Annotated in this window: 98 protein-coding genes and 2 tRNA genes (1 of these 100 running past the window's edge); 52 read left to right on the top strand and 48 right to left on the bottom strand. The window is 44.1% G+C overall.

What is annotated here, in order from left to right; all coding sequences use genetic code 11:
* The 6 genes from nrdD to KQH97_RS07585 form a co-directional block, all read left to right on the top strand.
* Positions 1-1498: the 3' portion of an anaerobic ribonucleoside-triphosphate reductase gene (gene nrdD, locus KQH97_RS07610; RefSeq protein ID WP_022287606.1), read on the top strand. Its footprint begins 677 nt before the window's first position; the window shows 1498 of its 2175 coding nt (coding positions 678-2175); its start codon lies off the left edge, out of view; it ends in the stop codon at positions 1496-1498.
* A 348-nt stretch (positions 1499-1846) separates the two neighbouring features.
* Entirely contained in the window at positions 1847-2365 is a 519-nt protein-coding gene (gene nrdG / locus KQH97_RS07605; RefSeq protein ID WP_216553684.1) for an anaerobic ribonucleoside-triphosphate reductase activating protein, read from the top strand.
* Positions 2366-2490: 125 nt separating this feature from the next.
* Positions 2491-4392 (top strand): leucine-rich repeat domain-containing protein, encoded by a 1902-nt coding sequence (locus KQH97_RS07600; protein ID WP_216553683.1) that lies wholly within the window; start codon positions 2491-2493, stop codon positions 4390-4392.
* 155 nt (positions 4393-4547) lie between these two features.
* Positions 4548-6245, top strand: coding sequence for a leucine-rich repeat domain-containing protein (locus KQH97_RS07595; RefSeq protein ID WP_216553682.1), 1698 nt, complete (start codon positions 4548-4550; stop codon positions 6243-6245).
* A 447-nt stretch (positions 6246-6692) separates the two neighbouring features.
* Positions 6693-7901 (top strand): AAA family ATPase, encoded by a 1209-nt coding sequence (locus KQH97_RS07590; RefSeq protein WP_216553681.1) that lies wholly within the window; start codon positions 6693-6695, stop codon positions 7899-7901.
* Between the two features lie 13 nt (positions 7902-7914).
* The gene (locus KQH97_RS07585) at positions 7915-9309 is read left to right on the top strand and encodes an McrC family protein (RefSeq protein ID WP_216553680.1); all 1395 of its coding nucleotides are present in this window, start codon (positions 7915-7917) and stop codon (positions 9307-9309) included.
* Positions 9310-9417: 108 nt separating this feature from the next.
* Here the strand turns inward: KQH97_RS07585 and KQH97_RS07580 are convergent, their stop codons facing one another.
* Positions 9418-11991 carry a cation-translocating P-type ATPase gene (locus tag KQH97_RS07580; protein ID WP_216553679.1) on the bottom strand — a complete coding sequence of 858 codons (2574 nt, stop codon included), beginning with the start codon at positions 11989-11991 and terminating at the stop codon, positions 9418-9420.
* 388 nt (positions 11992-12379) lie between these two features.
* Between KQH97_RS07580 and KQH97_RS07575 the strand changes: the two genes are divergently transcribed.
* Entirely contained in the window at positions 12380-12877 is a 498-nt protein-coding gene (locus tag KQH97_RS07575; RefSeq protein WP_216553678.1) for a hypothetical protein, read from the top strand.
* Between the two features lie 104 nt (positions 12878-12981).
* On the opposite strand, the gene KQH97_RS07570 is transcribed toward KQH97_RS07575, so the two are convergent.
* The 3 genes from KQH97_RS07570 to KQH97_RS07560 all read right to left on the bottom strand — a co-directional run bounded on the left by KQH97_RS07570 (position 12982) and on the right by KQH97_RS07560 (position 15682).
* A complete protein-coding gene (locus KQH97_RS07570; protein ID WP_195518344.1) occupies positions 12982-13815 on the bottom strand; it encodes a hypothetical protein in 834 nt (277 codons plus the stop codon).
* Positions 13816-13917: 102 nt separating this feature from the next.
* Entirely contained in the window at positions 13918-14421 is a 504-nt protein-coding gene (locus tag KQH97_RS07565) for a hypothetical protein (protein WP_216553677.1), read from the bottom strand.
* Positions 14414-15682: a hemolysin family protein gene (locus KQH97_RS07560; RefSeq protein WP_216553676.1), complete on the bottom strand. Its 1269-nt coding sequence runs from the start codon at positions 15680-15682 to the stop codon at positions 14414-14416. The genes KQH97_RS07565 and KQH97_RS07560 overlap by 8 nt, the downstream gene beginning before the upstream one ends.
* 209 nt (positions 15683-15891) lie before the next feature.
* Here KQH97_RS07560 and KQH97_RS07555 point away from each other — a divergent pair, with 209 nt between their 5' ends.
* The gene (locus KQH97_RS07555; protein ID WP_216553675.1) at positions 15892-16377 is read left to right on the top strand and encodes a GtrA family protein; all 486 of its coding nucleotides are present in this window, start codon (positions 15892-15894) and stop codon (positions 16375-16377) included.
* 66 nt (positions 16378-16443) lie between these two features.
* Here the strand turns inward: KQH97_RS07555 and KQH97_RS07550 are convergent, their stop codons facing one another.
* The 3 genes from KQH97_RS07550 to serC form a co-directional block, all read right to left on the bottom strand.
* Entirely contained in the window at positions 16444-16737 is a 294-nt protein-coding gene (locus tag KQH97_RS07550) for a hypothetical protein (RefSeq protein WP_022288562.1), read from the bottom strand.
* Between the two features lie 120 nt (positions 16738-16857).
* Positions 16858-18009, bottom strand: coding sequence for a 3-phosphoglycerate dehydrogenase family protein (locus tag KQH97_RS07545; RefSeq protein WP_117877769.1), 1152 nt, complete (start codon positions 18007-18009; stop codon positions 16858-16860).
* Between the two features lie 33 nt (positions 18010-18042).
* Positions 18043-19125 (bottom strand): 3-phosphoserine/phosphohydroxythreonine transaminase, encoded by a 1083-nt coding sequence (gene serC / locus KQH97_RS07540; RefSeq protein ID WP_117859494.1) that lies wholly within the window; start codon positions 19123-19125, stop codon positions 18043-18045.
* Between the two features lie 386 nt (positions 19126-19511).
* Here serC and KQH97_RS07535 point away from each other — a divergent pair, with 386 nt between their 5' ends.
* From KQH97_RS07535 to KQH97_RS07505, 7 genes are all read left to right on the top strand, one after another.
* Positions 19512-19691, top strand: coding sequence for a hypothetical protein (locus KQH97_RS07535; RefSeq protein ID WP_022288558.1), 180 nt, complete (start codon positions 19512-19514; stop codon positions 19689-19691).
* Between the two features lie 244 nt (positions 19692-19935).
* Positions 19936-21459 (top strand): xylulokinase, encoded by a 1524-nt coding sequence (gene xylB / locus KQH97_RS07530; protein WP_117859493.1) that lies wholly within the window; start codon positions 19936-19938, stop codon positions 21457-21459.
* A gap of 382 nt (positions 21460-21841) precedes the next feature.
* Complete coding sequence (locus KQH97_RS07525; protein ID WP_216553674.1) at positions 21842-22117, top strand: hypothetical protein; 276 nt, start codon at positions 21842-21844, stop codon at positions 22115-22117.
* Between the two features lie 17 nt (positions 22118-22134).
* Entirely contained in the window at positions 22135-22320 is a 186-nt protein-coding gene (locus tag KQH97_RS07520; protein ID WP_216553673.1) for a hypothetical protein, read from the top strand.
* A 370-nt stretch (positions 22321-22690) separates the two neighbouring features.
* Entirely contained in the window at positions 22691-24250 is a 1560-nt protein-coding gene (locus tag KQH97_RS07515; RefSeq protein ID WP_216553672.1) for a hypothetical protein, read from the top strand.
* Between the two features lie 194 nt (positions 24251-24444).
* Positions 24445-24690 (top strand): hypothetical protein, encoded by a 246-nt coding sequence (locus KQH97_RS07510; protein WP_216553671.1) that lies wholly within the window; start codon positions 24445-24447, stop codon positions 24688-24690.
* Between the two features lie 280 nt (positions 24691-24970).
* Positions 24971-25768: a zonular occludens toxin domain-containing protein gene (locus KQH97_RS07505; RefSeq protein ID WP_216553670.1), complete on the top strand. Its 798-nt coding sequence runs from the start codon at positions 24971-24973 to the stop codon at positions 25766-25768.
* A gap of 30 nt (positions 25769-25798) precedes the next feature.
* Here KQH97_RS07505 and KQH97_RS07500 read toward each other — a convergent pair whose 3' ends face one another.
* The gene (locus tag KQH97_RS07500) at positions 25799-26035 is read right to left on the bottom strand and encodes a hypothetical protein (protein ID WP_216553669.1); all 237 of its coding nucleotides are present in this window, start codon (positions 26033-26035) and stop codon (positions 25799-25801) included.
* Between the two features lie 4 nt (positions 26036-26039).
* Complete coding sequence (locus KQH97_RS07495; RefSeq protein WP_216553668.1) at positions 26040-26264, bottom strand: hypothetical protein; 225 nt, start codon at positions 26262-26264, stop codon at positions 26040-26042.
* A 1038-nt stretch (positions 26265-27302) separates the two neighbouring features.
* On the opposite strand from KQH97_RS07495, the gene KQH97_RS07490 reads away from it, so the two are divergent.
* The 3 genes from KQH97_RS07490 (at position 27303) to KQH97_RS07480 (ending at position 29768) form a co-directional block, all read left to right on the top strand.
* Entirely contained in the window at positions 27303-28502 is a 1200-nt protein-coding gene (locus tag KQH97_RS07490; RefSeq protein WP_216553667.1) for a hypothetical protein, read from the top strand.
* Between the two features lie 48 nt (positions 28503-28550).
* Complete coding sequence (locus KQH97_RS07485) at positions 28551-28784, top strand: hypothetical protein (RefSeq protein ID WP_216553666.1); 234 nt, start codon at positions 28551-28553, stop codon at positions 28782-28784.
* A 75-nt stretch (positions 28785-28859) separates the two neighbouring features.
* Positions 28860-29768 carry a site-specific integrase gene (locus tag KQH97_RS07480; protein ID WP_216553665.1) on the top strand — a complete coding sequence of 303 codons (909 nt, stop codon included), beginning with the start codon at positions 28860-28862 and terminating at the stop codon, positions 29766-29768.
* Between the two features lie 24 nt (positions 29769-29792).
* Here KQH97_RS07480 and KQH97_RS07475 read toward each other — a convergent pair.
* Positions 29793-29869: transfer RNA gene (locus KQH97_RS07475), tRNA-Pro, on the bottom strand.
* Positions 29870-30019: 150 nt separating this feature from the next.
* Here KQH97_RS07475 and KQH97_RS07470 point away from each other — a divergent pair.
* Positions 30020-30096 (top strand) — tRNA-Met (locus KQH97_RS07470).
* A gap of 145 nt (positions 30097-30241) precedes the next feature.
* On the opposite strand, the gene KQH97_RS07465 is transcribed toward KQH97_RS07470, so the two are convergent.
* Positions 30242-32992, bottom strand: coding sequence for a glycoside hydrolase family 3 C-terminal domain-containing protein (locus KQH97_RS07465; protein WP_216553664.1), 2751 nt, complete (start codon positions 32990-32992; stop codon positions 30242-30244).
* Positions 32993-33247: 255 nt separating this feature from the next.
* Here KQH97_RS07465 and KQH97_RS07460 point away from each other — a divergent pair, with 255 nt between their 5' ends.
* Complete coding sequence (locus KQH97_RS07460; protein WP_216553663.1) at positions 33248-39016, top strand: DUF3320 domain-containing protein; 5769 nt, start codon at positions 33248-33250, stop codon at positions 39014-39016.
* Positions 39017-39077: 61 nt separating this feature from the next.
* On the opposite strand, the gene KQH97_RS07455 is transcribed toward KQH97_RS07460, so the two are convergent.
* From KQH97_RS07455 to KQH97_RS07445, 3 genes are all read right to left on the bottom strand, one after another.
* Positions 39078-40814, bottom strand: coding sequence for an ABC transporter ATP-binding protein (locus KQH97_RS07455; RefSeq protein ID WP_216553662.1), 1737 nt, complete (start codon positions 40812-40814; stop codon positions 39078-39080).
* A 2-nt stretch (positions 40815-40816) separates the two neighbouring features.
* Positions 40817-42565, bottom strand: coding sequence for an ABC transporter ATP-binding protein (locus KQH97_RS07450; RefSeq protein ID WP_216553784.1), 1749 nt, complete (start codon positions 42563-42565; stop codon positions 40817-40819).
* A gap of 249 nt (positions 42566-42814) precedes the next feature.
* Positions 42815-43420 (bottom strand): TetR/AcrR family transcriptional regulator, encoded by a 606-nt coding sequence (locus KQH97_RS07445; protein WP_216553661.1) that lies wholly within the window; start codon positions 43418-43420, stop codon positions 42815-42817.
* Positions 43421-43581: 161 nt separating this feature from the next.
* Between KQH97_RS07445 and KQH97_RS07440 the strand changes: the two genes are divergently transcribed.
* From KQH97_RS07440 to KQH97_RS07430, 3 genes are all read left to right on the top strand, one after another.
* Entirely contained in the window at positions 43582-44730 is a 1149-nt protein-coding gene (locus tag KQH97_RS07440) for an SLC13 family permease (RefSeq protein WP_216553660.1), read from the top strand.
* 80 nt (positions 44731-44810) lie between these two features.
* A complete protein-coding gene (locus KQH97_RS07435) occupies positions 44811-44915 on the top strand; it encodes a DUF3789 domain-containing protein (RefSeq protein WP_022288118.1) in 105 nt (34 codons plus the stop codon).
* A 241-nt stretch (positions 44916-45156) separates the two neighbouring features.
* The gene (locus KQH97_RS07430; RefSeq protein WP_216553783.1) at positions 45157-46650 is read left to right on the top strand and encodes a sodium:solute symporter; all 1494 of its coding nucleotides are present in this window, start codon (positions 45157-45159) and stop codon (positions 46648-46650) included.
* A gap of 611 nt (positions 46651-47261) precedes the next feature.
* On the opposite strand, the gene KQH97_RS07425 is transcribed toward KQH97_RS07430, so the two are convergent.
* From KQH97_RS07425 to KQH97_RS07375, 11 genes are all read right to left on the bottom strand, one after another.
* A complete protein-coding gene (locus KQH97_RS07425) occupies positions 47262-47666 on the bottom strand; it encodes a bis(5'-nucleosyl)-tetraphosphatase (protein WP_046439839.1) in 405 nt (134 codons plus the stop codon).
* A gap of 175 nt (positions 47667-47841) precedes the next feature.
* The gene (locus KQH97_RS07420; protein ID WP_022288121.1) at positions 47842-48075 is read right to left on the bottom strand and encodes an acyl carrier protein; all 234 of its coding nucleotides are present in this window, start codon (positions 48073-48075) and stop codon (positions 47842-47844) included.
* Positions 48076-48185: 110 nt separating this feature from the next.
* A complete protein-coding gene (locus tag KQH97_RS07415) occupies positions 48186-49001 on the bottom strand; it encodes an acetyl-CoA carboxylase carboxyltransferase subunit alpha (protein ID WP_117927211.1) in 816 nt (271 codons plus the stop codon).
* Positions 48994-49872: an acetyl-CoA carboxylase, carboxyltransferase subunit beta gene (gene accD / locus KQH97_RS07410; RefSeq protein ID WP_046439842.1), complete on the bottom strand. Its 879-nt coding sequence runs from the start codon at positions 49870-49872 to the stop codon at positions 48994-48996. The genes KQH97_RS07415 and accD overlap by 8 nt, the downstream gene beginning before the upstream one ends.
* A complete protein-coding gene (locus tag KQH97_RS07405; RefSeq protein WP_038672424.1) occupies positions 49872-51242 on the bottom strand; it encodes an acetyl-CoA carboxylase biotin carboxylase subunit in 1371 nt (456 codons plus the stop codon). Before KQH97_RS07405 ends, accD begins: the two co-directional genes overlap by 1 nt.
* 38 nt (positions 51243-51280) lie before the next feature.
* Positions 51281-51712: a 3-hydroxyacyl-ACP dehydratase FabZ gene (gene fabZ / locus KQH97_RS07400; protein ID WP_022288125.1), complete on the bottom strand. Its 432-nt coding sequence runs from the start codon at positions 51710-51712 to the stop codon at positions 51281-51283.
* Between the two features lie 20 nt (positions 51713-51732).
* Positions 51733-52209, bottom strand: coding sequence for an acetyl-CoA carboxylase biotin carboxyl carrier protein (gene accB / locus KQH97_RS07395; RefSeq protein WP_038672426.1), 477 nt, complete (start codon positions 52207-52209; stop codon positions 51733-51735).
* Between the two features lie 15 nt (positions 52210-52224).
* Positions 52225-53457: a beta-ketoacyl-ACP synthase II gene (gene fabF, locus KQH97_RS07390; RefSeq protein WP_117905024.1), complete on the bottom strand. Its 1233-nt coding sequence runs from the start codon at positions 53455-53457 to the stop codon at positions 52225-52227.
* A 91-nt stretch (positions 53458-53548) separates the two neighbouring features.
* Positions 53549-54283, bottom strand: a complete 735-nt coding sequence (gene fabG / locus KQH97_RS07385) for a 3-oxoacyl-[acyl-carrier-protein] reductase (RefSeq protein ID WP_038672431.1) — start codon at positions 54281-54283, stop codon at positions 53549-53551.
* Positions 54284-54301: 18 nt separating this feature from the next.
* Positions 54302-55240 (bottom strand): enoyl-[acyl-carrier-protein] reductase FabK, encoded by a 939-nt coding sequence (gene fabK, locus KQH97_RS07380; RefSeq protein ID WP_022288129.1) that lies wholly within the window; start codon positions 55238-55240, stop codon positions 54302-54304.
* 90 nt (positions 55241-55330) lie between these two features.
* The gene (locus KQH97_RS07375; protein ID WP_301543474.1) at positions 55331-56338 is read right to left on the bottom strand and encodes a beta-ketoacyl-ACP synthase III; all 1008 of its coding nucleotides are present in this window, start codon (positions 56336-56338) and stop codon (positions 55331-55333) included.
* A 413-nt stretch (positions 56339-56751) separates the two neighbouring features.
* Between KQH97_RS07375 and fabD the strand changes: the two genes are divergently transcribed.
* From fabD to KQH97_RS07315, 12 genes are all read left to right on the top strand, one after another.
* Positions 56752-57675 (top strand): ACP S-malonyltransferase, encoded by a 924-nt coding sequence (fabD, locus tag KQH97_RS07370; protein WP_022288131.1) that lies wholly within the window; start codon positions 56752-56754, stop codon positions 57673-57675.
* 18 nt (positions 57676-57693) lie between these two features.
* The gene (locus KQH97_RS07365; protein WP_216553659.1) at positions 57694-58221 is read left to right on the top strand and encodes an outer membrane protein assembly factor BamE; all 528 of its coding nucleotides are present in this window, start codon (positions 57694-57696) and stop codon (positions 58219-58221) included.
* Between the two features lie 18 nt (positions 58222-58239).
* Positions 58240-58719, top strand: a complete 480-nt coding sequence (locus KQH97_RS07360) for a dCMP deaminase family protein (RefSeq protein ID WP_022288133.1) — start codon at positions 58240-58242, stop codon at positions 58717-58719.
* Between the two features lie 175 nt (positions 58720-58894).
* Positions 58895-59743, top strand: a complete 849-nt coding sequence (locus KQH97_RS07355) for a shikimate dehydrogenase (protein ID WP_216553658.1) — start codon at positions 58895-58897, stop codon at positions 59741-59743.
* A 26-nt stretch (positions 59744-59769) separates the two neighbouring features.
* Positions 59770-60285 carry a shikimate kinase gene (locus tag KQH97_RS07350; RefSeq protein ID WP_216553657.1) on the top strand — a complete coding sequence of 172 codons (516 nt, stop codon included), beginning with the start codon at positions 59770-59772 and terminating at the stop codon, positions 60283-60285.
* A 342-nt stretch (positions 60286-60627) separates the two neighbouring features.
* A complete protein-coding gene (locus tag KQH97_RS07345; RefSeq protein WP_216553656.1) occupies positions 60628-63168 on the top strand; it encodes an EAL domain-containing protein in 2541 nt (846 codons plus the stop codon).
* A 95-nt stretch (positions 63169-63263) separates the two neighbouring features.
* On the top strand, positions 63264-64073 hold the full coding sequence (locus KQH97_RS07340; protein WP_117934522.1) for a hypothetical protein: 810 nt from the start codon (positions 63264-63266) through the stop codon (positions 64071-64073).
* 203 nt (positions 64074-64276) lie between these two features.
* Positions 64277-64852: a xanthine phosphoribosyltransferase gene (locus KQH97_RS07335; RefSeq protein ID WP_216553655.1), complete on the top strand. Its 576-nt coding sequence runs from the start codon at positions 64277-64279 to the stop codon at positions 64850-64852.
* A gap of 45 nt (positions 64853-64897) precedes the next feature.
* A complete protein-coding gene (locus KQH97_RS07330) occupies positions 64898-66049 on the top strand; it encodes a BMP family ABC transporter substrate-binding protein (protein WP_117877001.1) in 1152 nt (383 codons plus the stop codon).
* 153 nt (positions 66050-66202) lie between these two features.
* On the top strand, positions 66203-67738 hold the full coding sequence (locus KQH97_RS07325; protein WP_022288140.1) for an ABC transporter ATP-binding protein: 1536 nt from the start codon (positions 66203-66205) through the stop codon (positions 67736-67738).
* The gene (locus KQH97_RS07320) at positions 67731-68837 is read left to right on the top strand and encodes an ABC transporter permease (protein ID WP_216553654.1); all 1107 of its coding nucleotides are present in this window, start codon (positions 67731-67733) and stop codon (positions 68835-68837) included. The genes KQH97_RS07325 and KQH97_RS07320 overlap by 8 nt, the downstream gene beginning before the upstream one ends.
* Positions 68830-69789, top strand: a complete 960-nt coding sequence (locus tag KQH97_RS07315) for an ABC transporter permease (protein ID WP_216553653.1) — start codon at positions 68830-68832, stop codon at positions 69787-69789. Before KQH97_RS07320 ends, KQH97_RS07315 begins: the two co-directional genes overlap by 8 nt.
* 435 nt (positions 69790-70224) lie before the next feature.
* Here the strand turns inward: KQH97_RS07315 and trxA are convergent, their stop codons facing one another.
* The 3 genes from trxA to KQH97_RS07300 are packed head-to-tail and all read right to left on the bottom strand — an operon-like array spanning position 70225 to position 71330.
* Positions 70225-70548, bottom strand: a complete 324-nt coding sequence (gene trxA, locus KQH97_RS07310) for a thioredoxin (RefSeq protein WP_216553652.1) — start codon at positions 70546-70548, stop codon at positions 70225-70227.
* 17 nt (positions 70549-70565) lie between these two features.
* Positions 70566-70763, bottom strand: a complete 198-nt coding sequence (locus KQH97_RS07305; RefSeq protein ID WP_216553651.1) for a ferredoxin-thioredoxin reductase catalytic domain-containing protein — start codon at positions 70761-70763, stop codon at positions 70566-70568.
* A 30-nt stretch (positions 70764-70793) separates the two neighbouring features.
* Complete coding sequence (locus KQH97_RS07300) at positions 70794-71330, bottom strand: flavin reductase (protein ID WP_022288147.1); 537 nt, start codon at positions 71328-71330, stop codon at positions 70794-70796.
* A 474-nt stretch (positions 71331-71804) separates the two neighbouring features.
* On the opposite strand from KQH97_RS07300, the gene KQH97_RS07295 reads away from it, so the two are divergent.
* The 9 genes from KQH97_RS07295 (at position 71805) to argF (ending at position 81363) form a co-directional block, all read left to right on the top strand.
* Positions 71805-73040, top strand: a complete 1236-nt coding sequence (locus KQH97_RS07295; protein ID WP_038672450.1) for an argininosuccinate synthase — start codon at positions 71805-71807, stop codon at positions 73038-73040.
* 79 nt (positions 73041-73119) lie between these two features.
* Positions 73120-73554 carry a pentapeptide repeat-containing protein gene (locus KQH97_RS07290; RefSeq protein WP_117876987.1) on the top strand — a complete coding sequence of 145 codons (435 nt, stop codon included), beginning with the start codon at positions 73120-73122 and terminating at the stop codon, positions 73552-73554.
* Positions 73555-73661: 107 nt separating this feature from the next.
* The gene (gene argH, locus KQH97_RS07285; RefSeq protein WP_118054070.1) at positions 73662-75035 is read left to right on the top strand and encodes an argininosuccinate lyase; all 1374 of its coding nucleotides are present in this window, start codon (positions 73662-73664) and stop codon (positions 75033-75035) included.
* A complete protein-coding gene (locus tag KQH97_RS07280; protein WP_216553650.1) occupies positions 75016-75459 on the top strand; it encodes a hypothetical protein in 444 nt (147 codons plus the stop codon). The genes argH and KQH97_RS07280 overlap by 20 nt, the downstream gene beginning before the upstream one ends.
* Positions 75460-75594: 135 nt before the next feature.
* Entirely contained in the window at positions 75595-76542 is a 948-nt protein-coding gene (gene argC, locus KQH97_RS07275) for an N-acetyl-gamma-glutamyl-phosphate reductase (RefSeq protein ID WP_216553649.1), read from the top strand.
* A 463-nt stretch (positions 76543-77005) separates the two neighbouring features.
* Entirely contained in the window at positions 77006-78262 is a 1257-nt protein-coding gene (gene argJ / locus KQH97_RS07270; protein ID WP_216553648.1) for a bifunctional glutamate N-acetyltransferase/amino-acid acetyltransferase ArgJ, read from the top strand.
* Positions 78263-78296: 34 nt separating this feature from the next.
* On the top strand, positions 78297-79154 hold the full coding sequence (gene argB, locus KQH97_RS07265) for an acetylglutamate kinase (RefSeq protein ID WP_022288154.1): 858 nt from the start codon (positions 78297-78299) through the stop codon (positions 79152-79154).
* Positions 79155-79186: 32 nt separating this feature from the next.
* The gene (locus KQH97_RS07260) at positions 79187-80371 is read left to right on the top strand and encodes an aspartate aminotransferase family protein (RefSeq protein ID WP_216553647.1); all 1185 of its coding nucleotides are present in this window, start codon (positions 79187-79189) and stop codon (positions 80369-80371) included.
* A 77-nt stretch (positions 80372-80448) separates the two neighbouring features.
* The gene (argF, locus tag KQH97_RS07255) at positions 80449-81363 is read left to right on the top strand and encodes an ornithine carbamoyltransferase (protein ID WP_195518374.1); all 915 of its coding nucleotides are present in this window, start codon (positions 80449-80451) and stop codon (positions 81361-81363) included.
* A gap of 159 nt (positions 81364-81522) precedes the next feature.
* Here argF and KQH97_RS07250 read toward each other — a convergent pair whose 3' ends face one another.
* Positions 81523-83982: a glycosyl transferase gene (locus KQH97_RS07250; protein WP_117927231.1), complete on the bottom strand. Its 2460-nt coding sequence runs from the start codon at positions 83980-83982 to the stop codon at positions 81523-81525.
* A 112-nt stretch (positions 83983-84094) separates the two neighbouring features.
* Positions 84095-85099, bottom strand: coding sequence for an aldose 1-epimerase (locus tag KQH97_RS07245; protein ID WP_117927232.1), 1005 nt, complete (start codon positions 85097-85099; stop codon positions 84095-84097).
* Positions 85100-85372: 273 nt separating this feature from the next.
* Between KQH97_RS07245 and KQH97_RS07240 the strand changes: the two genes are divergently transcribed.
* From KQH97_RS07240 to KQH97_RS07220, 5 genes are all read left to right on the top strand, one after another.
* Entirely contained in the window at positions 85373-85579 is a 207-nt protein-coding gene (locus KQH97_RS07240; RefSeq protein ID WP_022288161.1) for a DUF378 domain-containing protein, read from the top strand.
* A 590-nt stretch (positions 85580-86169) separates the two neighbouring features.
* Positions 86170-86700: a cysteine hydrolase family protein gene (locus KQH97_RS07235; protein WP_117927233.1), complete on the top strand. Its 531-nt coding sequence runs from the start codon at positions 86170-86172 to the stop codon at positions 86698-86700.
* Between the two features lie 34 nt (positions 86701-86734).
* Complete coding sequence (locus KQH97_RS07230) at positions 86735-87445, top strand: AzlC family ABC transporter permease (protein ID WP_216553646.1); 711 nt, start codon at positions 86735-86737, stop codon at positions 87443-87445.
* Positions 87439-87759: an AzlD domain-containing protein gene (locus KQH97_RS07225; protein ID WP_022288164.1), complete on the top strand. Its 321-nt coding sequence runs from the start codon at positions 87439-87441 to the stop codon at positions 87757-87759. The genes KQH97_RS07230 and KQH97_RS07225 overlap by 7 nt, the downstream gene beginning before the upstream one ends.
* 260 nt (positions 87760-88019) lie before the next feature.
* On the top strand, positions 88020-90380 hold the full coding sequence (locus KQH97_RS07220) for a phosphoketolase (protein WP_117904974.1): 2361 nt from the start codon (positions 88020-88022) through the stop codon (positions 90378-90380).
* A gap of 130 nt (positions 90381-90510) precedes the next feature.
* On the opposite strand, the gene KQH97_RS07215 is transcribed toward KQH97_RS07220, so the two are convergent.
* A complete protein-coding gene (locus KQH97_RS07215; RefSeq protein ID WP_216553645.1) occupies positions 90511-91302 on the bottom strand; it encodes a Bax inhibitor-1/YccA family protein in 792 nt (263 codons plus the stop codon).
* A 179-nt stretch (positions 91303-91481) separates the two neighbouring features.
* Here KQH97_RS07215 and KQH97_RS07210 point away from each other — a divergent pair, with 179 nt between their 5' ends.
* Both KQH97_RS07210 and KQH97_RS07205 read left to right on the top strand, forming a co-directional pair.
* Positions 91482-94163: a cation-translocating P-type ATPase gene (locus KQH97_RS07210; RefSeq protein WP_367614664.1), complete on the top strand. Its 2682-nt coding sequence runs from the start codon at positions 91482-91484 to the stop codon at positions 94161-94163.
* A 65-nt stretch (positions 94164-94228) separates the two neighbouring features.
* Positions 94229-94810: a helix-turn-helix domain-containing protein gene (locus KQH97_RS07205; protein WP_216553644.1), complete on the top strand. Its 582-nt coding sequence runs from the start codon at positions 94229-94231 to the stop codon at positions 94808-94810.
* A gap of 31 nt (positions 94811-94841) precedes the next feature.
* On the opposite strand, the gene KQH97_RS07200 is transcribed toward KQH97_RS07205, so the two are convergent.
* The 11 genes from KQH97_RS07200 to KQH97_RS07150 all read right to left on the bottom strand — a co-directional run bounded on the left by KQH97_RS07200 (position 94842) and on the right by KQH97_RS07150 (position 108960).
* Positions 94842-95528: an ECF transporter S component gene (locus KQH97_RS07200; RefSeq protein ID WP_195518383.1), complete on the bottom strand. Its 687-nt coding sequence runs from the start codon at positions 95526-95528 to the stop codon at positions 94842-94844.
* Positions 95518-97158 (bottom strand): ABC transporter ATP-binding protein, encoded by a 1641-nt coding sequence (locus tag KQH97_RS07195; protein ID WP_216553643.1) that lies wholly within the window; start codon positions 97156-97158, stop codon positions 95518-95520. Before KQH97_RS07195 ends, KQH97_RS07200 begins: the two co-directional genes overlap by 11 nt.
* Entirely contained in the window at positions 97131-97997 is an 867-nt protein-coding gene (locus KQH97_RS07190) for an energy-coupling factor transporter transmembrane component T (protein ID WP_216553642.1), read from the bottom strand. Before KQH97_RS07190 ends, KQH97_RS07195 begins: the two co-directional genes overlap by 28 nt.
* Entirely contained in the window at positions 97994-98524 is a 531-nt protein-coding gene (locus KQH97_RS07185) for a DUF4430 domain-containing protein (protein ID WP_117938991.1), read from the bottom strand. Before KQH97_RS07185 ends, KQH97_RS07190 begins: the two co-directional genes overlap by 4 nt.
* Positions 98521-100542 (bottom strand): transglutaminase family protein, encoded by a 2022-nt coding sequence (locus KQH97_RS07180; protein ID WP_216553641.1) that lies wholly within the window; start codon positions 100540-100542, stop codon positions 98521-98523. Before KQH97_RS07180 ends, KQH97_RS07185 begins: the two co-directional genes overlap by 4 nt.
* A 17-nt stretch (positions 100543-100559) precedes the next feature.
* Positions 100560-101528 carry a DUF58 domain-containing protein gene (locus tag KQH97_RS07175; RefSeq protein ID WP_216553640.1) on the bottom strand — a complete coding sequence of 323 codons (969 nt, stop codon included), beginning with the start codon at positions 101526-101528 and terminating at the stop codon, positions 100560-100562.
* Entirely contained in the window at positions 101525-102457 is a 933-nt protein-coding gene (locus KQH97_RS07170) for a MoxR family ATPase (RefSeq protein WP_216553639.1), read from the bottom strand. The genes KQH97_RS07175 and KQH97_RS07170 overlap by 4 nt, the downstream gene beginning before the upstream one ends.
* The gene (locus KQH97_RS07165) at positions 102445-104175 is read right to left on the bottom strand and encodes a prenyltransferase/squalene oxidase repeat-containing protein (protein ID WP_216553638.1); all 1731 of its coding nucleotides are present in this window, start codon (positions 104173-104175) and stop codon (positions 102445-102447) included. The genes KQH97_RS07170 and KQH97_RS07165 overlap by 13 nt, the downstream gene beginning before the upstream one ends.
* Before the next feature lie 10 nt (positions 104176-104185).
* A complete protein-coding gene (locus tag KQH97_RS07160) occupies positions 104186-106051 on the bottom strand; it encodes a DUF4430 domain-containing protein (protein ID WP_216553637.1) in 1866 nt (621 codons plus the stop codon).
* Positions 106052-106244: 193 nt separating this feature from the next.
* Positions 106245-108482: an NPXTG-anchored protein gene (locus KQH97_RS07155; RefSeq protein ID WP_216553636.1), complete on the bottom strand. Its 2238-nt coding sequence runs from the start codon at positions 108480-108482 to the stop codon at positions 106245-106247.
* 307 nt (positions 108483-108789) lie between these two features.
* Positions 108790-108960 carry a YlcI/YnfO family protein gene (locus KQH97_RS07150; RefSeq protein WP_171028765.1) on the bottom strand — a complete coding sequence of 57 codons (171 nt, stop codon included), beginning with the start codon at positions 108958-108960 and terminating at the stop codon, positions 108790-108792.
* A gap of 173 nt (positions 108961-109133) precedes the next feature.
* Between KQH97_RS07150 and KQH97_RS07145 the strand changes: the two genes are divergently transcribed.
* Positions 109134-109643 (top strand): hypothetical protein, encoded by a 510-nt coding sequence (locus tag KQH97_RS07145; RefSeq protein WP_215648725.1) that lies wholly within the window; start codon positions 109134-109136, stop codon positions 109641-109643.
* A 46-nt stretch (positions 109644-109689) separates the two neighbouring features.
* On the opposite strand, the gene KQH97_RS07140 is transcribed toward KQH97_RS07145, so the two are convergent.
* From KQH97_RS07140 to KQH97_RS07115, 6 genes are all read right to left on the bottom strand, one after another.
* A complete protein-coding gene (locus KQH97_RS07140) occupies positions 109690-111441 on the bottom strand; it encodes an NFACT family protein (RefSeq protein ID WP_216553635.1) in 1752 nt (583 codons plus the stop codon).
* A 16-nt stretch (positions 111442-111457) separates the two neighbouring features.
* The gene (locus KQH97_RS07135; protein ID WP_216553634.1) at positions 111458-112219 is read right to left on the bottom strand and encodes a Nif3-like dinuclear metal center hexameric protein; all 762 of its coding nucleotides are present in this window, start codon (positions 112217-112219) and stop codon (positions 111458-111460) included.
* Positions 112203-112688 carry a spore coat associated protein CotJA gene (locus tag KQH97_RS07130; protein ID WP_216553633.1) on the bottom strand — a complete coding sequence of 162 codons (486 nt, stop codon included), beginning with the start codon at positions 112686-112688 and terminating at the stop codon, positions 112203-112205. Before KQH97_RS07130 ends, KQH97_RS07135 begins: the two co-directional genes overlap by 17 nt.
* A 22-nt stretch (positions 112689-112710) precedes the next feature.
* Positions 112711-113382, bottom strand: coding sequence for a class I SAM-dependent methyltransferase (locus tag KQH97_RS07125; RefSeq protein ID WP_216553632.1), 672 nt, complete (start codon positions 113380-113382; stop codon positions 112711-112713).
* A gap of 74 nt (positions 113383-113456) precedes the next feature.
* Positions 113457-113660: a DUF1858 domain-containing protein gene (locus KQH97_RS07120; RefSeq protein ID WP_022288179.1), complete on the bottom strand. Its 204-nt coding sequence runs from the start codon at positions 113658-113660 to the stop codon at positions 113457-113459.
* A 225-nt stretch (positions 113661-113885) separates the two neighbouring features.
* The gene (locus tag KQH97_RS07115) at positions 113886-115055 is read right to left on the bottom strand and encodes a cation diffusion facilitator family transporter (protein WP_195550900.1); all 1170 of its coding nucleotides are present in this window, start codon (positions 115053-115055) and stop codon (positions 113886-113888) included.
* Positions 115056-115343 lie beyond the last annotated feature (288 nt).

The raw sequence follows: 115343 nt of genomic DNA, 5'->3' as shown, positions 1-115343 counted from the left end.
ACTTTCCCACCTTGCTCCGTTCGTTCAGATATCCCGTGATAAATACCGCCGTGAGGTAAAAAAAGAGTTCGCAGAGCTTAATATCCCTGCCGACGAGGATACTATAAATAAGGTAGCCGAAATGAGAGTAAAGGCTGAGATAGTTCAGGGCGTCCAGATGATACAGTATCAGGTCATCACTCTTATGACAACAAATGGTCAAGCACCTTTCGTTACTGTTTTCATGTACCTTGACGAGGTGCCGGAGGGACAGACAAGAGATGACCTTGCGGCTATCATAGAGGAAATGCTCAGACAGCGTATCCAAGGCGTAAAGAACGAAAAGGGCGTTTATATAACACCTGCGTTCCCTAAGCTAATATATGTCCTTGAAGAGGACAACATAAGAGAAGGCTCAAAATATTGGGAGCTTACAAAGCTTGCTGCAAAGTGTACCGCAAAGAGAATGGTGCCTGACTATATAAGCGAAAAGAAAATGAAGGAGCTTAAGGTAGACAAGAATGGCAATGGTCAGTGCTACCCTTGCATGGGCTGCAGAAGCTTCCTTACAACATATCTTGACGAAAACGGCAAGCCTAAATATTACGGCAGATTCAATCAGGGCGTTGTTACAATAAACCTTGTGGACGTTGCCTGCTCGTCATATAAGGATATGGATAAGTTCTGGAAGATATTTGATGAAAGACTTGAGCTTTGCAGACGTGCGCTTATGCTCCGTCACGAAAGACTTAAAGGCACTCCGTCAGACGTTGCGCCTATCCTTTGGCAGAACGGTGCACTGGCAAGGCTTAAAAAGGGTGAAACAATCGACAAGCTCCTGTTCGGCGGATATTCCACCATATCACTTGGCTATGCAGGTCTTTGCGAATGCGTAAGATACATGACAGGCAAGTCACACACAGACCCTTCAGCAACGCCTTTTGCACTTGAAGTTATGCAGCACCTTAATGACGCCTGCGCAAAGTGGAGAGCAGAAACAAACATAGATTTCAGCCTTTACGGCACGCCATTGGAGTCCACAACATACAAATTTGCAAGATGTTTGCAGAAGCGTTTCGGTGTTATCGAAGGTGTAACAGACAGAAACTACATCACAAACAGCTATCATATCCATGTTACCGAGAACATCGACGCATTTGACAAGCTCACCTTTGAGTCACAGTTCCAGGCTCTCTCACCAGGAGGAGCTATCAGCTATGTGGAAGTGCCGAATATGCAGAACAACATAGAGGCTGTTCTTGCAGTTATGCAGCATATTTACGACAACATCATGTATGCAGAGCTTAACACAAAGAGCGACTACTGTCAGAAGTGCGGTTTTGACGGTGAGATAAAGATAGTAGAAGATGACGGCAAGCTTGTATGGGAGTGTCCGAACTGCGGCAACAGAGATCAGAACACTCTGAACGTTGCAAGGCGCACCTGTGGCTACATCGGCACGCAGTTCTGGAATCAGGGCAGGACTCAAGAGATAAAGGAAAGAGTTTTGCATTTGTGATTTCATAAAAACATTTTGTAGAATTACAATTCATAATGAGATATGACAATTCACAATGAGATATATTTAAAACCCAAAAATTTTTTTGAGCGATTACAATTAAAACCCAAAAATTTTTTCTAGCGAAATCGCAAAATTTTGAACATTATAGCCGTTAAAACTCAAAAGTTCAAAAATCAAAACTCGTCAAAAAAATGAACATTATAGCAAGGAAAACTCAAAAACTCAAAACTGCAAAATCCGAAAATAATGAACATTATTATTGACATAAAACAGCAAACAGCATATAACTATCGGGGCAATACAAAATCGTATTGCCCTGCGTTGTATGTATGAAAGGAGCGGAAAATGAATTATTGTGAGATAAAGAAAACCGATATCGCCAATGGCTCAGGAGTGAGGGTCACGCTGTTCGTATCAGGTTGCAGACACCACTGCAAGGGCTGTTTTCAGCCTGACACTTGGAACTTTGACTACGGCAAGCCTTTCACCGATACCACCGCAGACGAGATAATTAACGCCCTCTCAAAGGGCTATATAAAAGGACTTACGCTCCTTGGCGGCGAGCCTATGGAGCCTGAGAACCAGCCTGAGCTTACAAAACTCCTCCACCGTGTGAAAACCGAACTTCCCGACAAGGACGTGTGGTGCTACACAGGCTGTACCCTTGAAACTGACCTGCTTGCAGGCTCAAAGTCCCCATACAGAACACAGTACACAGACGAAATGCTGAGCCTTATCGACTACCTCGTTGACGGCGAGTTTGTTCTCGAAAAGAAAAACATCTCACTGAAATTCAGAGGGTCTGAAAATCAGAGGATACTACATAAAGAGGACGGGGTTTGGGTGAACAGCGAAGATATATAACTATAAAGATATTGGAAAAGCGACCGCATTTTGCCTGCGGTCGCTTTTTTTATTTGCAGTCCAGACAAACGGACAGTTGATGTGTTATAATATAGTCAAATAAAGAAAAATGGAGGAATATATCAATGAGTTCCATAAACCTTGAAAACCTGACTATGCCCGAATCGACACGCTGCGCCTATCTATTTAGATATTTATATGAACTTGAAAGCGTAAAGCTTCCCAAAAACGCAACGATCATTCATTCTTTGATCTTTGACGAATGCTCCAAGCTTAAAAATGTAGACATTCCTGACACAGTAACTACCATTGGCTTTTGTGCATTTCAGGATTGCGGCATTGAAAGCATCACTCTCCCCGACACAATAACTTCTATTAGCTTTGGAGCATTCCAGGCTTGCAAAAACCTTGAAAGCATTGTACTTTCAAACCAACTAGACGAAATAAGTGAACAGGCGTTTTGGCGATGTGTCAGCCTTAAAAGCATAAATATTCCAGATTCAGTAAAGATCATTAGCTGCAAGGCGTTTTATGAGTGTAAAAAGCTAAAAAGCATAACTCTCCCAAACTCACTGACAATTATTGGTGAAGAAGCTTTTGGAAACTGCACCGACCTTGAAAGTATAACCATCCCCGATTCTGTAACAATAATTGACAAAGGCGCATTTAAAGGTTGCACCAAACTAAAGAATATAACTCTTCCAGGCTCACTGACAACTATTAGCAAAGAAGCGTTTTGTAATTGCACCGAGCTTGAAAGTATAATTATACCTGATTCTGTAATAAGCATTGACAATGCCGCATTTAAGGGTTGCACCAAGCTAAAGAACATAATTCTCCCAAGCTTATTGACAGCTATCGGCTTTGAGGCGTTTAGTGACTGCACCAGTCTTGAAAGTATAAATATACCAGATGGAGTAATTTCTATATGGGAAAAGGCTTTTGAGAACTGCACAAGCCTCAAAAGCATAAAAATACCTGATTCAGTAGAGGACATTGGCTTCTATGCCTTTAAAGGCTGCAAAAATCTTAAAGACATAACTATCCCAAATAGCGTTACGCTCATAGACCTGAGCGTATTTGAAAACTGCGAAAGCCTTGAACACATAAAACTGCCTGAGACGGTAACTGAGATACGCAATAGTGCGTTTGAGGGTTGTAGAAGTCTTAAAAACATCACTCTGCCTGACACAGTTAAAGCCATAGGCGAACATGCTTTCAGCGAATGTACGAGCCTTGAAGACATAAAAATACCTGAATCTGCAAAGGGCATAGGATGCAATGCCTTTAGTGGGTGCAAGAAACTTACAGACATAACTGTCCCAAATGGTTCGCTTGTCATATGCGACAGCGAATTTGAAAATTGTGAAAGTCTAAAACAAGTAAAGCTACCTGACTCAGTAAAGAAAATAACCAATTGTGCGTTCTCAGGTTGCCGAAGCCTTAAAAACATTACCCTGCCTAATACGTTAATAAGCATAGGGTGTTATGCTTTCGATGAATGTACAAGTCTTGAAAGCATCGAGATACCATATGGCACAACTGATATTGGACATTATGCGTTTCATCAGTGCGAAAGTCTTAAAAGCATAACTCTTCCTAATTCATTATATTACATTGGCGAACACGCATTCAACAATTGCGAAAGCCTTGGACACATAAAGCTGCCTGATTCAATAGATAATATATACAATAATACTTTCGCAGGCTGCAGTAGTCTTGAATACATCACCATTCCCGACGCAGTCAAAAGCATAGGCAGTTATGCTTTCAGCGAATGTAAAAGTCTTAAAAACCTTGAGATACCATATGGCGTAACAGATATAGGCTTCATGGCATTTTATAACTGCAAAAATCTTAAAAACATAACTATCCCGACTTCATTAAATTACATCAATTCATACGCATTCAGCGAATGTGAAAGCCTCGAGACCGTGACCATAATATCAGACTGCACCAGCAAGATCATAGACGTAAGAGAACTTGATCTTGACACCATGGATCAGTGGATATTCCTCTATTTCTGATGAACTGACCCCAAAAAGTTAGACAAAGATTCAAAAGAAAATTTATGCAAAGCGACTAAGAAGAATCTTGGCCGCTTTTTTATTTGCAGTCCAGACAAACAGACAGTTGATGTGTTATAATATAGTCAAATAAAGAAAAATGGAGGAATATATCAATGAGTTCCATAAACCTTGAAAACCTGACTATACCGAAATCGACAAACTGTAGCTTTCTGCTTAGCGATTGCCCTGAGCTTGAAAGCGTAACGCTCCCCAAAAACGCAACGATTATTCATTCTTTGATCTTTGGCGAATGCTCCAAGCTAAAAAATGTAGACATACCTGACACAGTAACTACTATTGGTTATGGAGCATTTAGAGGCTGTACCAGCCTTGAAAGTATAACCATACCCGATTCTGTAAAGCGCATTGGCAACTGCGCATTCCTTAACTGTCCTGATCTTAAAAGCATAATTATACCCGATTCGGTGACACGCATCGGAGAGAGTGCGTTCATGAGTTGTACAAGCCTTGAAAGCCTCACGCTCCCTGATTCTGTAACGAGAATAGATTATATGGCATTTGCTTCATGCAAAGGATTGAAAAATATAACTATACCTGACAGCGTGACGGATATAGGAAGCGAGGTGTTCAATGGTTGTACCAGCCTTGAAAGCATTACGCTCCCTAATTCCATAACGAGAATAGAAAATAAAGCATTTGCTTCCTGCGAAAGATTGAAAAATATAACTATACCTGACAGCGTGACGGATATAGAAAGTGAAGCGTTCCATGGCTGTACCAGCCTTGAAAGCATAAAATTACCTAAGTCCTTAGAGAGCATTTACCACAATGCCTTTAATAAGTGCAAAAAGCTTACAAGCATAACTATCCCAAATGGCATTACTGTCATATGCACCGGCGTATTTGGAGATTGTGAAAATCTTAAATATGTAAAGCTCCCTGACTCACTAAAGAAAATAGCCAGTGTTGCATTCTTTGGCTGCCGCAGTCTAAAAAACATCACCCTGCCCGACACATTAAAAAGCATAGGCGATTATGCTTTCAGCGAATGTACAAGCCTCGAAAGCATTGAACTTCCCCTTGGTGCAACAGACATTGAAAATTTTGCATTTCATCAGTGCAAAAGCCTTAAAAGCATAACTATCCCGAATTCAGTGTTCATCATTGGCGCACACGCATTCGACGGCTGTGAAAGCCTTGAAAACATTACGCTCCCTAATTCCATAACGGAAATAGACTCCTTTGTATTTCATGGCTGTCAAAGCTTCAAAAGCATGATCATACCCGATAGCGTGACAGCTATACATAGCGATGCGTTCGAGAAATGTTCCAGCCTTGAAAGCATAAAAATACCTGAGTCCGTAGACAGCATTGAATGGAATGCCTTTAAAGGGTGCAAAAAGCTTACAGGCATAACAATCCCAAATGGTGTTACTGTCATAAGCGACAGCATATTTGAAAATTGTGAAAACCTTGAACATATAAAGCTCCCTGATTCATTGGAGGATATATGTGATAATGTGTTCCAAGGCTGTCATAGTCTTAAAGAGATAACTCTGCCTGATACATTAGAAAGCATAGGTAAAAAAGCGTTCTGCGAATGTAAAAGTCTTGAAAACCTTGAGATACCCTATGGCACAGAACGTATTGGCTCTTTTGCATTTTATCAGTGCAAAAACCTTAAAAGCATAACTATTCCAAATACATTATATTCCATTGGCAACAACGCATTCAGCGATTGTAAAAGCCTTGAAACAGTGACCATAATATCAGACTGCACCAGCAAGATCATAGACGTAAGAGGACTTGACTTTGACACAATGAACAGGTGGATATTCCTCTATTTCTGATTACTCCGCCTTGACAAAGCGTTGCTGATAAGATATAATGAAATTATTGTAGTAAAATTATAGAAGAATGGAGTACCTGATATGGGAAAAATAACATGGAAAAGCACATTTGAAGATGTGCAAAAACTGTTAGAAAATGGTGACGAAACGTTTATACAACAGATAAAATACTTGAATAGTAAGCAATTTCAAACAGAAACAGATAAGGGTTATCGGCAAAGAAATTTCCATTTTTTCATGGCGATAGTTTTGCAGGGGGTACAGTCAACAAAAGACAAAAAACATATCTTGAATTTTCTTCATATATTGTATCCTGACCCCAATAAAAAAACCTATGAAAATCCTTCAACGTGGTCAAGAAATGCTGGTAATTTTGTTGACGGGAAGGGAAATAACCTTGTTACAAAAATAAATGATGCCTTAAGGTTAATACCTAAAGATACCGAAATGGACGTTTTTAGAACGGGTGATTGGGTCAATTTTAAAGACAGCAGTGGAAAAGCTATCTTTAGGGACGCCAATAATAACATCATATTTATTGACGGCGAACAAAGAGCCAAAGAGAAAATGAAACAAATAGCAGAATTTCTAATAGACAACGTCCAAATCACATCTGGCGGAGGTTTTTCACTTATGGTAGATACATATTCACTGTTAAAAGCAAACAAACAGCTCATTTTAAACGGCGCACCTGGCACAGGAAAGACCTTTTCCGCAAGAAATGAAATTGCCGACAAGCTGTTGGGACAAAACGCCGATAAAAAAATCCAAATGGAAATGGTGCAGTTCCACCCCTCATATGACTACACTGACTTTATAGAGGGCATAAGACCAAACCTTGCAAACGAAAGCATAGGTTACACATTAAAAAACGGCTCTTTCAAGTCATTCTGTAGAAAAGCAGGAGTTATAGAGCGTATAAAGGCTTCAGGCCAAAAGGTGACGGAAGACACCATAAAAGAGTTTCTCTCTGACGAGGATGGATCTATTGTTGACTTCTGGATAAACAAGATAAAAGAGGAAGGCTTTGATACAGAAAACATCGACCCAGCCGACCTCCCTCCTTTCCTTTTTATCATTGACGAGATAAACAGAGCGGAAATATCAAAAGTCCTTGGTGAAACCATGTTCTGCTTGGACGCAGACTACAGAGGAGAAAAAGGCAGGATAGCTACGCAGTATTCTGCACTGGCAACTGACAAAACATTCTATATAAATATGGATAACGATAAGTTCTTTATCCCCTCAAATGTGTATATCATAGGCACAATGAACGATATTGACAGAAGCGTAGAGGTCTTTGACTTTGCTTTAAGAAGAAGATTTGCTTGGCATGAAGTCACCGCAGAAGCCGTAATGGATAAGGTCTTAAAGGCAATGGGCGTAGATAATGCGCTTGGCAATGATTATGATGATTATGTATCAAAGATAACAGCCCTCAATAATTCCATTGATAACACCCTTAAACTTAACAGACATTATCACCTTGGTCCGTCATATTTTGCAAAGATACTGCTGTATCTTGACGGAAATGGCTACAAAAAAGCAAGAGAAGAAGTGTGGGATAACCACCTCTCTCAGATATTGTATGAGTATGTAAAGGGCAAGAGAACTGAAAGCGAAGTAGAGAAAATAGGTGAAAATTTTAAGGCTTGATCGGAGGAGCAAAATGGATAATCATATAACGATCAGTCTTAAAGATAACCAAAGCTATGATAAAGCGTATTCATTGGTCTATGATGATGAGGCAACTGATGAAAAGGAAATACCCGAAAGCTATTGGGAGGATATCAAGCAGGTCAGCGACCTAAATCAGATAAAGGGCAGTAATATCATCACCATACCTTCTCAAAGCCGAAACAAAAACAAAGAGATATTTTCACGAGTCAATGACAAGCTTTTCACCTACAATTGGGTGGGCGTGCTGTCCTGCAGAAGCAAGGGTGAAGAAAGTGAAGCTAACTACCGAATAGAGATAAGGTCACGCTTTGACAAGGACGATAAACAGTATTTCCTGCTCTATCTATTGTGCAGTGTATGCGGCATAAACGTTTTTGACCTGAGCGTAAACAGCGAATCAGAAAGCGACTATACTGCCATAATGGTGCTTCTGTTTCTTATGAAGCTTATGGAAGCCTACGAAGACGGAATATACAAAGAGTATGTGCGAAAGAGATACAACGAGTATGACTTCAAGGGCGTTATGGATATCAACAGGCACATAAAGATAAACAATCCCTTTTTAGGAAAGACCGCATATTCCACAAGAGAGTATTCCTACGACAACGATATTCTATGCCTCATACGCCAAACTCTCGACTATATCAAAGACTATTTCCCCGACATTTTGAAAGGCTATCTCAACAACAACGTTATCCTCAACGAGATAATAGACGCCATAGAAAATGCAACGCCCTCATATCGAATGAACGTGAACTATTCCGACTCCATGAAGTGCAGAAGAGAGATAACCCACCCTATGTATCAGAAGTACGAGGACGTAAGAAAGCTCGCATTGATGATATTGCAGGAATCAGGTCAGAACGTGTTTGACGATAAAGAAGAAGACACCTTTGGCATACTCATTGATATCTCATGGCTGTGGGAGGAGTTTATCGCTGTCAAGCTGTTGAACGAATATAGCTATGAACATTTGCTTACCGACAATTCCAAAGGAAGCCTGCAATGGTCTAATAAAGAATATTGGTATCCTGACTACATAGAAAAGGGCAAATCCGATTCCAAAAGAAACGTATTTGACGCAAAATACAAGTTCTGGGAATGGAATAAAGACGCTGATATCCACCAGCTATTGTCATATCTTTTCCTGACAGGCGGTGACACCTGCGGAATAATCTATCCCTCTCAGGAAGAACATTGTGTTTTTAGTTTTAAGAAAATTAATTCATTTTCATCATTTTATAAAGCCGTTCCTACGATATACAAGCTTCCCCTTTTTATTCCGTCAAGCGAATACGATGACTATGGAGAATATTACAAAAAAATCAATATATCCATACAAGCATGGAAGCAAAGCTTCTCAGCACAGATAGCCACATCTTAATAAAACAAAACCGCTCCCCGTGACATCACGAAGAGCGGTTATTTTTATCGCGTAGGTGCGACCTAAGGTCGCCCACCTATGAAACTTTTATAAGATAACTCTACAGCCTTACTTTTCAGACTTTGTAAAGAATATCGCCTTTATAAGCTGGATAACGAGCATAGAGCCAAAGCTTAGAATGTATATCCATGCAAACTGCATACCTGTCATGTCTGCTATCTTGAAAAGTCCTTTAAGCGGTGGAACAAGCAGAACGGAGTTTAAAAATACCATTCCAAGACCGAACGCCATAAGACCGAACTTGTTGTTGAAAAAGTCCTTTGAGAAGATAACAGGACCTTTTTCCTTGCACGAGAATCCGTGGAACAATCTTGCAGAGCAAAGCACTGCGAATGCCATCGTCATACCAAGAGCTGCGCTTGTCTTGTTTCCCATAAGGAAAGCCGAAGCTACCGCTATCGCTATAACTACGCCATACAATGCTATCTCACCCAGGAAAGGACGTGTGAGTATAGATTCATTTGCGTTTCTTGGCTTGCGTTTCATGACCTCTTCGGAGTGAGGTTCAAGACCCAAACCGATAGCAGGAAGCGAGTCTGTAAGCAGATTAATAAACAGCAAATGTATTGCCGCAAACGGAACAGGAAGTCCAAGCAGTGAGTTGAAAAGCACCACAAGAATTGCCGCAAAGTTGCCCGAAAGCAGGAAGAGTATAGCCTTTTTAATGTTCTCGTAAATGTTTCTGCCGTTTCTTATGGCCTTGACTATAGTTGCAAAGTTATCGTCTGCAAGCACCATTGAGGCAGCATCCTTTGAAACCTCAGTTCCTGTGATGCCCATTGCAACGCCCACATCAGCCTGCTTTAACGCAGGTGCGTCGTTCACACCGTCGCCTGTCATGGAAACTATACAGCCGTTTGCCTGCCAAGCCTTTACGATCCTTATTTTATGCTCAGGTGTAACACGAGCGTAAACAGCCTTGTCCTTTACAAAGTCAACAAGCTCTTCGTCTGAATAAGCGTCAAGCTCGTGACCCTCAACAGCCTTTGAGTTGTCGTCAAGAATACCTATCTCACGGGCAATAGCTGAAGCCGTAACGATATGGTCGCCTGTTATCATGACTGGCTTTATGCCTGCCTTGCGGCATTCCGCAACAGCCGCCTTTGATTCCTCTCTCGGAGGATCCATCATAGCAATAAGACCGACAAACTCCAATCCGTCCTCGTCCTCTGGACATACGGTATCCTTGTCAAATTTTTTCTCTGCAAATGCAAGTATACGCAAACCTTTTTCCGAAAGCTCTGCCACACGCTGAGTTATAACAGCCTTTTCCTCATCGCTTGAAGTTATCCTGTTTATGAGAACGTCAGCCGCACCCTTTACATAAAGCACCTTTTCGCCGTCGATAACGTGCAGAGTTGACATAAGCTTTCTGTCTGAATCAAATGGTATCTCAGAAATTCTAGGGAGATCTTCCCTCACCTTGTCAGTGTCGATACCAAGCTTTGTGCCGAAATTGATAAGAGCCGTTTCTGTAGGGTCGCCTATCTCAACGCCGTCCTTACAGCTTGAATCGTTGCAAAGGATCATGGCTCTTGTCATAGTCTTGACCTTTTCATCGTCAAGATCAACAGCGTCAGTGTCGATTATCCTGCCATCTACCATTATTTTTCTAACTGTCATCTTGTTCTGTGTCAGTGTACCAGTCTTGTCAGAGCATATTACAGAAACACTGCCCAAGCCCTCAACAGCTTGAAGCTTTCTTATGATAGCGTTTTCCTTTGACATTTTCTGTGTGCCGAAAGAAAGCACAATAGTAACGATAGAGCTGAGAGCCTCAGGGATAGCCGCAACAGCAAGTGCGATAGCGAACATGAACGAATCCATAAGCTTGCCGCCACGAAGCACACTAAGTCCGAACACTACTGCACAGACAATAAGTATAGCTATAGAAAGCTTCTTGCCGAACTCGTCAAGTGTGTTCTGGAGAGGCGTTTTTCTCTCTGATGCGTTCTGGATAAGCGAAGCTATCTTGCCCACCTCAGTGTCCATACCAACCTCAGTGACAAGCATTTTTCCTCTGCCGTATGTGACAAAAGAGCCTGAATAAACCATGTTAGCACGCTCAGCAAGAGGCTTTTCGCCCTCTATATCGCTCATATCCTTGTCGATATTAACGCTCTCGCCTGTGAGTGCCGACTCGTTCACCTGAACAGACGCACATTCTATCAGCCTGCCGTCTGCACATATCTGGTCGCCTGCTTCGATAAGAAGAATGTCGCCCACTGCGATCTCCTCAGATGGGATAATGACCTTTTCACCGTTACGAAGCGCCTTAGCCGTCGGTGCAGAAAGCTTTTTAAGGTTCGTCAGTGACTTTTCAGCCTTGACGGTCTGAACTGTACCCAAAATAGCGTTCATTGTGATAACAACGAGAATTACCGCACAGCTCTCAACGTCTTTCATGAAAGCTGAAACTATCGCAGCAATAATGAGTATAAGCACAAGGAAGTCCTTATACTGCTCTAAAAAAATCATGGGAATGGACTTTTTCTTGCCCTCCGTGATAACATTTCGTCCGAACTTTTCGCAGTTTTTCACTGCCTGCTCGGTTGAAAGACCATTTTCACCTGATGAAAACTCAGTGTAAAGCTGGTCAAGTTTTTTCTGATACTGCTTCATAAAATACCACCTTTTTTATTTTTTCCTGTAAGCATTGCCGATATACCCTTCTAAGCCTCCTTTTCTCATAGGCTCAGTAAAATAAACGCATAAAAAATCGGCAAGACGTTTATTGGGTAAACTGCGCCTGTGGCAATTTAATCAATAAAAGTCTCGCCGTTTAGATATGCAGCGGTCCCTCATCGGAACGTACTGACGCAAACATAAACGGATCTCTCCGCCAGCTACTCTCTTTTACTATGAGGTTATTATAACCTATATTTTTGATTTTGTCAATAGTTTTTTATATATTTTATTGTAAATCTGCAACTCATTTGCTTGATCTCATTTTCAAACACCGCCCTTGATTATTATTCCAAAAGGTGATATAATAGCATTGGTGATAATAATGAAAAGGAAAATACTTGTAGGTCTGCTTACCGCCGTTATCTTTTTGGCTTGCGCCCTTGTGATAAATATAACCCCAAAGGTGGAGAAAGGTTCAGTTGTGCTGACCTGTGACGGAAGCAAATATGAGCTTCCCGGCACTGAAAAGACACGATACTGCAATGGCAAGAGCGAGAGCCTTTCCGCTGAAAAGAGCTTTGAAGATCTGCTCTCCTCTGTACCGTCATTTAATATAAAGGCAGATGTAGATAAGGACGGCAATGTTACCCTTAAAACCCCTATGTCCGTAGAAGCCACAGGGGACAGGCTCGGTGACGTGCTTTACACTGTCTACAGCTATGACGGAAAGGTGCTTGCCAAGGAGTCCAAAAAGCTGGAGCTTCCAAAAGAGGATATTGACGGCTGTCTTGTGAAAATAAAAATTACATGGGGCAAGAAAAACACAAGCTATCTTGAAGAAGATTACTGGTTTGCCGCAATGTACAATACCGAAAGATAAACATAACATCAAAACGTAAGGGCGACCTCTGGTCGCTCACTTTCTTTCTGTAAACTTTCAAACAACAAAACGTCGGACGAATTTGAAAACGTCCGACGTTTTTTTTAACATATTTGAAATCCTATTATGCCCACCATACAAATAACGCTGCCGATAAATCTCAGCTTTGTGATAGGCTCTTTTCTTATGAGCGCTATAACAAACAGCGAACACAGTATCATAGGCTGGATAAATGACGCACTCGCAAGGCTCACAGCAATAACAGCGTTCTCCGCAAGCAGACCTGCCACATTCGGAATCTTTGTAAGCACAACCACCCATGCGCCCTTTTGATTTTTCTTGAATATCTCCAAAGGCTTTGCCCTTGGCAGAAGTATGATAGCCATAAGTATAAGCGCAAAGAACAGCGCCATGGTCGAGGATATGTAATTCTCTGACGCTCTTACAACTATGCCGTAGCCGTATCTTGCCAGCAGATAGAACACCAGAGGAACAACTATCCTGCGGTAATTTATATTGCCGCTGTCCGTTCTGCCTGATTTTGCGATAAAAACAAGTCCTGCAACAGTAAGCACAATAAAAAGAAACTTGAAAATGCTCGGCTTTTCACCAAGGAAAATATCCGTTGCATAGGACATGAAAAGGGTGATACCAAGCCAAGCCTTAAGCTCAAAGGCTGATATTTCATCAAGGATAATAGCCGAAAGCTTAAATTCAAGGATTTTCGACAAGCACAGCAGACCTATCGCCGCAAAGGACTGCCAGCTAAGCGTAATAGTCCTGTCGAGGAAAGGCAGACAGCAAGCCATGAAAACAGCCGTTGCCGCCGCCATTAAGAATCCAAGCTCATCGCCGTTGAATTTTGCCGTTGAAACGGCGTACTTGTCACTAAGGGAACATATTGTGTAGCATACAACTACAAGTATAAGCAAAAACATTATTTTTCTTCTTCCTTACTCTATGATTTTCTAAGACCTGTATGCTGTGAAACATACGAAATAACGGGCGACCCAAGGTCGCCCCTACGCAAAGCCGATTTATCAGTTCTTTTTATTTTTCACAAGCCATACTACCGCCAAAATACCAAGTATCACTGAGAACAGAGTAGCAACAGCAAGACATATCCAGCTTGCATACTGACTTTGTATAAATTCGTTCTGCGATTGGCTTCCTATAAGGGTATCTACCCCCGATTGCGAGCCTAACGCTGAGAACAGTATTATAAATGCCATTCTCACATTCATTACGCAGGCTATAACGCTGTAAATATGCACTATACCCTGAAAAAGACACACTCCGCAGTCGTCCTTTACATAGCTTTTCACTCCAAGCACCGCACATACCACCGACACTGCCGTGTAGATAATGAACGTCGCAAAAAGCACTATCGTTGGCACTTTTGCCCCCTCGGTTTTCACTATCATGCTCATAAGCCCAGCCATACACCCCATGAACACAGTCGCTGCCGCAAGCCCTGCAACAGACCATTTTCTGTATAAAAGTTCTGACTTTTTTATCTGCTCTTTCTTTATCTGCTTAGGCATTTTCTTCCTCCGCCTTCTTGCTTTCAAGCTCCTCATCAGATATCTTGAAGCGTATCCTGTCTATTTTCTGCTCGTCCTCCATTTTCACTGTCATCTCAAAAGGCGGACAGCTTATAACTTCATTCTGCTCAGGAAGTCTGTCAAGCATATCCATTATCCAGCCACCGAGAGATGTTCTTTCGGTTTCGATAGTGTCCTCCGGCAGTCCTATCCTGTCAAGAAAATCCGACACCGAAAGCTCCGCCGACGCCTCATAAACGCCGTCGCTTATTTTCACAAGGGAGGTATCCTCCTCGTCGCTTTCATCATAGATCTCGCCCACAAGCTCCTCTATGATATCCTCAAGAGTACAAATACCCTCCGTGCCGCCATATTGGTCAAGCACCACCGCCATATGCACCTTTTTACGCTGCATCTGCTTCAGGATCTCAGAGATCTTGCGGTTTTCAGTTATGTAAAGTGGCTTGTTCATTATAAGGCTTATGTCCGTCTTGCCCTTGAGATACATTTCAAAAAAGTCAGCCTGGTGGATAAGTCCCACAATGTGGTCTATATCCTTGTCATACACAGGAAGCCTTGAAAACTTTGTCTGCACAAAGCGTTTTTTTATGCTCTCCATATCCTCATGAAGCTCAACACCCTCGATATTTACTCTAGGCACAAGTATCTCGCTTATGGTTATTTCGTCAAAATCAAGTGCCGAACGCACAAGCTCCGACTCCTGCTCTTCAAGTACGCCCTCGTCCTGAATCTCGTCTATGATATATTTAAGCTCTTCCTCAGTAACAGACGGCTCGCTGTTCTTGTTGCCCACAATCTTTGAAACGCCGCTTTTTATGCCCATAAAAACAGCCGTAATAGGTGTGATGATGAACATGAATGCGGAGAGCGGAGCCGCCATAAGAATAGAAAACCGCTCAGAATTCTCCTTTGCAAGGCTCTTAGGCAAGATCTCACCAAAAATAAGCACAAGCACTGTCATGACTACGGTAGCCAGACCCACGCTTCCCTTGCCGAATTTCTCGGTAAAAAGCACCGTTGCAATAGAAGATGAAGAAATGTTCACCACGTTGTTTCCTACAAGTATAGCAGTGAGTGCCTTGTCAAAATTATCGCATATGTTCATTGCCTTCTTTGCAGACTTGTTTCCGTCGTCTGCAAGTTTTTTAAGCCTTATCCTGTTGCATGAAGAAAACGCTGTCTCCGTTGCAGAACAAATAGCAGACAGCATAAGAAGCACAGCGATGATAACAACTTTCATAAAATAAAATTATCCTTTCAGGTCAGAGTATAAATTTGCTGCCCTAGTTATAAAAATAGCACTAAAGGCAGTCATGAAAACTGACTACATATAGTTATCATAACATATTTTTTAACCAATTGCAACAGTATTATTGAAAAAACGATGTAAAAGAGTTATAATATTCTTTGTGTTCATAATATTCATATGCACAAAAGGAGATAACAGAAATGGCAAAGAAAGATAAGGACATTTTCGACAAAATAATGGACTGGAAGATATTCGGCTGGTTCAGACCATTTTACGTCAAAAACAAAGAAATGCTTTTGTATCTGTTTTTCGGCGTACTCACCACCGCAGTCAGCTTTGTGACCGCAGGCATCTCAAAAGTGCTTTTGGAACAGGCAGGCATAGGCAAGGGTGGTGTTTCCACTGCAAGTACTGTCATATCATGGATATGTGCGGTAACATTCGCATATGTCACAAACAGGATATGGGTTTTCGAGTCTGAGGCAGAGGGCAAAAAAGCGATAATCTCCGAAGCGGCTTCATTTTACGGCGGAAGGATATTCACTCTTCTCGTAGAAATGTTCATGATGTGGCTCGGCTACTCACTTCTCAGCTTCAACTATTGGGTAACAAAGATAGTGGCAAACGTTGTTGTGCTGATACTTAACTATGTCATTAGCAAGCTCGTGGTATTCAGAAAGAAATAAGCATACAAAAAAAGCTGTCAGATCTGACAGCTTTTTATTTTGCCCCAGTTGCCACATTGCAACTGATCAATCTCTATACATAAGCGTGACCGCCATTCCGTTTATCACACCCACTACAACTCCGCACACAATGAAAAACACCTTGATAGGCAGGTCAAGCAGAAGCGAGATAAGCCCGAACACGATAACGAACGCCATTGCTCCGCCTATCTGCACAAGAAACTTTCTTTTCACAAGCACAGGAAAACGCTCAGCAAGCTTTGCGGTCTTGTTACCCTTGTGGTCAATTATCCTGTAAATAAGCTGAGTCAGTGCCATTGGTATTCCGATAAATAAAATTGCTGTTATAAGTTTGTCCATTTTAAATTCCTCCATTTTTCACTTAAATTATAGCTTTTTTTGTATCAAAAAAGGCTGCCCAAGACGCAGTTCGTCCATGGGCAGCCTCATTGCTGCATATAAAATTTCTTTTATCAACAATTAAAGAACTCTTACGCCAACAACGCCCTCGATAGACTTGAAAGCGTCAGCGTCAACGTCGCCTGTAACATCGAGCATTGTGTAAGCCCAGTCTTTCTTAGACTTGTTTACAAGGTTCTCGATATTTGCGCCCTTGTCAGATACAACAGATGTGATCTGTGCGATAAGTGCAGGAACGTTCTTGTGAAGCACGCAAACAAGGTGGTCGCCTGTTTTAGCAAGCTCTGCATTAGGGAAGTTTACAGAATTCTTGATAGTTCCCTTCTCGATATAGTCGATAAGCTCGTGAGCAGCCATTGTTGCGCAGTTGTCCTCAGACTCAGGTGTGGAAGCGCCAAGGTGTGGCAGAACGATAACATTCTCCTCGCCAAGAACAACATCATCTGCAAAGTCTGTTACATACTTTGCAACCTTTCCGTCCTTGATAGCCTTTACAACAGCCGCACTGTTGATAAGCTCGCCTCTTGCAAGGTTGATAAGACGAACGCCGTCCTTCATCATTGCTATCTGAGCTTCGTCGATAGTGTTCTTTGTGTCAGGTGTATAAGGAACGTGGATAGTGATATAGTCACTGTTCTTGTAAATATCGTTGATATCAGCAGTTACCTTTACAGCAGGCTCAAGCTGGATAGCTGCGTTTACTGAAAGGAACGGGTCATAGCCGATAACGTCCATGCCAAGTGCAACGGCTGCGTTTGCGATCTTTCCGCCGATAGCACCAAGACCTATAACACCAAGAGTCTTGCCCAATATCTCAGGACCTGCGAACTTAGACTTGCCGCCCTCAACTGTCTTTGGAGCGTCAGGAGTGCCCTTGAGTGAAGCAGCCCATGCAGCAGCCTCTGTTATCTTTCTTGAAGCAAGAAGAAGCGCACAAATAGCAAGCTCCTTAACAGCGTTTGAGTTTGCGCCAGGTGTGTTGAATACAACGATTCCCTGCTCTGCGCACTTCTCAACTGGGATATTGTTTACGCCAGCACCTGCTCTTGCAATAGCAAGCAGGCTCTCAGGCATTTCCATATCGTGCATCTTTGCTGAACGTACCATTATAGCGGTAGGATTTTCAGCATTGTCGCTTACTGTGTACTTAGCCTTGTCAAAGATATCAGTACCGCAGGTAGCGATCTTATTTAATGTCTTTATCTCATACATTGTAAATTACCCTCTCTTATAATAAGGTTACGCTTATGCGTTCTCAGCCTCGAACTTCTTCATGAACTCAACAAGCTTTTCAACGCCCTCGATAGGCATTGCGTTGTAGATAGAAGCTCTCATACCGCCAACAGTTCTGTGACCCTTGAGGTTTACAAAGCCTGCTGCTGTAGCCTCAGCAACGAACTTCTTGTCAAGCTCAGCGTCGCCTGTTACGAATGGAACGTTCATAAGAGATCTGTCCTCAGGAACAACAGTGCCCTTGAAGAGCTTGCTCTGGTCAAGATAATCATAGAGTATCTTAGCCTTCTTCTCGTTGTGAGCCTTCATAGCCTCAAGACCGCCCATTTTCTTTATCCACTTGAATACCTTGCCGCAGATGTAAATGCCATAGCAAGGAGGTGTATTGTAAAGAGAGTCAGCGTCAGCCTGAGTTTTCCACTTGAGCATTGTAGGTGTGCCCTCGAGAACATCGTCAGTGATAAGATCTTCTCTGATGATAGCAATAACAACGCCGGCAGGACCAACATTCTTCTGAACACCGCCGTAAATAACGCCGTACTTTGTTACGTCAACAGGCTCAGACAGGAAGCAGGAAGAAACGTCTGCAACAAGTGTGTGACCCTTTGTGTTAGGCAGAGTCTTGTACTTTGTACCATAGATAGTATTGTTTTCACAAATATAAACATAGTCAGCGTCCTCTGGGATATCCAGATCTGAACAGTCAGGGATATAAGAGAAAGTCTTGTCAGCAGAAGAAGCCACAGCAACAGCCTCGCCGTATTTCTGAGCCTCCTGATAAGCCTTCTTAGCCCACTGACCAGTGATTATGTAAGCTGCTTTCTTGTTCTTCATAAGGTTCATAGGAACGGCTGAGAACTGCTGAGAAGCACCGCCCTGAAGGAACAGCACCTTATAGTTATCAGGGATACCCATAAGATCTCTGATGTCCTTTTCAGCTTCCTTGATGATGTCATCGAACGCCTTGGAACGGTGGCTCATCTCCATTACGCTCATACCTGTGCCCTTATAATCGAGCATTTCATCGGCAGCTTCCTTAAGCACTTCCTCAGGGAGTACAGCAGGACCTGCGCTGAAGTTATATACTCTACCCATTGTTAAACCCTCCATATAAATTAGTTTCTTAGTTTCATTATTTATAAAGACTATAAATATATAAATTAATAATATTATTATATGCCTTTTATAAAAAAAAGTCAAGGGCTGTCATATAAAAATACTCACTCGTCATAAGTTTTTGTACATATCAGCACATAAAGCAGCCCTGAAAACGTGCATTTTTACACCTTAACTATGCCGTTATATATAATAAGCACTGAAAAGCATGAAAAATCAGAATAATACTAAAGCGTTAAAAAGAGGTTAAAATTTTTGGTATTCCTTGAAATCTCCATATTTGTGTAGTATAATGTAATCAATAAAATGCGACAGTTGTAAAAAAATTGGGGAACAATTGTCACTCTCAGGGAAAGAGGATATATATGCAAAAGATATTTTATGTTTCAAGAAATGAGGACAAAGCCCATGATGGAAAAGCCCCGGATATGGACAGATTTCAGCGAGTTGAAAAGCTCAACAGTCTGATCGCGGCAGGCTGGGCTATAAAGGAAATGAAAAGTGAAAACAACAGCACATTCTTTGTGCTTGAGAAAGCAGACTAGACTTAAAATGGCGGTATAAGACCGTACCTTGCCAATAACGCAGACACGACGTCCCGCCAGCAAGTTCGCCAGGTCTTTCAACAAACTTATAGGACGGTAGCCCCACCGTCCTGTTTTTATGCTCAGATAAATTTTGCGAAAACGTTTTATGGGTATTGCATTTCAGAGAGAAATATTGTATAATTAATGTAATCGTTTTAGCAAAAACAAATGATACTATACATATTATAAAGGAGTAAAAACTATGGCTTATGTAATCGGCGTAGACTGCGGCACAAGCGGCACTAAGACGGTGCTTTTTGACGAAAAGGGTACTGTTATTTCTTCTGTAACTATTGAATATCCTATGTATCAGCCTAAAAACGGCTATGCAGAACAGGATCCTGCTGACTGGGCAAACGCAATGATAAACACTATCAAGGCTGTTATGACCAAAAGCGGCGTAAACAAAGAGGACGTTGCCGGTGTTGGTATCTCTGGACAGATGCACGGACTTGTTATGCTCGACAAGGACAACAACGTTCTTAGAAAGTCCATAATATGGTGCGATCAGAGAACTGCCGCAGAAGTTGAAGAAATGAACGAAAAGCTAGGCAGAGAAAAGCTCATCAAGATAACAGCAAACCCTGCCCTCACAGGCTGGACGGCTGCGAAAATTCTTTGGGTAAAGAACAACGAGCCTGATATATATGAAAAGTGCAGACACATTCTTCTGCCAAAGGACTATCTGAGATTTATCCTCACTGGCGAATATGCAACAGAGGTTTCCGACGCCAGCGGTATGCAGCTTCTTGACGTGCCAAACCGCTGCTGGTCAAAGGAAGTCTGCGATACGCTTGGCATTGATATGTCAATGCTGGGCAAGGTTTACGAGTCATGCGAGGTAACAGGCAAGGTCACAAAGAAAATGGCTGAGCTTACAGGACTTAAAGAGGGTACTATAGTAGTAGGCGGAGCAGGCGACAATGCCGCTGCGGCTATCGGAACAGGCGTTGCAGAGGACGGTAAGGCGTTCACAACTATCGGAACATCAGGCGTCGTATTTGCACACACTTCTTCTATCTCTATCGACCCAAAGGGCAGAGTTCACACCTGCTGTGCAGCAGTGCCGAACGCATGGCACGTTATGGGTGTTACACAAGGCGCAGGACTTTCGCTGAAATGGTTTAGGGATAATTTCTGCAATGCAGAGAAAGAAACAGCAAAGTGCATGGGCGTTGACGAATATTATCTCATGGATAAGGAAGCAGAGAAAGTGCCTGTTGGTGCAAACAGACTTCTCTATCTGCCATATCTCATGGGCGAAAGAACACCGCATCTTGACCCTGACGCAAGAGGAGTATTCTTCGGACTTTCCGCAATGCACACAAAGCGTGATATGCTGAGAGCAGTAATGGAGGGCGTATCATACTCCCTGAGAGATTGCGTTGAGGTATTCAGAGAAATGGATATCAACGTGTCCGACATGATGGCATGCGGAGGCGGCGGAAGCTCACCGCTGTGGAGATCAATGCTCGCAGATCTTTACAACTGCCCTGTAAAAACAGCTTCATCGAAAGAAGGTCCAGCCCTTGGCGTAGCACTTCTTGCAGCAACAGGCGCAGGCATTTACTCATCAGTACCGGAAGCTTGTAAGGCAGTAGTAAAGACCGACAAGGTACAGCAGCCTGAAGCAGAGCGAGTACCTGAGTATGAGAAATACTACAAGCTTTACACAGAGATCTATCCTGCACTGAAAGCAGAATTTGCAAAGCTTGCAAAGATGTAATATAAAACCAAAAGCTCCGATTTGTCGTCGGAGCTTTTTTGTATTAGAATATTTTGACAACTAAAAAACGGCTCTCCACAATAGCGGAAAGCCGTTTTTACATATTGGTCGGAGTGACCGGATTTGAACCGACGACCTCTACCACCCCAAACACAAATAGAAAATTTTAGGATAATAACCGCCGTATTTTGTTTAAATATCGGCGGTTTTATTGTGCATAGAAATATTACAAAAAGTTTAGTTTGTTAGTGCGGTATTTTAACAAATTATACATTGACAAGAAATATTACAAGTATTTACGCCATTTTCATAATGTTATATAATATAACTGTAGTCAAGAGAACTACAACAAATTATTAATTGATTTTGGAGGTATGACAAGATGTATATTGTCAAAGGTTTTAAGAAAAACAGTGGAGTTATCAAGGAAACTGGCAGAAAGTGGGAAAACTACACACTCTTTTGTCTTAAGGAAAGTAAGGACGAGAGCGTGACAGGATATGAAACACATATCGCAAAGGTGTCAACAAAGGTCCTTCAGGAAACGTTTCCTAACTCCTCGGCTATGATTGATAGCCATGTAAACATTAACTACGGCGTTCGTACTTTCGGCGGTGTTGAAAAACTCGTTGTTGAAAGTATAGACATAATCAATTAAGAAAGGAGATTAAGAATATGCCTATTACTGTTCTTACAGGTGAAACATCTGCTATTACTTCGGGTGTAACAACTATTACTGACCTTGTTTCTCAGGTTTGGACTATTATGACAGGCAATCCGCTTGTTATGGTGTTCGTCGGTGCCTCACTCCTCGGCGTTGCTATTGGTGTTATCCGCAAGCTTACAAAGGGTAAGGCTTAATTTTCGTGTACAACCGCTTGGGGGCGGAGCTTCTGCTCCGTCCTCTATTTTTTATCGATAGGAGAAAACAAAATGAAAAATGTTGATACAGTATCTAAAAATGACCTGTCAAGTGTTCCGTGGTACATGAATAGAAAACTATTTCATATAATTAACTTTATGTTTTGTATGCTTGATACTTGCCTTTTCATTGCCCCCTTTATAGTTTTTCATGTAATTACTTTTAATAGTATAATTTCATATCCCTTTACTACACCTAAACAAACTGCTTTATTTGGATTTACTTTGTCTTTTCTTTTGGAATTTATTATACATCATCTTATTTTTTCTGTTTGTCATCTTTATGATTATTTTAGAAAGGAGAAAAAATATGAAAACTAAACTACTGCGGTTCACCGCTGTTTTGTCCGCTATGCTTTGTATGATATGCTGTGTATTGTCTGCCGTTCCTGCGTTTGCTGATGATATCGGTAATTCTTATACTACATGGAATGATACTATCAAACAAAATGTCTTTTCTTGTATTCCTGATAGTGACAAAACCGATTATTATACTGTTATTGCTGCCCCTAACGGCAGTGGTTTTACTTATACTATTATATTTTGTAAATCTAGTACTTCTGTGACTTATTTCGGCAGTAATCTTCATTGCTATGTATCAAAGGCTGATTATAATGCGTTTGCGTGTGTCCTCGTTACCTCAGAAAACAAACCTATCTATGATGATACTGCTACTCGATGGTGGTCTGAAAATGGCGATTACTACGACCATGATCCTTATGATTATTCAGGTGGTCATTACAAGGTTATATATAGTAACGTTCCTGTTTTAAATTGGGAAGATAAAAAAACACCTGTATGGGAAGACCCTAACGCTCCACCAGTTCCCTTTACTGTCGATTATTCCCCTACTCTCTCTGAGGGCATGAGTCGCAAGGGAACTCTTGTCGCTCCTGGTGCAAGCAACAACGGACAGGAAATTGAAAGCAATGGTCTTAACGTCCGTGTCACACTAACGGACGAATTTTTAAAACTCCGTGACAGCTATGATGAACTTAAAGATTATACATATGAATTTGTATGTTATATTACTACTTCCCCCCCTGAAAAGTCGTCTTATGAAGAAAGCGTTAAAAACGCTGTTTATACTTCATTGGACTATGGCAAATATATGTATACTACAAGTGGCGTTGTTGATGATGTTACGGACGATAATAAAGAGCCTACAGAATGGATAAAGGCAGAGGGCATAAATGCTGGCTATATAATTGGCAAGGGTGGCGAGGTTAAGAATGTTACTATCAATCTTGAAAACCTCGACAGCTCACAGTTTACCGCCGATACAAAGCTTTATATCGTGGTATATGGTCGCTTGACTTCTCTTTCAGTGCCGACCCCTGATTACTTCGACCTCGACAATCAAGGTTATCTTTGCAATCAAGGTTCTTTGAATACAAAGCAGATTGTAACAGTAAATGCCGACCCCGAAACAGGCGAGGGAATAGATGTTGTAATGCCTGATTACTATTGTGTAACGTCAACGGCGTTCAATTATAAGGACTATCCCGAATACAAGCCTAAAATATTCAAGAATGGTGCTGAAATTGATACAAACAAGCCGTTTACTGATTATCTTGATAAGAAGTTGACCCCTGATTATATGTATGATTATGATATGGATAAAAAGGGCGAAAGTGGTCTTGCTCCTGACGATTTCAAGAAATATGAGGAACAAAAAAATCTTGATAAAAATTTCGGTTCGTTTGATTTTGGTTTGGATAGTATTAAATCAGTGTTTGACGGTACTTCCGACTTCTTTCAATTTCTTGTCGCAAGCATTTCTATTTTGCCGACAACATTCTTAACCATACTTTTAGCCTTTTTCGTTGTCATGCTTGCCATAGTTGTTCTTAAATGGATGATACCATAATAAGGGGGCTGTATAATGAATTGGTTTGATTTAATGAAATCCCTGCTTACTTCTTTGCAACATTTAATGTGCTTGCGAATAAGGCTCGGCGATTATAGTTTTACTATAGGTGCTATGATTATCGGCGTCTTTGTAGTTTCTTGCTCTTTGGCACTTTTGCAGTTTCTTTTCAACAGAGATTAGGAGGTTTTAAAATGGTTGCAATATTAAAATTATTCGTCCTGTCACTAATAGTCATTTTGGCTATTAGTGCAGTTCTTGGTGTGGTTGCGTTCTTTATGGACTTGCACGCCTTTAAATCTGATAAAGACTTGTCGCTCCCTCGTAAACGGCTTATAGAAGCACTATACGAGGAACAGGAGCTAAAAAAGCAATCGGCTCAACAGCCACAGAACACGCCACAGAGCGACAAGCAAGAGCCTGAGAAAGAGGGGTGGTAAATGTGTTATATGATGTTCAAAACGCCTGCTATCAATTGCTAAAGCTTCTTGGCTGTGACCTCGCTGCCATTGATGTTATAAAGACGTGGAAACAGTTCGGCGTGTTGTGCTTGGAATTTGTGTTTGCCTGTTTAATGCTTTTCCTGCTTTGGAAAATGCTCTATAATGCAATGATTCGGTTTTTCAATCCTCGGAGGTAGTAATGTTCTTTATACCGCTCTATGTTGCACTCGCTGTCGAGTACATAATACTTGTAATATTCTTTCGGAAAGGTGATTAAATGGTTTTATTCGATTACTTTGTTCGTCTGCCGTCCTTGGCGGCGTATGTAGCTTATGACAAGGCTACGGCTTTATATTTCAATTGGTCGCAAATATTCAACGGTTGGGGTATACACCTTTTTGTCGGCAAATTCGGTGCAGGTAAAACCTCGCTTATGGTCGCTGAAGCTTATGAACTCTGTTGCAAATATCCTCAGCTTCACATACTAACAAACATTAATATCAAAAACTTCCCCGATTATACGGAGATACTCCCCTTGAACACTGCACAAGATATCCTCAATGCTCCTAAAAACACGCTTGTACTTATTGACGAGATAGGCACAATATTCAATAGCCGTGACTTTTCGGGCGGTAAATGTGCCGTTCCAAAACCGCTATTTCAGCATCTTTGCCAATGCCGTAAACGGCGTATGATGATATATGCAACAGTGCAGAGATTTAACCTCTTAGACAAACAAATTAGAGATATTACCGCAGACGTTACCGCTTGCCATACGCATTTCAAACACCCATTTTGTCGTATACAGACAGGTTATACATATGACATTGAAGAATACGAGTTATATTCTGAAAATAAGGCTTATACTCCTGCACAGATGTATAATAGAACGTATCTACAGACAAATAAACGCCGTCAGCTCTACGATACATCACAGCTTGTCACGAATATGTTACAAAAAGAGTATTTGTCTGATGAAGAGATACTCGCCAATCGTGAGGGCATAGAGCCTAACACACAGCCACTTGACCGAAAGCAAAAGAAATCTATTCGCAAGCGGAAAAATGCTTGGTAATGAAACAACTCGCAGTGGTTGCCGTGAGGCTCACTGCGAGTTGTTGTTATCTTTGTTGTTAATCATCAGCAGATTGCTATTAACTGTGTTCTGCTGTATCTGTCTTAATAATTCCGTTTGTTTCTCTTCTTCTCGTCTTATCGCTTTGCTGTTGCCTGCTGTTTCAAATATAGCACATATCAACAGTATCACAATGACTATTTTCACGATAAGTATAACAACGCTTATTGACGTCATAGCCTCCAACGCTGTGAATATTTCTTCCATACTCTCACCCCTCGTCCGTATGTGTTTTTATTATAATGTGGCTGTCCTCTGCTGATTTTATCTCATCAGTGATAACCTTTTTGAGATATCCCGCTTTTGACAAACCTAACTCCTTTGCTCGGTCATTAATCATCTGATTAAACCCCTTTGGAGCATAAAACTGTATTTTTTCGAGATTTTCTGCGTTCCATTTTGCATTAGCTTTCTTCTTGGCTTCTGATACCGCCATTACCTCACCACCTTTTCTACATTATACTATATCTATTGTAATTTGTCAACCATAATATACACTATATCCAGTTAATAATTATTTAATAAATACTTTACACTATATCCATTGCATATGGACTAGATATAGTGTATACTTAATACAGACAAAGGGAAAGCGGATAACCCACAAACCGCAGAAAGGGTTGATTAAAATGAAAAAACTAAATTTATATCGTGTTGATTTTGATATTAAAAAATTCGGTGAACATCATTATTTTTACTATTGCTACGCTCATAATACTAAAGAATCTCGCTCTTTTGCTGAAAATACTTGGTATTCTTATAATACGTCACATATGTTTCATATATCTGTTTCTCGTGAGCTTAACAGCTCTATTGTATATAATCTTTGTAACTTTTATCTTGTTCGTGATTATTAACAGTTCTAGGGGGTTGACTGTTTCAGCCCCACCCCATTAATTAAAATTGAAAGGGTGTTTAAAATGACTATTTCAAACTACTATGTTCGTGAGTATCTTCACCTTTATCATCAATATCGTAAGGTAATTAATATATCTGATGCTTTTCTTTTGTATGGGAAAATAGAATACACTCTCGGTGAGTTGCGGAGAGATCCTTCTCTTGATTTTCAATTTCACTGTGCCCTCCATGATAGGTTCTTTAATCTTTCCTGCCGTACTTGCAAAAAGTTCGGTAAACTTAAATCTCAGAATAATTTCTGATTTTTCTATCCGTGAAATCTATCAAGCGGACGGCTGGGGGTGAATTGTGGATTGTTGGAATTGTTGGAATGTTGGAAACAACAGCTTTCAGGTTTTCAACATTTCAATGATTTCAATGATTCACAAGAGGGGAACGCCGTTCAAGATTCCCCCTTTTACTCTCCCTCTCGGCGTTCTGCTATACTCTCATGAAGTCGGGGTATAGTATTACCCCCGACTTCGTCACACGTCACAAAGTATTAAAAATAGCGTAAATACGCCGTTAATCTTGTGACCGATTTTGTTACAAACTTCGTCACAAAGGTGGTGGTCAATTGTCTGAGTTCACTTGTAAATCAACGTTCTGCGTTATAAACAACCCTCGCTATGATATTACATACAAGCACAATGAAGAGGGTGAGATAATCAAAGACGAGAACGGCAAGGCGGTTATATTAAAGCAAGAGCCTACGGAGTATTATTCGTTGACAGAACAACAGATATGTGATGATGTTCTTAATAAGTGGGTCGGTGATGATGATAAGCGAACAGGAGCGGTTTTATTCTGCGTGTCCGCCCTCGGTCTTGAGCATTTACATTGCGTGTTTGAAAGTGAAAAAACGTTCCGTCCGCTGTCTGCCTTGAAAAAGCTTTTTCCAAAGGTACATATTGAGATAACCAAAGGAAACAAAAAGCAAGTCGAGGACTATATAAACAAGGTCGGCAAGTTTGAGGAAAAGGGCGAAAAGATAATCGCAAAATCACAGGTCGGTGAGATAAAAGGCTGTCAAGGCAAGCGAAATGATTTAATTTCTATGTCTGATATCCGTGACTTGATTTATAGCGGACAAACTCCAAACGATATATATCGGCAATATCCGCAGGCTATCAAGTCCAAAACTGCAACAGAAGAGTTATTCTATTTGTATCGTAAGGACAACACACCGCCTGAACGTGATGTTAAAGTGCATTGGCTGTTTGGTGGTACAGGGTGCGGAAAATCGTACACATACATTGAACTATGTGAAAAGCATGGTGATGTAAATATCTATCGTGTGACCGACTATGACCACCCTTTTGACGGCTACCAAGGAGAGCCGATATTAATACTTGACGAGTTTCGAGGGCGTATCTCATACAGTTATTTGCTCACCCTGCTTGACAAGTACCGTTCGCAAGTGTCGGCACGTTATAGCAATAAAATGACGTTATGGACGGAAGTATATATAACTTCGCCGTTCCTGCCTACAGAACTTTATCAAAAGACGGCTGAACGTAATGACGGTATAGACAAGCTTGAACAGCTTACAAGGCGTATTGATGATATAGTGTATTGTTTCAAATATCCTGCCGAGAACAACAGCGGTACATTTTATTGTAAATACAACGTTGATTTTGACCTGCATTGTGATAGTCACGCTATCCGTGAACAGTGTTCACACGTTCGTCATGAGGTTTCACAAATGGGCTTGTTCACACTTATGGACGGCTTAACGTCAAAATTTGTTGAAAATAAAAACAAAAATATCGGCTGATTTTACAAAGCCGACAACATATATTATAATCTTTTCAGGAGGTACACCATGAAGCAAAAAGAAATTTGCAAGGAAGAAATCAACCTGTTCTATTTGTGGCTCTGTGGCACGATAGGCAAGGAGAAAGGAGAGGATAAAAGGATTGTGTATCTGTGTTGCCCTGCTGAGCGTGATACGCTCCTCAGAACGTTTCTTGAAGAATACAACGCACAGCACCGCTACAGTGCATTTAAAAAGGCGTTCAAGCCTACCACACGCATTATTACAACAAAAAGAGTGTAGCCATTATAAGCCCATGTATTGGCGTACATGGAATGACTACACCCAAATAACACCCACGCAAAAGGAGTTATTACCATGAAATTTAAAGAATTTTATTACAAGGACTTTCGCCCCTCATATCTTGAGGGCGTTGTCCGTTACCCTGAGCAAACAGACTATGTAATTGAGCAGAATTGCAAGCCGATTAACGGCAAGGAACTTTCAGAAATCGGTCTTTCTGACCTCAATAATCTTATCAAGATATGTGATGATACATATTGCATTGACAGAGTGAAAAAACTCCGCAGTGTTCTTAAGCGTATCATGAGATACGCTTACGCTTGTCGTTACACTCCCATTGACCTTTCAGCATTTGAATTAAGACGTTGTAGAAAACGCCCTGAAACAGTGCAACAGCTATCATTTACGGCAGAGCAAGCCGCCTTTCTGACTTCGGGCGATAGCACTATTATGAAAATGTTCCGTTTTGAGTGCTTGACCGGTCTACGCCGTGAAGAAATACTCGCCCTACGTTGGGAAAACGTTGATTTAAAGGCTCGCCGTATCTTCGTTTGTCAAACTGTGGTTGTGCTTAAAGGCTGTTCAAGGCTTGTTGACGATACCAAAAACCACAAGTTCCGCTATGTTGAACTTAACGAAACGGCTTATAAGCTTCTTCTTTCACTGCCTATTACCTGTGATTTTGTGTTTGGCAATCCACGTTCAAAGAACTTTCTTAGCCCTCGCCGTTATCATGAAGAATATAACACTATGTTCATTCGTAAGAACGAGGAATGGAAAAAGACCCATGCAGAGGGCTTGCCACACCTCACACCGCACAAGTTCCGTCACACGTTCGCAAGTCTGCTGACCGCTAACGGAGCGGATGTCAAGACAGTTGCCGACTTACTCGGTCACACAAAGCTTGACACTACTAATATTTATCTGCACTCTTATGATGATTTACGCCGACAAGCGGTCGATAAGATACAATTAGATAATTAATTTAACAACCGCTCTTTGGGCTTTTGGTCGGAGTGACCTGATTTGAACAGGCGACCTCTACCACCCCAAGGTAGCGCGCTACCAATCTGCGCCACACCCCGACAACGTATATATTATACCCGATTTGGATACAATAGTCAAGAGTTTTCAGTCAAAATAAAAAAATTGCAAAAAAGGTATTGACATTCACTTTCATTTGTGATATAATAAATAAGCACTCAGGAAAGAGCAGTAAAAAAGCAGTAAAATATCGCGGGATGGAGCAGTTCGGTAGCTCGTCGGGCTCATAACCCGAAGGTCGTTGGTTCAAATCCAGCTCCCGCAACCAGTTTCAGGACTATCATTCGATAGTCCTTTTTTCATGCCCAGATCACCCACAAATATCACAAAAGATCGGTCAGTGATCCCATTTGGGATCCACTGACCGATCTTGCTGTTTATTCACTTGCACAAAACATAACGCCAGCCTTAAATCAACGTTTCTTGTCTGTCAACTCAAACCTGATACTGTGCAGGTCAAGCCCATTCTGCGCAAAGTATATCCTGAAAGTTGTGAAGCGTGAGAACATAGGCGTTTCCTTTTCCATTGAAACAGCCTTGCCACCAGTGCCGTTGAACGTGAACGTACCCACCGCAGTTCCCATGCTGAACAGCGTCATAGGTATCTGCGCAAGCTCACTCTGCGTAGAGCTTGCCGTAACTATCACCCTGTAAATACCGAAGTTTGATAGGTCAAGAGCAAAGCTGTAAGAAGTGCCTTTCTTTGTGTCAACATCACTAAGGTCAAGAGTTATGTCACGGTCTACCTTGTAAAACTGTACAGGCTTGTCGTCCTCCTGCTCCTCGTCCTCTCGGTTTATCACCTTGACAGTATCTCCTATACCCTCCGCACGATTAAGAGCATTAGTGTGAAGAAGGAATCCGCATATGTTCGCCGCATTTCTCTGAAGCTCACACCTCTCTATACCGCCATTTTCAAGGGCAGCAAGCGTGTTGTCGTCATTCTTTTCTCCGTCAGGACAAACCATGTAAACATCGTTCTGCGCCCTAGCCATAGCTGCAAGATCCGTCTTGTCAGGCTCTTTTCCACGAACGTTTATGTTCGCCCACCAGTCCGTCATGGTGAAGCCCTTGAAGCCCCATTCCTCACGAAGTATCACTGTGTTAAGGTCAAAGTTTCCTGCCGTCCACAAGCCGTTTACTATGCCATATGTGGTCATAACAGAGGAAGCTCCTCCCTCTTTTACCGCTATCTCAAAACCCTTTAGATATATCTCCCTGAGTGCTCTTTCCGATACCACCGAGTCGATAAAATGCCTGTTTGTCTCACGATTGTTCGCACAGAAGTGCTTTATCGTACCTGTCACCCCTGCACCAGCCATGCCCTTTAACTCAGCCGACGCCATTTTGCCGGTAAGAAAAGGATCTTCCGAGAAATACTCAAAGTTTCTGCCGTTCAAAGGGTGTCTGTGAATGTTCATTCCAGGGCCAAGCAGACAATCCACCTTGTTAGCCGCCATTTCAAGCCCCATAAAAGTGAAAAGCTCACTTGTAAGCTCCTTGTTGAACGAAGAAGCTATCAAAGTGCCGTTCGGCAGGCTGAAAGCCTTTGTACCGCAGTCAAGTCTCATGCCCGACGGACCGTCCGAACAGCAGCCAGCAGGTATGCCAAAGCCATTGAGATTTTCCGACACTCCTCCGAACGCCGAAGCCGTACCAGCCGTGACCCTAGGGCTTCCCATGCCCTCGCCCCTTATAATGCAGGAAAGGTCATAGTCTGAAAGCTGTGCAATAAATTCGTCCATTGTGTTCTTGCCGTTCTTAACGTCCCAAAGCTTTATGCCCTTGTCACCAGTGTATGCTATCTCTTTCGGAAGCTTCTCCAAACGCCTTGCACTTTCGTCTACCTCAGATACAGGCACAGCCTCTCTGCCAATGCCGAAAGCTCCGCCCTCGCAAACAGGCTTTATCCTCTCAAAATTCTCCACAGGAGCAAGCGACTGAGTGAGCCTTTCTGTTACCAGATCCTCACCCTGCTCAAAACTGCAAGCATATTCCGCACTTCTCACGTCACTGCCCACATAGAATTTATATTCCCCTGCTTCAAGCACATAGCATGACTTGTTGCCCGTCACACCAGAATCGTCATAAGAAGCAAGCTTTGCGATATCCACTGCTATCTCAACCACCTGCTCTTCCTGTGGTACAAGCTCCCTGGTCTTTTCAAAGCCGCAAAGCACTCTAGCCGCCTTGCCGAGCCTTCCCTGCGGAGCTTTGCAGTAGACCTCTATTACCTCTTTGCCCTTGTAAGAACCGATATTTTTCACCGATACAGAAAGCTTCACAGCCCCCTCTGTTATCTCAGCCTTTTCCGTCTTTATCTCAAACGCAGTGTATGAAAGACCAAATCCGAACGGATAAAGCACCTTTTCTTTAGCAAAAGTCTCAAAATAGCGATATCCCACATAAATATCCTCAGCGTAAATATCCCTGTTTTTCTCCCTGCCGAAATTAGCGTCCGAAGGGTAGTCCGACACCTTGTGTGCGATAGTGTCAGGAAGCTTTCCGCTTGGGCTGACCTTTCCTGTCAAAACGTCCGCTGTACCCTTTCCGCCTGTCATTCCCCCCTGCCAAACATAAAGCACAGAGTCAGGGGCAATTCTGTTTATGTCGGTCATATCTATGATATTTCCCACATTGAGAAGCAAAACAACTTTTTTGAAATGCTTCCTCACCACCGTGAGCATTTCTATCTCGTCATCGCTTAGCAAATAAGAGCCTGCCTCCAGCCTGTTGTCCTGCTCCTCGCCTGCCGTCCTGCCTATTATCACAATGGCAGTTTCACAGCTTTTTGCAGTTTCTTTGACAAGCCCCTCATCAAGTGGCATCTCTTTCTGTGACCAAGGCTCTCCGCCCCAGCCCTCGCCTAAGTCGAATGGGTTTTCCTTGTCCCATTTTCTGTATGTGTCAAGAAGCTTCTCATTGACCTTTACACCGTTATCAATAAGCCCGTCCAGAATGTTCACGACCTTAGTAACGTTCACCATTCCTCCCGAGCCTGTTCCGCTTTTATAATAATGAAACTGTATGCGTCCGAAAACAGCCACCTCTTTGTCTGTATCAAGTGGCAGAGCATTATTTTCATTTTTGAGCATAACGATTCCCTCAGAAACCATTTTCGCCGCAGTATCAAGATATTTGTTCCAATCAAGTATTCTTTCCATAGCTTTCACCTTTCCAAATTTTCTATTGAATTTCAAAGTGTATTATAGCACAACCCTCCCACCTATTCAATAAAGATACTATGAACAATAAAGATACTATGAACAATGGGTTTACTTTTTATATAGCATATCATGTCCTCAGGAAAAATATTGCACAATGTGTTTATTTGTGCTATAATGAGTACATATGACTGCGCCGCACGCTTCTTGTTCGGTGTTCCTTATTAAAAAAAAATTATTGTCGGAGGGGTAAAAGTGGATAATATCGTCACTGTCGGCGGACACATAAACGCATCTATAAACTTTGCCATGCAGCAAAACTATGTCCCTGTCATAAGAAGTCTTGTAGTAAATAACAACTCAGAGGAAGCCCTTGAGAATATCAGCCTTAAAATAACCTTTGAGCCTGAGTTTGCAAAGGAATTTACATATTATATCGGCTCTATCCCCGCAAAAAGTTCTGCCGAGATATCCCCCGTGAGGATATCTACCAACACAGATCTTCTTTTCTCTCTTACAGAAAAAATGGTGGGCAATATCACCATTGAGGTGCTTCAAAAGGGTGAAAATATCTTCACCTATCAGAACACTATAGAGCTTCTCGCCTGCGATCAGTGGAGCGGTTTGAACATAATGCCTGAGATGATAGCCGCATTTGTTACGCCAAATCACCCTGCGCTCTCCCCAGTTATTCATGACGCTTCCACGTTCCTGAAAAAGTGGAAGGGCGACCCCTCTTTCACAGGCTATCAGACCAACAACCCAAACAACGTGAAGCTTCAAATGGCAGCAATTTTTGCCGCCCTCGTTCAGCAGAAAATAGTCTACAACGATCCCCCTGCAAGCTATGAGGTCATAGGTCAGAGGATACGCCTGCCGCATAAGGTCTTGGAGCAAAAAATGGGCACTTGTCTTGACCTTGCGGTGCTTTATGCCGCCTGCCTTGAAGCGGTGGGACTTCACCCTCTGCTGTTTTTCATGACAGGTCACGCATTCTGCGGCTGTTGGCTTGAAAACGAAACTTTCGCAGATTGTTGCGTTGACGATGTTTCCGCCATTGAAAAGCGCATTGCAGAAAATGCCGAAGAAATGCTCCTTGTGGAGTGTACAGACTTTGTTGACAGCAACGTTCACGATGTCGAGCGTTTCGACCATGCCATGAAACACGGCAAAGACCATATAAGCAACATGGAATTTCAATGCGTCATAGACATTATCCGCACCCGTGGAAGTGGCATAAGACCTATCCCACTGCGTCCCGAGCAAACCTATTCAGGTATGCAGCTTGCAGAAGATTCCGACAAGCCAAAAGAGATGCTCGCCCCCTCCGAGCTTAACAGCTCGCTTCTTGGCAAAGTGGCAGAGGGCAACGATAAGCCCGTCACAAAAATGCGCATATGGGAGAGAAAGCTCCTTGATTTCAGCCTGCGAAACTCCCTTTTGAACTTCCGTGTCACAAAGAACACCATGCAGCTTATGACCGCCGACCTTGGAAAGCTTGAAGACGAGCTTGCAAGCGGCAGCGACTTCCGCATTATGGAAATGCCTGTGGAGTGGACAGTTTCCGTCCGTGACGCAAAAATATTCGCTATCGAGAACGAAAAGGACCTTGTAACAAACATCGCCGAGAACGAGTTCAAAAACAACCGCATAAGAACGTTCCTTAACGAAACCGACCTTGACTCCGCCCTTAAAAGCCTCTACCGCTCCGCAAAGGTGAGCATGGAGGAAAACGGCAGTAACACCCTCTTCCTCGCTTTGGGACTTCTCCGCTGGTATGAAAGCGACCTTTCCGAAAAGCCACGCTATGCCCCTTTGGTGCTTATTCCAATAGATATCGTCCGCAACACACGCAATAAGGGCTATATAATAAGGAGCAGACAGGAAGAAACCCAGATAAACGTCACACTTCTCGAATATCTCCGTCAGGATCACGGCATCAGTATCACAGGTCTTGACCCTCTCCCACTTGACGAACACGGCATTGACCTGCCACTTGTTTTCAACACTATCCGTCAGGCTATAATGGGCAAAAAGCGTTGGAATATCGAGGAATATGCCTTTATCGGTCTGTTCTCGTTCAGCCAGTTCGTAATGTGGAACGACCTGCGCAACCGCTCAGAGGAGATAAGCCAAAACAAGGTGGTATCTAGCCTTATGGCAGGCTCTCTCACCTATGCCCCCGAGGATATAAGCATAACCCCTGAGAATATAGATTCCGACCTTGACCTTGAAAACATGGCAGTGCCAATGAGCGCAGACTCCTCACAGCTTGCCGCCATTGCCGCCGCAGGAAGCGGACAGAGCTTTGTTCTTCACGGCCCTCCGGGAACAGGAAAATCTCAGACTATCACAAATATGATAGCAAACGCCCTTTACAATGACAAGTCCGTGCTGTTCGTTGCCGAGAAAATGGCAGCCCTCAACGTGGTGCAAAAACGTCTTGCAAACCTAGGGCTTGACCCGTTCTGCCTTGAACTCCACTCCAACAAAACAAACAAGACCTCTGTTCTTGCAGAGCTTGACAAAGCCCTTGAAGTTGGCAAAATAAAATCTCCCGAGGAGTATTCCGCCGAAGCCGCAAGGCTCAAAGCTCAGAAAGCCCAGCTCAACGATACCATAGCCGCTCTTCACGAAAAGCGCAGCTGCGGCGTGACACTTTACGAAGCTATCTCAGCCTATGAGCGAAGCATATCCGAAAAAGACAAGATATCACTTTCAAAAGATATCCTCGCAAACGTGGCAAAAGAAACCCTCGACCGCTTCAGCGACCTTGTGCATAGATATTCCATTGCCATAGCCGAAACAGGCGACTTTGCCGACTTCCCACTTAAAGATATCGGCGTGATGTCATATTCTATCGAACAGCGTGACAAATTCCGCACCGAAGCCGCCGACCTTGCCAAAAAAGCCGCCGCTTCCTCTCAGTGCGCACACACTCTTGCACAGGCTTATAACTACAGCGGCGACCTTGACAAGTCAGCGGTAAAAATGCTTTCCGACATATACAAAGCTTCCGCCGCCGACGGCGAACTTCTCGGCGGACTTCTTGCCGCACCTCACTATGATATCACTCTGCAAAAGGTCAGAGATACCCTTGCAGTAGGAAAAGAGTATACCACTCTCTGCAACGATATCCTAAGCCGCTTTGAAAAAAGCATTTTTGACCTTCCTGCGTCAGAATCGAAAATGCTCTATAAGCAGGCGGAGCAAAGCTGGTTTTTGCCAAAAGCCATGAAGCTTGGAAAGCTCACAAAGAGCGTGAAGCTCCATGCCAAAGACCCCGCTTCCGTCACAAAAGCAAACCTTGGCGCAATTTTGGATAACCTCTGCACCATAAGCGAAAAGAAAGACCTCCTGCGAAGCCTGCCGTCAGATGTAACAGCGCTTCTCACAGGAATTTACATGAACGAGCAGACCGATTGGAACGCCCTTGAAAAAGCCGTCGCAAAAACCGACAGCCTTATGAACGCCATTAAGCAGAAAGCGGGCACTGACCCTGCACAAATGGCTCAGACCATTGGAAAAGCAAACTGCGCTTCTGAGGGACAGGCTCTCTCCTCGTTCCTTGAAAAGCTTTCCGCCTTTGAGAACAGCTTCTCAGCCAACATGACCGCCATAGAAGCAAGCGCAAATTGGCTCGACCTGTCCGCAGAAAAGCTTAATACCTATGCCGAAAATGCCGACAAGCTTCGTTACGCCGCTGAGTTCAACAGCGTTGACAAAGAGCTTTCAGACAACGGACTTTCAGGGGTAAGCGAAAGCTACCGCACAGGCAATGTTGACAGCGAAAACGTGGAAAAAGCGTTCTCCTGCACGATAAACTATCAGCTCGCCCTTATGATAATAAACAGCGACAAGCGCCTTAGTGAGTTCAGCAGTAACAGCGCAAACGACCTTATCACGCAGTTTAAAGACACTCTCGATAAGTTCTCACGCCTGACCATACAGGAGCTTTTGGCACGCCTTTCCGCAAAAATACCAGCCCAAGGCTCAGCCTGCGCTTCCACCTCTGAAATGGGCATACTCAAACGTGCCATAAAGAGCAACGGCAGAATGATGTCCCTTAGAAGCCTTTTCGATAAGATACCAAATCTTCTCCGCAAGCTCTGCCCTTGTATGCTCATGAGCCCGATATCAGTTGCGCAGTATATCGACCCGTCATTCCCGAAATTCGACCTTGTTATCTTTGACGAAGCTTCCCAGCTCCCAACAGCCGAAGCCGCAGGCACTATCGCAAGGGGCGAGAACGTTGTTATCGTGGGCGACCCTAAACAGCTCCCGCCGACAAACTTCTTCTCCTCAAACAGGATAGACGAAGAAAACAGCGAGAAAGAAGACCTTGAAAGCCTGCTTGATGATTGCCTTGCTATCTCAATGCCACAGCAGTATCTCAAATGGCACTATCGTTCACGCCACGAGAGCCTTATCGCCTACAGCAACATGAAATACTATGACAACAAGCTTCTCACATTCCCGTCCCATAATGACCTTATCTCAAAGGTGAGCATTATCCACCCAGAGGGTCACTATGACAAGGGCAGAACAAAGCAGAACAAGGCAGAAGCAAGAGCCGTTGTTGACGAGATAATAAGACGAATGAGCGACGAAAAGCTCCGCAATGACAGCATAGGCGTTGTAACATTCAGCTCCGTTCAGCAAAATCTCATTGACGATATGCTCTGCGAAGAGTGGGCAAACCACCCTGAGCTTGAAGAGCTTGACAGAAAGTCACCGGAGCCGGTCTTCATCAAAAACCTTGAAAACGTCCAGGGCGACGAGCGTGACGTTATCCTCTTCTCTGTCGGCTATGGTCCTGACGAAAAGGGACAAGTTTCAATGAACTTCGGCCCTCTCAACCGTGACGGCGGCTGGCGAAGACTTAATGTAGCAATATCCCGTGCAAGAAAAGCCATGATAGTCTACTCTGTCCTCCGTCCTGAGCAGATAGACCTTTCAAGAACACGTTCCGAGGGTGTTGCAGGACTTAAAGGCTTCCTGGAGTTTGCCGAGCGTGGAAAGCTTGCCGTAACAGCCCACAGCACCACAAAAAGCACAAGCAACAGCACTGTAACAGAGTGTATCGCAAAAGCCATAAAAGAGCTTGGCTATGGGGTGAAATGCAACATCGGAAGCTCCGAGTTCAAAGTTGATATCGGCATAATCGACCCTGACAACGAAAAGGAGTATCTCTTGGGCATACTCCTTGACGGTGAAAACACTCTCCACAGCTCAACCGCACAGGATAGATTTATCCTACAGCCAAGCGTGCTTAACGGTCTTGGCTGGAATATCCTGAGAGTGTGGACGCTCGATTGGTTTGACGATAAGGACCGAGTTCTGGGAAACATAAAAGCCGCCATAGACAGCGCACCAAAGCATGAAGCCGAAACCGCTCCCCCCTCAAAGCCTGCCGTCTATTCCACATCGCAGTTTGAAAGAGAAGAAGCTTCCGCCCTCACATCAGCCTTTGCACAGCCCTATGTGACCGCAGATATTGGCATAATGGGTACATCTGATGACTTTTATAAACCCGAAAACAAGCAGAAAATAAGGGAAACAGCCGAAAAGATAATTGCTGTCGAAGCACCAATAAGCGAGAAGCTTTTCATGAGAAAAGTTTTCACCGCATGGGGCATAACACGAAGCGGCTCAAGAGTGGAAAGCGTCTTTGCCGATGCCGCACAAGGCGTTTCACCATTCGCCACAGCCGATGAAAACAGAGTTTTCCTTTGGAAAGAAGGGCAATCCCCTGAATGCTATTCTATCTATCGTACAAGCGACGATACCAACAAGCGAAGCATGGAGGATATCCCCTCCGAGGAGATAATAAACGCCGTGAAAGAAGTGCTTTGCCAGCAGATAAGCCTTTCAGAAACCGACCTCGTAAGAGAAACAGCCAAGAAATTCGGCTACACAAGAGCTGTGGGCACAACGGAGAGCGTAATAAGCTACACCCTGAAAAAAGCTCTCACCGCAGGTCTTATAAAAAAATCAGAAAGCGGAAACATCTCCGCAAAATAATACGCAAACAAACCAAAACCACCGCTGAGAGCGTTCCTCCCAGCGGTGGTTTCTATTCATATCAGTATTTCCATTTCTCCGAGCAAAGCTGCATCTCAGCCATGTGCTTGTAGATACCGTTGGTCTTTTTAAGCGCCTCAGGCGAGCCTGTCTCAGCCACCTTTCCGTCTTTAAGCACAACTATCTTGTCCACACCGTCAACAGTTCTCATTCTGTGTGCTATTATAAGCACAGTCTTGTTCTGTATAAGCTTTGCAATAGACTCCTGTATAAGCGACTCGTTGTCAACGTCCAGAGAAGCCGTAGCCTCGTCCATAAGAATGATAGGAGCGTCCTTTAGAAATGCCCTCGCTATGGATATACGCTGTCTTTCACCGCCCGAAAGCTCCGAGCCGTTCTCTCCTATCATACTGTTCCACTTGTCAGGCATCTTCTCAACAAAGTCCTCGCAGTGTGCAAGCCTTGCCGCCGCCATAACCTCCTCGTCCGTTGCGTCCTTTCTGCCTATCCTGATATTCTCCATAACAGTGTTGTTAAACAGCGTTACATCTTGGAAAACGATAGAGTAAAGTGACAAAAGCTTCTCAGGGTCAACGTTTGCAACATTCATTCCGCCAACAGTTATCTTGCCCTTGTCATTATCCCAAAACCTTGCCGCAAGCCTTGCAACAGTGGTCTTTCCTCCGCCGGACGGACCAATAAGTGCTGTTATCTCACCCTGCTTTGCAGTGAAGCTTACATCAGAAAGCACCTGCTCTTCACTCTTGTATGAAAAAGCAACATGATCGAAAGTGATATCATAACCCTTGTTGTCAAGCTTATCACTGCCCGACTGCTCCTCGTGCGAAAGTATCTCGTCCATACGATTGCAGTTTGCGTCAAGGCTTATTATAGCAGCCAAATTCTGAAGCGCTATCTGAAGCGGCTCATACATTCTTGTTACCACCAGCAGGAACATAAAGAACGTCAGCACCGTTATCTCACCATTTACAAGAAGCGAGCTTCCCACAACAGCCACAGTTCCAATACCGAGCTTTAGTATCATCTGTGCTGAGCATACGAATACCGCATTTGCAAACTCCGCCACGATAGCGTGCTTTTCCACAGCCTTTATCTTCTTTTCAAGCCCCTCAGAGTATTTCTCTGTCATGTTGTATGAACGCAGGTCACGGAGAGTTTCAAGCCCCTCCTGAATGCCGTCAATGCAATCTATACGATATTTCATCGTCTTTTCGTGTATCCTTGACATAACCTTCTTTGAAGATATAACTATGATAAATGCTACCGGCATTACCCAAACTGAAGCAAGAGCCATTCTCCAGTCAAAGAAAAACAAGCTTATAACAATGATAGTAGTGGAGGCGATACCGCCCACAAGCTCAGGTATCCAATGCGAAGAGCCTGTTTCTATCATTGCACAGTCCGTCATGATAGTGTTCGTAAGGTCGGCAAGGTCTTTCTTGCCAAAGTATGAAAGGGGTATCTTCCTGAGCTTTTCCGCAAGCGTCCTTCGTCTTACACCGCTTTCAACATATGTAGAGTAAAACGTGGACTTATACTGAAACAGCGCTGTAAGGGCAATAAGCAAAAGCGCTCCCACTATCGCCCCAATAAAAAGCCAGAACTTATCTCTTGGAAGCTCTCCCTCAAGAAGATATGAGGAAAGCACATATAAAAGCCCCACAGGGAGCATAAGCACAAGGTTAGCAAGCGTAACAGCAATAAACGCCCTTATCATGCCTTTTGCACCCTTGTCTGAAAGGGCATATTTGTGTTTTAATTTTTCCGTGAAGCTCATAATCAAACCCCTGCCTTTCTGACCTGCCAGCTTACAGACCTGTTGTATTCGTTCCACATACGGCTGTAGATCCCGCCCTGCTCTATAAGCTCCTCATGCTTTCCGCTCTCTGCTATCCTGCCCTCAGAAAGAACGTAAATGCGGTCTGCATTTGTTACCGTTGAAAGCCTGTGTGCTATCATTATAACTGTCTTGTCTTTTGAAAGCCTCTCAAAAGCCTGCTGAACAGACCTCTCGTTGTCAGGGTCGGCAAAAGCCGTCGCCTCATCAAGTATAAGCACAGGCGCATTTTTCAAAAACGCCCTTGCAATAGAAAGTCTCTGACACTCGCCCCCCGAAACGTATATGCCCTTTGAGCCGATCATAGTATCAACACCCTCAGGGAACTTCTCGATTATATCCATGCATTGTGCGTCACGAAGCGCCTGCATAACTTCCTCGTCCGTGGCGTCAGGTCTGCCCATTCGCACGTTGTCGAGAATACTCATTTTAAGAAGCTTGCTGTCCTGGAAAACATATGAAACATACTTCATAAGCTCCTCTGACGGAATGTTTCTCACGTCTGCCCCTCCTATCTTTATAGAGCCGCTCTTTACGTCCCAGAAACGTGCGATAAGCGAACAAAGGGTGGTCTTTCCTCCCCCTGAAGGACCTACTACCGCAATATGCTCTCCTGCCTTTATGTTCATCGTTATTCCGTCAACAGCGTTGCTCTCTGCATTGTCATAAGCAAACACCGCATTGTCAAGCTGGATAGATGAGTCCTTTGGAGTTTCACCTCTCTTTGTCTTAGCAAGCGGCTCAGTTTCAAGAATAGAATACATTCTGTTCACAGCGTCGTCCACCAACATCTGTGACTCTCCTGCATATGCTATCTTCATAAGCGTTACAGTAAGAATAGAAGTTATTATCACATAAAAGAAAAGATTAAGAACAAACTCGTCCGTAACTCCATGGGAAGTGAGTTTGAAAGCCGCAATTATAAGCGCCGCAAAAATGCCGTTTGCCGCAGTGGTGAAGCATATCATCGGAAGCATCATGTTCTTTGTGTATCCAAGAGTCCACTTTTCATATTCGTCAATAGCAAGCTTGAAACGCTTGAAAGAAAATATCGTCTGACCAAAGGTTTTTACAACAGGTATTCCACGAACATACTCCACCGCCTCAGATGACATTTTTTCAAGTGCATTCTGATACTGCTTCATATCCTCCGCCATTTTAGGACCCATCATAAGCGTGCCCATAAGCACAAATGCGATGAACGCAGGGATAAGGCTAATAAGTCCAAGCCGCCAGTCGAATATGAACATCATAACAAGCAGACCCACAGGGGTCGCAATTGAAACAGCCTTGTCAGGAAAATTGTGGGCAAGATAGGTTTCCGTTGACGCACTTGAATCCATAACTATCTTTCTTATCTTTCCTGTTCCCTCAGCTTCAACATAACCAAGCGGAAGCTTCATAATATGCTTCATCATGCTCACTCTTATGTTAGCCTGCACCCTGAACGCTGCCTTGTGAGAACACATTAGCGCAGCGATATAAAACACCATTCCAAGAAGTGCAAAGCCCACAGCCTCCCAGCCGTATCGGCTTATGTTCTCCGCCTTTGAAAAATCAGGTCTTACCCTGAGTATCTCTTTTATGATGCGCCAAACATCATAAAACGGTATCAGTGCTATCCATGCACTTATTACAGCAAGAACAGCAGAAGCGTAGGAATAATACTTATGTCCGCCTGCATAGTGCATAAGAACTGCAAAGGAACTTTTCTTTTTCTCTTTCTTTTTCACAACAATACCTCCTGTTTGTTTATAAAGTTAGATTAAACTAACCTATTGCCATTTAAAAAGCAACACCCTATAAGGGGTTGCTGAAAATGTTAAAAGAATAAAATGATTTTGACGGTTTATTTGTAAGGGAGCGGCTCAACGTTTCCTAAACAGCTCCAAACATAGCTATAGCGGGCGAACACTGTTTGCCCCTACAAGTGCATATCATCACAGGTCTGCCCCAAGAACCTTCCCCCAGCCTGCGAAGCAGAACTCTCTTATGCTTTTCATAAAGATCTGCGCCTCATCATAAGAAAGATCATGAGAGACCACCTCGTAAATATAAGACCAGCCTGTTCGGCAGATAACGTGTATAAAGAAGTCGCTCACCATGTTTTCACGCCTTGAAAACTGCTTTACAAACTCCCTGTAATACTTTTCCTCTATCTCAGCAAGCTCGTCAAAATAATACTCATACTCCGTTCCTGCCGAGTGGCAGAAGATAAGCTTGAAAACGTCAAAGTTTTCATAAATATATTTCAGCACAAGCTCAGTTCCCTCATTGCCCTGACTTGTCGCCTCCGCAGGGTCGCCGCTCTCCCTTGCAGCGGTTATGCTTTCAAGATACAACTCCATAAGTCCGTCTGCAGCCGGCTTTACCACCGCCGAAAAAAGTCCAGCCTTGTCCCCAAAGCGTGTATATATAGACCCAGTACTTACTCCGCTCTCAGAAGAGATCCTGCGAAGATTTGCATTTTGAAAGCCGTGTTCAAGAAATTCTTTTTTTGCACTCTCTATAAGAGTTTCTGTAACTCCTGCTGTTTCCGTTCTCATTTTGCACCTGCCTGAAAATAACCATGTTATAATAACAGTGTTATTATAACATGGTTATTTAAACTTGTCAAGTTTTTTTCTTAAAGCAGCTCAAAATCTTGTAATAATATCATTTTCATGATATAATTTTATCATATGAATAAACGACAGGAAATGATAAAATGAAAAACATAAACAAAGCGATCGCCTTTGCTAAAAAAGAAACCGTCCTGATAGTGGCAATGCTCTTAGCCGTTATATCTGCATTTTTCATCACACCTGACAAAGCATATGCAAGTTATATCGACTTCCGAACACTTGGACTTCTGTTCTCTCTTATGACAGTGACCGAGGGCTGCAAAGGTCTTGGCATTTTTGAACGCAGTGCAAAATTTATCATAAGCAAAGTCAATACCGCATTTCAGCTTTCCATAGTGCTTGTGGGGCTTTGCTTCTTTTCAAGTATGTTCATAACAAATGACGTTTCACTTCTGACCTTTGTTCCCCTCACTCTCACCGCCCTATCAACTCTCGGTGAAGCAGGCAACAAGCTTCTCATACCCATTGTCGTTCTGCAGACCATTGCCGCAAATCTTGGCAGTATGCTCACACCTATAGGCAATCCTCAGAATCTATACCTTTTTGGTGTATCAGATATGAAGCTGGAAGATTTTCTTGTACTAATGCTTCCCTTTACTATTGTTGCAGGAGCGATGCTTTTTCTGTGGACGCTTGCAGTGTGTAAAAAATCAGGAAAGCTGTCTGTCAAGACAGATATAACTGCTGAAAACTTCGATACATATTCGACTAAAGACAAGACAAAGCTTTCAGGATACGTACTGCTTTTTGTCCTTTGCCTGCTTACAGTTGCAAGGCTTATCCCATGGCAGATAACAACCCTCTGCGCACTTGCTTTCTCTGCCATTGCTGACAGAAACGTGCTTAAAACAGTTGATTACTCACTGCTTCTTACATTCTGCGGATTTTTCATCTTTATCGGAAATATGGGCAGAGTAGAGATTTTCCGCAGTGTACTCAGCAGCATAATAAACGGTCACGAGCTTTTTATTGCCGTTGCCGCAAGTCAGATAATAAGCAACGTTCCATGCGCTATACTCCTTTCAGGCTTCACCAACAAGCTGAACGCACTTATAATAGGAACGAACATAGGCGGCCTTGGCACTCTTATCGCCTCCATGGCTAGCCTTATATCCTACAAGCAGATATGCCGCAGCCACCCCCATATCAAAGGCAGATATTTCGCATATTTCACAGCCGCAAATATCGCTTTTCTCGCTGTAATGGCTCTGACTGTAAAGATCGCATACTGAAATAAGTTTTCTATACCCTGCCCACTTTATCTGCATAACATTTTCGCTAAATGCCCACACTATCCGCAGGAGGTGTTTTTATGCTTGAATTTTTTGCAGGAACGCTGGTGGGCGGTTTTGTGGGCGTTGTGACAATGTGCCTTTGTATCACCGCAGGTGAAAGCGACCGTCACGATGAACGATGATGTTTTACACAGGTAAACTTCGTGATTTTCACCAAAAAAGCTGCCGCAAAATTTCCCTTTGCGGTGGCTTTTTTTATGCCTGTCCGTATTGACAAATACTCCGCTTTGTACTATAATAGTATCATTGTACTTTAGCAAGTAAAAACGCAAAAGCATAAAAGCTTTAAAGCGACACATGAAGTAAAAGGAGTGTATTGGATTGACAGCAAGGTGGATAGTATTGGTATTATACCTTGCACTTATGATAGGCATAGGTGTTTATTACCGCAGAAAATCGGCAAGCGTCAATGATTTTGTACTGGGAGGAAGAGGTCTTGGAGCATGGTTCACAGCCTTTGCATATGGAACTTCATACTTCTCGGCAGTAATTTTTGTAGGCTACGCAGGAAAATTCGGCTGGAATTACGGTGTAGCTTCCACATGGGTAGGAATTGGAAACGCCGTCATAGGCTCATGGCTTGCATGGAAAGTTTTGGGCAGACGTACAAGGATAATGTCAAAGCACCTTGAGGCAAAGACCATGCCTGAATATTTTGAAAAGAGATACAACAGCAAGCCTTTGAAGATAGTTTCGGCACTTATCGTGTTCGTATTCCTTATCCCTTATACGGCTTCGGTCTACAACGGCTTGTCAAGACTTTTTGAGAAGGGCTTTGGCATTCCTTACAAATATTGTATAATCGGCATGGCAGTTTTCACTGCGGTGTATGTTATCATGGGTGGCTACAAAGCTACAGCACTGAACGATTTTATTCAGGGAATCGTAATGCTTGTAGGCATTGCGGCGGTAGTTCTTGCAGTGCTTGGCGAAAACGGTGGTCTTGGAAATTCTCTTGACCTGCTTGGTGATATTTCTGACGCAAATGGCGACAAGGGTGCATATTCGTCACTATTCGGCCCTGACCCTATAAACCTTGCAGGCGTTGTTATTCTTACCTCTCTCGGCACATGGGGACTTCCGCAAATGGTGCAGAAATTCTATGCAATAAAAGACGACAAGGCTATCAAAACAGGAACTATAGTATCAACATTTTTTGCAGTAGTGGTAGCAGGCGGCTGTTACTTCCTTGGTGGCTTCGGCAGACTTTTTGTCAAGAGCGCTGACGGACTTCCGGAGGGCGGTTTTGACGGAATAGTTCCGACTATGATGGAAAAGCTTCCTTCACTGCTTTTCGGACTTGTTATCGTTCTTGTGCTTTCTGCTTCAATGTCAACACTTTCATCGCTTGTGCTTACATCAAGCTCCACTTTGACTATCGACCTTATCAAGCCTATAATGAAAGAAAAAATGGACGAGAAAAAACAGCTTATCACAATGAGAATTTTCATTGCCGTATTTCTTATCATCTCAGTTGTGCTTGCAATAATCACTCTTGAAAATCCACAGACAGTAATTTCAACTCTCATGTCTATCTCATGGGGCGCACTTGCAGGAGCATTTCTTGCGCCGTTTATGTACGGACTTTTCTGGAAGGGCGTAACAAGGGCGGCTTGCATGGCAAGCTTTATCGCAGGAGTAGGCATAACAGTGATACACATGGCATACTACACCCTTGCAGGACACACAGGAACACTTTGGGGCATAAACCTTGCCTCGCCTATCAACGCAGGCGCATTTGCGATGCTTTTCGGACTTGTTCTTGTACCTATCGTTAGCCTTATCACAAGGCAGAGCGACGCTGACAAGGCTCATGCTGAAAAGGTGTTCGAGTGCTACAATGACAGCGAGATATGATCTCATATCGCTTACATACTTGAAATGCAGACAGGGACGGACTTTGTTCGTTCCTGTTTTTTTGTGCGGATAATGCAAATGATATAGTGAGCGAAACGACAAAACAAGCGGGCGAACGGTGTTCGCCCCTACGATTTTGTTGCCGTGGGTTTTAGCCTTTTTTATTCAATTTTCAAGTTGCATTCGGAGTATGACACTGGGTATTATGCCCTAGGTTTTGTATACACAAAATATCACAATGCACGCCCACGTCCTGATACAAGTACTCTACAGCCTGTTCCAGAATCTCTCATCGTATTCACTAAGTCACAGGGCTTGTACGTGCCCGCAAGTATCTAAGACTCTTTCTACTTATCCCTGAAAAATGCTCATTTTGTTGCATAAAAAATGCAACAATTAATGGATTATTGCCAAATTAAATCATAAATCATTTGTTTGCACAAATTGACCACATGAATTTTGTATAATATCCACTGTAGGGGCGAACAGTGTTCGCCCGTTTTCCTACCTGAACTAACTTTTGGGGGTCCACATTATTAATGTGTATACAGACAAACAAAAAGTTCCATAAAACACCGTTCAACACCTGAACGCATTTTATGGAACTTTTTTCAGATTATAAATTTCTTCGCCTTGTTTACAATACTGCGGTCGTTTTCGTAAGACAGGACCTGTCCTGCCCTGCCGATCTCGACCCAGCGTATGTCTGCGATCTCCTCTTCCTGAGGAGTGTAGTCGGTGTTCTTTGCTTTGCCGATAAAGTAGACAACGATCTTCTGCGTGTCCTTCCTTGGTGAATAGGACACTATCTCCCGAAACGTGGTATCAAGATTTACGTCTATCCCCGTTTCCTCCATGATCTCACGCTTGGCAGTTTCTTCTTCTGTTTCATCGCCCTCAACGTGACCCTTTGGGAATGACCAGTGACCGCTGTTGATATGCTTTATCAGCAGTATCTCGGTGTTTCCGTGATACTTTCTGTAAACGATAGCACCGCAGGATTTTTCATGCAGCATCATTTTTCCTTTCCGGAGCTTAGCCCCAATATTTACTCATTGATTTAATTATATCACAACAGCCCTCATTTGTCTATACCCTTTAATAAATATACTCCCATTTTGTGCATATTCCACAAATCAGGTAAAATAAAAAAAGCCGTGCAAAAGCACAGCTTTTTGAAACAGTCAAAGATTATTCCTCGACCTTGTTCTCGATATACTTAACGATATCGCCAACAGTCTTGATGTTCTCGACCTCTTCATCAGGGATCTCTACATCAAAGCTCTCCTCGATGCTCATTACAAGGTCAACTACGTCCAGTGAGTCAGCGCCGAGATCATCTGTGATAGAAGCCTCCATAGTTACTGCGTCCTCTTCAACGTCGAGCTGCTCTACGATAATGTCCTTGATCTTATCAAATACCATTACTTTACCTCCATTCTGTACTTTACTGGGTCTGCCGCTCAGCGCAGCATTTATGTCAGCCGCCGCCGCCCATAAGTCGGCAAATCATTCGGCATGATCATCAAAAAAACTCATTCCTGCGGGTTTTCCTCAAACTCGCCCACAGTCCTAAACTTATTATACCGCCCCTCAAGCAATTCGTCAAGACCTTTTTGCAATTTTCTTTTCAAAGCTCCCTCGATATAGTCAGAGATATTCTCCGCAGTGAGCTGTGGGTCGTTATGTGCGCCGCCGTCGGCTTCGGAAATTATATGGTCGCACACGCCAAGTCTTGTAAGATCCTCGGCGGTTATCTTCATTATATCGCAGGCTTCACGCTCCCTTGTGGAATCCTTCCACAGGATACTTGCAAAGCCTCTCGGTGATATTACCGAATAGATAGCGTTTTCAAGCATTGCAAGCTCATCGCACACTGCAAGAGCCAGCGCACCTCCCGAGCCGCCCTCTCCGAGTATTATGGAGATAACAGGAGTCTTGAGGGTCATGAACTCCATGATGTTTTTGGCTATCGCTTCGCCCTGACCACGCTTCTCAGCTTCTACGCCGCAGAATGCGCCTGCTGTATCAACAAGGCATATAACAGGTCTATGGAACTTCTCAGCCTGCCTTGCAAGCCTGAGAGCCTTTCTATAGCCCTCAGGGTGTGGCATACCGAAATTGCACTTCTGATTTTCTGCAAGATCTCTGCCCTTTACCTCTGCGATAACTGTAACAGGTATGCCCTTAAAATAGGCTATACCGCCCATAACAGCACCGTCATCACCAAAAAGTCTGTCTCCGTGCATCTCAAAGAAATCGTCGAATATAAGAGGGATATAGTCCTTGGCAGTCGGTCTGCCCTTGTGTCTGATTATATCAAGTCTTTGACAAGCTGTCAGCTCACTCATTTGAGGACACCTCCTTTGCTGGCTTATGAAGTCTGAGTATATGAGCGAGAACTCTTCTCATTTTCTTTCGCTCAACTATCATATCAACAAAGCCGTTTTCAAGCATGAACTCGGCAGACTGGAAATCGTCAGGAAGCTTCTGCTTGATAGTACCCTCTATAACACGTCTGCCCGCAAATCCGATAAGCACCTTTGGCTCTGCGATTATGATATCGCCCAGTGACGCAAAGGAAGCTGTTACACCGCCCGTGGTAGGGTCGGTCATAACTGCGATATAAAGCAGACCTGCTTGGTTATGTCTAGCCACAGCACCACTTGTTTTCGCCATTTGCATAAGGGAAACTATACCCTCCTGCATTCTTGCTCCGCCTGAGGCTGTGAATGCGATAACAGGGAGCTTATTTGCGGTGGCGTATTCGATAGCTCGTGTTATCTTTTCGCCCACAACGCTGCCCATGGAAGCCATCATATAGTTGGAATCCATAACGATTATAACTATCTTCTCGCCTCTTATGGCAGCCTTTCCTGTGATAACGGCGTCTTTAAGACCGGTCTTTTCTCTCAAAGCCTGCTGTTTTGCTTCATAGTCAGGGAAATCTATAGGATTTTTTGATACCATATCCTTATCAAATTCCTCAAAGCTACCCTTATCTATGGTGATATCAAGACGTTCTTTAGCGGTAAGTCTTGAATGATAGTTACAGTGGGGACATACCTTGCCGTTTGCCTGAAACTCCTCCATAAAAGTGACGTTTCTGCATCTTGGACACTTGAAAAGCAGACCCTTTGGGATATCGGTCTTTTTCTTGTCATCGTCCGCCTTATCGCCGTTAAATCTTACTTTAACGACAGAAAACAGATCTTCAAGCATTATTCCTTACTCCTCTCATCTGCCAAAATGTCGGTACGGTTAAGAAAACCGTTATCGTAATTGCCCTCTAAAAACTCCGGGCGTCTTATAAGCTTGAGCTGGAAATCAACATTGGTTGCAACGCCGTCCACGATAAACTCAGACAGCGCCCATGTCATTTTTGCAATAGCTTCTTCTCTATTCTTACCGTGAACGATGAGCTTGCCTATCATGGAATCGTAATAAGGCGGTATCTCATAGCCCTGATAAACTGCGGTATCTACTCTTATTCCAGGGCCTCCCGGGATAAAGAGCGACTTTATCCTGCCCGGTGACGGTCTGAAATCAAGAAGCGGATTTTCCGCATTTATACGGCACTCTATTGCATGACCTGTCAGCTTTATATCCTCCTGCTTTATAGACAATCTCTGTCCTGATGCGATAAGGAGCTGTTGCTTTACAAGGTCAACGCCTGTGACAGCCTCTGTGATAGGGTGTTCCACCTGTATACGGGTGTTCATTTCCATGAAATAGAACTCGCCGTTTTTATCCACGAGGAACTCAATAGTGCCTGCATTCCTATAGCCGCAGACCTTAGCGGCTGTACAAGCGGCTTTGCCCATTTTCGCACGAAGCTCCTCATTCATAAAGCTTGCAGGGGAAGGGGCTTCCTCGAGGACCTTCTGATTTCTTCTCTGCATGGAGCAGTCACGCTCGCCCAGATAGATAACATCGCCGTAATTATCGGCAAGTATCTGTATCTCGATATGCTTAGGGTCTTCTATGAACTTCTCAATATAGATCTCATCATTGCCGAAGCAGGCAAGAGCTTCCTGCTTTGCGGCGGTCATCTGCGCTTCAAGCTCATCGTCGGAGTGAACGATCCTTATGCCACGTCCTCCGCCGCCTGCTGAAGCCTTTACCATAACAGGGTAGCCAAGATCTCTTGCAAGGGTATGCGCCGCATGGATATTTGAGATAGCGCCGTCTGAACCCATTATAACAGGCACACCTGCTTCTTTCATTGTTTCCTTTGCCTGCGCTTTATCGCCAAGCATTTCAATAGACTCGGCTCTTGGTCCTATGAAAGTTATGCCGCACTTTTCGCACATTCTCGCAAAGGACGGATTTTCAGACAGAAAGCCAAAGCCCGGGTGGATAGCGTCTGCACCTGTTATCTCGCAGGCGGAGATTATCGCCCTGACATTAAGATAACTGTCCTTGCTTGGTGCAGGACCTATGCAAACGGCTTCGTCTGCTATCTGAGCGTGGAGAGCATTTCTGTCGGCGGTGGAATATACCGCAACAGTATGTATGCCAAGCTCTCGGCAGGCTCTTATAATGCGGACAGCGATCTCGCCTCTGTTCGCTATCAATACTTTTTTGAACATATTATGCCTCACTAATTATGACTAGAATAAGAGATACCTTACTTTATCGCAAAAGTTATCTCAGCGGAAACAGCCTTCTTGCCGTTTACAGAAGCAAGTGCCTTTCCAACACCGATAGGACCCTTGACTTTGATTATCTCCACCTCGATATCCAGCTTATCACCAGGCACTACCTGCTGACGGAACTTACAGTTGTTTATGCCGCCGAACAGACCTATCTTGCCCTTGTTCTCAGGAAGTGAAAGCAGTGCAACTGCACCTGCCTGCGCACACATCTCTACCATAAGTACACCTGGGGTAACAGGATAGTTCGGGAAATGTCCCTTGAACCAAAAGTCCTCAGCCTTTATATACTTTGTAGCCTTTACACGCTTGCCCACTTCAAGCTCGTTTACCTCGTCGATAAGCAGAAAAGGGTCACGGTGAGGGATTATTTCCATGATCTGCTCTTTATTCAAAACAACTGCCATTGTCTTTCCTCCAAATCAGTTTAGTCAAGTATCATTATGGTCTGATCGAACTCAACAGCGTCGCCGCTGTTTACGCATATCTCTCTTACCACGCCGTCAAATTCGCTCTGTACTTCGCTCATTACCTTCATGGACTCGATAATGAAGATAGTGTCGCCCTTCTTTATCTTGTCGCCAACGCTTACGAACGGCTTTGAATCAGGTGACGGAGCGGCATAGAATGTTCCCACGATAGGGGCTTTAACTGCCTTGCCGCCTGTTACCGGCGCTGATGTTGCCGACGCTTCCGGTGCTGTCTGGGCAGCAGGTAAAGCTGTGCCTACAGCCATTGGCATAGGCATTCCCATTGGTGCAGGAGGAGGGCATTTCTTGCCCTTTACTGTTATCACCTTGTCGCCGTCAGCTATTGTTATCTCACCGAGGTCTTTATTCTTCACGATATCGGCAAGCTTCTCTATTGTTTCAAGGTCAAACTGACCATAAATTTTTTCGCTCATATCAGTTTCTCCTTATCAGTCGCACTTCTTGATACAGATAGTAGCGTTATGTCCGCCAAAGCCCAGAGAGTTTGAAAGTGCTGCATAGACAGGCATTTCTCTGTTGCCCTCAACGCAGTAGTCAAGGTCGCACTCAGGGTCAGGAGTGGTGTAGTTTATTGTCTTATGAACAAAGTCGTTGTGTACAGAAAGTGCAGTAACGATAGCTTCCATGCCGCCTGCCGCACCAAGAAGGTGACCTGTCATAGACTTTGTGGAGTTTATGACCGTCTTTCTTGCGGCTTCTTCGCCAAGAGCAAGCTTGATAGCTGTTGTTTCATACTTATCGTTAAGACCTGTTGATGTGCCGTGAGCGTTGATGTAGTTCACCTGCTCAGGCTTCAGGCCTGCTTCTTCATAGGCATACTTCATTGCATGGGCGGCAGCCTCACCTGTTGGTGATGGGCTTGTCATGTGATAAGCGTCGCCTGTTGCGCCATAGCCTGCTATTTCAGCTATGATATTTGCACCTCTTGCTTTAGCGTGTTCATACTCCTCAAGGCAAAGTATGCCTGCACCCTCGCCAAGGACAAAGCCCTGTCTGTTCAGGTCGAATGGAGTTGAAGCCTTGTCAAGTTCTGTTGCCTTTGAGAGAGCCTTCATATTGTTGAAGCCGCTGAGTGCAAAATGAGAGATACAAGCCTCTGAGCCGCCGCAAAGGCAAACGTCAAGATAGCCGTCCTTTATTTTTCTGAAAGCTTCGCCGATAGCATGAGTACCTGAAGCGCAAGCTGTAGTGGTACAGAAATTATCGCCCTTAAAGCCTGTATGCATTGCAACAGTACCAGCCGCCATATTGCCTATCATCATAGGGATAAAGAAAACCGATACCTTATCAGGCTTTTCGTTGAACTTTGTTACTTCCTTTTCGGTCATGTTAAGACCGCCGATACCAACACCGATTATAACGCCAGCCTTAAATGGATCAACGTCCTTGAAATCAGAGCCAGCCATTTTAAGAGCCTGCTTTGCAGAGCAAACAGCGAACTGAGTAAATCTATCCATTCTCTTTGCTTCTTTTTTATCTATATACTCAGTGCAGTCAAAATCCTTGACAGCGCCGACTATCTTTACAGGAAAATTTTCGGTATCAAACTGGTCAACATAAGATAGGCCGTTCTTGTTAGCCTTGATATTAGCCCAAAATTCCTCTACGTTCTTGCCAAGAGGGTTTACTGTACCCATACCTGTGATAACAACTCTTCTCATTTAAACACTCCTTAGTATCATTTAAAACATATCAAATCTACATTCCGTAAAACAAATCCACATGGCGTAAGATGCCCGTCACGGTGAGTGACTACATCATAAGTCCGCCGCTTATTTCTATTACCTGTCCTGTAACGTAGCTTGCGTCCTTGGAAGCAAGGAAGGATACAACGCCTGCTATCTCGTCAACTTCGCCGTAACGCTTCATAGCTATCTGATTTATCATAGCCTGCTTCTGAGCGTCTGTGAGCTTGTCTGTCATAGGGGTCTTGATAAATCCAGGGGCTACAGCATTGCAGGTGATACCTCTTGAGCCAAGCTCCTTTGCAACTGTCTTTGTCATGCCGACGATAGCTGCCTTTGTTGCGGAATAGTTTATCTGTCCGGGGTTGCCGTAAAGTCCTGCAACGGAAGCAAGATTTATTATTTTGCCTGACTTCTGTCGCATCATAACGCTGCCCACAAATTTTGACATATTGAACACGCTCTTCTGGTTTACAGCAACTACCATATCGTACTGCTCCTCGCTCATACGAGCCATAAGACCGTCACGAGTGATTCCTGCGTTGTTTACGAGCACGTCGATAGTGCCGAAACGAGCCTTTACTGCCTTGACTGTTTCCTCTACCTGTGCATAGCTTGAAACGTCGCAGATGAACTTTTCACACTCTACGCCCTCTGCCTTTATCTTATCCATTATATCGTTATCTTCAAACATTGCCTCTGAGATATCGTTGAGAGCAATATTATAGCCGTCCTTTGCAAGTCTGAGTGCTATCGCTGCACCTATTCCTCTTGCGGAACCTGTTATCAATGCTGTTGCCATTTTATTTTCCTCCGTCTTTTACTTGCCGAGAAGCTTTTCTGCTTCTGTGAACATTTCCTCTATCATATCCTTTGCAGGCTCGACCTTCTTTACCATGCCTGCGATAGCTCCGCAGAGGAAAGAACCCTCCTCAAGGTTGCCGTCCTGAACGGCTTTTCTCAGTGAACCGAGGGTTATCTCCTCGAACTCCTCAGGTGTGATCGTGCCGTTTGCTTCGCCGCTTGCAAGCTTCTTTGAGAACTTTGTCTTAACGTTTCTGCATGGGTGACCTGTATATCTGCCTGTTACGATGCTGTCTGTATCCTTTGCCTTTACAACAAGCTCCTTATAAACAGGGTTTATCTGACACTCCTCTGCGGCAAGGAAACGTGTGCCGAGCTGTACGCCCTCTGCGCCAAGCATGAATGAAGCGGCTATTCCTCTGCCGTCTGCTATTCCGCCTGCGGCGATAACAGGTATCTCAACTGCGTCAACTACCTGTGGTACAAGACACATGGTTGTGTTCTCACCGATATGTCCGCCTGACTCTGTTCCCTCTGCAATAACAGCGTCAGCGCCTGCTCTTTCCATTCTCTTTGCAAGAGCAACTGACGGAACGACAGGTATCACCTTTATGCCTGCTTCTTTCCAAGCAGCCATATACTTGCCTGGGTTGCCTGCACCTGTTGTTACGACAGGTACGCCCTCGTCTATAACGAGCTGAGCGAGGTCGTCGGCATTAGGGCTCATGAGCATGATATTAACACCGAAAGGCTTGCCGTTTACAGCCGCCTTTGTCTGTCTTATCTGATCTCTCAGGTAATCGATAGGTGCAGAGCCGCCTGCGATTATGCCAAGTCCGCCTGCGTTTGAAACTGCGGAAGCGAGAGTATGCTCAGCTATCCAAGCCATACCGCCCTGAAAGATAGGGTATTTTATACCCAAAAGTTCAGTTATTCTTGTCTTTGTAGTAGTCATAGTAGTTCTCCTTATTGTCAAAAGCAAATTTTATGCCATAATACATAATAACAATTTATTATGTACCGAATATAAACTGTATATTGATCATCAATACTCGAAAACAGCCGCACCATAAGTAAGTCCACCGCCGAAGCCTACAAGACAAATCTTGTCGCCTCTTTTTATCCTGCCTTCTGCAACTGCGTCGCAAAATGCGATAGGGATAGATGCGGAAGATGTGTTGCCGTAGCGATCGATATATACCGGGAACTTGTCCATTGAAACGCCAAGGTGCTTTGCGGCAGTTTCGATTATTCTTATATTTGCCTGATGAGGCACTATCCAATCAAGGTCATCAGGGGAAATTTCTATCTTTGCACAAGCCTGCTCAACTGCATTTGGAAGTGCCTTTGTGGCAAACTTATAGACCTCTTTGCCGTCCTGCTTGAAGAAATAGCCCTTTGTTTCAGGCATATCCATATCAAATTCCTCGGTATTAGTTCTGAAAGCGTTCTCAGACTTCAAAGCACGGGAAGCAAGATACTTTGCACCGTTTCCGTCTGCGCCAAGGAAACTTGAATATGTAGTATCCTCTGCTGTTTCAAGGACGAAAGCGGCTGCGCCGTCACCGAAAAGCACGCAGGAAGAACGGTCGGTATAATCAACGAATTTTGAAAGCTCCTCAGAAGCCACCAAAAGAACGGTCTTTATTCCGTCGCCTGTCTGGAGATATCTCTTTGCGGTATCAAAGCCGTAAACAAAGCCTGCACAAGCAGCGTTAAGGTCAAATGCGACACAGCCTATCGCGCCTATCTCTCTCTGGATAAGGCAGGAAAGTGACGGAGTGAAATAATCCCCTGTTACTGTTGTGGCAATAATAAGGTCGATATCCTCTGCCTTTACTCCTGCGTCAGCCATTGCAGCCTTTGCCGCCATTGCTCCAAGATAGTATGTAGGCTCGCCATTTGTGATGTGTCTTTGCTTGATGCCTGTTCTCTGAGTTATCCACTCGTCGCTTGTTTCAACGATCTTTGTGAAATCCTCGTTTGTTGCGACCATTTCAGGCACATATTTGCCTATGCCCTTGATCTTTACGCCTGTTACTTTACTTCCCACTGATTTTTCCTCCTGAAAATTCTATATTATATATTGTATATTTCCGCAATTTGTGCTATAATGTTCTTGTTCCTATGGAGCAAGTCAAAATATATTATATCAAAATATAATTAGTTAATTTTTTAACTATATAACACATATCATAACATTATAATTATAAACTGTTTTTTTAGATACGTCAATAACAAATTATGAACAACTCTTGATGAATTTAAACATTTAGAGAATTTTTCACAAGTTTTAGGGCGTTAGTTAATATTATGTGTCTATTTTTGAAAATATCTTGCAAAAATTAAATCATAAAACTATAATTGAGCGTAGATAACTTTCAGAAATTTACAGGTATGAGATAAGGCGGCTTTGATATTATCAGGCGGCTATGTATAAATTTAACCACAAAGGAGTAAAATTTTATGTCAAAAAATATTTTTTTGTTTTCAGGTCAGGGCTCACAGTATGTAGGAATGGCTAAGGAGCTTTGCGAAAAGTATGATGCTGCAAATGCGGTTTTCGACACAGCGGAAAAGGTGCTGGGATATGACCTGAGAGCGGTAACATTTGACGGTCCTGACACTGAGCTTAACAAGACAGTGAACTCACAGCCTGCTATAATGGCTTGCTCGCTTGCCGCTTTTGAAGCCGCAAAGGCTGAGGGCATCACATTTGACGGCGTAGCAGGTCACTCACTGGGCGAATATGCTGCTATGGTAGCCGCAGGTGTTGTAACTATGGAGGACGGCTTCAAGCTCATCAAGGCGAGAGCGGCTGCAATGCAGAAAGCCGCAGAGGCTAACAGTGGCTCAATGTATGCTATAATCGGTCTGCCTGCTGAAGAGGTCGAGAAGATATGCGAGGAAACAGAGGGCTATGTTGTTCCTGTAAACTACAACTCAGCCGTTCAGACTGTTATCGCTGGTGATACTGCGGCTTGCGAGGCGGCTGCGGCAAAGTTTGCGGAGATGAAGAAAAAGGCTATAAAGCTCAACGTTGCGTCCGCTTTCCACTCAAAGCTCATGCAGAGTGCGGCTGATGAATTTATTGAAACTGCAAAGACAGTTGAATTCAAGACTGCAAACGTTGATTTCTACTCAAACGTTCTTGGAACAAAGCTTGAAGATTTTTCTGCTATGCCTGATATGCTTGCCAAGCACATCGTTTCACCAGTTAAGTTCACTTCTGAGCTTGCAGAAATGGAAAAGGCAGGCTATGAAAACTTTATCGAGCTTGGCCCTAACAAGGTGCTTACGGGTCTTGTAAAGAAAACTCTCAAGGGCAAGAACGCTGTGAACATTGAGAACAATGCCACAATGGAAAAGGCTCTTGCTTCTCTGAGCTAAAATATCGAGGGGAGAAAAATGAAAAAGGCTATGAAAAGGGCTTTGCTGTTGGCATTGGCGGTGGCAATGCTTGTTTGTCTGAGTGCCTGTGGAAAATGTGCGTGGAAGATAAAGATAAACGGCAAGGATATACAGATACCATGCACTCTGGACGATATTGGCGAGGAATATGAATACACGCTGGATTATCCTTTTTCGGGAAACTCAAACGGCAAGGGGATATTCTCGGTGGCGCTTATGCAGGACGGCAGTATAATAGGCACTGTTAAGGTAGAAGCGGACAGTGTTGACAATATTGACAGGAAGTCGAAGATACGTCAGATAAGTGCGGCGCAAAGCAGTTCCGATAAAAAGGGAATGAGCATTGCAGGGGTAAAATGCGGTGATGACAAGACGGAAGTCAAAAAAGTTTTCGGCGAGCCTGACAGCCCTGACGCAGACGCATGGAAATACAAGAAAAGGGGCTTTTTGGCGACTTTCTTTTTTGACGATGACGGCAAGGTGACAATGCTGAGCATATCAGACATTGATGATGAAGATACCTGATAAAAGGCGGTGTATAAAATGAAACGCAATGACTACATATCATGGGACGAATATTTTATGGGCATTTCACTGCTATCTGCACAGAGGAGCAAGGATTCTCACACGCAGGTAGGAGCGTGCATAGTTTCTCAGGATAACAAGATATTGTCAGTAGGCTACAACGGTATGCCTACCGGGTGTTCTGATGATGAGATGCCGTGGGACAGGAACGGTGAGTTTCTTGACACGAAATATCCATTTGTATGTCATGCCGAGCTTAACGCCATTCTCAACCATGCGGCAGGAAGCTTACAGAATGCCAAGATATATGTTTCACTTTTTCCATGCAACGAATGTGCAAAGGCTATCATTCAAAGCGGCATAAAGGAAGTCGTTTACTGGGAGGACAAATACGCCGACACTGACGGAGTTAAGGCTTCTAAGAAAATGTTTGAGCTGACGGGGGTAAAGATACGCAGGTATATACCTACTAACCGTGAGATAACTATAAGGCTGTAAAAGGCAATTATCCTGCCGAAACAGTTTCAGGCGACAATGCGGGCGAACACTGTTCGCCCCTACTGTACATTGTGCGGTTATTAAGGTTTGTGCAATAAATTGCAAGTTGCCCCTACAGATATACATTATTAATATGATTAATATGCGGAAATTTTTTATAAAGAAGGAATGTAAAATGTCAAGAAAATACGCTATACTTGGAGAAACGCTTAAACATACTATGTCGCCCCCTATTCACGCCAGGCTTTTTGAGCTGAAAGGACGTGAGTTTGAGTATGAGATACTGGAGGTAAAGCCTGAGGAGCTTAAAGACAAGGCGGAGTATCTTAATTCTCTTAACGGCTACAACATCACTATTCCACACAAGATAGGCATTATAGAATACACTGATGAGCTTGACCAGTCGGCAAAGCGTTATCACTCTGTGAACTGCGTTGACAACAAAAACGGCAGGCATGTTGGTTACAACACTGACTGCGACGGCTTTCTCAGGACTGTTCGTGCAATGAATATCGACTTCACAGGAAAGATACTGCTTATAGGCTGCGGCGGAGTAGGCAGAATGATGGCAATTGAGGCGGCTCTTGCCGGGGCTGACCTTTACATTGCGGTGCTGGAGAGCGATATGCCTTTGGCTAAGCAGGTAGAGAAAGAGATAAAGGCTATGAAGTCTGACGCTAGGATAACTATTGTTCTAAACACTGAGATACCGACCGACGTTCACTACGAGCTGCTTATGAACGCTTGTCCTGTGGGAATGTATCCTAAGACAAACGCCTGCCCTGTTCCTGATGAAGTTATAAATGCGAGCGGTGCGGTATTTGACGTTATATACAATCCTCGTGAGACTTTGCTCATGCAGAAAGCCAAGGCTATGGGCAAGAACGCTGTCGGAGGCATGGCAATGCTGGTTTGGCAGGCGGTTTCCGCTCACGAGATATGGGACGGCGACGAATACACAGACGAGGAAGTTCAGTCTATCATAGACGAAATGGAGATCGCTGTGGAGAAGGATTTTAAGTAAAATACATTATAATAAGGATAGTAAATATGAGACCAATTTTTTTGTGCGGCTTTATGGGCTGCGGAAAATCTACTGTGGGAAAGATCTTGGCGAAAAAAATGGGCTGTCAGTGCGTTGACCTTGACAAGTATATCGAAGATACGGCAGGAATGAGCATACCTGAAATATTCGACAAATACGGTGAGGAGCATTTCAGGAAGCTTGAAACCGAGGCTCTTGCAGCATTTGCTGACATTGGCGGCGTTGTTGCAACAGGCGGCGGAGCATTGCTTTCGGAGGAGAACGGCAAGGTGGCTAAAAGATCGGGCATGGTGGTCTTTATCGACACATATTTCAACACTTGCTACGGACGCATAAAAAACGACCCTAACAGACCTATCGCTTACAACTCCACCAGAGAACAGCTTTCAGAGCGGTTTAACTATCGAAGGCCTTTATATCTTGCCCACTCACACTATGTCATAAGCGGTGGTTATCCGCCTATTGTCATCGCTTCTAAGATACAAAAGCTTTACAAGAGATTTGATTTCGGGCAGGGCTGATTCAGCTCTTCCCTGCAGGCTCGACCTTCATGCCCACTGTTTTCGGGCTTATCGCAAACCATGCGAGCCTTAAGCTTATGCCCGTTTATCTTGCATTTTTCTTCATACTTCTGCTTGTGATGATGTCAAAAACGAAAAAACTTTGTCATAATAAATAGTACGGCTTGTGCAAACAGTACCAAATTATTTGTATCTTGGATAATCAAAAATAGCTATTTATAACGAATAATCCAAAAACCCTGCAAGCACTGATAAAAAATGTTGAAAATCCTCCCGATATGTTGTATACTTATGGTATGAAAACGTTATATTAAACTGCCATATGACAGAAGGGAGCTGCAAATGGACATACAGAAAACCGTGCTTGTCGTTGACGACAGCACAACGAACCGATCTATACTTTGCGACATACTACATTCTGACTATACTGTGATCCAAGCAGAAAATGGCATACAGGCTCTTACAATGCTAAAAAAACAGGATAAAAAAGTTGACGCTATAATACTGGATATCATAATGCCCGAAATGGACGGATATGAGTTCATGGATAAAATAAAGCATGATAAAACCTTATCTCAGATACCTGTTATTATTCTAACAGAAAAATCAGACAGAGACACTGAAAAGAAGGTGCTTGAAAGCGGTGCGTGGGACTTTGTTCCAAAGCCTTATGACGCTGATATTATAAAGCTAAGGCTCAAAAACGTTATCGCAAGAAGTCAGGTATCGCTGCTCAAAGAGCTTAATAACGTTATGAACTACGACCCTCTTACGGAGATATATTCAAAGAATAAATTTTTCAGTGCGTCAAAGGCACTTCTTAAGGCTAATCCTGACAAGCAGTTCGCTTTTCTAAGACTAGATATCGACCGTTTCAAGCTTATAAATTCATTTTTCGGCACTGCGTATGGAGACAGACTGCTAAAGCATGTTGCAAAACGTATAAGAGATTTTGCAAAAACAACGGAATGCTGTACCTTTGGTAGGATAGACGCTGACGTTTTCGGTATCTTCACCCCTTATCAGGGCAAGAAAGAAACAGTAAAGCAGATAGAGCAGGCTGTTGAAAACATGAAAAAACTGTCCGCAAGCTATAACATCATGATCGTTTACGGCGTTTATGTGGTGACTGACAGAAGCCTGCCAATATCCTTCATGTGCGACCGTGCCGCTCTTGCCGCTAAAACTGTAAAAGGGCATTATATGAAAAGCTATGCTTTTTATGATGACAAAATGCGGCTTTCTATCGAAAATGAGCAGAATATAATAAATGAAATGAGCGACGCTCTTGAAAACCACGAGTTTGTGCCTTACTATCAGCCTAAGTATGATGTAAAGACAAACAAGCCTGTGGGTGCGGAGGCTCTTGCAAGGTGGATACACCCTACCAAGGGATTTATCTCACCTGGTGTGTTTATCCCGATATTTGAGAAAAACGGCTTTATCTCAAAGCTTGATTTCTACATATGGGAATGCGTATGCAAACAGCTCAAGGAATGGAAAGACAAGGGAGTGCCACTTTTCCCTGTGTCTGTAAACGTTTCACGGGTCAATCTTTATAACCCTAATCTATCGAAGATCATCATAGAGCTTACCAGAAAGTATGACGTTGACCCTAAGTATTTCAACATCGAGATAACGGAAAGCGTTTATACTGACGACAATGTAATGATAGATGATATCACTAGCCAGCTCAGAAATAATGGCTTTACTATCCTCATGGACGATTTTGGCAGCGGCTATTCTTCACTGAACGTACTCAAAGATGTTCAGGTGGATATGCTAAAAATGGACATGATGTTCATGTTCAAGGCAAAGTATGACGGCCGTGCAGAAACTATAATTTCTTCTGTTATCAGAATGGCCAAATGGCTCAATATTCCTGTTATAGCGGAAGGCGTTGACAAAGCGGAGCAGGTAGAATTTCTGAAAAGCGTAGGCTGTGACTACATTCAGGGTTTCTATTATTCAAAGCCTTTGCCTGCGGCAGACTATGAAAAGCTTATTTCAGATCAGGAGGAACAGCCTGTGCCTGAGAACGGGACGTCAGTAAACGACCTGCTGTGGGGCAAGGGCGGGGGATTGCTGGCATATATCGACAGCATCGACCAGCCTGCTACGATATATGAATGTTTTCCGGACGGCACAGTGGTAATGGTATGTTCAAACAAGGCATTTTCACAAAAATACGGCTATGACAGCAGTGTGTACGGCAAACTCAATGTTAAGAACTGCATTGACAGCGAATGCAAAGAGAAGTTCACAAGCACTGTGAACAAGGCAATAGAGAGCAAGGACAGAGCAGAATGTGTTCTCAGTATGCACGAGATAAACGGCAAGAAGCACTGGTTCAAGACGCATTTACGCTTTATCAGCGAAACAGGTGTAAGCTCTGTGCTTATAGCGTATTTCACGGACGTGACCGACATGGTGTTGACGGATAAACGCATAAACGACTATAAGAACTATATCCAAAACGAAATAGACCGAAAGCACAAGATCCTTATTGTAAGCAACAACAGCGACGCACGCTGTCAGCTCGAGGGGATACTTTCTCAGGAAAATACTGTTTTCACGGCAGAAACCATTCAGGAAGGGAAAAAGCTTCTTCTTAACGAGGATATCGACCTTATTTATTTTGACATACAGCTTATTTCCAAGGACGACGAATTTCCTCTTGACATTGATGAGAGAAGACTCCCTGTTATTGCTATAACTCAGGCTCATAGCGTACTTAAAGGCATGACAAAATTGAAGAACAGAGTTTCAGACTTTGTTATGAAGCCGTATATAGATGAGCTGGTACGTCTGAGAACGAACAATCTTTTAAAGATCAATATTTCAGGCAGTGCAAACGAAAAATATTTTAGCCGAACGAAATGATCTGAAAAAGTCCTCTGCGACAAGCGGGGGCTTTTTTCTATTATTAAGCTGTTAGCTTTATTGACAAAATATACACTATCTGATATTATATAGGTATGAATGCTGAAAGCGAGGGAGAAAAAATGTATCTTGACAAGTGGCGTGTGGCAATAAGAAATTTGAAAAATTCGCTTTTTTCATATCCAAACACGGCTCAAAGCTGTTTCCCTGACCCTATCACGGACGACACAGTGTTTTACTGCGTTCAAGGTCTTGTATATGGCAGTCAAAAGTTCCCCGACGGAAAATTCATACGCAGTTCTCCTGTGACCTCGGTATACTCCGAGGACGGAAAGCTTTTTGCCAAAACAATAAACAACGTTTATGAGCTTAAAACGCCAAGCGATTATTTTGACTGCGATATCGCTGAAAATGCCGCACAAAAAACAGGAAGCAGTGAGCTTGCTGAAACAGCTAAAATGCAGAGAGAAAAGCTCACGGCACAGCTTGATAAATTTTTCACGATCTGTCAGAGGCTTTGCGATAATGAACAGGCTGACGTTGCAAATGAGTTACCTGAAGATACTCTTGTTATATGCTATTACGGCACTGACCCACATGGAAACAAGATGTTCTACAAAAAAGAAGATATGGTAGTGCCTGTTTTTGCATATGTGACCGTTGGGCTGGTCATTGATTCTGTGGGGCTTGCGGAAAGCGAGGAAAAGCTGGAATCATGGGATACGCTGGGGAGATATTATATTGACAGCGAGCTTATGGAGTTTTATGACTGTGACACGAAAAACCTTATTTTCTGCAATTTGACGAACTCTCCTATATATGTCACAATTTACGAAAGTTCCGCCGCTATGCTCTGTATGCCAAACACGGCTAAGATAGCTTCAAGAAAAGTAAAAGAAAAATAAAACTTTTATCCGTCTGAGATCTCAGGCGGATTTTTTTTATTGCACAATATAGAAAAGAACGTTGAAAATTAATAGAATGTTAAACTTTTAACGTGCCATAGCAATTGAATAATCGTCGAAAGTGTAGTATAATTTTCTTATATAGTTGCTTTTTGATGTAAAATAATATATTTAACTATTTTTTGTATCGTGAGGAAAAGATCATGGAAATTTTAAAACAGCGTATTCTTAAGGACGGAGTAGTAAAGGAAGGAAACGTTCTCAAAGTCGATAAATTCCTTAACCACCAAATGGACGTCAAGCTTTTCAACGATATCGGTGAGGAGTTTGCAAAGAGATTTGCAGGAACAGGCGTAAACAAGATACTCACTATCGAGTCATCCGGTATCGGCATTGCCTGCATTGCGGCACAGCATTTTAACAACTGCCCTGTTATTTTCGCAAAGAAAACTCTCAGCAAAAATCTTGACGGCGAAATGTTCGTTACTCAGGTAAAGTCCTACACAAAGGGCGTTACATATGACGTTATGGTATCTGAAAAATATCTCGGCAAGGGTGACAAGGTGCTTATTATAGACGATTTTCTTGCTAACGGCTGCGCTCTTATGGGGCTTATAGATATCGTAAAGCAGTCCGGGGCTGAGCTTGCGGGAGCAGGTATCGTTATCGAAAAGGGCTTCCAGGTTGGCGGAAAGACTATCCGTGACATGGGCGTAAAGCTCGAATCTCTTGCTATCGTTGACTCTATGGACAACGGCACTATCACTTTCAAGGACTAACGCACAAGGCGTTACCAATAAATATTTTATGGAGGAAGATCAAACATGAAGGTAAGACGTATTCTTGCGCTCGTTCTTTCTGCGGCTCTTGCTGTAACAGCTCTTACAGCTTGTACATCTGCTAAGGACGAAGCATCACAGAAGTCGGCTGACAATCAGACGGCAACTCTCAGCTATGACACTGTAAAGATCGGTGTTATACACATCGGCAACCCTGCCGACGGTTCAGGCTACACATATGCTCACGATCAGGGTATCGTTGGTATGCAGAAGGAGCTTGGACTTAAAGACGATCAGATCGTTAGAAAAAACAACGTATCAGACAGCGACCCTGCTGCTACAGAAACAGCTATCCGTGAGTGCATCGAGGAAGGCTGCAACATCATCTTCGGCACAAGCTGGGGCTATATGGACAAAATGGAATCCCTTGCAGAAGAATATCCTGACGTTTATTTCTGCCACGGCACAGGCTACAAGAACAACGGCAAGAACCTTAACAACTACTTCGGAAGAATTTATCAGGCAAGATATCTCACCGGTATCGTTGCAGGTATGAAGACAGAGTCAAATCTTATCGGTTACGTTTCCGCTATGGGCAGCGAGAACTCTGAGTGCACAGGCGGTATCGACGCTTTCGCAATGGGCGTTTATTCTGTAAATCCTGACGCTAAGGTATATGTAAAGGTAACAAACAGCTGGTATTCACCAACAGAGGAAACAAACGCTGCAAAGGCTCTTCTTTCTGAGGGCTGCGACGTTATCGCCCAGCACTGCGACACACCTAACCCACAGCTCGAGGCTGAAAGTGCAGGCAAGTGGGGCGTAGGCTACAACACAGATATGTCTAAGGACGCTCCAAAGGCTACACTTACTTCAACTCTTTGGAACTGGTCTGCATACTACACATATCAGGTAAAGCAGATCGTAGATGGCAACTGGAAGTGTGAGAACTACTACGGCGGCATGGCTGACGGTCTTGTAGACATCGCTCCTCTGAACAAGGATCTCTGCACAGAGGATATGCAGAAGGCTGTTGACGAGGCTAAGGCTAAGCTTGAGGACGGTTCATTTAACGTATTTGACGGCGTTATCGAAACAAACGACGGCAAAACAGTTGGCGAAGAGGGCAAAACTCTTGACGACGCTACTATCACAGGCGGAATCAACTGGTACTTCAAGAACGTTGAGGTCAAGTAATAAGGCTTAACAGCTTAACAAAACATTTATACGGGCGGTGCAGGTTGCCGCCTGTTTTGTTAATGATATGAGCATACGGCAGCAGGTAATTCTGCTGTCGGTTTCTGATGACATTAGCAAATCTAAGGAAGTTCATAAAAAGGAGCTGAAAGTATGAGTGAAGAAATATCTGCTGAGATCGCTGTAAAATGCAGCGGGATAACAAAAGTTTTCGGCAGCGTGGTTGCAAACGACGGCATTGATCTTGAAGTAAAATACGGTGAGATACTTGCACTGCTGGGCGAAAACGGATCAGGAAAGACCACGTTGATGAATATGCTTTCGGGTATCTATCACCCTGACAAGGGCAATATCTACATTGCCGGCAAGCCTGAGGCGATAAATTCACCTATGGATTCTATCGAACTTGGCATAGGCATGATACATCAGCACTTCAAGCTTGTGGAGGTGTTCTCCGCCGCAGACAACATTGTGGCAGGCACAAAGGGCAAGCTTAAGAGCAAGGGCGCTGTAAGAGATGAGATAAAAAAGATATCTGAACAGCTTGGTCTTGAAGTTGATCCTGACAAAAAGGTATACAATATGTCCGTCAGTGAAAAGCAGACAGTTGAGATTCTGAAAGTGCTTTACAGGGGTGCTAAAATACTTATTCTTGACGAGCCTACGGCGGTTCTTACTCCGCAGGAAACTGAAAAGCTTTTCAATATCCTGAGAAAAATGAAAGCTCAGGGCTGTGCTATCATTATCATCACCCACAAGCTGGGCGAGGTAATGGATATATCTGACAGAGTGACCATACTGCGAAAGGGCAAGAGCGTTGAAACTGTAAACACAGCAGAGAGCAGTGAAAAGCAGCTCACCGAGCTTATGGTGGGCAAGGCGGTGGAGCTTTCAATAGAAAGACCTGAACCTGTGAACGTAAAGCCGATACTTAACGTAGTCGATCTGACGGTAAAGAACTCTGAGGGAAGCATTGCTCTCGATGACGTAAGCTTTGTTATAAACAGGGGCGAGATACTTGGTGTGGCAGGCATTGCAGGAAGCGGTCAGAAAGAGCTTTGCGAGACTATCGCAGGGCTTCAGAAGATAGAAAAGGGTGCAGTGCTTTACAACAAGGAGAACATCATAGGCAAGACACCTAAGGAGATAATAAATCTCGGCATAAGCATGAGCTTTATCCCTGAGGACAGACTTGGAATGGGTCTTATCGCTTCGGTGGGTATGACGGACAATATGCTTCTTAAAACATACAAGCAGGGCAAGCTTTGCTTTGTGGACAGAAAGCCTGCTAAGGCGCTTTCAAAGGAGCTTATAGAAAAGCTTGAAATAAAAACTCCGTCCACGGAGCTTCCTGTAAGAATGCTTTCGGGAGGAAACGTTCAGAAGGTCCTGCTTGGACGAGAGATACACAGTGAGCCTGATCTGCTCATAACCGCATATCCTGTTCGTGGACTTGACATCAACTCATCATATCTCATATACTCGCTTCTTAACGAGCAGAAGAAAAAGAACACGGCTGTGCTTTTCATAGGCGAGGACCTTGACGTTCTTCTGGAGCTTTGCGACAGGATAATGGTGCTTTGTCACGGCAAGATAACAGGTATTTGTGACGCCAAAAAGGTCACAAAGGAACAGGTAGGCATGATGATGACAGGCTCGACAATGGAGGAGGTGCTGGGCATTGGCTGATATTATAAAAAAAGAGCCTCTTATAAGAATAGCCAAGCGTGCTGAACGCTCAAACAAGCAAAAGCTTATCATAAGGCTTCTGTCGGTGCTTCTGGCTATTTGTGCAGGCGGAATATTCATTCTTATTCTTGGCAAAGATCCGTTTTCATACTATGCGAAAATGGTAAAGGGTGCTTTTATCGGCAAGAACGCCGCAAGCCCTTTTATGCCGTTCAAAGAGACCATAAAGATAATGATACCGCTTCTTATATCTTCTCTTGGCATTACGCTTGCGTTTAAGATGAAGTTTTGGAATATCGGTGCAGAGGGTCAGATAATAATGGGCGGAGTTTTCGCTTCATACTTTGCTCTTTATCATTACGATATGCCTCACTATCTGCTTTTCATTGTAATGTTCGTTGCGGCGATGATAGGCGGAGGACTGTATGGCATTATCCCTGCATTTTTCAAGGCAAAATTCGACACAAACGAAACTTTGCTCACCCTTATGCTCAACTATATCGCACTTTACGTTATAGATTGGCTCACAAAGGGCGCATGGCAGGATCCTGAGTCAAAGGGATATCCTAAGATAGCAAGATTTGATCTTAACGCTTGGCTTGATTCGCTAGGCGGTGTTCAGGTAGGCTGGGTGATAGGTCTGGTGCTTGTGGTATTGGTATTTATCTATCTTAAATACACAAAGCAGGGCTACGAGATAACTGTAGTATCAGACAGCCATGCAACTGCAAGATATGCAGGCATGAGCCCTAGCAAGATAATGATAAGAACGATGTTTTTGAGCGGTGCTATCTGCGGTATCGCAGGAATGGTGCAGGCTTGCGGAACAGAACACACACTTTCAACATCTGTTGCAGGCGGAGTAGGCTTCACGGCTATCATAGTTGCATGGCTTGCAAACCTCAATCCGTTCGGCATACTTGTGGTGTCGTTCCTATTTGCAGTTTTGGAGAAGGGCAGCACGGTAGTATCGTCTGAATTTGTGCTTTCACCTTACTGCTCGAACGTTTTGCAGGGAATAATCCTGTTCTTCGTGCTTGGCTGCGAGTTCTTCATCAGATACAGATTTGTAACAAGAGGAGGCAGGAAAAATGACTAGACTTATTTCATTCCTTGCCCATGCGGTATATATGGGTACTCCTCTGCTTTTCGGCACAGTAGGAGAGATACAAAACGAAAAGGCGGGACACCTTAACCTTGGTGTTGAGGGAACAATGGCAATGGGCGCTTGCGCAGGCTTTATGGTAGCATACAAGACAGGAAGCCTTTGGCTTTCCATACTTGCGGCATTTCTTATGGGTGCGCTTGTTTCGCTTATCTATGCTTTTCTTACCATAACAATGATGGCGAACCAAAACGTAACAGGTCTTACACTGACTATATTCGGCACAGGACTTTCAAACTTCATAGGCGAGCAGATGATATCCGCTTCACCTACAGGAAATCTCAAGCTTCCTGAGGGAGTTATGAACAGCCTGAAAGACATTGACATACCGCTTCTTAGCAAGATACCTGTTCTTGGAGAGGTACTTTTCTCACAGAACATTTTCACATATCTGAGCATTGTTATCGCTGTGATAATGTTTATCTATCTGAAAAAGACAAAGGTGGGTCTTAACCTTAGAACTATCGGTGAGAATCCTGCTGTTGCGGACGCAGTGGGAATAAACGTTGTGAAATACAAATACATAAACGTTCTTATCGGCGGAGGAATATGCGGAATAGGCGGAGCGTTCTGCTCAATGGTAATAAACGGCGGTGTTTGGATGGCAAACAGCGTGAACGGTCTTGGCTGGATAGCTGTAGCGCTTGTTATCTTCGCTGTATGGAATCCTGCAAGGGCTATTTACGGAGCGTATATTTTCGGTGCATTCATGGTATTGAAATACTACTTCCCGAAAAACCTCGGCTTCACTGTTCCTGAGTCATTCTTTGATATGCTCCCATATCTTGTAACGGCTCTTGTTCTTATCATCACTTCTGTGAAAAAATCAAGAGAACGTTCACAGCCACAATCCTGCGGTATAAATTATTTCCGTGAGGAGAGATAGGATATTGAAGCTTGGCATTGTTTTCAAAGTGTAAAATAATTCTCAAGCCCTGAGAAAGCGGGCTGTCGAGGGCGCCAGCCCCTACAATATATTACAGATAATACCTAAAGCAACATATTTAAAAGCTCTGCGTTTTGCAGGGCTTTTATTTTTGCCCTAGTGACAAAATGCAGAAGATGTGATATAATCAGATAAAAAGGGGTGAGAAAAGCGACACATTATGTCTGTTCACTTTATCAAGCATAGAAGATACCTCCGAAATTTTATTTTTTCTATACTTGATTATAACAGCAAACCGCATATCTTTCAAGTGGACAAAACCCGAGATTTTATGGACAAAGCTTAGGTGTTCATAGTCCAATTACGATACAAAAAAAAGCGGGCGACCAAAGGTCGCCCATACACTTTGCTTTGTTAGGTTATGATAAACTGTTTTTACTTTGCCTTTGCCGAAGCCACGAAAGCTTTAAGCTCCTCCTCAGGCATATAGCCGACAGTTGAAGCAACTACCTTGCCATGTTTCACAACAAAAAGGGCAGGTATGCTCGAGATACCGAAAGCGGCTGCAAGCTCGTTTTCCTCGTCAACGTTGACCTTCCCCACCTTTACAGAACTGTCCTCCTCAGAATACTTATCCACCAGCGGTGAAAGCATTTTGCACGGACCGCACCATGCTGCCCAGAAGTCAAGCAGGACAGGCTTTTCCGAGTGCATTACTTCGTTTTCAAAATTATCCTTTGTTATGACCTTTACAGACATTTTTCACAGCTCCTTTTCTAATCCTTGCTTTTGTAATAGAGCATACAATGGCAGAAGCCCTCAAAATTCGGGTCGGCTATCTGCTCACGGAACTCTTTGCAAATACACTTGTTTTCCTCTGTGCGCTGTATCCTGCACGGACAATAGCCACCTGTGCGTTTAAGCCCCTCTTTTATGCTCTTTACCATTTCTTTATCATCATTAAGACGTACCATTACTACCTATCCTTTGCAGATATGCTTAGATTATTCCTTGACAAATGCCTTTACAATCTCGCCGATATACTGATAGTGATAATCCTTGTCAGAATACCATTTCTCATCGTTTTCAGTGTCAACAAAGCACTCAGGCTTCATCTCCTGAACATAAGCCTTTTTGCACACAAGCACCATATCAGCTTCCGCAAAAGCTGTTACCTCCACGCCGTTTTCAGACACGAACACAGGGGTAAGACCTGTTTCCTTTGCCTTGTCGCAGTCACGTCCACTATGTGAGCCACAGAATGAAAGTGCCTTTTTATACTCCTCTTTGAAAAAGCTTATGGTGAAATATTCTGCCTTGTCGATAAATTCCTTTGTATATCTCTGTGGTCTTATAACTGTGGTGAAGGTGTTCTTTCCCCACATAACGCCTGCAAAGCCCCATGAAGCTGTCATTGTGTTCCAGCCACTCTCGTCGCCTGCTGTTACAAGAAACCACTCCTTGCCTATCTTTTTGTATGGATTGAAGTCAATGGCGTCAAGCTTTTCTGTTACCTCTTTGAAACCGTTGAAACTGCTCATTTTCATTACCGCCTTTCAGTATTATGTCAGACTTATCATACTTATTGTACACCAATATCGTATAGAAGACGTCTGAGTATATTATATATCATTTCTTATGAAATTGCAACCCCTTGAAAACCCTGAAATATTGTACAAAAATCGTTAAACAGGGCTTTTTTGTGTTGCTTTTTTTGAAGAATAGTGATATAATTGAATTAGGTATTTGTAAAGCTGTTTTTGTGTTTTTGGTTTAGCTGTTTTATTTTATGCCGTTGCAATACTCGATATGTATATCTTTTGAAGTTTATACAGAATAAATTGTATATTGTCCGAAAATATATATTAAAAAGCCTTAAAATGTGTATAAATATAAAATTTTTATGCAAAAGCACTTGACAATGCTGTATAAAGGTGTATAATAATTTTATCGGCATGAAAGCCGTGAAAATATTATACAAACATACTTACTACATACAATGGAGGAATTTTGTTATGGCAAAAGAGATCAAAAAAGTTGTCCTTGCTTATTCCGGCGGACTTGATACATCTATCATCATTCCGTGGCTCAAGGAAAACTACAACAACTGCGAAGTAATCGCTGTTTCAGGAAACGTTGGTCAGGGCACAGAGCTTGACGGTCTTGAGGAAAAGGCTATCAAGACAGGCGCTTCTAAGCTCTATATCGAGGACCTTACAGAAGAGTTCATCGAGGATTATGTATATCCAACAGTACAGGCTGGCGCTGTTTATGAGAACCAGTACCTCCTCGGCACTTCATTTGCTCGTCCAATTATTGCAAAGAGAATAGCTGAGATCGCTATCAAGGAGGGTGCTGACGCTATATGCCACGGCTGCACAGGTAAGGGTAACGACCAGGTTAGATTTGAGCTTGCTATCAAGGCTTTCGCTCCTGATATGCAGATAATCGCTCCTTGGAGAATCTGGGATCTTAAGTCAAGAGAGCAGGAGATCGAGTATGCTGAGGCTCACAACATTCCTCTGAAGATAAACAGAGAAACAAACTACTCAAAGGACAAGAACCTTTGGCACCTTTCACACGAAGGTCTGGATCTTGAAGATCCTGCAAACGAGCCACAGTATGAGAAGCCGGGCTTCCTTGAAATGGGCGTTTCACCTATCATGGCTCCTGACAAGCCAACTTATGTAACTATCCACTTTGAAAAGGGTATCCCAACAGCAGTTGACGGCGTTGAGATGAACGGCAAGGAGCTTGTTACAAAGCTTAACGAGCTTGGCGGTGCAAACGGTATCGGTCTTGCTGACCTTGTTGAGAACAGACTTGTTGGCATGAAGTCAAGAGGCGTTTATGAAACTCCAGGTGGAGCTATCCTTTACAAGGCTCATGAAGTTCTTGAAACTATCACACTTGACAAGGAAACTGCAAGAGTTAAGCAGTATCTTTCAATCAAGTTTGCTGACATTGTTTACAATGGTCAGTGGTTCACTCCTCTTCGTGAAGCTATGAGCGCATTTGTTACAGAAACACAGAAGACTGTTACAGGTGACGTTAAACTGAAGCTTTACAAGGGCAACATGATAAACGCAGGCGTAACATCTCCATACACACTTTATGATGAAGAAGTTGCTACATTTGATGAGGACAATGTTTACAATCAGGCTGATTCAGCAGGATTTATCAACCTCTTCGGTCTGCCTATCAAGGTAAGAGCTAAACTCGAGCAGAAGAGAAACGCTAAGAAGGACTAATAGTGACGCTCTGCTTCACAGAGCATAAAGGTGTATAGCCTTAAAAAGTTTGTATAATATTTTTCACGGAGGTTTTGATATGTCAGATAACAACAGCATTTTTGAGCCTGCAATAGACAAGAAGGTCGAGATCTCTTATGACAGCCTGCCGAACTCCTCTTTTGAGGACGTAAACCTCGGCGGAGCAAAGTTCTCGAACGTAAATCTTAAGGAAGCCGTTTTCGATGACGTTAATATGGATGAGACACATTTCAACAACGTCAGCATGAAAGAAAGCGACTTTGCAGATATGTATATGGTAAACACAAAGTTCTTGGGCGTAAATCTCAGCAACTCGAGATTTGGCTGCTCTATCATGAACAATGTTGAGTTTAAAAATCCTGATCTTAAGAACTCACAGTTCATTCACTGTGACCTTACAAACGTTGAGATAAACGATTGCAAGATAGACGGTCTGAAGATCAACGGCGTGGATATCCAGAAGCTGCTTGAACAGCACGAAAAGGAAATGTGATCCGCACTTATTGAAATGTATTGGGGCAGGATGATCCTTTGGGGTCATTTTGCCCATACATTTTTTATATTTGATAACTTGAAATAAACATAAAGGACGGTTTTAAAATGGCAGGAAAAATGTGGGCAGGAAGATTTACAAAGGAAGTTGACGAAAGAGTCAATGATTTCAATTCATCTATTTCCTTTGACGCAAGAATGTACCGCTATGATATAGAGGGTTCTATGGCACACGCCACTATGCTTGGCGAGTGCGGTATAATCGAAAAGCACGAAAGCGAAAAAATAGTCCAGGGACTTAAGGGTATTCTTGCGGATATCGACGAGGGCAAATTACAGTTCGACCCTACTGCAGAGGACGTTCATATGTTTGTTGAGGCTGAGCTTACCAAAAGGCTCGGTGACACAGGCAAAAGACTTCACACGGCAAGATCAAGAAACGATCAGGTAGCTCTTGACGTGAGAATGATACTCAGAGCCGAAACGAAAGAGATAATCGAGCTTGTGAAAAAGCTTGAACACACTATCCTTGACATTGCAGAGAAAAATCTCACAACTGTTATGCCGGGATATACTCATCTTCAGAGGGCACAGCCTATCACATTTGCTCACCACCTTATGGCATATGCAAATATGCTTCTGAGAGATATTTCAAGACTTGAGGACAGCTACAAGAGAACGAACATCATGCCTTTGGGCAGTGGTGCGCTGGCTTCCACAACTTACCCTATAAACAGACAGAGAGTTTGCGACCTGCTTGGCTTTGACGAGATAACACAGAACTCACTTGACGGCGTTTCAGACAGAGATTTCTGCATTGAGCTTTGCTCAGCTATCTCACTGCTTATGATGCACCTTTCAAGATTTTCTGAGGAGATAATCCTTTGGTGCTCATGGGAGTTCAAATTTATCGAGCTTGACGACGCTTATGCAACAGGCTCGTCTATCATGCCGCAGAAGAAAAACCCTGATGTTACTGAGCTTATAAGAGGAAAGACAGGAAGAGTTTACGGCGACCTTAACACACTGCTCGTTATGATGAAGGGTCTGCCGCTTGCATACAACAAGGATATGCAGGAGGACAAGGAGGCTATCTTTGACGCTATCGACACTGTTAAGCTTTGTCTTAAAACGTTCGACCCGATGCTCGCCACAATGAGAGTTATCCCTGAGAACATGAGAAACGCCGCAGCCAAGGGCTTTATCAACGCTACAGACTGCGCTGACTATCTTGTTAAGAAGGGTATGCCTTTCAGGGACGCTTACAAGATAACGGGCACTCTCGTTCACACCTGCATTGAAAAGGGCTGCACCCTTGAAACTCTCCCATTGGAGGAGTACAAGAAGCTTACTGACAACTTTGACAAGGACGTTTATGACGCTATCAGCCTTGACACCTGCGTAATGCAGAGAAAAGCGGCAGGCGGTCCTGCGCCTGAGTCTGTAAAAGCTCAGATAGAATATGTCAGAAATAAGCTTTGATAAACACCGCTCCCCTGTTAAGACGGCACTGCTATATCTTGTGCTGTGGGAGCTTGCGACAGTTATAATGTGGCTTTTTACGGCTAAGCTTTTTGTGATATATCCGCTGTTTGCGGTGGGATTTACGGTAGTGTACCCTGTGTGTACATGGTGGGCTTGCTACCGACACGCTAAGAACTACGGCTTGAAATGGTATGTTGCACCTGTGATGATAGCGGTTTCGGTGATAGAATATATCTTCGTGGAGGAAGCAAGGTCGGTAGTGCCGAACTTTATCGTACTCACTGTGTTGACCGCAGGCTTCGCTGCAGGTCTTGGAAACTGCTTTGCGGATAAGTACGCAATAAACGCCGCAAAAGAAGATAAAAAGCGTAAAAAGCTGAAAAAAGAACCTGAATACAAGAACATTTTGGACGATAATTAAAAGTATGCAGACGGCTAAAGAGCTGTCAGCCAAACGTGCGAACACTGTTCGCCCCTACAAAAGTTTGCCTTTGCATGAGCATACAGATTATTGGCAGACAAAATCATAAAGTTTTTTAGAAGGATATGAAGAAAAATGAAAACAAGAGTTTTTATTGACGGCAAAGAGGGAACAACGGGACTTCAGATATATGAGCGTTTTCAGAACAGAAATGACGTTGAGATAATGCTCATTGACGAGGAAAAGCGTAAGGACGTGAACGAGAGAGCAAAGATGATAAACTCATCGGATATCACTTTTCTCTGCCTGCCTGACGCAGCGGCAATAGAGGCGGCTTCACTTTGCACAAACCCTGATGTTAGGATAATCGACGCTTCTACCGCCCACAGAACAAACCCTGCTTGGGACTATGGTTTCCCTGAGCTTTCCGAAAAGCATAGAGAGAATATCCGCAATTCAAAAAGAGTTGCAAACCCAGGCTGTTATGCAAGCGGCTTTATAAGCCTTGTTTATCCTCTCGTAAAGGCAGGAGTGCTTCCTGAGGATTATCCTGTTACCTGCCATGCAGTTTCAGGCTACAGCGGCGGTGGAAAGAAAATGATAGCCGCTATGGAGAGCGAAAATAAAACAAAGGAAATGTATTCTCCACGTCAGTATGCACTTGGGCAGAAGCACAAGCATATCCCTGAAATGCAGGCGGTGTGCGGACTTAAATATAAGCCTATGTTCAATCCGATAGTGGACGACTATTATAATGGTATGGTCGTTTCTGTGCCGCTGGTGACAAGATGTCTGACAAAGAAGTATACACCTGAGAATATCCATGAAATAATGGCGGAGCATTATCTTGGTCAGCATTTCGTTAAGGTAATGGAGCTTGGAGGAACGGAAACGCTTCCTGACGGATTTATCGCAGCGAATACATTGGCAGGAACAAATAATTTGCAGATATTTGTCTGCGGAAATGAAGATCAGATATTGCTTATGTCGAGATTTGATAACCTTGGAAAAGGTGCAAGCGGCGCAGCAATACAGAATATGAATATAATGTTGGGGATAAACGAAGCAACGGGTCTGGAATAACAAAAAAGCAAAAAACAAACCAAAAGCACCGCACAAAAAATCGCCGGTGCAGGGCGGCGTTAGCCCTGCCGAGGGACGGGGGCGAGCAGCCCCAGCGGGGGCAAAATAAAGCCAAAAGCAAAATCAAACCCAACAGGGGGCAGAGCCCCCACCACAAAAGTACGGTCTAAAAAAAGCGGCGAACAAAAAAATAAAACAAACCGAAGTAAATTTTCTCAACCAAGCCTAAAAACCAACAAAACTCCGCCGCTTTTGTCATTTGAACAGCGAAGCGTCTTCAAATGACTCGCCAACGGCGACAATAAGCTCCCCCACAAAGGAGAGCAATTCCCGACCAATGAGTGCGAATATAAAAGTGCGGAAAAAATAAGCGGGCGAACGCTGTTCGCCCCTACAGAAATAATTAATAGAAAAAATCTGTCCTGATCTAATTAGTGTGAAAATTTTGTAAGGAGTTTTGAATATGAAAGAGATATCAAAGAAAAATTTCGACGGCTATAAGTATGTAGACGGCGGCGTGTGTGCTGCAAAGGGCTTTAAGGCTAACGGTCTTTATTGCGGCATAAAGGAAAACCCTACAAAAAAGCCTGACCTCTGCCTTGTGGAGTCTGACGTTATGTGTTCAGCCGCCGGCGTTTTTACTCAGAATAAGGTCAAGGGTGCTCCTGTTACTGTTTCTCAGAAAAATCTTGCTAAAACAGGCGGCAAGGCTAAGGGCTTTATCCTTAACTCCAAAAATGCCAACACCTGCAACGCTGACGGTGAGGAAAAGGCTTACAAAATGTGCGAGATGACTGCCGAGAAAATGGGCGTTAAGCCTGAGGAAATTCTTATCGCTCAGACAGGCGTTATCGGTCAGATACTCCCTCTTGAACCTATCGAAGCTAAGATAGACGAGCTTTATGAGGGACTTTCCTATGAGGGCAACGAAAAAGCCGCTATTGCTATCATGACTACTGATACAGTGAAAAAGGAAGTGGCTGTTGAGTTTGAGCTTGACGGCAAGATCTGCCACGTTGGCGGCATGGGCAAGGGCAGCGGTATGATACACCCTAACATGGCGACTACGCTAAATGTTATCACTACAGACTGCGCTGTATCTTCTGAAATGCTCAAAAAGGCACTCACTGAGATAGTGAAGATAACATATAACTGCCTGTCAGTTGACGGTGACCAGTCAACAAATGATACCTGCGCTGTTATGGCTAACGGAATTGCAGGAAACCCTGAGATAACGGCCGAGGGTGAGAGCTACGAGGTGTTCAAAAAAGCTCTTTATATCGTTATGATGAACATTACTAAGATGCTCGCAAAGGACGGCGAGGGCGCAACTAAGCTTCTTGAATGTACTGTAACAGGTGCAAAAGACCTTGACACTGCTATAATCGTTGCAAAGAGCGTTATATGTTCACCGCTTTTCAAGTGCGCAATGTTCGGTGCTGACGCTAACTGGGGCAGAATACTCTGTGCTGTTGGATACGCTGAAGCTGATTTTGACATAAACAAGGTAGACGTTTCACTGTCATCAAAGGCAGGAGAGATACACGTTTGCCACAACGGCGCAGGCATAGAGTTCTCTGAGGAGGTGGCTAAGACCGTTCTTCTTGAGGACGAGATAACAATAAGCGTTTCTATCGGCGACGGCAACGGCACTGCCACTGCATGGGGCTGTGACCTTACATATGATTATGTTAAGATAAACGGCGATTACAGAAGCTAAGACATAAAATCAGTATAGGAAAGAAGAATGAGAAATGGACATAAGCAATAAAATCAGAAGTCAGATACTTATTGACGCTCTGCCGCACATTCAGAAATACCACGACAAGATAGTCGTTGTAAAATACGGCGGCAACGCTATGACAAACGCTGAGCTTAAGGAAGCTGTTATGAGCGATATCGTGCTTCTAAGCGAGGTAGGCATAAAGGTAGTTCTTGTTCATGGCGGAGGTCCTGAGATAAACGCAATGCTCAAAAGAGTCGGCATTGAAAGCAAGTTCATAAACGGACTGAGATACACTGACGCAGAAACTATAGATATCGTTAAAATGGTGCTTTGCGGCAAGGTAAACAAGGAGCTTGTGTGCGCTTTGCAGCTTCATGGCGGAAAGGCTCTCGGCCTTTGCGGCTGTGACGGGCAGATGATACTTGCGCAGAAGCTTGACAGCGAGGTAGACCTTGGTTTTGTGGGCGACATCAAAAAGGTAACAACAAAGCCTATAGTTGACGCACTGAACAACGGTTATGTTCCTATAATCTCCACAGTTGGCGTTGGCGAGGACGGACAGTCTTACAATATCAACGCTGACACTGCGGCGGCGAGAATTGCTTCTTGTCTGAGAGCGGAAAAGCTTATCCTTATGACGGATATAGTTGGTCTGCTGGAGGACAAGGACGATGATTCCACACTTATCCCACAGGTAAACGTCAGCGATGTACCTTATCTCAAAAAGAAAGGCATCATAAGCGGCGGAATGATACCAAAGATAGACTGCTGTGTTGAAGCCGTAAGACGTGGCGTTAAAAAGACCACTATCATTGACGGCAGAGTACCGCACTCGATACTTATCGAGCTGCTCTCTAACGAGGGTATCGGTACACAGTTTATATAAAATATCAATACATATTGAAAAGAGTGATAAAAATGAACACCATAGAACAGTTCAACGAACACGTTATGCAGACCTATGGCAGAATAGGTCTTGTTATGGAAAGCGGTCATGGTCAGACGGCTGTTGGCGAGGACGGAAAAGAGTACATCGACTTCGGCTCCGGTATCGGCACAAACAGCCTTGGCTACTGCGACGAGGATTGGGTGAACGCTATCTGCGATCAGGCACACAAGATACAGCACACCTCAAACTACTATTACACAAAGGTACAGGCTGACTTTGCAAAAAGACTTTGCGAGGCAACAGGCTATGAGAAAATGTTCTTCGGCAACTCGGGCGCAGAGGCTAACGAGTGCGCTATCAAGCTTGCAAGAAAATACAGCTTTGACAAATACGGCAAGGACGCTGAGAGAAATATCATCATCACCCTTGTAAACAGCTTCCACGGCAGAACGCTTTGCACTCTTTCCGCAACAGGTCAGAAGGTTTTCCACAACTACTTCTTCCCGTTCGTTGGCGGATTTGAGAATGTTATCGCTAATGATATTGACGATCTTATGGACAAGCTCAACAAGCTTGACAACAAGGTTTGCGCTGTAATGTTTGAATTCGTTCAGGGCGAGGGCGGTGTTATACCTCTTCAGCAGAGCTTTGTGAACACTATCATGCTTGAGTGTGCAAAGAGGGATATACTCACTATCGCAGACGAGGTACAGACAGGCGTTGGCAGAACAGGCAAGCTCCTCACATCTGAACTTTACAACGTAAAGCCTGACATAACCACACTTGCAAAGGGTCTTGCAGGCGGTGTTCCAATAGGCGTGTGCCTTGCTAACAAGAAGTGCAGTGAGGTACTTGGCAAGGGTACACACGGCTCGACGTTTGGTGGAAATCCTATTTCCTGCGCAGGCGGAAACGCAGTTCTTGACAAGGTGACAAAGCCTGAGTTTCTTGAGGAAGTTCGCAAAAAGGGCGAATATTTCAGAGAAAAGCTCGCAGAAATAGACGAAGTTGAGGGCGTTGACGGACTTGGTCTTATGATAGGCGTAAGACTCAAAACCAAGAAAGCCGCTGATGTGCTCAACAAGTGCTTTGAAAACGGACTTCTTATTCTCACAGCAAAGGACAAGCTGAGATTTTTGCCGCCGCTGAATATCTCATATGAGCAGATAGACAAGGGACTTGCTATACTGAAAAAAGTTCTTGATGAGAAATAACAAAGTGTGCGGTGCGAACAGTGTTCGCCCGTTTGATATGCAATACCAAATAATAATCAAATTACGGAGGAAATATTATGAAACATTTACTTAAAATGCTCGACCTTTCCAAGGAGGAAATTCTCGACATTCTCAATCTTGCAGACCAGCTCAAATACGAAAACAAAAACGGTATCGAGCATCACATTCTTAAAGGCAAAACTCTCGGAATGATATTCCAGAAGTCCTCTACCCGTACAAGAGTTTCTTTTGAAACAGGTATGTACCAGCTTGGCGGTCAGGCACTTTTCCTTTCAAACCGTGACCTCCAGATAGGCAGAGGCGAGCCTGTTCAGGACACAGCCCGTGTTCTTTCACGTTACCTTGACGGCATCATGATCCGTACTTTTGAGCAGAAAGAGGTTGAGGATCTTGCTAAATACGGCTCTATACCAATAATAAACGGTCTGACAGACTTCTGCCACCCTTGTCAGGTGCTTGCTGACCTTATGACTATCAGAGAGTTCAAGGGACGCTTCGAGGGTCTGAAAATGTGCTACATAGGCGACGGCAACAACATGGCAAACTCACTTATCGTTGGTGGACTTAAGGTAGGCATGGAAGTTTCTATCGCTTGCCCTAAGGATTATCAGCCTGCTGCTGAGGTTCTTGAATTTGCCAAGGGCTACGGCGACAAGTTCTCAATGACAGACGTTCCTCTTGAGGCTGCAAAGGACGCTGACGTACTTTTCACAGACGTTTGGACTTCAATGGGCGAGGAAGCTGAGACAGAGAAGAGAAAGATCGCATTCAAGGGCTATCAGATAAACGACGATATCATGGCTGTTGCAAAGGCTGACGCAATGGTTCAGCACTGTCTGCCTGCTCACCGTGAGGAGGAGATAACCGAAAAGGTATTCGAGGCTCACGCAAATGAGATATTCGAGGAAGCTGAAAACAGACTTCATGCACAGAAAGCCGTTATGGTCAAGGTAATGGGTCCTGAGGAATAATTTTCTCTGCAAGTCTAATATACGCAACTTTAATGTAGGGGCGACCTTTGGTCGCCCTTTTGCTTTGCACTTTTTTATGTAGAGGAACGGCTAAATTTTTGGATATAAAAAAGGACGGCACACAAAGTACCGTCCTTTGATTTTTTATGAGAGTATGGCTTAGCCCATTACTACCTCAACATTTACTGTTGCACCATTTTCAGCTACAGGGAGAACATTGCCCTCTACTGCCTTGCCGTCAACAGTTACGCTCTTTACGCCCTTGCAAACGTGGTCAGGGTTCTTAACAGTGATGTTGTATGTTGCACCTCTGTACTGACGTGTTGCTGTCATGCCGTCCCACTCGTGAGGGATAGATGGATCTATCTTCAAGCCGTCAAAGTCAGCCTGTACTCCGAGAATGTACTGTGAGATAGCTACCATGTTCCATGCGGCTGTACCTGTGAGCCAGCTATTCTTGCCCTCGCCGAATCTGCTTGCGTCCTTACCAGCTATCATCTGACCGTATACATAAGGCTCTGTCTTATGAAGATCAGATATTTCCTCGTTGAATGCAGGAGCTATCTTGCTGTAATACTCGAACGCCTTGTCGCCTCTGCCTGCGTATGCTTCTGCACAGATTATCCATGCGTTGTTGTGTGTGAAGATACCGGCATTCTCCTTATATCCGCCCGGATATGTGGATATCTCACCATACTGGATATAATACTTTGAGTATGCAGGGTTGTTAAGAACAAGACCATACTTTGTATTGAGGTACTTGTCGATAGAATCAAGTGTCTTGATGTCAGCGCCCTCGTCCTTGCCTATTTCAGACATAACTGCGAAGCCCTGTGGCTCGATGAATATCTTACCCTCTTCACATTCCTTAGAACCCATTTTTGCGCCTGTGGAATCGTAAGCTCTCAGGAACCAATCGCCGTCAAATGCAGATTCCATAACGTTCTTCTTCATCTTGTCTATCTCAGCCTGTGCTGCGGCAGCCTCATCGTCCTTGCCAAGGTGCTTGAGGATAGACACATAGTTAGGACCTGTGTATGTAAAGAGTGTTGCCACCATTACAGACTCAGCTACCTTTGAGTAGCCGCCCTCGGCTGCAAACTTAGGATTTGTATAAGTCTGGAAGCTCTCGCCCGGAGTGTCAGAGTAACATGAAAGGTTGATACAATCGTTCCAGTCAGCTCTCATTGCAAGTGGCAGACCGTGAGGGCCAAGGTTATTTACAACGTGATAGAATGATACCTTAAGGTGGTCGAGCATTGGCTTAGCCTTTGACTCGTCATTGTCGTATGGCACCATTTCGTCAAGGATAGACCAGTCGCCAGTTTCCTTGATGTATGCGGAAACTGAAAGGATCATCCACAGTGGGTCGTCTGAGAAGTCGCCGCCGATATCGGAGTTGCCCTTCTTTGTAAGAGGCTGATACTGATGATAGCAGCCGCCGTCAGGAAGCTGTGTAGAAGCGATGTCGATGATACGCTGTCTTGCACGGTCCGGTATCTGATGAACGAAGCCGAGGATATCCTGATTGGAATCTCTGAAGCCCATTCCTCTGCCGATACCGCTCTCGAAATATGATGCGGAACGTGAGAGGTTGAATGTTACCATACACTGATACTGGTTCCAGATATTTACCATTCTGTTTACCTTGTCATCAGGTGTGTCAACATTGATAACGCTGAGAAGTCTGTCCCAAGTTGCCTTGAGTTCTTCAAGACCTGCGGCTACCTTTTCAGGAGTGTTATACTGCTCGATCATTGCGAGAGCCTTTTCCTTATTGATAGTAACGCCGTCAGCCTCGAATTTCTTGTCAACAGGCATTTCAACATAGCCGAGGATAAATACAAGAGTCTTTGACTCGCCAGGAGCAAGTGTTATCTTCTTGTAGTGTGAAGCGATAGGTGACCAGCCGTCTGCAAATGAGTTGTTAGCCTTGCCTGCTTCAACAGCCTGTGGGTTATGGAAGCCGTTATAAAGACCGATAAATGAATCTCTGTCTGTATCATAGCCGTCTATCTCGTCATTTACTGTATAGAATGCAAAGTGATCTCTTCTGTCTCTGTATTCTGTCTTGTGATAGATAGTTGAGCCTACTACCTCAACACGGCCTGTGCTGAAGTTTCTCTGGAAGTTTGTGCAGTCGTCCTGAGCGTCCCAAAGACACCACTCTGCAAATGAGAAGAATGAGAATGTTTTTTCTTCATTGCTCTCGTTTGTGAGAACTACCTGCTGAACTTCGCCGTTATAGTTCTGAGGAACAAAGAATGTAGCCTCAGCCTTAAGTCCGTTCTTCTTACCTGTGATGATAGTATAGCCCATACCATGACGGCACTCATAAGCGTCAAGCTCTGTCTTTACCGGTGACCAGCCCGGATTCCAGATAGTTTCGCCGTCTTTGATATAGAAATATCTTCCGCCCATGTCGATAGGCACGTTGTTGTAACGGTAACGAGTTATTCTTCTCAGTCTTGCGTCCTTATAGAAGGAATAGCCTCCTGCTGTGTTGGAGATAAGTGAGAAGAACTCCTGTGTGCCAAGATAGTTTATCCATGGATATGGCGTTCTTGGATTGCTGATGACATATTCCTTTTTCACGTCATCAAAATGACCAAATTTCATCAATAATTTCCACCTTTCGTATTTTATCTATTGTTAATTAATTTCTTAATTATAACCCATACAAATGCATATATCAATGGGTGACCTCAGTTCACCCCTACTGCATTTTCTATTATTCAGTAAAGAATCTCTGCCAGCACTTGAATGTGTGACCCTTTGTTATCTCCTCATATCCGCTCACTTCGTTAGGCAGGCTGAGATTAGGAGAGTTTATCATAGCTGTCATTGGTTCAGGGCAGAAATATCCTTTATTGCCCTTATCGTTCCACATATTCCAGAACTTAAATTCTTTTGACACCTCGTTGCAAACCTTATGACCATTGTCAGTATCCACAACATAAGAGCCATAGAAGTCCTTACCGTCAAGCTTGTTCATGCCTGCGGTGTACATATCGTTTGAGATATTATGCAGGGTAGGCATTTTTGTACCCTCTTTATATTCAAGGTCTTTCTTTTTAAGAGGCAAAAGCTTTTCTGTTGGCAGACATCTCTTGTCAAGCTCGCACTTTTCGATTATCGGCACGCACATTCTCATTGATTCCTCCCTGCCGCCGTCGCACATTGGCGCATTAAGGCAGGTATGAGTACATATGGAAACAGGCAGAGCCTTGTCGCTGTTGTTTGTCAGGTATATCTCCTGCAAAAGACCGTTTTCAGAAAGCGTAAACGTATAGGATATTTTAAAATCCACCGGAAAATAAGAATACATCTCGTCATTCTTGTCAAAGGTATAAGAAGTAACAAGCACAGCTTTTTTATCCTGTGTTGAATAACACTCTATTTCGTGTTCTCTCTTATGCACCCAGCCATGGATAAAATTATCAAGCTTTTTCTCATTTACAGGCATTTGATACACTGCGTCAGAGGTCTTTATAATGCCCTTATCAAAGCGATTAGGCAAGAAAAGAGTAGGCAGTCCCCATATCTCTCTCGCCTTATTTATAGTCTTGAGAGTGCAGTCATCACGATATCTGAACACCTCTATGCCGTTTTCCTCGTCACGAAGCCTCAGCACAGCAGCACCAAGTTTTGGTGCGATAACGCAGGAATACTTTCCCGACTGCATTCTGACACATTCCGTATCTTTAAACATGAATTTAAGGTCTATATTATTCAAAAAAGTAACGCCCCCATAATGCAAAGCGATGATCTGCTCCCGCCTTACCATACATTTTTACTTAAACGATTAACATACAATTATTATAACATAGCCCGTCGCTTTTGTCTAGTACAAAACGCAGATTTTTATATAGAATTTTCGATGTGTTTTTTAGTAGTTTTTTACCAAACGTTCAATGAATAATCCAAAAAAATATGACAATACTACAATTAACAGCCCGCTGACAGACGGACTGCTCTATATTTTAAACAATCAAAGGAGGAGTTTCTCATGATAGATAGGATCGCACTGCTGCTTCTCATAATAGGCGGCATAAACTGGGGGCTTGTGGGCATTTTCCAGTTCGACCTTGTGGCATTTCTTTTCGGAGGCGCTGCAGCGATACTAAGCAGGATCATCTACGTTTTGGTAGCTATTTCGGCTATCTGGTGCATTTCACTGTTTTTCAAAGACAACAGACTTGTCACCGAGCAGTAGTCCCCTGCAGGTCATGACAGCAGGAGAGGGAGCTTGTTTCAGAGGGCAGCATTTTATCACGGGTTTGCCTGCTGCATATTCTAAAATCGGCTCTCTTTCCTGCTGTCATGACCTTATTTTTTTGCTTTAAACATTAAAATTTGAACATCGCAGACACTAAAAATGGATAAGATATTTTACTTTTTTAAGTCGAATTAAGTTCAGACCTCACGCAGATGTCATTGTTAGCATAATGTCAACGAAATATTTGTGCAAAATCCCGAATTTTCAGAAAATTAACAAGTTCTTTGCAACTTTTTCTTGACTATCGCTACAAAAGAGGTTATAATTTAATTGATGTTAAGGATATTGAACATAATTTGTTTGATTTAACATCCGTTTTGTTGTCTCCTTTCTTTTGTTCTACACATAGTTTTTTTATTTTATTTTCTGCTGAGCACCGTTGCTCAGCATTTTTTTTGCCCATTTTATGCACACGTTGAAAAATTCATATTTTAGGGTTATAATGTTACTTTATGGACTAATAAAACAATATGTCAGTTCTTACCTGTCAAAACGTTTTCGTCGTGAAAGAAAGGAGTAAATAGAATATGAGATATCTTATAGTTGTTGATATGCAGAATGATTTTGTCACGGGCAGTCTTGGTTCAAAAATGGCAGAAATGATCGTTCCTGCTGTGTGTGAAAAAATACGCAGTTACAAGGCTCAGGGCAGCACTGTATTCATGACCCTTGACACGCATTTCAAGGATTATCTTGAAACGCCTGAGGGAAAAAAGCTCCCTGTGGAGCATTGCATAAAAGGCACCGAGGGCTGGCAGCCTGAGACTCAGGTAGCTGAGGCTATCGGTGGAAGCGCAGAGGTCTATGAAAAAAGCACATTCGGCTCGGCTGAGCTTGCACAGCACCTTGCTGAAATAGCAAAGGCAGGGGACGAGATAGAGCTTTGCGGACTTTGCACAGACATTTGCGTGGTATCAAACGCTTTGCTAATAAAAGCTTTTTGTCCTGAATGCGAGGTCATAGTTGACGCAAACGCCTGCGCAGGAGTAACAGAGGAAAGCCACAAGGCGGCACTTGTTACAATGGCGTCATGTCAGTGCAGGATAGATAATTTTTGATTTGAGGGGGAACTCCGCTTCGGCGGAATGATTTATGAGTGGTTTCAAAAAAGGTCTTAAAGACGGCATACCTATTGCTTTGGGGTATCTTTCGGTATCGTTCACATTCGGACTTCAAGGCGTAAAAGGCGGTCTGAGCTGGTGGGAAACTGTGCTTATCTCTATTTGCAACGTGACCTCGGCAGGTCAGTTCGCAGGACTTGACATTATGCTGTCGGGGGGCGGTTTCTGGATAGAAATGGCTTGTGCGCAGTTTATAATCAACCTGAGATATGCACTTATGTCAATATCTCTTTCACAGAAAGCCGACAAGTCACTGTCGGGAATACACCGCTGGCTGGTAGGCTTCGGAGTGACAGACGAGATATTTATCATGGCAATGGGAAATATAGGTGAAGTTTCAAGGCAGTATATGTATGGGCTTATCGCTTTACCTGTAGCAGGCTGGTCGCTGGGGACTCTTATAGGTGCAGCGGCAGGAAAAATACTTCCTGAGATAGTCATAAGCGCACTTAGTATTGCAATATACGGAATGTTCCTTGCAATAATAATACCGCCTGCAAAGAAAAACAAGGGCATTGCAATGGCGGCGATATTTGCGGCTCTTCTTAGCTGTTGTTTCAAGTGGCTGCCTATTCTTAATAAGGTATCCGGAGGATTTTCCATAATAATCTGCACCGTTCTTTCCGCAGGAATAATGGCGGCTCTCATGCCTGTGAAAAATGAGGAGGACGGTCAATGCTGAGTATAAGAGATTTCTTCATTTATCTTTTCATTATGGCAGGAGTGACCTATCTTATTCGTGCCCTGCCGTTGGTGATATTCAAGGGCAAGATAACAAACAGATTTGTGCAAAGCTTTCTTTACTATGTGCCATATGCTGTGCTTGGGGCAATGACGTTCCCGTCCATACTATTCTCAACGGGAAACCTTGCGGCTTCCATAGCAGGACTTATAACAGCCTGCGTGCTTGCATTCAAGGAAAAAAGCCTTATCATAGTTGCGGCATTTGCCTGCCTTGCAAGCTTCTGCGTGATACTTATTTGTCAGCTTATCTAAAGTTTTGTGCAGGGGGGTGACCTGAGGTCGCCCGCTATAAATTTTGGATATTTGACAAGCTCAGACCTTTCTGCTATATGCGGAGAGGTCTTTATTATCACTGTTTTTATATAGCATATGAAATATCATAAATGGAGTATAAAATTTTCGGCTAGTTTCATATTCTTGCCTTGAAAAAAATTATAGGCTGTGATATAATTTTATTGTGTGAAAACGTTTACCGTTTTTTGAACTATGACAAAATATATGGAGGTATTGCAATGTCAGACACAATGAACATTTCTCCTGAGCTCTTGGAGAAAATGAACAGGTATTGGGAAGCTGCCAATTATCTTTCGGCAGGTCAGCTCTATCTGCTTGACAATCCGCTTCTCCGTGAGCCGCTCACAATGGATCACGTCAAGAAAAAGATAGTTGGTCACTGGGGTACTGTACCTGGTCAGAACTTTATCTATGTTCACCTTAACAGAGTCATCAAGAAATATGACCTTGACATGATCTATATTTCAGGCCCTGGTCACGGAGGAAACTTCATGGTAGCCAACACCTATCTTGAAGGCTCTTATTCTGAGGTATATCCTAACATTTCAAGAGATATTGAGGGTATGCAGAAGCTGTTCAAGCAGTTCTCTTTCCCGGGAGGAATCTCATCACACGTTGCACCTGAAACCCCAGGTTCTATAAACGAGGGCGGTGAGCTTGGTTATTCACTTGCACACTCATTCGGTGCTGTATTCGACAACCCTGACCTTATCACAACTTGCGTTGTCGGCGACGGTGAGGCTGAAACCGGTCCTCTTGCAACAGCATGGCACTCAAACAAGTTCCTGAATCCTAAGACTGACGGTGCCGTACTCCCTATACTTCACCTTAACGGCTACAAGATATCAAATCCAACTGTATTTTCAAGAATTTCTCATGAAGAGATAAAGAGCTTCTTTGAGGGCTGCGGCTGGAAGCCATACTTTGTCGAGGGCGACGATCCTATGACAATGCACAAGCTCATGGCTGAAACTCTTGACACTGTTATCGAGGAAATAAAGGCTATCCAGAAGAACGCAAGAGAAAACGGCGTTACTGAAAGACCAAAGTGGCCTATGATAATATTCCGATCACCAAAGGGCTGGACAGGTCCAAAGGTAGTAGACGGCAAGCAGATAGAGGGTACATTCAGAGCGCATCAGGTACCGATGACAATGGAAGCTCCTGAGCATTTGAAAATGCTTGAGGATTGGCTCAAGAGCTATCACCCTGAGAAGCTTTTCACAGAAGAGGGCAGACTTATCCCTGAGCTTGAGGAGCTTGCTCCTACAGGCGACAGAAGAATGGGTGCTAACCCACATGCCAACGGCGGACTTCTTCTGAGAGATCTCAGACTTCCTGATTTCAGAAAATACGGCATTGATGTGCCTGCTCCTGGTGCAGTTGAAGCACAGGATATGATAGAGCTTGGCGGATTTGTAAGAGATATATTCAAGCTTAATGAAGAAAGCAGAAACTTCCGTATCTTCGGTCCTGACGAAACAATGTCAAACAGACTTGGCAAGGTCTTTGAGGCAACAAACAGAGATTGGAACGCTGACAAGCTCGACAACGACGAGTTCCTTGCCGCTGACGGTCGTGTTATGGACTCTATGCTTTCTGAGCATATGTGCGAGGGCTGGCTGGAGGGCTATCTGCTCACAGGCCGCCATGGCTTCTTCGCAAGCTATGAGGCTTTCATAAGAATAGTTGACTCAATGTTCTCACAGCACGCTAAGTGGCTCAAAGTTACTTCACAGCTCCCATGGAGACAGAAGATAGCTTCACTTAACTACATACTTTCTTCCAACGTATGGCAGCAGGATCACAACGGATTTACACATCAGGATCCGGGTTTCCTCGATCATGTTGCAAACAAGAAAGCAGACGTTGTAAGAATGTATCTCCCACCGGACACAAACTGTCTGCTGTCATGCTTTGATCACTGCATACGTTCAAAGAACTATGTAAACGTAATGGTAACATCAAAGCACCCAAGACAGCAGTGGCTCACAATGGAGCAGGCTGTTAAGCACTGCACACAGGGTATCGGTATCTGGGAATGGGCTTCAAACGATCAGGGTCAGGAGCCTGACGTTGTTCTGGCTTGCTGCGGCGACACACCTACACTTGAAGCACTTGCAGCAGTAACTATCCTGAGAAAGAATCTTCCACAGGTAAAGATAAGATTTATCAACGTTGTTGACCTGTTCAAGCTTCAGCCACAGTCAAAACACCCACACGGACTTTCCGACGCTGATTTTGACGCACTGTTCACAAAGGACAAGCCTATCGTATTCGCATTCCACGGCTATCCTACACTTATCCACGAGCTTCTCTATCATCGTCACAACCGCAACCTTTATGTATGCGGCTACAACGAGGAGGGTACGATCACAACCCCATTCGACATGAGAGTTCAAAACGAGATAGACCGTTTCCACCTTGTTATGGAGGTTATCAAGAGACTTCCACAGCTTGGAAACACAGGTGCTTATCTCCACCAGCTTATGCAGGACAAGCTTGTTGAACACAAGCAGTATATTGCTGAGTATGGTCTTGATATGCCTGAGATCAGAGATTGGAAATGGGATATCTGATAAAAAAGCCTTTCTATTAATTAAATATACCCACACAAAAAGGGACTTCCGTTTATTCGGGAGTTCCTTTTTTGTGCATAAAAATATCCCCCGCCTTGCGACGAGGGATAAAAAGTGCTAAGTCTTTAAATTACTTTCTGTTGTTTGCTATCTTTGCAAGGAGATTCAGTATTTTAAGATAAAGATAAATAACGCCTACGATAAGACCATAGCTTGCATACCATTCATACTGAGCAGGGAGTCCCTGTTCAACTGTCATCTGAATAGTTTCAAAATCGCACATAAGAAGCGCTGCGGCGATAAGAACGCCGATAACAGCGAAAAGTATGCCGATAGGGCCGTTGTTTATTGCAACGATAGAAGCGTAGATCGCTGACTGAGGTGCGAGCCATGCAAGAAGCATGAAAAGCAATCCGCCTATGATAGAGACCCAAAGGCAGGTGATAAGAGCAGTTTTCATTCTGCTTCCCACACGAACGCCCTTTGAATAGATAACTGCAAGCACTGCAACTGTGAGAAGCGTCAGTGTAACAGCTTCAACTATTATGCCTTTCCACTGCATTGCGTAGATCATTGACATAAAGGTGAGGGCATATCCCATGCCTGCGGAATAGATAGAGCCTGTTACCGCCGTTGTTTTCGGAGCGAATGAAGCCACAAGTCCTGCTATTGCTGTTGCGATAAGAGCGCCGACAAAGATAGTATACTCAGTGGAAAAAGCCTGCGCACCGCCGCCGAAGAAGTTGTGAATGTAAAAATATGCTCCCATGCCTGCGGCGAAAACTGCAACAAAATACAAGGTCTTCATTGCAATGCCCTTATAGCTTGCCGCCTCCATGCCGTAAGTGGACTGTGCAAAAGAGCGCAGCTTTTTAACTCGTGGATTTGAATAGCTTTCAGAAAAATTATTATAATCGTTCATGAATTTGCCTCCTTTATTTTTCGCCAATATTTATTTTTTGGCTTATATACTATTATACATATTTTCTTAAAAAAGTCAATATGATTTTTCAGGCAAAAGTGCAAAGTTATTTTTTCGGACTTGTCCGCATATGATATAAACAAAGGCAAAAGCCAAAAAATCGGAAAGGAAGATACATTGTGCTGGATATACTTGAAAAGAAGCTTACGGAAAACCAGACCACAAGAAAGGGGCTAACAACTGCGGAAGCCGAAAAGCGGCTCAGTACGGACGGAGAGAACCGCCTTGCCAAAAAGAAAAAGACCTCTGCGGCGAAAATTTTTGCAGGACAGTTTCATGACGTTATGGTGATGATACTTCTTGTGTCGGTGGTGATATCCGTAGCACTTGGGCAATATGCTGACGCTGTGCCTATCGTGCTTATAGTTATCATTAACGCTGCGCTGGGATTTATTCAGGAATACCGCTGTGAAAAAACTCTGGAAAAGCTTGAAAGCATGACCGCTCCCACCGCCATGGTATATCGTGACGGCAGGCTTGTGAAAATTCCTGCATCGGAGGTCGTAGCAGGAGATGTTTTTACTCTCGAAGCAGGTGACAGAGTGCCTTGCGACGGCTACATAAACTCATCAAGGGCGTTATCATGCGACGAATCTGCACTCACCGGCGAAGCTGTGCCTGCGGTAAAGAAATGCCGTACATCTGAGATAGATTTTACCACTTTGAACAAGGATTACATGGTATATATGGGAACAGTTGTCACAAAGGGCGTTGGGGAGGTCACGGCGGTGGCAACAGGTGAGCGAAGCCAAATGGGCAGGGTCTCAACTATGCTTGATGAGATAAAAGAGCCTGAAACTCCATTGCAAAAGAAACTCGGAGAGCTTGGCAGAACTCTTGCTATCATCTGCCTTGCAGTGTGTGTGATAGTCTTTATTGCAGGCGTACTAAGGGGCGAGCCTGTTCTCAATATGGCAATGACAGGAATAACCATAGCCATTGCCGCAATACCTGAGGGCTTGCCTGCCACTGTGACAATAGCGCTTGCCCTTGCGGTCAGAAAAATGCTAAAGCGTCAAGCACTTGTACACAGGCTTCATTCAGTGGAAACACTCGGCTGTGCGACAGTAATTTGCACTGACAAGACAGGCACTGTGACAATGAACAAAATGACAGTTACTGATATTTTCACCTGCACCGAGAAAAGCCGTGCTTACGGCGTAACAAAAGAGGGAGCAAGCTTTGATGAGAAAGCCCTCAAAGCATGGGAAAGCCCTGACCTTGGCAGGATACTTTTGTGCGGTGCAGCCTGCAACAACGCAAGGCTCTGCCCTCCTGAGAAGACAAGAAAGCGTGACAGAGGCGGCAGACAAGGCGAGCTTTGTGCAGAGGGCGACCCTACAGAAACAGCTATACTCATAGCCTGCGCAAACTCAGGTATAAACGTCAGCTCCCTTGGTTACAGACGAACTGACGAGCTGCCATTTGAAAGTGAAACACGCTCCATGACGGTCATATGCGCTGACGAAAAGGGAGTTACAACGGCATTCAGGAAAGGCGCTTTTGACGTTATCATAAAAGAATGCAGCCACGTTTTTTCTGACAGCGGCGAGCTTTTGACATTTGGCGGAGCAATGAGAAAACAGGCTTTTGACAAGTGCGATGAATACGCTTCAAAAGGTCTGCGTGTGATAGCATTTTCACAGCAGGTGGACGGGGAATGGGCTTTTCTTGGACTAATGGCAATGAAAGACCCTCTCAGGGCTGAAGCCGCAAAGGCGGTGGCGGAATGTCAGCGTGCAGGCATAAAGACAGTTATGATAACAGGCGACCACAAGCTCACTGCCCAGGCTATTGCAAAAGAAGCCGGAATTATGAAAGCAGGCTCTATCGCTTTGACAGGCGACGAGCTTGACAGAATGGACGACAAACAGCTTGACGAGGTAATAGAAAACTGCCGTGTGTTCGCAAGGGTGACACCTGAACACAAGCTCAGGATAGTAAAGGCATTCAAAAGCCGTGGGCACGTTTGTGCAATGACAGGCGACGGGGTAAACGACGCACCTGCTATAAAAGAAGCCGACATAGGTGTATCAATGGGAATATCAGGTACAGAGGTCACAAAGCAGGCGGCTGACGTGATACTGCTTGACGATAATTTTGCCACCCTTGTGAACTCCGTTGAGGAGGGCAGGACCATATATCAGAACATAAGAAAATTCGTGCGCTACCTTATTTCCTGCAACATAGGAGAGGTCATTACTATGCTCGGTGGAATTTTAATGGGACTTCCTATGGTACTGCTTCCAGCGCAGATACTTCTTGTAAACCTTGTTACAGACAGCCTGCCTGCCATTGCGCTGGGGCTTGAGCCTGCGGAAAGCTCGGTAATGAAAAAGCCCCCTAGAAAAGAGGACGACAGCTTTTTCAGCGGCGGTCTTATGTGGCGTATCGTCATAAGAGGGCTTCTTATCGGTATCTGCACCCTTGCAAGCTTCACTGTTCTGCTCACTAACACCCATTCTCTCGGCACTGCAAGGACAGGTGCGCTTATAACACTTGTACTTAGTCAGCTTATCCATGTGTTTGAATGTAAATCGGAAGATAAGACACTTTTCACTGTGCCCTATCTTTCAAACCCATTCCTGCTTTTCTCTGTATTCATATCAGCGGCAGCGCTGTTTGCAGGCATATGGCTCCCTGTTCTGCAAAAGGTATTTTTCACAGCCGTTCCGAGCCTTGGAGAGTTTTTTGTGGCGGCGGCAGCGGCGGCTATCGTGCCTGTTGGGGCAGGTATAATACCAAAGCTTTTTATGGGCAAAAAATCTCCTGACGTAACAGTGAACATTGGGCAGAATTAAGTCTACGGAGAGTAGATTGACAAATCGCTTTAGGTATTATATGATATTACCATGGAGGCGATACAATGGACAATGAAAAAACAGGCAGGCTTATCCGTGATCTGCGCACTGAAAAAGGTCTGACGCAGGCTCAGCTTGCACAGCTTATACACGTCAGCGACAAGGCGGTATCAAAATGGGAAAGGGGTCTGGGCTGCCCTGACGTTTCGCTGCTTGGCACACTTTCAGAGGTGCTGGAAGTCAATATCGACAAGCTTCTTCAAGGGGAGCTTGGGGAAAATTCGGAGGCTGTTACAATGAACAAAATAAAATTCTATGTATGCGAAAAATGCGGCAGCGTTTTCACATCACTTGGGGGCGGAGAGCTTTCATGCTGCGGCAAAAAGCTTACACCCCTTACAATGAAAGACGCAGACGAGGGTCACGCCCTGAAGCTTGAAGAAGTGGAGGACGAATGGTTCGTCACCTGTCCTCACGAGATGACAAAGGGTCACTACATTTCGTTCATAGCGTTTGTATCCTATGACAGAGTGACGCTTGTCAAAACCTATCCTGAGCAGGATCTTGCAGTGAGATTTCCACAAAGCAGAGCAGGATATTTCTGCTATTACTGTACAAACGACGGTTTCTACAAATTCAAGCCGTAGCAAAAGACCGACAGGGCAAAGCTTTGTCGGTCTAATTTTTTAATCCATATTTTTTATCCAGTCTTTTAAATATCCTGCCAAAGGGTTTTGATAAAACCAGCAGGAAGAACACGTTGGAAACTGCGTATATAAGGGTGAAAAAGGCTGACGAGCCAACAAGGGCAAGGTATCTGCTGAGAATAAAGGCGTTATCAGCCCACAGACAGCTCCACAAGTCCATGATAAGAGAGAACGCCGTTCCTGAGATTATGCCGAAGGTCACAAGGAGTGGCTTGCTTTTTATAAGCTTATCAGCCAACATTCCTGCAAAATATCCGGTCAGACCCCACACGAGCATTTGAAAAGGCGTCCACGCACCTTGTCCGAAATAGAAGTTTGAGATAAGGGCTGTCATTGCGCCTGTCATAAAGCCCGATTCTCTTCCCATATAAAGAGCGGTTATGATAACGATTGCGGTGCAGGGCTTAAAGCCCGGCAGAAAGCTGAAAACTATCCTGCCGAAAACGGACAATGCGGTCATAGCGGCTATTATCACAAGCTGTGTGCTGTCGGAATGCTTTTTCTCAAAGTGGAGAAAATAGCCTGCCACGGTAAGAATGGCAAGTGCGGCGGTGACGAAAGAATAGAAGCGTTCTCTGAAAAACATTATGCCGCCAAAGCACACAAGGGGTATGACAAGAAGATAGATAAGCCCTGACACAAGTTTTTTACTGCTCATTTAGACCTCTTTTCACCATTGCGAGCCGTTCTCTTACGGCTGTTGACGTCACTGCACCACTGAAAAAGCCCCTTGTGAGCCTTGCGGCGGCGGTGGTGTAAAAGCGATTGTGGGAGAAAAACTCCACGGCATTATCCTCTGCGACTATCTTCCCGTCAAAAAGAAGTCCGCACCTGTCGCAGTATTGTGCGGCAAATTCAAGGTCATGGGTCACGAGAAGTATCGTCCTGCCCTCGGCTTTAAGGCTTGCAAGCACATCTCCCAAAGCTTTCTTCGCAAAGCTGTCCATGCCCTTTGTACACTCGTCGAGAACTATTATTTTCGGGTCGGCAAGAAGAATTTTTCCAAAAGCACATTTCTGTATCTCGCCGCCGCTGAGATCCCAAGGGTGACGGTCAAGAAGATGTTCTATGCCCATGCGCTGTGAAACATTTTCCACTGTGACTTTGTCACCGCTTTGCAAAAGATCCTCACGGACGCTTTCTTTTACAAACATTGTCACAGGCTCTTGGGGCAAAAATGCAAGCATTTCACGGAAAAGCGAGCCGTTTTTATAGGCTTTCTGCTTTTTACCGAAAAGTGAAACAGTGCCCATATAAGGCTTGCAAAGTCCGCATATCACACGCAGGAGCGTTGATTTTCCGCCGCCGTTCGAGCCTAAAAGCCCATAACACTCCCCTTTTCTGATACCAAGGTCACAGCCTTTGAGGATATCGGGAGAGTTTTTTTCATATCTCTGCCACAGATTTTTGCACTGTAGGGCATAAGGCTCGGCACGTTCTGTATCAGTGACAGCCTGCTTTGGAATATCCGTCACGCCAAGCTTTTCAAGCTTCGCCCTGCCTTGTCTTACATTGAGGGGCAGGTCGTCGCAAAGCATTGCGAACGCCTTGGCGGTTTCGGGAAGAAAGCCCTCCAGAGCGTTCTCCACAAAATATTTTGCAGTCAAGGCAGGCGTACCGAAAAACTCGGTTTTACCCCTTGCAAGATACAAAATTTTGTCGCAGGAGTCAAAAAGCTCCTCGGGGTCATGCTCGGCAATGATGATAGTCACTCCCATTTCTTTGTTAAGGCGGTCTAAAATGCCAAGAAGCTCCCTTGCGGCAACGGGGTCGAGCTGTGCGGTAGGCTCATCAAGAAGCAGGATATCAGGGTCTGTGGCCATGACGGAACACAGAGCAACGAGCTGTTTCTGACCGCCCGAAAGTGTGGAGATATCCCTGTCATAGAGCGGCTCGATACCGAAAAAAGCCGCCATTTCACCAACACGGCTTTGTATCTCACCACTTTTCACACCAAAGCTTTCAAGCCCGAAAGCAAGCTCAGCCGATACTTTGTCGCATACCGTCTGGCTGTCAGGGTTTTGCATTACAAAGCCTATCTTTTCAGCACTTTCACGGGCAGAAAGCTCGCTTCTTCCCTTGCCCATAAGGGTGATGTCGCCGGAAAGCTCGCCCCTTGGGGAAAGCTCTCTTTTCAGAAGCCTGAGCAAAGTAGATTTTCCGCTTCCCGAAGCACCGCAGAGCATTATTTTTTCGCCTTTTTTCACTGAAAAAGTGCAGTCAGAAATGGCATAGTCCGTGCTTTCGTTATATTTGAAAGCTACATTTTTGCAAGACAATATTTCCATCTGATGCTCTCCTTTACTTCAAGAATAAACGGGAAAACGCATAGTAATGCGAACATTCCCACAGGCAAAACGCTGTTTTCAAGCTTTATCACAGGGTAAAAAGCGGCGGACAGCTCGCCCTTTGCGGAAAATATCAGCACCAATGCAAAGATAACTGCAAAAACCGCCACAAAAATGCCGTCCCATGCTCTGAACTTGAACGAGTGTGCAAAGCTTCGTTTCCGGATACCATAACCACGGGCTTTCATTGAAGCGGCTGTGTCCGCTCCCCTTTCAAGCGTGCCTGCACAAAGGGCTGTGAACACTGTGCAGTCTTTTTTCAGGCGGTCAAAACGGCTGTCGGAGACGTTCGCACCAGAGCAATTCAAAGCGTCCAAAAGCTGTCTGTGAAGCCTTTTGAGCTTTGGGATAAAGCCCATTGTCATTGTTATCACAAGGGCGGCTTTTGGCGTTTTTCGGCCGAAAATGTATAGGAGCTTTTCCCTTGTAAGCACCTTTCCAAGAGCTTTGCACCACATTATCACAGCGGTGAGGGAAAGTCCTGCGGTCAAGCCATAAAAAAGGGCTTCCTTCGTGTAAGCCTTGCCGTTTACGAAAAAAAGCGGCGTTACGCCCTTATGTGAAAAAAGTGGATTTGTGACAGTCAAAACGGCGGTAAGAAAGATGTAGAAAGCAAGGTCTGATGCGGTCTGTCTACAGCTTTGAGTTATGGCACAAAACAGGAACGCTCCCACTGCCGAGCATATACCAACGGCTGGTGAAAAGCAGAACATTGTCACCGCAAGCACAGCCGTAAAATACACAAGGGCGGTCAAAGGGTGAAAAGCTGACAACCTCATTTCACCGCCTCCTTTGTGTAGTCGCAAACGTAGTAAAACTCCACGCTGTCACCGTCATGGAGGACATACTGTGAACAGCCCTTATCGGGGCTTTCGCCATTTACCGTATAGGTCCACCCTGAGGACGGACCGCAGGAAAACTCGTAGATATTGTTTATGCCACGGACATACACCGTGTTGTAAATATTATCCTCTGAGCCTTGATAATCAAGGGGTATCTTACCGCACCTTGTAGCTTTTTCCAACAGATCAAAGGCGGTGTCGCCCTCACGGAGGACATATTTTTCCGCAGGCATAACAATGCCGTCTGAGGGAACATAGCACTCGTCACGGAGATTTTTGTCAAGCATATCGTAATTATCCAAAATATCAGAGCAATCCACTGTCAGAGTGACAGTGTGAGCGGCATTTGCGGTATCGTCGCTGTGCAGGCTGTAATACTCGTCAACGGACTGAATATCAACGCCCTTTATGACCGCTGCCGCTGCTAAAATTATGACTATGAGCAGAGCGATATCCTTTTTCACTTTTCTGCTCCCTCCTGACCTTTGAGCTTTTTGGCTTTCTTTGCCTGATCTGCGAAATTTTTAACCACTGCCATTTCCTCTTTGGTTATCTCGAGCCTTGAAAATCTCGCCTTTTCGTATATTTTCTCGCACTCTGCGAAGCTTTCCGCCATATCAGCGCCAAAGGTCTTTTTTATGCTCTCGGAAAGCTCTCTTGGCGTATGGTCTGAGAAATTCCTGCCGCAAAGCTTTTTTCTGCCTGCAAAGAACAGCTTCTCCACCTTTTTGCTGTCAGGCAGAGCGGCAAGCTTTCTTTTTCTTACCAAAGCTATTATTGCCGCAATAAGCCAGAGTATAAGTATTACCGCACCGATAACGATATATACCGCATAGCTTTTCTCCGCAGGTTTAGTCTTGTTCTCCTCAAAGATCTCTTCCCTTGGTTTGTCCTCGTCCTCGGGAGCAAGGGCTTCGCCGCCTTGGTTGGTGGGCTTTGCTTTTACGGAGCTGTCGTCAGTTTTTATCATGCCAACATAATCGGGGCAGACCTCGAAAGGCTGCCAGCCTATGCCGTCTTTGTAATACTCCGCCCAATAGTGGAGCTGTTTTGAAGTGACGGTCAGGGCTGAGTTATCTGTAAGGCCTTTGGTCATGTCTGATGTGATAAAATATCCTCTGCAAAGCCTGGCAGGAACGCCCTTTGCACGGAAGATCTTCACAGCAGCGGCAGCAAAATCCTCCTCGCCCCCACGGCAAGTTACCTCAAGCATATCTGCAAAAGAGCTTTCGCCCCCATAGGTCTTTGACCTGTCAAGCACTGTGTCTGACACAAAAAAGCTTAGCATATCAGACCGCAGTTTACCCTGAGAACCTTGCAGATCAAAATGGTTTGCGGCAAGCTGTTTGTCCTCGGCTGATATGTCAAGGCAGGTGGAATAAACATAGTCACGATAACCCTTTTCTGTGGCAAGATAATCCGCAGGCTTAGAAGTGCGCAAGGTATCAAATGTGCCAAAAGGCTTTGTGAGATAGCCTTCCGACACCGCAAGCCTGTAATAGCTTTTGGTGTTCTCAAAGCTTCCGCCTATTATCTTTGGGTCGGAAAAAACGTTCTCTGCGGCGGTCATACCATAGGTATAAAGGGGATTTCCGCCATTTTTGATGTTTACTGTAACGTTGCCGCTGTCGGATATATCAATGGCATTGTCAAGCAAAGCGGTCTGAAAAGCCGGTGAGAAATCAAGCTTATCAAGCCAATAAAACTCATCTGAGTAGGAATATTTCTCCTCACCGCTAAGCTCCCCCCACACGCCGTTAGTTTCTTTCTCAAAACGGCTCTCCAGAAGATACAATGGCTGTGGGTGCTCCATTATGATCTCATACTCACTTTTCGTATTAAAGCGATCGGCAAAGGCAAAGTTGGAAAGCTTATCAAAAAGCCCTGTCAGGCAGGCTATAAGCACTGCGCAAAATGCTGTAAGTATAAGCACAAATGGCTTCAAATCGCCTTTTATGCTGCCGGAAAACGTCAATGCAAGGATACCTAATGCAACTTCTGCAGTGGCATAATACAGAGGGATATCAATAAAGATACCTGCGCACAAAAAAAGCGCAAGCATTGCCACTGTAAAAACTCTGCTGTCAAGACGGCTGAAAATGCTCTGCACTGTGGAAACTATCACTGCACCCACGCAAAGAGCAAACCAAGGGTCTGAGCTTTTTTCCACAAGCATTTCCACCACTCCTGCGCTTTTACCGTGGGCGGTCAAGACGCAGTTCAAAAGCCCTGCAAGGCTTGTTAAAAACTTCTTGTGGAATATCACCGCCGACAATAGTGCGGCGAAAAATGGTATAGGCAAAGTCTTTTTTGATACCCCTGCAAGGGCTGTCAATATGCACACACCTACCAGGGCAAAGGCTCGCCAGCCCATACCAAGCGACAATGACAGCAGGAGCATTGTCACTGCACCAAAAAGGCTCTGCATTATATAAACGCTCTTTGAAAAGTGCTTTTCCACATAGCAAACACTTGCTGTCAAAATTGTCACCTCTTTTACTATTTTATCTCGATAACACGGCTTATGCCGCTTCTTTCAAACAGCTCTGAAAACTCCGTCAGTCGCTCTTTTCCCTGCTCAGGCTGTGAAGAAAGAAGGCTGTCCAGAGCGACAGTGAAGCTGTCTGCGCTGTCGATATGCTCAAAAACTTTTCTCTGCTGAGAAAAGCTGTAAAATGCCATGTAATGCCCTATACCGCCGTCTGAAAGATACATTGAAAGGCTCAGTGCCTTTGCGGCAATGCGGTCATAATCCGTTGCGGGGACATTTCCGCCTGTTTCAACGTAGATACAAAGGCTGTCAGTAACAGGCTCGCCATATTCACGGACGTAGATATCACCAAGTCTGAAAGACAGCTTCCAATGCACCGATTTATAGCTGTCCCCCTGACGATATTCTCTTATTCCGATAGGCTCGCTGTGGTCAAAGCCCTCGTTTTCATTGCTGAAAAAGTCGCTTTCAAGGGCTTCCTTGAGCTTTGCTTCCTCGCTCTCATCTATCTCTGCTGCATCAGGCATTATGTTCACACTGCCCTTTATTTCGCACTGCGCCTTTTTCCATGTTAGCCCTGTAAAGTCAAAGGCTCTAAGTGTCAGAAACTCTGCTTTTATCTTTCCGCAGGTGTCGCTTTTTACAGTGATATCCACCTGAGCAGGCTCTCTGCTGATGATAAAATGCACCTTTATGTCCTCACACTGTCCTGTGAGCATATTTCTAAGCCGCAGTTTACCGCTGTATTCACCGCAAGTTCCTGTGAAGATAAATTTTAGGCTCATGTCCTTATTTTTCAAGCCTGTGCCGTCGTTTACCAGTGTTGCTGATAGCTTTTTCTTCGAGAATATATTTACACATACTGACAATACAAAAAGCACTGCGCACAAACCAAGCACCGTTATGCCAATGGGCTTTTTCAGCACAAAAAGCAGTATGCCCAAAGCTGTGCAAAGGCAGAAGCATAGCCTTTTCATCTGCGTTTTTCCTCATTCTCAGGGCATTTTACGCTTTTAAGTATCTCGTCAAGCACACTTTCTGCCGCAAGTCCTGAGAGCCGGCCCTTTGCAGAAAGAGAAATCCTGTGGCTGCAAACATGGGCAAAAAAATCTCTTACGTCCTGGGGAACGACATATTCTCTGCCCTTATAGCACGCCCACGCCTTTGCTATCCTGCAAAGCGCCAAAGCTCCTCTTGGGGATACGCCCAGAGAAATATTTTCATTATGCCTTGTGGCGTCGCAAAGGTCTGAGATGTAGTCATAAACGCTGTCGTCAACAAAAACAGCCTTTGCCTTTTTCTGCATTTCTATAAGCTTTTCAGCGGTGCAGACGGCTTTCACATCTACCAGTGGGTCTGAACTGCTTCGGTCTGACATTATGCTTCGCATTGCTGCCTTGTCAGGATAGCCCATTGAAAGCTTTATCATAAATCTGTCAAGCTGTGAAACAGGCAGTGCCGCCGTGCCAACTGTGCCTGTAGGGTTTTGTGTTGCTATCACTGCAAAAGGCTCAGGCAGAGGATATGTTCTGCCGTCAACTGTGCAGGCCCGCTCCTCCATGACCTCCAAAAGGGCAGATTGCGTCTTGCCTGAGGTTCTGTTTATTTCGTCTGCAAGAAGTATATTCGTCATTGCCGCACCGCTGTGGAAAGTAAAGCCCTGCGCCTGTCTGTCAAAAGCCGTATAGCCTGTGATGTCGGAAGCCACAGTATCAGGGGTGAACTGTATCCTCTTTGTTTCAAGCCCCAAAGCCTTTGAAAACGCCACCGCAAGAGTAGTTTTTCCCACGCCCGGAACGTCCTCCATAAGCACATGACCCTGCGCCAAAATTGCGGCGAACACCATATCCACCACTTCGTCCTTGCCGATTATGACCTTTTTCACTTCATCTGTTATCTCACGCATTTTTTACCCTTCTTTCTTACCACTGTGAAAACTCCCACTGCGCACAGCACCGCTGCCGCAGATATCACATACACTGTCACGTTTTTATCCTCCGCCTCTTTTATTATCTCGTCAGCAGAAGTGACCTTTTTCCGCTCGCTTTCAGGAAGCTTTTTTATCCTCTCTGCGGTCTTTTCCAAAAGCTCCTTTTTGTCTTTTCCAACACTATCAACAGGATAAAGCTCACGGCTTATGATACTGTTAAGGTCTGATACCTCACTGTAAAGCTCGTTTGCTTTGGAGTTCATTTCTTCAAGCTCTGATATTATCTTATCCCTGTCGGAAAGGCTCTCGTCAGCCTTTGCATGGACTAAAAGCACAGCCGTAGCAGTGCAGTCCCCCGAAGTAACGCCGTTTTTTCTCAGGGCTTCAAGCTTGTTTCTGTCGCTTTTTGTAAAGCCTTTCTTGCCCTTATATATTTCCGTTTTCTCGATACTGTATACACAGCCGTTTCCATGGTCTGTCTGTGCAAGCTCCTCTGTGAAAGCCCTGTCGCTCAAGGTCAGGCTATATTTTTCTGCCGCATTTTCAAGCTCTGTACCGTATCTAACATATGTGCGTTCGTCACAATCAAGGTCGTTGAAAAGCTTTAAGGCTTTTTCTGCGCTCTCTTCGTCTGAGATATCCGAAAGCCTGCCGTTTATGCCGTCAAGCTTTTCACGCTGTAGAACTGAAAGCTCCTCTTTCATATCGTAAATACGTCGCATCGTAAGTTCAAAACGCTTTTGTGCCGCAAGTGCGCAAAGCGCCTGCCCTGTGGCAAGCTCGTCAGAATCACCGCCCTTTTCATGTGAAAATCCACCGTCGCTGTTCTGATAGGAAAGCAGGGCGGTCAAAAGGTCGGCATTTTTCACAAAACGGCTGTCAGTTTCGGGTTCGATACCAAGCGAACAAAGTGCTATTACTACCTGCGAATCAGCTTCTGCGCTTCCGAACGTACCTGAGCTGTCCTGCTTGCCGCTTAGATACTCCACCGCTTTGTCAACGCTTTTTCTAACATCGTCACGGGAAAAATCATTGTAATATGGGGCGATCGCCTGCAAAGCCATTGCGGTGATGTCGATATCGCTTTCACCTTTTGACAGCGAAAAGCCGCCATCGGTATTCTGCGAAGAAACTATCTCGTCAAGTATACGCTCTCTGTCAAACTCTGCACCCTCCGGGGTCTTGTAGCCCATTGTATCAAGGGTCAAAAGTGCAAATATCCAGCCGTTAAGGCCCTGTTTGCCTACGGAATTATTTTCATCTCTGCCGTAAACACCGCCTTTTACAAGGTCCATCCCCCCAAGGTCGGCAGGGTCGCCTCCCATTGCGGAGGCTGTTATAGCACACCTCTGCCACTCGGTAGCGTTGTCGGTATCTGAAAGAGCTTTCACACGCTGAGAAAGCGCAGTGAGATAAGCCTCATAGTCCTCCTCAAAACCAAAGCGTGAAATACCTATGGCAAGCCAATCGGAGCTTCCTATGCCTGCGTTTTGCAGAAAATCCCCCGAAAAAATGCTCTCGTCCTGAGAAATGCCCATTTTGTCACGCTGCCACTGACAAACCTTTTCTGCGCTTTCAGTTATCCTGTCCCTTTTATCTGCGTTATCTGCATTCACCGCAGGAACATTTGTCAGAAGCATTACTACCCCTGCAAACACCGCCACTAATCTGCCAAGAAAACCTCTCGTTTTCAACAATATCCTCCTACCATGTTTTATCATAGCTATCCTGTGATCCTGTTATATCTCTGCCGTAGGCAACTGTGAACGCAAGCCTAACAGTGTCGCCGTCGGTGAAGTTCACCTTGCCCATGCCGTATGCAGGCATATTGCCGTTTACAGTGTACACCCAACCTGAGCCGTAGGTGTAGTCAAATTCTCCAAGGCTATCGGCATACTGTGTGTTGCTGTCTGCAATGCCGTCATTTTTTATAAGCTCCGCAAGCTCGCTGTTTACTGCTCCACCTGCAAACGCACCGCTTTTGTGTATTCGGCTTAGATATCTCTGATCGCCCTTGCCTGTAAAGTCACCTGTGAAGCCGTTTTGCTGAAGAAAACGCTCTATAATGTCAACGCCTGTGTCCCCCTCGTATATTGCCACCTCTGAGCCTGCGGCAAGCTGTCCAAGCCCTATGGTATCGGCGTCAAAGCTCATTGTTATAACGCCTGTCTGCTCGCCCTTTTGTGCGCTGACAGAATTTATGGTATAGGCATGATCCGCATATCTGCCCTCGGGGTCATACACCCTTATTTCAAGAAGATTTGCCCCGCCCGAAAGCTGGAGATAATAGGCTGAGTTCCTGTCCTGTGCGATACACTCAACAGAAAGCCCATTGAGCCAGACCTCTGTCTTGTCGGCATATATCCTTCCGCCCTGATAGTCCTGTGCGTTAAATCTGAGGGTGAAGCCCGAGCCTTTCACTGTCTGTCCGTTGGTGACGTTTATATACGTTATCTCAGGTCTTGTGGTATCGTCAGCAATGGGTACATAGGTGACAGTGAAAGATCTGTCTATCTTTTTGTCACCGTCTTTTGCATAAAGCCTTATACGGTTATCACCGCTTTGGATGGTGCAGGTATAATTATCTCTGCCCGAAAGCTTTTTACCGTTTAGAATAACGCTTAGCTTTGCACTGCCACTTTGACCTTTCATTCTCGCATAGAAGCTAAAATCGGCGTCATTTACAGTGCGGTCATAAAGGTCGGTATCGATGGAAAACTCCGCAGGAGTGTATTTTATCTTGAAGCTTTTTTCAGCCTTTGAGCCGTCCTTTTCCGCAGAGAGAGTTATAGTATTCTCGCCCTCTGAAAGCTGTGCGGTAAAAGTTTCACCACCGGAAAGCTTTTCACCGTTGACTTTTACTATCAAAGGTATCTTATCACTGCCGTAAAAAGCTGTGGCTGAAAATGTTATGCTGTCTGAGTCAGTATCCTTATCCGCAAGGTCGGTGTCAAAGGTTATCTCCTTTTTGTCAAAATAAACTGTATAGTCCTTATAAGCCCTTTTCACCTGACCGCTTTTGTCTGCATAAGTGCAGGCAACACGGATAGTGTTTTTTCCTGCGTGAAGGGTAACGCTGCCCGAAAACTGATTTACAACGCTGCCGTTCACAGTGACCTGAACTTTCTGCACTGTGAGAGCCTTGTTTTTATGTGTTATTGTGAACTTATACAGGGCTTTTTTTACACGCTCGCCCTCTTTTATAGAGGTGGTGAAATATTCTGTGTCGGTGTTCTTTGTGACAGTTTCGGTCTTGCTGTCAGGCTTTTTCTTTACCTCGTCAGACTTATTTTCGCCTTGGATATTTATGGTAATATTTGTGCTCCCGCCATTTACTGTCGGGGAATTTCCGTCGCTTTTGTCAGCCTGCGGAGAGCTTTCTGTTGTATCTGTATTGCTGTCGCTGCTATCAGTGTTATCACTGTCATCTGCCTGTGAGCTGTCCATATCTGAGCTTTCGTCATTTGGCTGAGAGCTTGTTTCATAGCCCTCTCCGCCCTGTCCGTCCTCCTCCGCAAGGCTTTCAGACAGTACTGAAAACGGATTTTCAGGGGTCTTATAACTACTCATATTATAAAAACGCATACACAAAAAAGCCGCTGCGATAAAAAACGCCGCTGCTGACAGCATTATTATTTGCCTGTTTTTTTGTGTATGCTTTTTCATAATATTCTCGCTTTTCATATCACAGAAAATGCCCGCCCCCTGAAAATAGAGGGCGAGTATCCTGCAAAATAACTTATATCTTAATTGTCTTATTTTTTTACTTTCTCTTTCTTGAAACTGTAAGCGCTCCGCTGATAAGAAGTGCAAGACCTGCTACGCAAACGCCTGCTGTCGCACCTGTGTTAGGGTTAGCCGCACCTGCGTTATTTGCTGTCTTTGATGAGCTGTCAGCCGCCTTTGATGTGTCAGCACTGCTTACTGACTCTGCGGCTGATGAAGTGGCAGAAGATGTATCCTCAGAGTTTGCAGAAGATACTGTGCTTTCGGAAGATACGTCAGATGAGCTTACAGAGCTTTCTGCTTCTGATGAAGAGCTTGGTGTCTTGAGTTCTTCAAGCTTTTCCTCTGCGGCCGTAAGAGCGTCAACATTGCCTACATATTCCTTAAGGTCGCCAAGAGCGTCATAAGCGGCTCTTGCTGCCTTGATGTCATTCTCGCTGTCAAGTGTTATCTCGCCAAGATCACTGATAAGCTTCTCAACAGCCTTTACGCTGTCATAATCCTCTGCTGCAAGAACTGTTACGTCGATAGTTGCTTCAACAGGTGAAACGGCAACGCCGGTTGTGTTTGCAGCGCCCTCGTTTGTCTTATCTCTGTACATACCATACTTGTATGTAACAGTAACGAAATCATCGTCTGCTGTAAGAGCTGTATCGTCGATAGTCACATAATCTGTAACGTCTTTCTTCGCGCCATTTTTGAGAACTGCGTAAACCTTCAAGTCGGAAGCGTCATAAGCTTCGCCCTCTTTGCATACTGTCTTAGCATTCTCGGTCACAAGCTTTTCCACCTCTGAGCCGACAGCCATTATGTAGCCTGAATCGTTCTTGAAGTAGATAGTGCCGTTTTCGTCTGCAACAAGGTCAGCTATAGCGTACTGAGCCTGAGCACCCGTTGGTGTGAAAAGTGACGGAGCTGTTTTCTTTCCGTTTACTATCTGAGCGTCAAGAACTTCTGTTACGCCCTTTTTATCCTTTACATAGCGGATAGCGCCTGCTGATGCGTTCTCTGAGAAGTAAACATAGTTATAGCCGTTCTCATTCACAACGCCAAGACCTGAGGTCTGTGGATAGCCCTTTGTTTCTGCCTTGTATGCTATCTCAAAACTGTCAAGGTCGATAACTGCGATAGCACTGCCCTTATAGTTGCCCCAGCCTGAGCCGTTTACACCAACATAAGCTCTGCCGTTAAGAACTGTAGGAGATGATGTGCTTGCACCGCCAAGTGGGATGCTGTCAAGCTTTGTGAAATTGCCCTCATCGTCTATTGTTGCCTTATAGAAATATCCGCCGTTAGATGTGAAATAATAAGCGTCTGTATCCTTATCGTAAGAAATAGTGCTTCTTACTCCTCCGCCTACTGTATACTCAGTATCTATAACGCTTCCTGAGGTCTTGTCAAGAGTAACTATTCTTGCAGGGTCGGTAGTATTTGCCTTTGCATTTTCCATGCCGAGAACGACAAAATCATCAGTTGCATATGCGCCTGCCCAATAGAAACCGCTTTTGTTTGTGAATGTCCACTTTGGTGACTTCTCTTCATCTGTTGTGTCAGGATCTTCGTCCTTAACGTCTATGCAGACATACTGATCGTCTTTTCCTGAACCATAGTTGCAGAAGCCTGTGTAGATACAGCCGTCATTATAGTAGATAGGGCTTACAGACTGTCCGCCAACGCTGTCCTTGTATACCCACAGCGACTTGAGGGTGTCAGCGTCAAATGCCTGAATTCCGCCGTTAAAGGCTGAGAATATCATGCCGTCTGCATAAGTAACAGGCTGGATAGCGTAGCTGTTTGTGCCTGCTCGCTGTCCAACTACTGAATCCACAACGCCCGTTTCCTTGTTCATTCTCATGAGCTTGTCGCCGGATGTATAAACGATATAATCTCCAACGATAGCCACAGGCGACGGACCATCGTTCCAGCTTTTTCCTACCTTAGTTGCCCAGTTAAGCACTGCGTTATCCGCACTGTCAGGGAGGACCGATGTTGTTACATTGTTGTTTGTTCCGTCTGAAACAAATGCGCTTACACACACGCTCAGACTAAGAGCAGTCGCAAGAGCGAAGCTGGCTGTTCTCAAAATTTTCTTCTTCATTCTTTTCTGTCCTTTCGTTGATACACACTGTTCCGCCGTCAATGCACTTTTTATGAACACCCCGACCACAGCAAAAAATGCCCTTCCGCCGAAACGAAAAAGCATTCTATCCGCTTTACTGCCTGCACAGCGATAAAGCAGACCGTCATCTTCATCGCCCAAGACAGAAATAGTCAACGAAAACACAGCAGATACCTGACTTATGACAGCGCACAAAAAGCCTGTCAAACACAGTAATGGCGGTTGTGCAGGATTTGGACCTGCTTCCCTGACGGCAAGGCTTTCGCCCTGACACGCTCTACTCAGCTAACAACTTTTCAAACTGTGCTTTCTTAATATTCACATCATGATAATTATACCATATCGCTATGGATTATTCAATAACCTTTTTACACCACTAATAAGCCCGATACAACGCCGTTTTTGTGGCATTTTCATAAACTCATAGACTGAAACTTTGTTGGATATAGTTTTAGGCTATACCCTATGTGTCATCGGCAGAATTTAAATTTTCCAATGCATACTCACAACACTGTATAACGAGCTGATTAAAAGAAATATCATTCTGTGCCGCAAGCTTTTCAAGTTTTTCTATTAGTGTGTCAGGCATTCTTATTGTTTTATTTGATGATGTCGGCTTCTTTATCTCAAACATTTAGCACACCCCGCTGCTTTTAAACTTGTTCCCATGCTATAATTCTAACTAAAAACATTCATAAATAATAGACTTAAAATTGCAAGTAAAAAATACTTGCAATTTTAAAACAAGTATGCTATAATAAGCGTAAAGCAACGCTTTAGTAAAAATAAGAAAAGGGGCATTTATTTATGAAAACAATAAAGTACAGGATATCACTTCCAACGGCATATCTCAAAGGAGAGGTAACACACGAACAAAATTTTGTAAAACTCAAAACACCAAATATTCTTTTCTCCCTTCTTGCCATAGGCACAAAAACTGACGTTATACCTGTAAATCAGATTGCAACCGTAACAAGAACATTTAATTGTATAGGTGTGATACTTCTGTTTGGCATTATACTTATGTGGTCTGGATTTAGTGTTATTTCAGCTTCAAAGATACTTTCACTTTCATCATCACTTGCACCTATCATACTTATTCTTTTAGGTGTTTTAATTATTATAACTTCGTTTCAGACTGTTATTACGATAAAAACAACATCAGGAGAATCACTGAAAATATCAGTCCTGATATTTGATCGGTCAAAAGCTCTTGAAATAGAAGATCTTATAAATCAGCTTATCTCTAATCGACTTGACGACACAAACAATCGTCAGCAAACCGACAGAATAGTTGAAGCAATAACCAACAAATAACAACAAAAAAAGCCCCCATATGTATCGTAAACATACGGGGGCTGAATTATACCCTCAGTTTCTCCTCCAGCTCCGTGTCAGGCTTGACAGTGATAGTGTAGTTGTTTGTAAAAATAACCATGCCCGGCTTTGAGCCGTTTGGCTTTTTAACGTTTCTTATGAAAGTGTAGTCAACGTCCACTCTGGAGGAATTCCTTCCCTTTGAGTTGCAGGCGGCGATTATTGCCGCTTCCTCTATTGTCCTGTCAGGTGGCATTTCCCCGTCGCAGGTGACGATAACGTGGCTTCCTGTGATATCTTTGACGTGGAGCCAAAGGTCAGTTTTTTCAGCCTCCTTACAGGTGAGGCGGTCGTTCTGCTTATTGTTCCTGCCTACCCTTATTTCATATCCGTCAGAAGAACGGTATCTTATAGGCGGCAGAGCCTTTGGAGGCTTGCCCTTGAACTTTGAGCGCTTTACATAGCCCTCCTGAAAAAGCTCCTCACGAAGCTCGGCTATATCACCCTCCGTCTGCGCCCTCGTGAGAGAATCGAAAACAGAATCCAGATACTTGACCTCCTGCTCGCCCTCTGCAATAAGCACAGTGAGCTTTTTCTCTGCGGTGTCGAGCTTTCTGTACTCCTTATAATACTTCTGAGCGTTCTGTGTTGGCGTAAGTCTTTTGTCAAGTGGTATCTTCACTGTAGGGCAGTTCTCGTCATAAAAGTTCTGCACCTCCGCATATGCCATGCCCTTTTGGAGTGTATAGAGATTTGAAGTGATAAGGTCACCGTAAATGCGGTATTTTTCCCTGTCCTTGCACTCTTTAAGCTCCTCACGCTGATTTTGCACACGCCTTTGAGTTCTCTCGGAGGTGTTTATAAGAAGCTTGAATAGGTCGTTGGCTTTCTGCTTTATTCTTGAAAGGGAGTCCCTCTCCGCATAGAAATAGTCCAGAAGAACGCTTGGCGACTCGAAGCCTTTTGTCACCATGAGCGCACCATACTGCGTTATATCGCAGAAGCAGAAATCTTTGAGATTGCCCTCTTTTGTTTTCAGCACTGTGTAGACGTTAGTGCCGTCATTTATGCTGTCACGGACTTTCGAGAAATAAAACCACAGCCTGTCCGCAGTGTCTTCGCTTAGCTGTCCGGCTGTTATCTCAGCACCCCTTGCCGCAAAGAACACAGCTTCCCTTGCGAACACTGGTGAAATGCCCTCAAGCGTTTTCATTATTGCCTTTGAAAGCTCCGCCGTGGGGTTTTCGGCTATCTTTGCAAGAAATTCTTCTTTTGTACATTCCATAAGATTCAGCCTTTGCTCTCTTGGGGGCAAAGTATACTGCGCACCGGGAAGAACCATTCTCACTGATGACATTTCCTGTCCCACACGCTTTATGCTGTCTATTATCCTGCCGTCCTCACGATAGAGGATAAGATTTGAACGCCTGCCCATTATCTCCGCCGCAAGTGTGAGATTCACCCTGTCGCCCATTTCGTTGGTGGCTTCAAAGTCAAAAAAAAGTATACGCTCAAAACCGTCCTGCCTAATGGCAGTAAGTCTGCCCCCTGCAAGATGCTTTCTCATGAGCATACAGAACATAGGCGGTGTTTTCGGATTTTCTATATCCGCCGTTGTTATATGGACCCTTGCCGAGCCTGCACCTGTGCTGAACATAAGCTTCTGCGCACCCTCTTTAGTGCGGATAGTCATTATAAGCTCCTCTCGTGAAGGCTGGTGTATCTTATCCACCCTGCCGTCAATAAGAGGGTCAAATTCTTTTCTGAGCAAGCTCAGATAAATTCCGTCCAATGCCATTTTACTTACCTGCTTTTTATATTACTTCAACTATATCCCTGTTGCTTACGGCTATCTCTACTCTCAGATCGCTGAACTTGTTTTTCAGCTCGTTGGCGATAAACTCGCAGAAGATATTTTCCGTATAGAAATGACCTGCGTCTATAACAGAAACGCCCATATTCCCGCCGTCTATAAAAACGTCATGCTTTACGTCACCTGTCAAAAGCACCTGACAGCCTTTTTCTGCTGCATCAGCAAGGAACGAACCGCCTGAACCTGAGCACACTCCCACACGCCTTATCTCACGCTCGCCGCCGCTGAAACGGACTACTCTACAGCCAAGAACGTCCTTTGCCCTCTGTGCAAGCTCACGGACGTTCATGCCGTCACACTCGCATACATATCCACAGCCAACGCCATGCTCTTCATGCAAAGCGCTCTCAGGTTCAAGACCAAGCATTTTGCAAAGCACGTCATTCATTCCGCCCTCTGCGGAGTCGAAATTTGTGTGCATGGAAAGAGCGTTCTTTCCCCCTGCCGCAAGTATCACAGCAGGGTCGTTCGGCACGAGGGTCTTTAGTCCTCTGAAAATAACAGGGTGGTGGGTGAGAACAAGGTCAAAGTCACGCTGACAAGCCTCTCTTGCCACCTCGGCGGTGCAATCCAGTGCCACCAGCACGCTCCTTACCTCTGCGGACATTTCTCCCACGTTAAGACCGCTGTTGTCATAGCCCTCCTGCAAATGGTAAGGTGCAATATCATCTATAAAACTATAAATATCATAAACCGTTGTCATTTTTGTCAGCTCCTTTTTGTGTGTCTGATGTGCTGTCAGGGATATTTCTGTCCTTGATAACTGCGTCAAGAAGTTCGTAAAAGCCCGTGATGAATGTTGTCACTACGATAACCACCAATGCAGGCATCATAGCGACAAAGGGCAGATAGTTGAGTGCGGGAAACAATGTGCCTCTCGACAAAGCCTCTGCCACATCTTTTTCGCAATGAGTATAGACAAAAGTCATAACAATGGTATGTATAACAAGCGGAATAAATGTAAAGCTGAGCCAGTAAAAGGCTTTGCCCACGTTTGGTTTCTTAAATTTAAAATAAAAACCTATATACGCACCCAAAGCAACAACGCCGCTTAATATCACGCTTGCACCGCCGGGACTTACCATACAGAACGCTACGATAAGCAACACCGAAAATATCGTCACGGAAAGCTGCATGGCTATGCCTATCCCCAAAGCTTTCAGAAATTTCATTTTTGCCCCATGTTTTTTTGTATCATATTTTTTTCAACGTTTCAAGCTCGCTCTGTGCAAGCTTAACGAGCCTTTCACCTAACTCCTTTTTGTCCTCGGACTTCATCATTCCGCTGCCTGCAACAAAAATTCTTTTTGCCTGCCTTGCGATATACTCTTTCCCCTCGCCCTCAGGCTTAACAAAGCCGAACTGCAAATATCTGTCATCACATTCATAGGACGGCGTTTTGCCTGTATACACCGCCTGCATGACAGAATATGCAAACAGCCCCTCTGTGCAGGCAAGCTCTTTTTTCACCTCAAAGCCGTTGTCATAAAGCCACTTTCTAAGCACGTCCCATTTTGTCATAGGCTGTAAAACGAGGTTTACGCTGTTTTTCACCCACGGACATTTTTCCAAAAGCCTTGCAATAAGCTCACCGCCCATGCCTGCCATAACAACGTCTGTTATGCCCTCAGGCGGAACATTGTCAAGTCCGTCTGAAAGCATTGTTCCAATGCGGTCTGAAAGCCCCTCACGGCGGATATGCTCCTCAGCCGACTTTAGCGGCATTGGTGCAACATCACAGGCGAGAGCCTTTTTGCACATATTTTCCTTTATCATAAAGCAGGGCAGATAACCATGATCTGTCCCCACATCGCATACAAAATCTCCCGTACAAAGCTTTGCACAGGTCACAAGTCTTTTATCCAAAGCTTTCCTCCAAAGAAAAAATCGCCGCTCGCCCCCTAAAAAGGCGGCTGGGCGGCGAAAGTAGTTCCAAACGCTTATTCTGCAAAATGCTTGTTGAGCTTTTCGAGCATTTCCTCAACAGGAACGCCATGAACAGCACAAGCCTCTTCAAGAGTTTCGCCTCTTGACGCTGGGCAGAACAGACAGTGCATACCCATTTCCATAAAGTATGGTGCTGTATTTTCATCAGCGTCCATTATATCGCCTATAATAGTATCCTTTGTAACTGTGAATGCCATTTTATATTCCTCCTATCATGATAGACCACGCACCGCAAACGCTTTGCGTTATACCTATATTATAACCAATCCTGAGAAAAAAAGCAAGCCCTTTTTAAGGCAATACCGCACAAAGATCGTGCGTCAGATGCGTAGTCAGATTTTTTTGTGTGATATGACGGAAAATCTGCAAGCAAATGGCGTGCAAAGCCGTCAGGCGGGCTTTGTGCGGTGTTGCCTTATATATTATAATGTATCGCCCTTATCAACATTTATAACAGCGTTGTATCTTCCGTCAAATTCTGTAAGCCGTTTTGATATTTTTGCTTTTACCTCACTGTCTGAAAGTCTGAAATCAAAAGGCACTACCACGTCAAAGATAAGATTTTCACGGTTTTCTCCCTTTGTCATTCTGAAATCGTGTATGCTAAGGCATTGGTCGATAGACTTCACAACGTCTGTTACTATCTTTTTAGTTTCGATAGTTTGCTCGTCATGATCTGCCACCGGATCCATATGTATAGACACTGCGCAGTGATATTTTTCTTTCATGCTATCCTCAAGATCGTCTATAAGCTCATGAGCCGCCATAAAGTCCATTTCACATGGCACTTCAGCATGAAAAGAGATAACGGTATTCCCTACGCCATAATCATGTATGAGCAGATCATGGATACCGATTATCTCAGGAAAGCTCATTGCGGTATCAACGATATCCTGAACGAACTCCTTATCGGGCTTTGAACCGAGAAGCGGCGAAACGCTGTCCTTGCAGGTCATAAAGCCTGAGCGGAAGATAAAGAGAGCAACGAGAACGCCCATATAGCCGTCTATGTTTATGCCTGTGAACGCAGAGAATACCATTGCAAGCATAACAGCTCCTGTTGCGGCGCAATCGGAAAGGCTGTCAGCGGCAGAGGCGAAAAGCGAGGTAGAGTTTATCTTTTTCCCAAGCTTTCTATAGAAATACCACATCCAAAGCTTCACAGCCACAGAGCAGGCAAGTATCACAAAGGTCATTACCGAGAAAGCAAGCTTATCGTGGGCAAAGATCTTTGAAAAAGAAGATTTTCCAAGCTCAATGCTCATCATCATTATAATAAACGAAATGACAAGACCTGAGATATACTCCATTCTGCCATGACCGAAAGGGTGGTCTTCATCTGCGGCTTTGGCCGCCATTTTAAATCCCACTAGCGACATTATAGACGAGCCTGCGTCGGACAAGTTATTGAAGGCGTCCGCCATAACGGACACAGCCCCTGACACAAATCCTGCAATAAGCTTACCGAGGAAAAGCATGATATTAAGGACTATACCAGTACATGAGCCTAGGTAGCCATATTTTTTTCGGACGTTTTTATCTTTCACGTTATCTCTGTCTTTTATGAATAATCTTATAAGAAGTGCTGACATATGAATATCCCCTTTTGTTTACCAAAGTAAACTTATAAGTTTATCTACTATTATAACACATAATATTACAAAATCAAGTGCAAATGCTTATTTATATGGATATTCGCCGCAGCAGGCAATATGCAGCCACTTATTTCTCATTTCAACCACATAATAAAATTTTCTTTTCTGTAGGTTTGTCAATCATATTGGACACTATTATTAAGAAATTCGATAGGCGAAAACCATTTGAGGGGACGCATAGGACGGTTGTTTGTTCGACTTAAACGTGCAGCTAGCTGCACGTTT

Origin of the sequence: Ruminococcus sp. MSJ-25 (assembly GCF_018917825.1) — a bacterium.
In the GTDB taxonomy this organism is placed as follows: domain Bacteria; phylum Bacillota; class Clostridia; order Oscillospirales; family Ruminococcaceae; genus Hominimerdicola; species Hominimerdicola aceti.
Note: the sequence above shows the minus strand (reverse complement) of the source record. Positions and strands in the feature narration are given on the sequence as shown.

Bases quoted from the DNA above. Each gene is read 5' to 3' on its own strand.
- nrdG (WP_216553684.1), top strand. From the start codon at position 1,847: ATGAATTATTGTGAGATAAAGAAAACCGATATCGCCAATGGCTCAGGA.
- KQH97_RS07600 (WP_216553683.1), top strand. From the start codon at position 2,491: ATGAGTTCCATAAACCTTGAAAACCTGACTATGCCCGAATCGACACGC.
- KQH97_RS07595 (WP_216553682.1), top strand. From the start codon at position 4,548: ATGAGTTCCATAAACCTTGAAAACCTGACTATACCGAAATCGACAAAC.
- KQH97_RS07590 (WP_216553681.1), top strand. From the start codon at position 6,693: ATGGACGTTTTTAGAACGGGTGATTGGGTCAATTTTAAAGACAGCAGT.
- KQH97_RS07585 (WP_216553680.1), top strand. From the start codon at position 7,915: ATGGATAATCATATAACGATCAGTCTTAAAGATAACCAAAGCTATGAT.
- KQH97_RS07580 (WP_216553679.1), bottom strand. From the start codon at position 11,991: ATGAAGCAGTATCAGAAAAAACTTGACCAGCTTTACACTGAGTTTTCA.
- KQH97_RS07575 (WP_216553678.1), top strand. From the start codon at position 12,380: ATGAAAAGGAAAATACTTGTAGGTCTGCTTACCGCCGTTATCTTTTTG.
- KQH97_RS07570 (WP_195518344.1), bottom strand. From the start codon at position 13,815: ATGTTTTTGCTTATACTTGTAGTTGTATGCTACACAATATGTTCCCTT.
- KQH97_RS07565 (WP_216553677.1), bottom strand. From the start codon at position 14,421: ATGCCTAAGCAGATAAAGAAAGAGCAGATAAAAAAGTCAGAACTTTTA.
- KQH97_RS07560 (WP_216553676.1), bottom strand. From the start codon at position 15,682: ATGAAAGTTGTTATCATCGCTGTGCTTCTTATGCTGTCTGCTATTTGT.
- KQH97_RS07555 (WP_216553675.1), top strand. From the start codon at position 15,892: ATGGCAAAGAAAGATAAGGACATTTTCGACAAAATAATGGACTGGAAG.
- KQH97_RS07550 (WP_022288562.1), bottom strand. From the start codon at position 16,737: ATGGACAAACTTATAACAGCAATTTTATTTATCGGAATACCAATGGCA.
- KQH97_RS07545 (WP_117877769.1), bottom strand. From the start codon at position 18,009: ATGTATGAGATAAAGACATTAAATAAGATCGCTACCTGCGGTACTGAT.
- serC (WP_117859494.1), bottom strand. From the start codon at position 19,125: ATGGGTAGAGTATATAACTTCAGCGCAGGTCCTGCTGTACTCCCTGAG.
- KQH97_RS07535 (WP_022288558.1), top strand. From the start codon at position 19,512: ATGCAAAAGATATTTTATGTTTCAAGAAATGAGGACAAAGCCCATGAT.
- xylB (WP_117859493.1), top strand. From the start codon at position 19,936: ATGGCTTATGTAATCGGCGTAGACTGCGGCACAAGCGGCACTAAGACG.
- KQH97_RS07525 (WP_216553674.1), top strand. From the start codon at position 21,842: ATGTATATTGTCAAAGGTTTTAAGAAAAACAGTGGAGTTATCAAGGAA.
- KQH97_RS07520 (WP_216553673.1), top strand. From the start codon at position 22,135: ATGCCTATTACTGTTCTTACAGGTGAAACATCTGCTATTACTTCGGGT.
- KQH97_RS07515 (WP_216553672.1), top strand. From the start codon at position 22,691: ATGAAAACTAAACTACTGCGGTTCACCGCTGTTTTGTCCGCTATGCTT.
- KQH97_RS07510 (WP_216553671.1), top strand. From the start codon at position 24,445: ATGGTTGCAATATTAAAATTATTCGTCCTGTCACTAATAGTCATTTTG.
- KQH97_RS07505 (WP_216553670.1), top strand. From the start codon at position 24,971: ATGGTTTTATTCGATTACTTTGTTCGTCTGCCGTCCTTGGCGGCGTAT.
- KQH97_RS07500 (WP_216553669.1), bottom strand. From the start codon at position 26,035: ATGGAAGAAATATTCACAGCGTTGGAGGCTATGACGTCAATAAGCGTT.
- KQH97_RS07495 (WP_216553668.1), bottom strand. From the start codon at position 26,264: ATGGCGGTATCAGAAGCCAAGAAGAAAGCTAATGCAAAATGGAACGCA.
- KQH97_RS07485 (WP_216553666.1), top strand. From the start codon at position 28,551: ATGAAGCAAAAAGAAATTTGCAAGGAAGAAATCAACCTGTTCTATTTG.
- KQH97_RS07480 (WP_216553665.1), top strand. From the start codon at position 28,860: ATGAAATTTAAAGAATTTTATTACAAGGACTTTCGCCCCTCATATCTT.
- KQH97_RS07465 (WP_216553664.1), bottom strand. From the start codon at position 32,992: ATGGAAAGAATACTTGATTGGAACAAATATCTTGATACTGCGGCGAAA.
- KQH97_RS07455 (WP_216553662.1), bottom strand. From the start codon at position 40,814: ATGAGCTTCACGGAAAAATTAAAACACAAATATGCCCTTTCAGACAAG.
- KQH97_RS07450 (WP_216553784.1), bottom strand. From the start codon at position 42,565: ATGCACTATGCAGGCGGACATAAGTATTATTCCTACGCTTCTGCTGTT.
- KQH97_RS07445 (WP_216553661.1), bottom strand. From the start codon at position 43,420: ATGAGAACGGAAACAGCAGGAGTTACAGAAACTCTTATAGAGAGTGCA.
- KQH97_RS07440 (WP_216553660.1), top strand. From the start codon at position 43,582: ATGAAAAACATAAACAAAGCGATCGCCTTTGCTAAAAAAGAAACCGTC.
- KQH97_RS07435 (WP_022288118.1), top strand. From the start codon at position 44,811: ATGCTTGAATTTTTTGCAGGAACGCTGGTGGGCGGTTTTGTGGGCGTT.
- KQH97_RS07430 (WP_216553783.1), top strand. From the start codon at position 45,157: ATGATAGGCATAGGTGTTTATTACCGCAGAAAATCGGCAAGCGTCAAT.
- KQH97_RS07425 (WP_046439839.1), bottom strand. From the start codon at position 47,666: ATGCTGCATGAAAAATCCTGCGGTGCTATCGTTTACAGAAAGTATCAC.
- KQH97_RS07420 (WP_022288121.1), bottom strand. From the start codon at position 48,075: ATGGTATTTGATAAGATCAAGGACATTATCGTAGAGCAGCTCGACGTT.
- KQH97_RS07415 (WP_117927211.1), bottom strand. From the start codon at position 49,001: ATGAGTGAGCTGACAGCTTGTCAAAGACTTGATATAATCAGACACAAG.
- accD (WP_046439842.1), bottom strand. From the start codon at position 49,872: ATGCTTGAAGATCTGTTTTCTGTCGTTAAAGTAAGATTTAACGGCGAT.
- KQH97_RS07405 (WP_038672424.1), bottom strand. From the start codon at position 51,242: ATGTTCAAAAAAGTATTGATAGCGAACAGAGGCGAGATCGCTGTCCGC.
- fabZ (WP_022288125.1), bottom strand. From the start codon at position 51,712: ATGGCAGTTGTTTTGAATAAAGAGCAGATCATGGAAATAATCCCTCAC.
- accB (WP_038672426.1), bottom strand. From the start codon at position 52,209: ATGAGCGAAAAAATTTATGGTCAGTTTGACCTTGAAACAATAGAGAAG.
- fabF (WP_117905024.1), bottom strand. From the start codon at position 53,457: ATGAGAAGAGTTGTTATCACAGGTATGGGTACAGTAAACCCTCTTGGC.
- fabG (WP_038672431.1), bottom strand. From the start codon at position 54,283: ATGGCAACAGCATTGATAACAGGTTCCGCAAGAGGAATAGGTGCAGCG.
- fabK (WP_022288129.1), bottom strand. From the start codon at position 55,240: ATGACTACTACAAAGACAAGAATAACTGAACTTTTGGGTATAAAATAC.
- fabD (WP_022288131.1), top strand. From the start codon at position 56,752: ATGTCAAAAAATATTTTTTTGTTTTCAGGTCAGGGCTCACAGTATGTA.
- KQH97_RS07365 (WP_216553659.1), top strand. From the start codon at position 57,694: ATGAAAAAGGCTATGAAAAGGGCTTTGCTGTTGGCATTGGCGGTGGCA.
- KQH97_RS07360 (WP_022288133.1), top strand. From the start codon at position 58,240: ATGAAACGCAATGACTACATATCATGGGACGAATATTTTATGGGCATT.
- KQH97_RS07355 (WP_216553658.1), top strand. From the start codon at position 58,895: ATGTCAAGAAAATACGCTATACTTGGAGAAACGCTTAAACATACTATG.
- KQH97_RS07350 (WP_216553657.1), top strand. From the start codon at position 59,770: ATGAGACCAATTTTTTTGTGCGGCTTTATGGGCTGCGGAAAATCTACT.
- KQH97_RS07345 (WP_216553656.1), top strand. From the start codon at position 60,628: ATGGACATACAGAAAACCGTGCTTGTCGTTGACGACAGCACAACGAAC.
- KQH97_RS07340 (WP_117934522.1), top strand. From the start codon at position 63,264: ATGAATGCTGAAAGCGAGGGAGAAAAAATGTATCTTGACAAGTGGCGT.
- KQH97_RS07335 (WP_216553655.1), top strand. From the start codon at position 64,277: ATGGAAATTTTAAAACAGCGTATTCTTAAGGACGGAGTAGTAAAGGAA.
- KQH97_RS07330 (WP_117877001.1), top strand. From the start codon at position 64,898: ATGAAGGTAAGACGTATTCTTGCGCTCGTTCTTTCTGCGGCTCTTGCT.
- KQH97_RS07325 (WP_022288140.1), top strand. From the start codon at position 66,203: ATGAGTGAAGAAATATCTGCTGAGATCGCTGTAAAATGCAGCGGGATA.
- KQH97_RS07315 (WP_216553653.1), top strand. From the start codon at position 68,830: ATGACTAGACTTATTTCATTCCTTGCCCATGCGGTATATATGGGTACT.
- trxA (WP_216553652.1), bottom strand. From the start codon at position 70,548: ATGTCTGTAAAGGTCATAACAAAGGATAATTTTGAAAACGAAGTAATG.
- KQH97_RS07305 (WP_216553651.1), bottom strand. From the start codon at position 70,763: ATGGTACGTCTTAATGATGATAAAGAAATGGTAAAGAGCATAAAAGAG.
- KQH97_RS07300 (WP_022288147.1), bottom strand. From the start codon at position 71,330: ATGAGCAGTTTCAACGGTTTCAAAGAGGTAACAGAAAAGCTTGACGCC.
- KQH97_RS07295 (WP_038672450.1), top strand. From the start codon at position 71,805: ATGGCAAAAGAGATCAAAAAAGTTGTCCTTGCTTATTCCGGCGGACTT.
- KQH97_RS07290 (WP_117876987.1), top strand. From the start codon at position 73,120: ATGTCAGATAACAACAGCATTTTTGAGCCTGCAATAGACAAGAAGGTC.
- argH (WP_118054070.1), top strand. From the start codon at position 73,662: ATGGCAGGAAAAATGTGGGCAGGAAGATTTACAAAGGAAGTTGACGAA.
- KQH97_RS07280 (WP_216553650.1), top strand. From the start codon at position 75,016: ATGTCAGAAATAAGCTTTGATAAACACCGCTCCCCTGTTAAGACGGCA.
- argC (WP_216553649.1), top strand. From the start codon at position 75,595: ATGAAAACAAGAGTTTTTATTGACGGCAAAGAGGGAACAACGGGACTT.
- argJ (WP_216553648.1), top strand. From the start codon at position 77,006: ATGAAAGAGATATCAAAGAAAAATTTCGACGGCTATAAGTATGTAGAC.
- argB (WP_022288154.1), top strand. From the start codon at position 78,297: ATGGACATAAGCAATAAAATCAGAAGTCAGATACTTATTGACGCTCTG.
- KQH97_RS07260 (WP_216553647.1), top strand. From the start codon at position 79,187: ATGAACACCATAGAACAGTTCAACGAACACGTTATGCAGACCTATGGC.
- argF (WP_195518374.1), top strand. From the start codon at position 80,449: ATGAAACATTTACTTAAAATGCTCGACCTTTCCAAGGAGGAAATTCTC.
- KQH97_RS07250 (WP_117927231.1), bottom strand. From the start codon at position 83,982: ATGAAATTTGGTCATTTTGATGACGTGAAAAAGGAATATGTCATCAGC.
- KQH97_RS07240 (WP_022288161.1), top strand. From the start codon at position 85,373: ATGATAGATAGGATCGCACTGCTGCTTCTCATAATAGGCGGCATAAAC.
- KQH97_RS07235 (WP_117927233.1), top strand. From the start codon at position 86,170: ATGAGATATCTTATAGTTGTTGATATGCAGAATGATTTTGTCACGGGC.
- KQH97_RS07230 (WP_216553646.1), top strand. From the start codon at position 86,735: ATGAGTGGTTTCAAAAAAGGTCTTAAAGACGGCATACCTATTGCTTTG.
- KQH97_RS07225 (WP_022288164.1), top strand. From the start codon at position 87,439: ATGCTGAGTATAAGAGATTTCTTCATTTATCTTTTCATTATGGCAGGA.
- KQH97_RS07220 (WP_117904974.1), top strand. From the start codon at position 88,020: ATGTCAGACACAATGAACATTTCTCCTGAGCTCTTGGAGAAAATGAAC.
- KQH97_RS07215 (WP_216553645.1), bottom strand. From the start codon at position 91,302: ATGAACGATTATAATAATTTTTCTGAAAGCTATTCAAATCCACGAGTT.
- KQH97_RS07205 (WP_216553644.1), top strand. From the start codon at position 94,229: ATGGACAATGAAAAAACAGGCAGGCTTATCCGTGATCTGCGCACTGAA.
- KQH97_RS07200 (WP_195518383.1), bottom strand. From the start codon at position 95,528: ATGAGCAGTAAAAAACTTGTGTCAGGGCTTATCTATCTTCTTGTCATA.
- KQH97_RS07195 (WP_216553643.1), bottom strand. From the start codon at position 97,158: ATGGAAATATTGTCTTGCAAAAATGTAGCTTTCAAATATAACGAAAGC.
- KQH97_RS07190 (WP_216553642.1), bottom strand. From the start codon at position 97,997: ATGAGGTTGTCAGCTTTTCACCCTTTGACCGCCCTTGTGTATTTTACG.
- KQH97_RS07175 (WP_216553640.1), bottom strand. From the start codon at position 101,528: ATGAAAAGGCTATGCTTCTGCCTTTGCACAGCTTTGGGCATACTGCTT.
- KQH97_RS07170 (WP_216553639.1), bottom strand. From the start codon at position 102,457: ATGCGTGAGATAACAGATGAAGTGAAAAAGGTCATAATCGGCAAGGAC.
- KQH97_RS07160 (WP_216553637.1), bottom strand. From the start codon at position 106,051: ATGAGTAGTTATAAGACCCCTGAAAATCCGTTTTCAGTACTGTCTGAA.
- KQH97_RS07150 (WP_171028765.1), bottom strand. From the start codon at position 108,960: ATGTTTGAGATAAAGAAGCCGACATCATCAAATAAAACAATAAGAATG.
- KQH97_RS07145 (WP_215648725.1), top strand. From the start codon at position 109,134: ATGAAAACAATAAAGTACAGGATATCACTTCCAACGGCATATCTCAAA.
- KQH97_RS07140 (WP_216553635.1), bottom strand. From the start codon at position 111,441: ATGGCATTGGACGGAATTTATCTGAGCTTGCTCAGAAAAGAATTTGAC.
- KQH97_RS07135 (WP_216553634.1), bottom strand. From the start codon at position 112,219: ATGACAACGGTTTATGATATTTATAGTTTTATAGATGATATTGCACCT.
- KQH97_RS07130 (WP_216553633.1), bottom strand. From the start codon at position 112,688: ATGAAATTTCTGAAAGCTTTGGGGATAGGCATAGCCATGCAGCTTTCC.
- KQH97_RS07120 (WP_022288179.1), bottom strand. From the start codon at position 113,660: ATGGCATTCACAGTTACAAAGGATACTATTATAGGCGATATAATGGAC.
- KQH97_RS07115 (WP_195550900.1), bottom strand. From the start codon at position 115,055: ATGTCAGCACTTCTTATAAGATTATTCATAAAAGACAGAGATAACGTG.